Genomic DNA, 115343 nt, shown 5'->3' on the forward strand with positions numbered 1-115343 from the left:
GCCGCAGGAAGAACTCTACACGCTGAAAGTTCAGGACGGGCAGGGCGCCGCCCTGCGCGTTATCGGCAGTATCGTTGAAACATTGGTTGCACCGGAGAATCCGGAAATCGTCCTGTCGCGCATGGCTGATCCATCCACCCGGATCGTCTCGTTGACGGTGACGGAGAAGGGCTATTGCCACAATCCGGCCAACGGCGCGCTTGACGAAAGTCATCCCGACATCCTTCACGATCTCGACAACCCGTCAAAACCGAAATCCGCCGTCGGCTTCATCGTAGAGGCGCTGGCGCGGCGAAGGACTGCCGGTGTTCCGGCTTTCACGCTGTTGTCCTGCGACAATCTTCCGTCGAATGGGCATGTATTGAAGCGTGTGGTGACCCGCTTTGCCGAACTGCGCGATCCGGCGCTCGGGGCTTTCGTCGCCACCGTGGCGTCGCCCTCGACCATGGTCGATCGGATCGTGCCGGCGACCACGGATGCCGACCGATCAGTGATTGCCACGGCACTCGGGGCGGAGGATGCCTGGCCGGTGGTGACGGAGCCTTTCCGGCAATGGGTGGTGGAGGACGACTTTCCAATGGGGCGGCCGCGCTGGGAAGAGGCCGGCGTGGTCTTCGTCGAGGACGTGTCGGCTTTCGAGACGATGAAACTCCGGCTTCTCAACGGCAGCCATTCGACGCTCGCCTATCTCGGCTATCTCGCCGGCGCCGAAACGGTGGCCGAGGCGATGGCTCTGCCGGGCATGGAGAGCCTGATCGAGGGACTGATGCGCGAGGAAGTGTCGCCGACGCTGCCCCCGCTCGCTGGTTTCGATCTGGACATCTATCGCAAGGCGCTGATCGCGCGCTTCAAGAACCCTGCGCTGCGTCACCGGACCTGGCAGATCGCCATGGATGGCTCACAGAAGTTGCCGCAGCGGCTGTTGGGGACGATCCGCGACCGCATTGAGGCCGGTGAACCCTATGATCGGCTGGCGCTCGGCGTTGCCGCCTGGATGCGTTATGCCCGTGGTATCGACGAGGCCGGCGGTGACATCGACGTGCGCGATCCGATGGCTACGCGCATTGCCGGATTGGTGCGAACGCTCGACGATGCCGAGGACATCGTCGCTGCCTTGCTTGGCCTGACGGAGATTTTTGGCGACGATCTGAGCGCTGACAGGTCTTTCCGCAAGACACTTTCTGCGACTTTGGCGCGTCTTCTTGCTGATGGTTCGCGTAAGGTTCTGCGTTTTTGGGCATGATAATAGTTAAGGTATTTGTTGGTTGGGTGGCTTCAAGGAGGCACCGAATTTGAATATTGTTGCGATATGTGACAACGAAATTGCAGTGTCGTTGTCAGTTATAAATTATAAATTCTTCCTGAGTTGAATTTTTAATTTGCGATTTTCGCATAATTCATAATTTTCTCAAAATGTATCAGTGCAATTTTGATGTTGCGCCATGAGTTTAATTGTATGGCTTTATGCGAATAGAAACTAACATAATGATTTTTATTGAATTTTCCCGCCATTAACCAATGCGGTTTACGGCTATTTAGAACTTCGTTGCTACCTTTCCGGCTTCATCAATACATATGCGTCGCGATGGCGGCGCCTGAACGCGAGGTGGCGATAGTGCGCATTTTGAAGAAGCTTTTTGCGGACCGCTCGGGCAACTTCGCCATCATGAGCGCGATTGCCATTGTGCCGATCCTCGGTTGCGCCGGCATGGCGATCGACTTTACCCGGGCCATGGAATTGCAGGCGGAATTGCAGAACGCGGCGGACGCGGCTGTCATCGGCGCGATCTCGGAGCGTTCGGCCGGTGTCAGCCAGGCGATCAACATGGCGCAGGATGGCCCCATTCCGCTGAGCGAAGCCGAGGCCGAAGCTCTGTTCAAGGCGCAGAAGGAAGCCGCCGCTCTTGACGGGCAGCAAAGCGAGGACAAGAACTTCAAGATGAACAAGGTCAAGGTGTCCGTCATCAAAAAGGGCAAGGATATCAAGGCCGAGCTGACCTACCAGGCGACGATCGATACATCGCTTCTGCGCATTATCGGCAAGAATACCATCACCATTTCCGGCAAGGCCACGGCTGTCTATCAATCGCAGTCCTTCATGGATTTCTACATGCTGCTCGACAACACGCCGTCCATGGGCGTCGCGGCCACACCCGGTGACGTCGACAATATGATTCTTGCGACGAAGAGCGTGAAGGATTCAGGCTCCAGGAACTGCGCCTTTGCCTGTCACATCGTCTCGGAAAAGGGCGTGATCGACACGACCAGCAACTATTTCGTTGCCCGCAACAACGGCATCACCATCCGCATCGACGTGGTGGCCAAGGCCGTTGCCGCGCTGACGGTGGAGGCCGAGCGGACGCAGAGCTATTCCAATCAGTTCCGCATGGCCGCCTATACGTTTGGCGAAACCGCGCAGGACGTGAAGCTCCTCAAGGTCGCGGCGTTGACGTCGGACCTGTCCAAGGTGAAGTCCGGCACCAAGGATATCAAACTGATGAGTATTCCCTACCAGGGATACAACAATGACCAGCAGACGAGCTTCGATAATGCGTTGACGAAGATCAACGCCGAAATCGATACGCCCGGCAGTGGCGCAAGTTCCTCCAGCCCGGAAAAGATCGTCTTTTTCGTGGCTGACGGGGTGGGTGACAGCAACAAGCCGAAGGGATGCACGCAGAAGCTTAGCGGCAGCACGCGCTGCCAGGAGCCGATCGACCCCACCTACTGCACCACGTTGAAGGATCGCGGCATCAAGATTGCGGTGCTCTACACCACTTATCTGCCGCTGCCGAACAACAGTTGGTACAATAGCTGGATCAAGCCCTTCCAGGCGAAAATCGGCACCAAGATGCAGGAATGCGCGTCGCCCGGCTTCTACTTCGAAGTGAGCCCGACGGAAGGCATCGAAACGGCGATGAAGGCGTTGTTCAACAAGGTGGTCCGCACCCCGCGCCTGACAAGCTGAGCCACGCTGAAGCTTGCCGGAATTGGAACGAAGCGCGGCCATGTATCGGAGAGGATGCATGGCCGTTTCGTTTCGCGTTGGCAACGACCGATCCCGCACGCTGTTTTTGTACGATGCTGCATTGCACACTGTACAATTCCCGTCAGTCGCAGTAAGAGGGCGCGCATGTATTGGCTGGCGACGTGCCGGCCGCGGAGACTGCGCCTGTTCTCGTCCACCGAGGCGTGCATGACATCCGAATTCCGAAAGATAAGCATATGGCAGAGTTAGACGGCATCGCTCCGGCGATCGCTCAGGCATTGAGCAAGCGCGGGTATTCAGAGTTGACGCCGGTTCAGAAGGCTGTCCTCGCCCCGGAACTCGAGGGCAGGGATGCGCTGGTTTCGGCGCAGACGGGCTCCGGCAAGACGGTGGCGTTCGGCCTTGCGCTCGCGTCGACACTGCTCGACGGCAAGGATCGCTTCGGCCAGGCGGGCGCACCCGTGGCGCTTGCTGTTGCTCCGACCCGCGAACTGGCGCTGCAGGTCAAGCGCGAACTGGAATGGCTTTATGAACTGACCGGCGCGACCGTCGCCTCCTGTGTCGGCGGCATGGACATGCGCAGCGAACGCCGCGCGCTCGATCGTGGCGCCCACATCGTCGTCGGGACGCCCGGTCGCCTGTGCGACCATATCCGCCGTGGCGGCCTCGACATGTCGTCGCTGAAGGCCGTCGTTCTCGACGAAGCTGACGAAATGCTGGACCTCGGTTTCCGTGAGGATCTGGAATTCATCCTGGAGGAAGCGCCTTCCGAACGCCGCACCCTGATGTTTTCGGCAACCGTGCCGCGCTCGATCGCCAATCTGGCGAAGAGCTACCAGCGCGATGCCATGCGCATCGCCACGCAGGCCGAGCAGAAGCAGCATCTCGACATCGAATACCGGGCGCTGACCGTTGCCCCGGCCGACCGCGAGAATGCCATCATCAATGTCCTGCGGTTTTACGAGGCGAAGAACGCCCTGGTGTTCTGCTCGACCCGCGCCGCCGTCAATCACCTGACCGCTCGTTTCAACAATCGCGGCTTCTCGGTCGTCGCCATGTCCGGCGAGTTGAGCCAGAATGAGCGCACGCACGCGCTGCAGGCGATGCGCGATGGCCGCGCCCGCGTCTGTATCGCCACCGATGTCGCCGCGCGCGGCATCGATCTGCCGGGGCTCGAACTGGTCATCCATGCCGACCTACCGACCAACCCGGAAACGCTCCTGCACCGCAGCGGCCGCACGGGACGCGCCGGGCGCAAGGGTGTCAGCGCCCTGATCGTGCCCAACAGCGCCCGCCGCAAGGCCGAGCGACTGCTGCGCGACGCCAATATCAGCGCCGATTGGGCACGGCCGCCATCGGCCGACGAGGTCAGCCGTCGCGACGACGAGCGTGTTCTCGCCGATCCGGCGCTGACCGATCCGATCACGCCGGACGAGGCCGATTTCATCCGCGAAATCCTGGAAAAGCACGGTCCCGATCAGGTCGCCGCCGCCTTCCTCAGGCAGGCGCGCGCCGGTCGTTCGGCGCCGGAAGACCTGATGGACACGCCGGCCTATACGCCGTCGGGTGATCGTCCCATCCGTGGTGACCGTCCCGAACGCGGCGAGCCGCGTGCGCCGCGCGGCGATTTCGGCGACAGCGTCTGGTTCTCGCTGTCGGCCGGCCGCAAGCAGAATGTCGAGCCGCGCTGGCTGATCCCGATGCTCTGCCGCATCGGCAAGATCACCAAGCAGGAAATCGGCGCGATCAAGATGCAGACCGAGGAAACTTATGTCGAGATCGCCCGGGAATTTTCCGATCGCTTCGTCGAGGCGATCGGTCCGAAGCGGGCGCTCGAAAAGGGCATCGTCGTGACCCAACTCGACGGCATGCCAAACCTCTCCGGCGGCTTTGCCGGCAAGAAGCCCTATCCGGCGAAGCAGGCCGACTGGAAGGGCGAAGGCAAGCCGAAGCGCAAATTCGAAGGCAAGCCCGATTTCGCCGGTGCCGATCACCGTCCTGCGGAAAAGACCGACAGCAAGCCCTGGACCAAGAAATCCGGCAAGCCGGGTTACGACAAGCCGAAGTCGGACAAGCCCAAGTTCGACAAACCGAAGTTCGACAAGGGCGGCGCCGAGGGCACCAAGCGCAAGCCATTCAAGAACAAGGCCAACTGAGGTTTTGAATCATGGTGGATCGGAGTTGCGTGGCGGCTCCGGTTCGCCTTCATCGCAATGACAGCCGGCTTGCCAACTCCGGTGGATCGGTGGTGGGGTTCACGTTCTCCGTTTTGCGCCCATTCGCTGAGATTTCCGATTGGGGGAAATCATGACGGCTTCAGATCTCCTTTCCCAAACCTTGGAATTCTCCATGGTTTCCCTGTACGCTGTTGCAACCCGCTGATATCTTGATCGCAACGAAAAGTTTTGGTTTTGATCGTTCGTTCGGAGCATGCATGTCGGAAGCCGGGGGGAAGTCTGACGCCAAAAGCGCACCTGCGGTCTGGACCAAGCCGCTGCGGTCGCTGCTCGGGCTTGCGATGGCGGCGCTGCTCATTATCGTCTCGGGAACGCTTGTCGGGCTCGATTACTGGCGGGCGCGGAACGCGGCAATCTTCGATGCCGAAACCGACATGCGCGCCTTTTCCGATCGCCTCATCGACCGACTGGGTATCCTCTCCGGCAGCACGACGGCGCTGGTCGGGTTCACCGCTTCGATCGCCAATTCCATCCTGGTGCCGCCGCCGGATCGGATGAGCGACAAGATCAAGCTTTTGCGAGAGATCATCGCACAATCGCAAAATCTCGACGGCATTTATGCCGGTTATCCCGATGGCGCCTTTATCCAGGTGGTGACGCTGAAGGCCAAATCGTGGCGCATCGCGCTCGATGCGCCGGAGAAAGCGGACGTTGCGGTGCGCTCGATGCATCTCGATGCGGGTGGCGAACAGAGCAACCGGCTGATTTTCCTCGATGAAGGCGGTAACCAACTGCTGGAACGCCGGTTGCTGGCTACCGGCTACGATCCGCGCCGGCGGCCCTGGTACCAGGTGGCGGTCAATGGTCGCAAGCCAGCGGCGATCGGCCCCTATACGATGGTGACGACCGATACGCCGGGCATGACGATCTCGCAGGCGCATCGTGGCAATGGCGGCGTCGTCATCGGGGCGGATATCGACCTCGCGACCATCACCGATTTCCTGGCGCGCGAGCGGCTGACGGCCGGCACGATCGCCTTCATCATGGACGCCGCCGGCAAACCGATCATCCATTCCGACCGGGCGCTGATGGCGCGCATGCTGGCGATGAAGGAAAAGGGCGAGCGGGACGGCGGCTCCTTTTCCGATCCGCTCGTCAGCGGCATCCGCGCCACGCTGCCGAAAGACGATGGTGTCAGCTTCGCCACGATCGATGGACGCGTTTATGTCGTCATGGCGACCTCGGTAAAATCGGCGCTGCTTCTCGCCGGGCACCGGACGGTGGTGGCAGCCCCGCTCGATGAACTGACGGAAACGGCCAACCGCAATCTCTATCAGGGACTGGCGATCTCGGCGACGGTCGTGCTTCTCGGTCTGCTGAGCGCCCTGTTCCTCGCCCGCGTGATCACCCGCTCACTCGGCGAGCTCACCGACAATGCCAATCGGTTGCAGGATCTGGATTTTACCGCGCCACGCGATCTCAACTCCCATGTCACTGAAATTTCGTCGCTCGGCCGAGCGATGAACCGGGCGCGCGATGCGATCTTCACCTTCGCGCTCTATGTGCCGAAAGAGCTCGTGCGCAAGGGCATCGAGTCCGGCCAGTTCGCGGGCAGGGGCGCGCGGCGGCAGGAGGTGACGGCCTGGTTCACCGATATCTACGATTTCACGACGATCAGCGAGCAGCACTCGCCCGAGGAAGTGGTCGCGCTCCTGTCGGATTATTTCGACATTTTCAACGAAACAGTCAGCGCCCATGGCGGCGAGATCATCCAGTTTCTCGGGGATTCGGTGTTTGCCATGTGGAACGCGCCGATGAGCGATGAGCATCATGCGGAAAATGCCTGCCGCTGCGCGCTCGAAGTGGAAAGGAAGCTATCTGTCTTCAATGCCGACCTGAAAGCCCGTGGCCTGCCGGAACTGCGCACCCGCTTCGGCATCCATACCGGCACGGCTGTCGTCGGCAGCGTCGGGGCGAAGGAGCGGCTGCAATATACCGCCATGGGCGACACGGTGAACGTTGCCTCCCGGCTGGAGGGCACCAACAAAGTCTATGGCACCACCATTCTGGCCAGCAGCGCCGTCGTCGCGCAATGCGCCGACCGCATCCTGTTCCGACCGCTCGGGCAAGCACAGGTCAAGGGGCGGGCCACCGTTTTGCTGCTCTATGAGGTTGTCGGGGAGCGGGCGGAGGCGGAGCAATGTCCGTCGGCACGGGAAGGAACCGAGGCTTTGGGGGCGACGCGGATCTGATCGTCAGTCATCCGAATAACGCTGCTCGCGCCAGGGGTCGCCGAGCATGTGATAGCCGTTCTTCTCCCAGAAACCGGCTTGGTCACCGATCAGGAACTCGATGCGGTGGAGCCATTTGGCGCTTTTCCAGAAATAGAGATGCGGAATGACGAGGCGCATCGGGCCGCCATGCTCGCGCGTCAGCGGTTCGCCCTCCCACGCCGTCGCGAGAATGCCGTCTTCGGAGGCGAAATCGGCCAGCGGCAGGTTGGTCGTATAGCCGTCATAGCTTGTCAGCAGGACGAAATTGGCTTCCGGCCTCGGCGTGACGAGGTCGAGCAGGTCGTGGGTGGAAACACCCTGCCAGCGATTGTCGTAACGCGACCATGTCGTCACGCAGTGAATGTCCGACAGCGTGTTGGTCTGCGGCAACTGGTGAAAGGCGTGCCAGTCGAGTTTCACCGGGTTTTCGACGCCACCGACGATCTGTAGGCTCCAGTCCGCCAGCGAAATCTGCGGCTGCTGGCCGAGATCGAGGACAGGCCAGTTTTTCACGAGGTGCTGACCCGGTGGAAGTCGATCGGTCTCGGCGCGGGTGATCCGGCCGGTCAGGAACTTTCCCTCTTCCGCCCAGCGACGCTTGGAGAGTGTCAGTTTCGTTTCCGGTGTTTCTTCGGTCATGACGAATACCCTTGGCTTCGGGGCTTGGGTGCAGTGCAGCGAATTACAGATTTTCTGCGCGGGCCTGTCAAGGCGAGCGGCGTCAGGTCCAGGTGTAACGAACGATATGGAAGAAGATCGGGGCGGCGAAGACGAGGCTGTCGGCCCGGTCGAGCATGCCGCCATGGCCCTCGATCATCTGCCCCCAGTCCTTGACGCCGCGGTCGCGCTTGATGGCGGAAGCGACGAGGCCACCGAAGAAGCCCATGACGCAGGCAAGCGCTGCGAGGATGCCGGCCTGCAATGGTGGGAACGGAGTCAGCCAAGAGAGGCCAGCCCCCAGCAGCGAGGCGCTGACGATGCCGCCGACCAGCCCTTCCCAGGTCTTGGAGGGCGAGACGCTGGGCGAAATGCGGTGTTTGCCGAACAGCTTGCCGAAAATGTATTGCAGCACGTCGCTGCCCTGAACGGTGGCGATCAGGAAGGCGATGAGCAGCAGCTTCTTGCCCTCGTAGCCGGGGATTTCCAGCGTGATCAGTGCGGGCACGTGGCTGATGCAGTAGACCGACAGCATGATGCCCCATTGCTGTTCGCTGATGCGTTCGAGGAACCGGGAGGTGTCGCCGGATAGGGCTGTCAGGGCCGGCATGGCGAGGAAGCAATAGACGGGAATGAAGATCGAATAGAGGCCGTACCACTCGATCCAGATCAGGTAATATTGCACCGGGATGACGACGACGAACATACCGAGGAGGATCCAGTGATCGCTGCGGCGGCTATGGGTCAGCGTCACGTATTCGCGAAGCGCCGCGAAGGAAACCAGTGCGAACAGCACGATGACGCCGGCCTTGCCGAACAGGAAGGCGATGCACATCGCCGCGACCATGATCCACCAGGCCTTGATGCGGGCATTGAGATTGACCAGCGTCGAGGAGAGCGGCTTTGGACTGCGAAAGGACAGGATGCCGGCGACGATGCTGGCGGTGACAAGCACGCCCATCAGGCCCAGGAAAAGCTGCGTGGTTTCGGTCATGTCCGTTCACCTTTGGCTTCGGGATTGATGTCCAGCAGGGCCTGGCGCGCCCGATGCAGGAAATCCTTGTGTGGTTCGCCCTCAGTGACGGCAACCGGCGCACCGAAAATGACGCGGCAGAGCAGCGGCACCGGCAGGAAGGCGCCCTTCGGCAGCACGCGCGACATGTTCTCGATCCAGCACGGGATCAGTTCGACATCGGGCCGGGCGATCGCCAGATTGTAGAGACCGGAGCGGAAGCGTAAGAGCGGCTCGTCCGTCATGTTGCGGGTGCCTTCAGGAAAGATAATCAGCGATTCTCCCTTGCCCATGGCGTCCAGCATGATGACCATCGGATCCTCGCTGCGCTCCACCCAGTTGCGCTCGACGAGCACGGTGCGCAGCAGAACCTCGGCCATGAACTTGCGGATGCGGTTCGATCGCCAGTAGTCGGCGCCGGCGACGGCGCAGGTGCGGGCGCGCTCCTCCTGGCTGAGGCAGGAGGACAGCAAGATGAAATCGCCATGGCTGGAATGGTTGGCGAAATAGATGCGCTGCCGGTGCGACGGGCTGCTGCCGCTCCAGATCGGCCGCACGCCGGTAATGGCACGGGCAAGAATGGCGAGAACAGAACCGGAAAAGGATTGCAGATACCGCCTGTAGTTAATCGCAGCCATTCAGAACCGGCCCCCGTGCAGAATGGTGCCGGGCAGAAAAGCGAGCGCCAGGAAAAGCAGCACGCAGACGCCAAGCACGAGGCGTTGCCGGTTGACGAGGCGCAGCGATCCGGCGATGCGCTCAGGCAGGGAGCGCGTGGTTTCGGCGAGCGCACGTAGCCCGGCCCGCGACAGGACAGTGTCGACTTCTTCCAGCGCCTTGCGCTCGTCCGGCGTGGCCGCGATGAGCTTGAAAAGTGCCGCATCGAGCAGCAGGTGCGCCGACGTCACCAGCGCCAGCAGTCCACACACCAGAAGCGCCGTCCACAGGATGAAGAACAGCAGATCGTGGGTTTCGCGCAGGAATGGCGCTACGGCCAGCAGGATGGGTACCAGAATGCCGCCCCAAAGTGCATTGCGCCGTAGATGACCAGCAATTTCGAGCGGTGAACTGGTCATGCGGATTCCTTCGGTTCGTTTGTCGGAGCAGGCAGATGGACGGGGCGGCCCTTGCTTTTGAGAAGTTCAAGCGCGGCTTCTCGATTGGCCACCCGGCCTGTCGTCACAAGCCAGCGCACCACGGCGGCGGCGCTACGCTGGAAGCCGAGCGCGCAGCAGACGAGAACCGTGCCGTTCGGGTGCGACGTCTCGATCGCGTCCGCGGCAACCGCCAGTGTTTCACCGGGCGTGGTGACCAAATCGAGCGTGGGGAAGCTTTTCCAGGTGGTCCCCGTGCCGTGGCGCGGAGCGATTAGTTCGCCGGTGAGATCGATGACGGTGGCGATACCCGATAGCTCGGCGGCGGTCGGAAAGCGACCGAGGAATATGCCATCGACGATTTCGATACGGGTTGGCAGAGAATGCGTCCAGTAAAGGATGTTAAGGCGGGCGCCAAGGCGATAGGGCAACAGCAGCCAGCGGCTGGCGAGCGTGACGCTGCCGTCGGCTGCCTTCTGAAACACTGCCGGCCCGGCGCCGAAATATCCGATGGAGACGATGGCAAGCGCGAGTGCCGGCCAGAGCAGGAAGAGGGCATAGCCGGTCAGGAAGACGCCGGAGGCTACGAGGATGAGGAACAGGATAGCGCCGATGGCATAGATGCGTCCGAGGCGGCGGGCGTTCGCGTTCTTCGTGATGCGGAAACCGGCGAGCGGCGAGGATGCGCCATGCGGAAACAGCCATAGGGCGAACAGGCCGAGAAGGGCACCGGTCGGAATGTCGATGAAATGATGCTGATAGGTGGTGAGGACGGAGAGGCCGATGAGGAAACACCAGGCATGCCAGATCTGCCGGATACCGCTGGGAAGCTTGCGGTGCAGGTGATCCCAGATGATGACCAGGAGCGCGATATGCAGCGACGGCGCCTGGTTGAACGGTTTGTCGAAGCCGCCGAGCACGGCAAACATGAAGCCCGGCAGACCGCTGGTTTCCGGCCGCGTAAAAATAGCGGTCAGCGGAACGGCGATGAAGCAGGTCACGGCGACAATCTGCGCCGTCAGATATCGCTTCGCCAGCCGATCGACTGATGTCGGCGTGTCGTTGATGAATAGCGACAGCGCGTAGAACGCGTTGATCGACCAGTAGGGCACGATCGTCCAGGCGTAGAATGGAATGGCGCTTTCCCATCCGAAGGCGAGGTTTGGCACATGGGCGCGTTGCGAGGCCAGCCAGTTGGCGATGCCATAGCTTAGGTAGAAGAACGGCGCGAGCAGGCAAAGCCAGAGCGCTGCGCGGCGGATCACCGGCAAAGCGGAAATTGTGGGGGAGGACGCCGTGTCGATCGTCACGCCTGCGGCCCCGCGACGCGCTCGGCGATCGAGACCGTGAAGATGCCCCATTGGTCGATGCGCTGGTCAAGCTTGCGGAAGCCGGCGGCGTCGACCAGCTGGTCCATTTCGCCCTGCGTGCGCCGCCGCATGACCCAGGCCTCGCCGCCGCGATGCGAGGTGAGCGCCCGGGCGATCATTTCCAGCTGCGGATGCCAGGGCTGGTTGGTGTAGATCAGGAGAGCACCCGGCCGCATGGCGCGGGCGAGGCCACCGAGCGACTTCTCGATCAGGGCATTTTCGGGGAAGAGTTCGTAGAGGCCGGAGACGATGGCAAGATCGGGGGCAGGTGTGATCGCCGCCAGCCCGTCGCCATCGAAGGCATCCGCCTCGTCGAAGCGGGCGGTGCCGGAAAGGCCGCGCTCGGCAATCAGCTTTCGGCCGGCGGAGACGTTGATCGGAGAATAGTCGCGCAGTTGCACATGGTCCGGCTTGTCGTCGGACTGGGCAATGGCGTCGAGAATGTAGCGGCCATGACCCGACGCGATGTCGAGCATGTTGGTCGAGCGACCGGTCTCCTTCAGGCGGGAAAGCGCCTTGCCGATCATCTCTTCCAGATGCACCTTGCGCTGGCGGATGCCGCGCCAGCCGATCGCTTCGAGAAACTGCCTGTCGATCAGCTTGCCGCCGGGACCGAGGCCGCGCGGCTCGTTTTCATAGACATAGTCGAGCGTCGAGCCGGAATCGAAGCCGGTTTTGATGCCGGTCTTGATGCCCTCCGAGAACATGCCACCGAACTGGATCGACGCCTTGTTGATCAGCCAGTAGAGGCCGCGCGGCGAGACGGGAGACAGGGGCGTCGCCAGCCGGTCGGCCTCGTCGCGGGTATAGCCGTGGATATGGGCGTCGCGCAGTTGGACCACAACGGGTGGGGCAGCAAAGCGATCGGTGATGAAGGCCCTGATCTTCGTCATCGCCCGGGCGCGATCACGCTCGCCGAGCGTGTCGTGATAAAAGCCGTCGAGCACGTGACGCTCCTTGATGCGGCTTCCGAGATTTTCGAAGAATCGGTGCTGCGGTCCGTGATGAACCACCCAGTCGCTGCCAGAAATCAACAGTTGGACGGGCACGGTGATGGCGCGGGCATCCTCGACCACGCGCTTGGCTGCTTCATGCAACTCGAGCAGGATATGCGAGGCGATCGGGCGGGTGATCAGCGGGTCGTTTTCGTAAGATTCGACGCGGGCGGGATCATGCGTCAGGAATTTGGCCTTGACGTAGGAATTGACGAAGAAGCTACCCTTCAGCTTCTGCCACAGCGCGATGCCGGGCTTGGCGAGCGGTACGTAGAGCTTGATATCGAAGGCGGGGGATGCAAGCACCAGTGCCCGGACCTTCGGGGCGTAATCGTGCACCCAGGTGGCGGCAAGAACCGCGCCGACGCTCTGGGCGATGACGGCGATATCCTCGATCGCTATGCCACTGGTTTCCTGGATATGACGGACGAACATATCGAGATCGCTCACGGAGGCGGCAAAGGACGGCGAGAAGCCGCGTACACCGGGAGAGCGGCCGTGGCCGCGTGCGTCCCAGGCATAGAAGGCATAATCATCAAGCCCGAGTTCATCGACGATATGGGAGACGCGGCCGCTGTGTTCATGGCCCCGGTGCAGAAGGATGATGGCGCCGGTCGTCTGAGCCGTTCTTGCCGACCACTGGCGGTAGAAGAGCGTCGTGCCGTCATGGGTCTTGAATTCGCTGTCGATCGGCGTGCGAGGCTCAAGTCCATGTGATTGCGGCGCGCTCTGATGCATATCCGTCTCCCTCATGACACCGGTGGCTCCCGCCACCGTTGCAAGTTCATTCAATCAGTGGAATGAAACGCTTGAACACACAAGGATATTCACTGCCGGGATGATGTAAATGGCGGAGTTCGGAATGACCATGCCAATGAACGCCGGCAGTGCAATTGTGTGATCCCGCCATCGCCTTCCTCTGTCCCGTGAGACCCGGTCATGTCCGTCTATCAGCTGAAATCGCGCTTTCAGACTACCCTGCGCCCGCTCGTCAATCGTCTTGCTGCAGCGGGCGTGACGGCCAATCAGGTGACGCTGGCGGCGGCGGCCGTTTCGATCATGCTCGGCGTCTTCCTGTTCCTGAGACAGGATGCCAGATGGTTCGTGCTGGTGCCGATCTGGTTTTTCCTGCGCATGGCGCTCAATGCCATCGACGGCATGCTGGCGCGGGAACACGGGCAGAAGAGCCTGCTCGGCGCCTATCTCAACGAAATGACGGATGTGGTGTCAGACGCGGCTCTCTACCTTCCCTTCGCTTTTGTTGCTCCCTTCAGTCTGGGATGGATAGCGGCGATCGTGTTTCTGGCAACGCTGACGGAGTTTGCCGGCGTAACCGGTGCCGCCAACGGCCGGACGCGGCGTTACGACGGGCCTATGGGCAAAAGCGACCGGGCGGTGGTTTTCGGCGTTCTCGGCGCCTGGGTCTCGGTCGCGGGCATGCTTCCGGGCTGGCTGTTCTGGCTGCAGCCGCTGCTCTGCATCGTCCTCATTCTGACCGTCGTCAACCGTATCCGCGGCGGGCTTGCGGAGACATGAAAGCCGGACGTTTCGCAACGCCCGGCTCACAGTCACTCGGTTGATTGATCAGGCCGGCAGCTGGAAGTAGTGGTTCGCCAGCAGCACTACGGTCAGGCCGGCGGCAAGCGCCACATAGGGCAGGACGCCGGCTTTCTTGACACCGAGATCCGTGCCCGTCAGGCCGAGATCGTCCATCGCACCGGCCGGGAACCTGCCGCCGTCACGCACATAGTGACGGTAGGCAAACACCGGCAGGATCATGGCGGCGAAGATGAAGCCGACCCACAGCGCGTTGGAATAGCCCCAGACCTTGGCGCCGGCGCCGAGGAAGAGAGCGTTGACGAAGGCGAGAACGGTGTTGAGGCCGATCAGCCAGGTCGGAGCCTTCCAAGGACGATGGATATGGCTGGAATCCATGCGGTGAATCCAGCCGGCGTTCAGGTTGAGGAAGTTGAAGATGATGTAGCCGACATTGGAGACGGCCAGCACGAAGAAGTAACCAGCGACGTCGGATGCAATGGCGAGCAGCAGCAGGTTGAAGGCAAAGTCCGTCCACATGGCGCGGGTGGGCGCGCCGTGCTCGTTGACGTGATCGAGATATTTCGGCAGCCAGCCGTCCTTCGACCCTTGGTAGAGGGTCCGCGACGAACCGGCCATGGCCGTCATGATGGCGAGGAACAAAGCCATGATCATCAGGATGACCAGGATCTGCGTGATGATCTGGCCGCCATGGACGAGACCTGCCAGGGCTTCAGCAATGCCGGTACCATCGACGACGCCCGCTCCGAGCATGCCGCTCTGGCCGATGACGCCCTGGAAGGTGAACGGGATCAGGAAGAAGAATAGGCAGCACAGAAGGCCGGAATAGAAGATCGCCTTGAACGTATCCGTCTTCGGATTCTTCAGTTCGCGGGTATAGCAGACGGCGGTTTCGAAGCCGTAGGTCGACCAGGCGGCGATATAGAGGCCGCCGAGGAACAGCGTCCAGCCGCCATTCGACCAGGTGCCGTCGACGCCCGAATAGGCCGCCGTCGGCGGCACGAGGCCGGTAACATTGATGCTGTCGATCTGGCCCGAGAAGATCGGGTAGAGGCCGATGACCAAAAGCGGCAGGAGAACGATGATGGCAAGCCATTTCTGGACGCTGGCCGTTCCATGGATGCCGCGGTGCTGGATCGCGAAGATGACCAGCATCAGAAAGCCGCCGATGAAGAAGGTGGCGTTGAGATTGGCATTGGCGAGGAACGGAATGTCGAAGCTCAACAGCGACCAGCTGCGGATGGCCGGTGTCAGCGCCGCCACAGCGTCGCCAGACAGGAGCGCGGAGATGGCGTCCTGCGGCGTCTTGCCGGCATTGGCCGTCAGCCATTCGGCGACGCGCGGGCTATCCGCCGTCAGCGTGGCCATATTGGCATTGATCCATTCCATGACGGCCGGCGATTCCGCGCCGGGGATCGGGAAGAGGGCATTGAGGATATAGCCGGCAGCGATGGCGCAGCCGAGCGACAGGACCGGCGACCAGGCGAACCAATTGCACCACACCGATAACGGCGCGATGAATTTCGAATACCGAAGCCAGGCGGTGGCACCGTAGATCGATGCGCCGCCCGACTTGTTGCCGAACATGCCGGCGATCTCGGCATAGGTGAAGGATTGCAGGAAGCCCATGATCATCGAGATGATCCAGACGACGAAGGCGAGCTTGCCCGTCGTGCCCGCGATGCCGCCGATGGAGAAGAGCACCAGCGGCGGCACGCCCGCCGCGACCCAGAATGCCCCTTTCCAGTCCAGTGCTCTTATCAGCCCGGCGTCTGAGGTGGTTGCCGCCGACCCCTCGGTCTCAACAATTGATGCCATAAGCAGTCTCCTCGACCAGTTTATTGAGCGCGTTTCGCGCGTCCCCGTATGGATGGTTGGGCTTTGGTCAGCGCTGTGGAGGAGCCTGCATTCCGCAGTGTCATCACCCCGTTCCCGTTTCATTTTTTCGGCCAAAGCTTATCCTCATAGTGAATTTTTTTTCTTCTCGGTCAAGTCTCTCTTTACTTTCCGAAGGCTCCCGTAGGATAGTTTGGCCATATTGCCGGTGCATAAGTTGCGCATGTGGCGCATCGAACGATCATGCTGCCGGTGGGAGCTGAAATGACGAATTCCGGACGATTTGCGGACATACTGGCACCGCCACGCCCAAGCACGATTCTGAGGCCGGGAATCCCGGCGCTGCCGGCTGGGGTGGAGCGTTACCGCGTCAAGGGTCGCGGTACGACGGTGGTAAAAGTTGCCGCCGGGGACCGCGTCATGATCAAGGATGTCGAGGGCGGCCAGCTGTGCGAGGTCAGCTTCGTCGATGGCAGTGGCCGTTTCAATGCCGCAGGACTCGGTGTCGCCTTTTCCGGAGTGGCCACAGGTCTTCAGGATATGCTTTCACGGGACGAGGAAAGTGCCCGGCGGGTACTGTCCGCCTTAAAGCGCCGTTCCGTCGATCCAGCGGGTGCGCAGGCGCTGGTGCTTTTCGGCGAAAGCTCGTCTCCTGGCGCGTCGGCCGAATTGACGATTATGCTTGACGGGTTGCTGATCGTTGGCGCGCCTGCGCCGCTGATGGACGCGGAGTTGCAGAACACGGCGACGGCGCTGGAATTGCGTGTCACACGCGCCAGGATCGAGCGGACTTACGAGGACATGCTGCCGGAACCGATGGCCGATCCGGTGCAGGACCTGCGCATTCCGGCGGCCAGGGCGTCGGCCTATTTCGTCCGGGCGGGCGAGTTTATCCAGGTGATCGATGTCAGCGGCCGGCAGTGCACGGATTTCCAGGCCTTTTCCGCCCGCAAGGTCGACAAGGGGCTGGACCTGGCGCTGGATGCAACGGTGACGCGTACGTTGCTGGGACGCAGCTATCCGACACCAGGCCTGCCGTCCAAGGCGTTCGACCGCGATTTCGAGCCGCTGGTGGAAATCGTGCAGGACACGGTCGGGCGGCACGATGCCTTCGCCACCGCCTGCAACTCACGCTACTACGACGACATGGGCTATCCCGGCCATGTCAACTGCACGGACAATTTCAACCATGCCTTAGCGCCCTATGGCATCGCGCCGCGCAAGGGCTGGGAAGCGCTCAACTATTTCTACAATACCAATGTCGATCACCAGAACCAGCTCTATCTCGACGAGCCCTGGTCGCGGCCGGGCGATTATGTGCTGATGCGGGCGCTGACCGATCTGGTCTGCGTGTCGTCCTCGTGCCCGGACGATATCGACGCGGCCAATGCCTGGAACCCGACCGATATCCATGTCCGGACCTATTCGGACAAGCAAAAATTCTCGCGCGCCGTTGCGATCCGAATGACCCCTGATGCAGAGCCCGAAATGACCCAGGAAACAGCCTTCCATCCCCGCCTGTCGGCACTGACGCGCAACCACACCGAATATCGGGGCTACTGGCTGCCCAATCGCTTCAACAATGAAGGGCCGATCGAGGAATACTGGGCCTGCCGCGGAAAAGCCGTGGTGATGGACCTGTCGCCGCTGCGCAAGTTCGAGGTGACGGGGCCGGATGCCGAGGCGCTGCTGCAATATTGCTGTACCCGCGACATTCGCAAGCTTTCGCCGGGGCAGGTGGTCTACACCGCCATGTGCTACGAAAACGGCGGCATGATCGATGACGGCACCGTCTTCCGGCTGGGGCAGAACAATTTCCGCTGGATCGGCGGCGACGATGTCAGCGGCATCTGGCTGCGCGAACAGGCCGAGAAAATGGGCTACAAGGCCTGGGTGCGTTCCTCCACCGACCAGATGCACAATCTCGCCGTCCAGGGACCGAATAGCCGCGAAATCATCAAGGAGATCATCTGGACCGCGCCGTCGCAGCCGACGATCGGTGAACTGGAATGGTTCCGTTTCGCGGTCGGCCGCATCGGTCATTTCGAAGGCGCGCCGGTCGTTGTCTCCCGCACCGGCTATACCGGAGAACTCGGCTACGAGATCTTCTGTCATCCAAAGGACGCGACCGCCGTGTTCGATGCGGTCTGGCAGGCCGGCCAGAAACATGGGCTCAAGCCGATGGGGCTGGAAGCGCTCGACATGGTGCGCATCGAGGCCGGGCTGATCTTCGCCCATTACGAATTCACCGACCAGACCGATCCGTACGAGGCCGGCATCGGCTTCACCGTGCCGTTGAAGTCGAAGACCGAGGATTTCATCGGTCGGGAAGCCCTGATCAAGCGCAAGGAAAACCCGCGCTACAAGCTTGTCGGTCTCGATATTGATTCCAACGACGCCGTCGGCCATGGCGACACCGTGCATATCGGCCGCGCGCAGGTTGGTGTCGTCACCAGCGCTACCCGTTCACCGCTCCTGAAAAAGACTATCGCGCTCGCCCGCATGGACGTGTTGCATTCGGCTATCGGAACAGAGGTTGAGATCGGCAAGCTGGATGGTCAGCAGAAGCGCCTGCCGGCGCGGATCGTGCCTTTTGCGCATTACGATCCGGAAAAACTGAAGCCGCGGTCTTGAGGGCAGGGTGGCCGTTACAGCTTCAGCAAGCGGACACTTTTTGCCGGTACGGTTGCGAGTATGATGATACGATCTGCCTGTTCCTCATAAAGGATGATGTGGCTTTTGTGTTCGTGCCGGCGGACGCCTTCGCCAATTGAGGGAGCGGGCCGGCCCATCTGTGGGCGGGAAGCCATCAGTTGAAAACAATGATCCAACTTTTGTATCGTCGAGCCTGATTAAGACCAAACAGTTCGATGCCATCGAGGAACAAGCTCAGCAAATCGTCCTCGGCGCGTTCCGTCAGCGCATGGCTATTCACGCACGACGCCTCTTGCCCTGGCTAGGCGTTCTGCATTCTCAAAGATGGTGTAGAGACTTTGCTTGCCGGTGCCGCTTGCCCGGGATTCCGCAACAAGCTGGCGCAATTCGTCCATGGTCATTTCTTGGTCCCTGCGCGATCGATCGCGGCGAACGAGATCGCGCAGATAGTCGCTTGCACTGGCATATTCGCCCTTGCCGATCTGGGTCTCGATCCATTCCTTCATAGGATCTGGGAGTGAAATGGTCATGGTTGCCATCGGGTAATTCTCCTTTCGGCGCATCTTATCACCGATAGGAAAAAATCACAAAATTTCTTATTTTCAGTGATAGGACTTACTCAACCAGACTTGCGCTGCACGCTGGCGATTTCTCTCGCGACGGCTTCGGAATCGTTGGCGAGGGTGCGCATTTCCGAGGCAAGCACGGCGAAGCCGGCGCCGGCCGCGCCGGCGCGGGCGGCTTCGATGCCGGCATTGACGGCGAGCAGTTTCAGGTAGCGCAGCGAGTGCAGAATCTCGGCGGTGCGCGATGCCGTTGCCCGCATGTCGGCCGTCTGGTCGTCGATTCGCTGGTAGAGCGACTCGATGTTGACGATGCTGCCTTCGAGGTAAAGCAGGTCGCCGTTCTTGTCCCAGACGCCGCCGCCGGTTTCCGTTACCCACAGAAGATGACCCTTGTTGTGGCGGATGCGATATTCCAGCGTCCAGTCTGTTTTGCTTTCGAGCGCCTTGCCGACAACCTCGTCCATCATCGGCACGTCTTCCTCGCACATGATCGAGGTGAAGGTCCGCACCCGATTGCCGACGATTTCATCCGTGGGATAACCGAAGATGCGCTGGATGCCATCCGTCATGTCGAGCATCGTATAATGCTCGTCGGCCCGGCACCGGTAGAGAAATCCATTCATGCGACCGAGAACGCTGCTCTGAAAGTCCATGTCGAATCCGGCTGAGGCTGGAGGGCGGATGGGAAGATTATCGATGTTTACGGATAATATTTCGTTATTCTGGAAATCGTGATCGGAAGGCCGCAGGGACGGCCTTCCGATCCGAAGTCGCTTTTATCGCCGATCAGTTCTTCAGGTAGACTTCCAGCGTATCATCCATGGCTTCCAGCCAGGGCGTGTGATGCTTGGGGGCCATCGTGCCGGTCATCAGCGACTTGTAGGCATGGTCGCGGAAGCCCATGATGTTATCCGCCTTGTGGTGCTCCCATTCCATGAAGGTCTTGTTGGTGCCCTCGATGTCGAACTTCGGATAGTCGGTATCCTCCAGAAGCTCGATGACATAGTCGCCCTGGAACCAGATCATCTGCTCGGCATCCTCAAGCGTTTCCTCGCGGGCGCGCCACGTGTCGAAATGGGCTTTCATCTCGTCCTTGCCCGGCAGCTTGATGCGGCCCATGATGACGTCGCGGGCGTACCAGGCCTGGGCGTCGAACATGTTGAACGTGTAGAACTGGTCCTGCATGCCGATATACATCAGCTGCGGATTGTCCTCGTAGACCACGCCCTTGTAGAGGGCATCGGACCACAGGCGGTTGGCCGTCTTCAGGCGCAGGTCATCCGGCAGGAACGGGAAGTGGTGAAGGTACCCGGTGCACAGGATCAACGCATCGACCTCCTTGGTCGATCCGTCGGCGAAATGGGCGGTCTTGTTGACGAGTTTCTGCAAGAGCGGCCGCTCCTCGAAGCGCTCCGGCCATTTGAAGCCCATCGGCTTGGAACGGTAGCTGGTGGTTACCGACTTCGCGCCATATTTCCAGCATTGCGAGCCAATGTCCTCTGCCGAGTAGCTGCGGCCGACGATCAGCACGTTCTTGTCCTTGAATTCCAGCGCGTCGCGGAAATCGTGGGCGTGCAGCACGCGGCCGCCGAAGGTCTTCACGCCCTCGAAATAGGGCACATTCGGGGTCGAGAAGTGACCGGAGGCGACGACGACATAGTCGAAGATCTCGTCATACATGACGTCGTTGACCCGGTCGTGGGCCGTTACCGTGAAGGTCTTCGATTCTTCGTCGAAACGCACCATGCGCACCGGCGTCGAGAAGCGTACCCACTTGCGGACATTTGCCTTTTCGACCCGGCCCTTGATATAGTCCCAGAGCACGGCGCGGGGCGGATAGGACCCGATCGGCTTGCCGAAATGCTCCTCGAAGGAATAGTCGGCGAACTCCAGGCATTCCTTCGGGCCGTTCGACCAGAGATACCGGTACATGCTGCCATGGACCGGCTCGCCATATTCATCGAGCCCGGTGCGCCAGGTGTAGTTCCACAACCCGCCCCAGTCGGCCTGTTTTTCGAAGCAGACCACTTCGGGGATTTCCGCGCCTTTCTGGGCGGCGGACTGGAAGGCTCTCAATTGGGCAAGGCCGGAAGGCCCTGCGCCGATGACGGCTACTCTGGTCATGTCTGTCGGTTCCCTATTTATGTCGTTGTAAGCTTTGTGAAGAACCCCTCCCCAACCCTCCCCACAAGGGGGAGGGAGCAGATCGTGTGTGCCTTGCCCTCATTATCACGCACCGATTGGCCGGCAGCATGCTCTGATGACTCCCTCCCCCTTGTGGGGAGGGTTGGGGAGGGGTCTTAACCTCTCAATCCGGATAGATCCCTGCACTCGTCGGCGCCCCGTCGTCGTATTTCGAAAGCCAGTCGATCATGATCGGCCGGTTGCGGGTCAGGCCCTTGTAGTCGGCGATCTCCGGCGGCAGGCTTTTCAGCACACGCGGCAGGCGGCGGCCCCATTTGGGGACGGTGATCAGTTCCTCAAGGCTGATCAGGTAGCAGCGGATGACGAACAGGATGGCGTTGGAGCGGGGCAGGCGCCACAGGCTCTGCAACTCGACTCGCAGGTGCATCTTCTGCCCGACATTCTCCGGCGTCACCGTCGTGCGGTCAGGGCCCCATTTGTGGTAGTTTTCCGGGGACGTATCGAGCCGCGGATTGACGGTCATCGTCCAGTTCAGCCGGCGGGTCGGCTTGCCCTGCTGCAGGTTGAGAAGGAATTTCAGCGCCCGGTCGAACACGCCGATCTGGTGGGCGAGCGGCACCGGCCCGTGCCATTCCATGAAGTTCATGCCGATGTCGAAATCCAGCGACCAGTCGGCCTGGGTGGTGACCATGCCGGCATCCATCCAGAGATTGTTGTCGCGCTGGTCGACGATGCAGAAATCGCCCTGGGCCTGGCGGGTGATATATTCCATCGGCGGGCAGGGCAGCGTTGCCGGATCGCCGAAGGTGAAGGTGTCGTCGATGTCCATCGGCCGGTTGATCCAGCGCCAGCGATCACCGTTCTTCTCCAGGGTAAAATGCTCGGGATAGTCCTGCGCCTGGTGCTCCATCAGCAGTTCCAGCGTGTCCCATTGCGCCGCCATCATGTGCGGCAGCGCCTGGCAGCGGAGCGGGTCTTCCTTCAAAACCATCGCCCGGTCCTGCATTTCGGCGACGTAGTGTTCGTCGACGTCGATCAGGTTTTCGAAAACGCTATTCGCCTTGCCGCGGATGTGCGGCTCCATGTTGACCGAATACATGTATTCGTCGCGATCGAACGGGAAGGGAAAGCGCCTGATATTGGTGAGGCTGTTGCGGAAGGTGAAATCGTCGCGGAACGTTTCGTTCCTGAACGTGATGGTCATCTGCCGGTCCCCCTTCTGTCTGTGGACGACTGCTAGAGTTGAAGAACGAGTTGCTGGCCCTTGAACCGCGAGACGCAGATCATGACCTTCTTGCCGGACGCCTTTTCCTCGTCCGACAGGTAGATGTCGTTGTGCTCCAGCGTGCCGTCGCAGGAGGAGACTTCCGTCTCGCACTGGCCGCAGGCGCCGCCGCGACACATATAGGGCGCGTCGCAGCCGTGGGCCTCGGCTGCCTCCAGGATGCTCTGGTGTTCGCCGACCGTCATGTGAATGTTGGATTTTTCCAGGAAGACCTGGAAAGGTAGACCTGCCGGAGGCGCGAGAAAACGCTCCGAATGCAGGTTTTCCTTCGGCCAGCCGGCTTCCAGCCCGGTCAGCAGGATGGCATCGATCATGCCGGCGGGACCGCAGACATAGAGATGCGTGCCGAGCGGCTGGTTTTCGACCAGGGCCTTGACCGGGATGAAGGTCTTCTCGCTGTCGCAATAGATCTTCACCCGGCGCGGGCCATAGCGGTCGAGCAATTGCTGCCAGTAGGCACCGTGTTCGCGCGAGCGGATGGCGTAGTGCAGTTCGAAGGCGGCATTGTCGCGGGTAAACTGCTCCATCATGGCGATGAACGGCGTGATGCCGATGCCGCCGGCAATGAGGATGTGCTTGCGGCCGCGATGATCGGCCGGAAACAGATTGACCGGCTGGCTGACGACCAGATGGTCGCCCGGCTCGACCTGCTCATGCATGAAGACCGAGCCGCCGCGCGAATTCGGCACCTTCAGCACGCTGATTTCGAACGCGCTGTTGTCGTCGGGATTGGACATCAGCGAATAGGGATTGCGGCGCAACAGGCCGTTGTCGTTCATCGAGACCACGACATGGGCGCCGCCGGAAAAGAACGGCATCGGCTGGCCGTCGAGCCGTTCGAAACGGAAACGCTTGACGCTGTCGGTGACCTGCGTCACATCAGCCACCCGGACGGGCATATCTGTGTTGAGGCTCACGGGAACATCTCCTCGGGGGCGGGCGCGGTACCCGGCTCTTCGGCATCGATATTGACGCCCTGGAAGGCGCCGAGGCGGCGCGAATAGTGGTCCCGCACGAGGAGCGGCAACCCGCAATGGGTGCAGGAGAACGGGCTGGTCGTCACATTGTCGGTGATGCCCTTGCAATGAACGCATTGCACCCGCCGCGCCGTGGAGCCGCGATGCTCCGTGTGGATCGAATTGAAATCGATGCCGAATTCCAGCGCTACCTGCATGACCTGGCCAATGAAGCCCTCCGTGCCGGCAATATACAGACGGGTTCCCATTCGGGCCTGCTCAAGACAGGCTCTGAGGCGAAACAATAGGGGTTGGAGGGTCGGGGCCTGCCAGAAGACATCCGGCGAAAGCGCCATCAGCTTGACATCATAGGCTTTGGGCGCTGCTCCGCCTGCAAGGTAGAGGATTTCCGACCGGTCGAGGAAATCGCGGCCCTTGGTTTCAACCTGATCGGTCAGGGCCGCCGCCCCTTCGCCCTCGAGGACGAAGAGGTGGCGTTTCGCATTAGGCTCGACGTTGAGCCCCTTATATTCCGGTCTGCTCTTGATTCCTTGAACAAGCATGGCGTCAGCCCTGCGCGGTCCGTTTCGTCTTCTTCGGGTCGTCGAAGGTGATCGTATGGGCGATCGCCGGGGCGTTGACGGTCTTGCCCTTCACCTCGAGCTTGGTGCCCTGCACGGCATAGGGCACCTCAACGCGCATGATCGCCATCGAGCGGTTGGTGAGCTTGGAATAGGACGGGCAGGTGATGACGCCGACTCGTCTGCCGTCGGCCCACACCTCGTCGCCGAGATCGGTCGGACCGTCGGCATCGACCAGCAGGCCGAAGATCTTGAAGCGTTCCTTGCCCTTTAGCCGCGCATGTTCCTCGGCGCCGCGGAAACCTGTCTTGCCGGGGCTGACGGTGAAGTCGAGGCCAAGTTCCCACAGGCTGTCGCCGGGCTGCTCGTTTGCGAAGGGATACATCTGCGAATTGTCGTAGGGGTAGAACAGCAGGTAGCTTTCGACCCGCAGCATGTCGAGAACGCTGAAGCAGACGGGAATGATGCCCATCGCCTTGCCTTCATCGACGATCCGGTCCCAGACCATGCCGGCATCCTGGCCGCGCACGAAGATTTCATAACCGCGCTCGCCGGTATAGCCGGTGCGCGAAATCATCACCGGCGCGCCGAACAAAGTCGTCTGCATGTGATGGAAATATTTGAGATCGCGAATGCCCGGCACGTATTTTTCGAGATAATCGACGGCGAGCGGCCCTTGCAGCGACAGGTCGTGTAGATCGTCGTCGAACAGCACGGCGCAATTGCGGCCCTGGGCCTGCTTGACGATTTCCTCAAAGCCCGAGCCGGAGCCGTGGACCAGCATCCAGGAATTCGGGCCGGTGCGGTAAACGATGCAGTCATCGGTGAAATGGCCGCGCTCGTTGAGCATGCAGGCATAGACCGACTTGCCGGGATAGACCTTGGTCATGTCGCGGGTGGTGATGTATTCCAGGATGGCAATGGCGTGCGGTCCGACGAGATGGACCTTCTTCAGGCCCGACACATCCATGATGCCGGCCTTGGTGCGCACGGCGATATGCTCTTCATAGATATCCTTGTCATAGGTCCAGGCGGTTCCCATGCCGCTCCAGTCCTCAAGGTTGGATCCCAATGCCCGATGTCGGTCGCCCAAGGCGGAGAAACGCCAGCTAAGTGCCATGATTTGTTCCCTTATTTATTTCACTCTGTGGAAATAATTATTCCTGAGTATATGCGCGTTTTCGGGAACGGCAAGCCGTCAAATCGATTTATGGCGGGGAAATTTGGCAGCTTTATTTCGCGAAGGTAAGCTGCGGTTTTCCGGGACGCAAGACGCACGCAGGAAAGGAGAAGGACTGGCTTTCTCCAAGCCGAGCCCATATCACCTTGATATAAACGGCTTTACCACATGAGCATGGGAAAGGACGGGGCATTGACCGAGATCGAAAACAGCCTGCCTGAAATTTATCGCGCCTATATCGATTGCCTCAACCGTCAGGACTGGACGGCGCTTGGCGCGTTTGTCGACGACAATGCTGTCCACAATGGCAAGCTGATCGGTTTGGCCGGCTATCGTGCCATGCTGGAAAAGGATTTCGACGACATTCCCGACCTTCGCTTCAATATCCAGATGCTGATCGCCGACCCGCCCTATATCGCCAGCCGACTGGCGTTCGACTGCACACCGAAGGGCATGTTTCTCGGAATGCCTGTGAACGGCAGGACGGTCTCCTTCACCGAGAATGTGTTCTATGAATTCCGGCAGGGAAAGATCGTGCAGGTCTGGTCGGTCATCGACAAGACGGCGATCGAGGCGCAGCTTCTGGATTAGTTTATTCCGCTTTCAGAAACACCAAAGCCCGGACGGTCGCCCGGGCTTGTTGCATCCATCCAGGCCAATCTCAGGCGAGAAGTCCTTCTTCTTTCATCACAGCGACGAACGATGCCCAGGCCTTGCGGGGGCTGCGGATGCCGTCGAGCGCGTCGAGGCAATGCTGCAGGGCGCGGCGATAGGCGATGCCTCTGTGGCCGGACCAGCGGCGCAGAAATTCCACGGCGTCCCACGCGGAGACGATGATATTTTCCTGGCTCTGTTTGATGATCACTCTGACGGGGGTTGGAAAGCGCTTGTAACTCAACGTCGTCCTCATGCTTTTAGTTCTGAATTGCGCCCCTCAACGTCCGGTGCAGGTGAAGGTTCCAGTACCAAACTCATTTCGGAATCTGCTTTCGAAACGATAGTCTGAATAAGGTCACCGTCGATCGTCATTTCGTTCGGGATTGGTGTGGTGTTTCAGCAGGCCGGCCTGAAACCCGTCCGGCATTGTCCGATTTCGGGGCGCATCAGACGTTCCGCCATGTCGTCCCGCCGGTGATCGTGCCGGTCTGATCAGCGTCGCCCTGTTCCCCTTGTGGGGTGGGACTTTCTACATCAACACGGGTTCCGCATCCGTTCGATCCATTCTCGGCCAATCTGCCAGCGTCGCAGCACATCCAGCGGGTCCTCCGCATCGATCCGCGAACAGATGCGGTAGACCTCCAGCACCTCGGCGCTCATCTCGCCGCGGAGGTAGAAGAAGGTCGCGGCGGCGTAGCGGGTGCGGCCGGACCATTCTGTGCCGGGCGGGGTGGTGATGAGGTCCCAGTTGAGGCGGGTCTCTTCGTCCATGATCGGGCGTCAGAACAGACCGGGCGGGGTGACCGCGCGGCGGTCGAGCTTGATGAAAGGGCGCGGCACGATACGGGCGCGCTTCATCATCTTCTGGTATTGCAGTTCGCGCAGCGCGTAGATTTCCACCCAGAGATCCTCCGTCAGGCGCGTGCCATAGGGCCGTGTCAGGCTGGCGATGGCGATGTTGCGCTTTGCGAGTGGAGACCAGATGGCGGCGCTGACGAGGCCGGCTTCCTGCTTTTTCCGGTGATAGACGATGGCGCCGTCGGCGGGAATATTTCCTTCGATTTCAAGGCCGACGAGAACATGCTTCAGAGTTTGATTCCGCCGCGCTTCAAGTATCGCTTTACGTCCGTTGAAATTGACTTTACCGGCATCGACTAGCCAGTCCAGCCCGATCTCGTCGGGCATCCGGGCGCGGTCGGCGCGAAGCGTGGTTTCCGCGGTCATGAAATCGGCATTGGAAACGATGAAGCCGGCCTCGATACGAGCGCGGTTGAGCGCCGCATAACCGATGGCCCGGGTGCCGTGAAGTTGTCCCGCTGCCCAGAGCCGGTCCCAGAGGCTGAGCGCCTGCGTGGCGGGGACGAAGAGTTCGTAGCCGAGGTCGCCGGTGAAGCCGGTGCGGGAAATAGTGACCGTGCCGCCGTCATGGGTAAAGGTGGCAAGCTGGAACGGCTTAAGCCGTTCGATGCCCTCAAAGCCCGCCTTGCAAAGGATGGCGAATGAGGTCGGCCCCTGAAGGGCAAGTCCGGCGATTTCGGTGGTTTCCTCCCTGATTTCGACATCGAACCCAATGGCGCTATCGAGGAGCCAGGGCAGGTGTCGCTCCTGGCAACAGAGGCGGAACGTATCAGTGGACAGCCGGAACAGCGTGCCGTCGTCGAGCACATGGCCATGATCGTCGCACCAGGCGGTGTAGTGGACGCGGCCGGCATCGAGCTTCGTCACGTCGCGGACTGTCAGCCGGTTGAGGTAACGTTCTGCATCCGGGCCGGCGATGCGGTATTTTACCATCGGCGAAATGTCGAACAGGGCCGCCATCGAGCGGATGGCGAAATATTCCAGTTCCTCGTCGAACACCGAATGGGGTGCCTTGTAGCCGGCCCAGGTGTACCAGTCGTTTGTCTCGCTGAGGGCTGCGATGCGCGGATGGAACGGCGTTTCGAGGCGCGGCGTGGCGATGTGTTTCTGACCAGCGAGACGGGTAGCGAGGTGCGGCATCATGATCTTGTCTCCGAAAGGATGTGCCTGGCAGCCAGCAACCCCGGAAGGCCGGATATGCCGCCGCCCGGATGCGAGCCGGCGCTGGCGAGGTAAAGGCCCGACAGGGGCGTCGCGTAACCGGCGGCGGCATTGACCGGGCGGTTGACCAGAAGCTGGTCGGCCTGCAGTTCGCCATGATGCCAGTGGCCGCCCGGCAGATTGTACTGGGTTTCCATATCGGCCGGCGTCATCAGGCTGCTGGCGACGATGCTTTGGGAAAGGCCGGGCGCGTAGCGTTCCAGCATTTCGAGGATGATCTTCTCGAAGACCGACTTGCCTTTGTCCCAGCCGCCCTTGAGGTCGTAGGGCGCGAACTCGACCAGTGCCGACAGAGTCACACCGTTGGATGGCGCCAGTGTCGGATCGGCAAGGCTGGGGATGGTGATTTCCATCACGGGATCGGTTGAGAATTCGCCATATTTTGCCGGATTGAAGGCATCCTCGACATGGGTGATGGAGCGGGCGATGACCAGCCGGCCGTGATGATCGTCGGGCGTCACACCGGTGAAGGAGGGCAGACGATCAAGCGCGAGATCGATCTTGGCGACATTGCCCTTCGAGCGGATATTGCCGACGGCGCGAACGAAACCGGTGCCGAGTTCGGCCATATCGCAGAAATCGAGGAACGTTGCCTTCGGGTGTACCGCTGAGACGATGACGGGTGCGTTGATCTGTTCGCCGTTTGCGAGAACGACACCGCTGGCCGCGCCACGATCGGCGAGGATGCGGCTGACCAATGCTTCGGTGCGGATCGTCACGCCAGCACTTTTCGCCGCTTTTTCGAAGGCTGGAGCCAGCGTGTTCATGCCCCCTGTCGGAACATATTGTATCGCTGTCCCATCGCGGGTCTCGCCGGTCAGGCGGTAATACAGCCCGAGCAGAGAGGTCGGCGAACGCGGGCCGAGGTGGATACCGAGTGTGGCGTCGAAGGCGATGAGGCCTTTCAGCCGGTCGTCGGTCAGATATTCATCGGCGACATCGGCGACGTTCATCAGCAGCATGCGCAGGAAATCGCGGCCTTCCTCGCGGCCCTTGGTAATGAGGCTCAAGCCAGCGCCGGCGAATGTGCCGAGATCGTGCATCCCGATCTTGCCGATTTCCGGCGGGCGGCGCTTGAGGAAGCGCTTGAGGATGCCGGCTTGGAACATCAGTTTCTTGCGCATGGCCACAAAGGCCTTCGCTTCGGTAGGGCTGACGCCGTCGATGGTTTCGCCATAGGCGCCGCGCAGGATGGCGTGATTGCCATCTGGGGAAAGCGCGACGGTCGGCAGGACTTCGCTCGTCCTTGTCTCCAGCTTGAGAAGTGCCGCGACCTCCGGATCGAGGCGATTGATGATGTGGGCGAGACCGGCAGCACGGTAGCCGGGGTGGAATTCGTAGCCGCGGATAGTACCGCCGGTGCTTTCGGCTGCTTCCACCACGAGCACCCTACGACCGTTCTGGGCAAGGACCGTGGCCGCCGTTAGTCCATTATGGCCGCCGCCGATGACGATGGCGTCGAAGGCGCCTGCAGCGTTGCGGGCGGGATCAGATGACGTCATGGGCCGGGCTCATTTCAGCGGGTTTCATCTTGAGGTCGCGCAGGATCTCGGCGGCGGCATTGCGGCCCGGCGCGCCCATGACGCCGCCGCCGGGATGGGTGGAGGAGCCGCAGAGATAGAGGCTGGACACCGGTGTGCGGTACTGTGCATAGCCGGGAACCGGGCGGTTGAAGAGAAGCTGGTCGAAGGTCAGTTCGCCCTGGAAGATATTGCCTTCCGTCAGGCCGACCTCCGCCTCGATCTCGCGCGGTGTGCGGACTTCCATATGCAGGATGCGGTCGCGGAAGCCGGGCGAATAATCGGCGATCTGGTTGATGACGGTGTCGGCAAACGCGTCGCGGTCGGCATCGGTCCAGTCGCGGCCGGCGAGCTGCGGCGGACAATATTGCACGAAGCAGCTCATGAAATGCTGGCCCGGCGGCGCCATGGTCGGGTCGAGCGTGGTCGGGATGACCATGTCAACGAACGGGTCGGCGGAATAGTGACCGCCCTTCCAGTCGTCATAGGCGCGCTCCATGCGTTCCATCGAATCGGTGAAATGCAGGTCGCCTCGGATGCAGGAGGAGCCCTGCGGCAGGGCCGGAAACTCCGGCAGGCTGTCGAGCGCGATGTTGAGCTTGCCGGACGAGCCGCGCATCTTGAAGTGCTTGACCCGGTGCACGAAGGTTTCGGGCAGGGCGTCCTCTTCGACGAGCTTGAGGAAGGTGCGTTTGACGTCGGCATTGGAGACGACGAGGTTGCCGCGCACTTCCTCTCCGTCGGCCAGCACCACACCGGTCGCGCGGCCGCTGCGGGTCATCACCCGCGCAACATCGGCACCGGTGCGGATCGCGCCGCCGGAGGCCTTGAAAGAGGAGGCAAGCGCCTGTGTGACCGCGCCCATGCCGCCGCGCGCATAACCCCAGGCGCCAACCGAACCGTCGACCTCGCCCATATAGTGATGCAGCAGGACGTAAGCCGTGCCGGGCGACATCGGGCCGAGCGCCGTGCCGATGATGCCGGAAAGCGCCAGATAGGCCTTGATGACGTCGGTCTCGAAATATTCGTCGAGAAAGTCCGAGATCGACATGGTCCAGAAGCGCAGCGTCTGCGCCATGTCGTGCGGTGAAAATTCGCCGAATTTCTTGCCGAGATAAAGCAGTTCCGAAATGTCCCGCGGCTTGAACGAGAAGGGGTCGGGGGCGGTGCGCATCAGGAGTGGCTGGATGAAGCGGCATTGGCGGGTGACATCGCGGGCGTAGCGGTCATAGGCCTCGGCGTCGCGCTTCGAATAGCGGGCGAATTCGCGGCGGTGGCTGTCGTGGTCGCGGTAGGAAGCGATGTAGTCGCCGTCACGGGTGAAGACCGCGCCGCCCTCATAGGCGATGACCTGCAGGCCGTGTTTCGGCAGTTCGAGATCGCGCATGATTTCCGGACGGAACAGCGAGCAGACATAGGAACAGTTGGAATAGAGGAAACCCGGCGTCAACTCGCGGCTGGTCGCCGCGCCACCCACCCAGTCGTTTTTTTCGAGCACGATCACGTCGAGCCCGGCGCGCTGCAGGTAGCAGGCCGCGACAAGACCGTTATGGCCGCCTCCAATCATCACCACATCGTATTTTTTCATGTCGAGCTTCTCCCTCGATGTGAAAAATCTGGCATGAAAAGCAGAAAGTTGTCCAGATATATTGAATGAATATTCAGCAAGTATGTTGCAATCCTCTGATTATGCGATAGGATTTCGTGTCAGAGGCAGAGCGGATTGAAAGACCGGCATGATCGAGACGCCGACGCAGGACCCGGAATATGACGACGCGGCGATCCGCTTCCTCGCCGTGCTTTGGGGTGAGGGATACCTCTCGCCGGGCGGTCCGGAAGAGGTCGATCGCGTGCTGGCGGGGCTCGATCTGTCCGGAAAGCGGGTTCTCGACCTTGGCTGCGGGGCAGGCGGGATCACGCTGCATATCGCCCGCACGCACCATCCGGCCGAGATTGTCGGGTTCGATGTCGAGCTGCCGGTGATCGAGGCGGCGCGGCGCGCGGCCGATGCGGCCGGGCTTTCTGATCGGGTATCGTTCGTGCAGGCTGCGCCCGGCGAATTGCCCTTTGCGGATGGTAGTTTCGACATCGTGTTTTCCAAGGACGCGCTGGTGCATGTGGCCGGCAAGGAGGCGATCTTTCGCGATATTTTCCGGGTGCTGAAGCCGGGCGGCGTGTTTGCCGCGTCCGACTGGTTGATTGGGCATGACGGGGAGCCATCGACTGAGATGCGCGACTATCTGGATGCCGAGGGGCTGAGCTTCGGAATGGCATCGTCGGCGCGATATCTGTCGGTGATGGAAGCGGCGGGTTTTCAGAGCGCGACCGCGACAAGCCGCAATGGCTGGTATCGCGAGGTGGCGCGCGGCGAGCTTCATCGCTTGCAGGGTCCGCTGCGTGCGGCGGCTGTCGCTGAGGTTGGCGAGGCCTATGTCGACAAGAACATTCGCACCTGGTCCGCCATGCAGAAGGTGCTTGACACCGGGGAGCATTGTCCCACTCATCTGCGCGGTCAAAAACCGGGCGGGAGCGCAGCATGACCGTTGTTCTCCGCCTCAAGGGCAAGAAGGTTGCGGTGAGAATGAAGGCAGTATCTGCGGCGGCCGAGGCCAGCGAAAAAGGTGGGCGCGGCCGCAAGGCTTCGAAGGAAACACGCCGCCAGCAACTGATCGAGGCGACCATCGATTCGCTCGCCAAGCGCGGTTATGCCGAAACGACCCTTGCCGATGTCGCCGATGGCGCCGGCCTGTCGCGCGGCATCGTCAACTTCCATTTCGAGAGCAAGGAAAATCTGCTGATCGCCACGCTGCAGTTCATGGCGGACGAGTATGGTGCCCATTGGAGTGCCGCGCTCGAAAAAGCTGGCGAAAGTGCTGCCTCACGGCTCTGGGCGCTGGTGGCTGCCGATTTTGATCGCAGGATCTGCACCAAGCGCAAGCTGGCCGCCTGGTGCGCCTTCTGGGGCGAGGCGAAATCGCGGCCAACCTACCAGGCGCTGTGCGGCGCGCGTGACGTCAAGTACCAGGATACGTTCGTCTCGCTCTGCGCCGAACTCAAGGCAGAGGCCGGCTACGCTTATGACGCCGAAACCATCGCTCTGTCGCTTGGCGCCATGATGGAAGGTCTCTGGTTCCGCCTCATGATGGGCGACGGACTGACGCGCGAAAAGGCGCATGCCGCATCGATCGAATATCTGGTCTCGGTCTTTCCGGGCCATATGACCCATCAGGGGCCGAAATAGGGAATACCAAAAAAACGGGGAAGGAGACTGGCATGCCGGTAATGAGATTGATCCGGAACTGCGGCGCGGCTGCGCTGATCGCCTCGCTGATGTCGGGCGCTGCCCTTCCGGTGCTTGCCGCCGACAATATTACCGTTTTCGACTGGTCGGGTTATGAGGACCCGGCATTCCATCCCGCCTATACCGCCAAATACGGAACTGAACCTGATTTCAGCTTCTTCGGCGACGAGGAAGAGGCGTTCCAGAAGCTGCGCTCCGGCTTCAATGCGGATCTGGCCCATCCCTGCTCGCAGAGCGTCAACAAGTGGCGCGAGGCCGGCATGCTGGAGCCACTCGACACATCGAAGCTGACGGCGTGGAACGACACACTGCCGGGCATCAGGAACATGAAAGGGCTGATGACGTCGGATGACGGCACGGCCTGGTTCCTGCCGTTCGAATGGGGCAATACCGTCCTGACCTATCGCACCGATACGGTGAAGCCCGAGGAGGTCCAGTCGCTTAAGGCCTTCGCGGATCCGAAATTCAAGGATCGGGTCTCGATCGGCGACAATGTGGATGATGCCTATGCGCTGGCGAGCCTTGCCGTTGGCGTCAAGGACTGGACGAAGATGACGGACGCGCAGTTCACCGAAGCATCCGCCTTCCTGCGCGAGGTGCACAAGAATGTCCGGCTGTACTGGACCGACAATACCGAGGTGAGCCAGGCGATGGCGAGCGGCGAGGTCGATCTCGCCTGGGCCTGGAACGAGACGGTGACGACGCTGCAGAAGGATGGCGTGCCGGCCGACGTCAAGCGCGATACGGCGGAAGGTCTGTCGACTTGGGTTTGCGGCTATGTCCGGCTGAAGGGGGGCGAAGGCTCGCTGGACCAGCAACACGATTTCCTCAATTCCGTCAGCGATCCCGCCATCACCGGCTTTCTGGTCAATGACTGGGGTTATGGCCACGCCAATGCCAAGGGGATGGCCTCCGTCGATCCCAAGATATTGGCCGAGAAAGGCTATGCCGATGTCGACAAGTTCGTCGACAAGACGCTATTCCAGTCGCCGGTTCCAACGGAATTGCACCAGAAGATGATTGCCGAATTCGAGAAGATCAAGGCGGGCTATTGAGCGGATTTGATGCGGACGTGATTGTCGTCGGGGCTGGCTTTGCCGGCCTTTCGGCGGCGGAAGCGCTGGTGTCTGCAGGAAGCGAGGTGCTCGTGCTGGAAGCGCGCAACCGTGTCGGCGGACGCGTGGCCTCGGACAGGTTTGCCGACGGTGTCCGCTTCGATACGGGCGGGCAGTTCATTTGCGACGAGATGCACGAGGTCATGGCGCTGGTTCACCGGCTCGGCTTCCCCGTGTTCGATACGCCGATGGACGGTGCCTTCCAGGTTCAGCCAGCTGGAGCCGGGGAAGCGCGCTACAACTTCGCGGAATCCGGCCGCATCCGGACGCGCGCCAACCGGATCGATCCGCGCGATCCGTCAATCGCCGGGCTGACTGTGGAAGCCTGGCTTGCCCGCCAGAGCGATCCGTCCGGCGCCAAGGTAGGATATCAGGCGATGGTCGAGGGGCTGTGGTGCCGTTCCATCAGCGAAATTCCGCTCTGGTATGTCATCGACAATGACCGGCGCACGACAAGCAACGGCAACGAGCTGCAATATTCCGTCGATGGCACGATGCATGCCGTCGCAGAGGCGTTGGCGGCTTTGCTCGGATCGCGAGTGCGTCTCGGCATGCCCGTTGCGCGCATCGTGCGTGGGAACGGGTCCGTTGCGGTGACGACCGGCAATGACGAGGTTTTCAAGGCAAGGCAGGTCATCGTCGCGGTGCCGCCGGTGATGGCGTCGCGCATCGGGCACGAACCGGCATTGCCCGCACCGCTTGCCGAAGCACTCGGCGCTTGGAGAAGCGGAACGGTGATCAAGGCACTGGTCGAATATGAGCGGCCATTCTGGCGCGATGCCGGATGGAGCGGCATGGTGATGTGGCGCGATGTGCTCGGCCTGTTCGCCTGCGATGTCAGCAGCGGTCATGCGTCTGCGCTGGTGGTGTTCGCCGGCGGGCCGCTCGCAGTCGATTGGAGCGGAAAGGGGGAGGATTTCATCCGCTCCGAAATGCTTCGACGGCTGGCTGCGGCATTCGACAGCGCGGCGGAAACGCCCGTTGATTTCCAGATGCGCGATTGGGTCGGCGATCGCTGGAGCGGCGGTGGATATAGTGATGTCATCACCGATCTGTCAGCCTGTGACGCGGAGACGCTCATCCGGGCTGGCGCGCCGCCGGTGCATTTCGCCTCGTCGGAACTTTCATCGTCTTTCCCGGCCTATGTCGAAGGCGCGATCGTCGCAGGGCGCGAAGCGGCAGCCCGCGTCTTGGCTTTCTTGCAAGAGCGTTGATCAGTCCGTCAGCGCTACCAGCGCATCGGGATCGTAAGCCAGCCGGATCGGTGCGCCGACGGGGATGTCGTCGGCGCCGAAATTGTTGGTTTCTGAAACCGAGAGCGGCTTTTCAAGGCCGGGCACATCGACGATGAGATGGGTGATCTCGCCGAAATAGTGCCGGTCGACAACCTGGCCCTCGACCTCGCATTCGGCCTTGGCATCGTCCCAGAGCACGCGCAGCCGTTCCGGCCGGATGCCGATCGTCGCCTGACCGTTGCTCGCTGAAAAGCCGCGCGGCTTGGTAACCGTGACCTTGCCGAAGCGGGCGGTCTCGACGGAGAGGTTGATGCCGCTGTCGCCGGTGATCTTCGCCGTCATGAAATTCATGCCGCCCAGGAAATCCGCCACCTGCCGGGTCAGCGGATGCTGGTAGATTTCCTTCGGCGTCGCTACCTGGGCAATCCTGCCGCCGAACATCACGGCGATGCGATCGGACATGGCCAGCGCTTCGTATTGATCATGCGTGACGAGCACGAAAGTGATGCCGACGGCCTGTTGCAGCAAGCGCAGTTCGACCTGCATTTCCTCGCGCAGTTTCTTGTCCAGCGCTGAAAGCGGCTCGTCCAGCAGCAGAACCTTCGGCCGCATGACGAGCGCGCGGGCGAGCGCGACGCGCTGGCGCTGACCACCGGACAGCTCATGTGCCTGGCGTTTGCCAAGGGCGGACAGGCGCACCTGTGCCAACGCATTGCCGACACGCTGGCGCTCCTCGTCCACGCCGAGCTTCAGCCGCTTCAGGCCGTAGGCAACGTTTTCTTCGACGTTCAGATGCGGGAAGATCGCGTAGTTCTGGAACACCATGTTGGTTGGCCGCCGGTTTGGCGGCACGCCGATCACCGATTGGCCGTCGATGCGGATATCACCCGAGGTCGGCGTATCGAAGCCCGCGATCGACCGCAACAGTGTGGTCTTGCCGCAGCCGGAGGGACCGAGCAGCGAGAAGAATTCGCCCGCACCGATGTCGAGGCTGACGTCGTCGAGCGCCTTGTAGATCCCGTAATAGCGGCTGACCGCATCGATTTCGATCATGGGTTTATCAGCCATGGACGGCTCCTTGGGCTTGCATGCGGCGCTCCGTGCGGCGGCGCAGGATTTCGGCCGTGGTGAGCAGTATGACCGACAGCGCGATCATCAGGCTGCCCAGCGCCAAGACGCTCGGCAGCTTGGCTGCAAAGCGCAGTTGTCCCCAGATATAGACCGGCAGGGTCGGCTCAGTGCCGGAGAGGAAAAAGGCGAGGATGAATTCGTCCAACGAAATGGTGAAGGAGACCAGCAGACTGGAAATGATCGCGGGCGCGACGACGGGAAGTGTCACACGCCGGAACGTGCCGAAAGCGGTTTCGCCGAGATCGAGCGACGCCTCCTCCAGCGAGCGGTCGAAACCCTCGAAGCCGGAAATCAGCACCGACAGCGCATAGGGCAGGCAGAACACCGTCTGGCCGAGAATGACGGTTGCCAGCGATAGTTCGATGCCGATCTGCAGCACGATCATCAGCAGCGAGACCGCGACGATGATTTCCGGCAGGAACAGCGGCGCCATCAGCAGGCCGGTCGCAGGCCGTTGGCCCCGGAACTTATAGCGGGTGATCGCCCGTGCCGCGCAGATTGCAAGGCCTGTCGAGAGAATGGAAACGGTGATTCCGACGATCAGGCTGTTGCGGGCGGCATCGAGCATGGCCGAATTGCCCCAGAGCGAGGCGTACCATTTGGTGGTGAAGCCGGCGAGCGGGAAGGTCGTGGAGGCGGCGTTGTTGAACGAAAAGATCGGCAAGAGCAGGATCGGCAGATAGAGAAAGGCCAGATAGACCGTCACATAGGCGGGAAGCCAGCGAGATTTCTGAATTCCATGACGCCCGCTCATCGGATCCGCCTCACGAAGAACTTCACCGCGAGTACGGCGCAGCCTGCCATCAGCGAGACGATGACCATGGTGGTGACGGAGAGGGCGGCGCCGAGCGGCCAGTTCGCCCCCTTGCCGAACTGCGCCTGGATGGCGGTAGCGATCATCACGCCATCCTTGCCGCCCACCAGCTTCGGCGTCACGTAATCGCCCACGGTCGGGATCATGACGATGAGGAAGGCGGAGATGACGCCGGGCAGCGACAGGGGCAGGGTGACGCGCAGAAAACTCCAGACCTTGTTGTCGCCGAGGTCATGCGCCGCCTCGATCAGTGAGCGGTCGATCTTTTCCAGCGATACATAGATTGGCAGGATGGCGAAGGCGGCCCAGCTGTGGACCAGCGTGATGATAACCGCGTTGGAACTGTAGAGCAGCGTCGTCACCGGCTTGTCGATCAGGCCGGTGGGAATCAGGCCGGTATTGAGCACGCCCTGATAGCCGAGGATCACTTTCCACGACATGACGCGCAGCAGATAGCTGGTCCAGCAGGGCACGGTGATGAGGAACAGCCAGAGGTTCTTGTGCACGCCGCCATGGAAGGAAATGAACCAGGCGACCGGATAGGAAAACGTGACGGTGATGACGCTGACGACGAGCGAGATGGTCAGGGATCGCCAGAGCAGGTCGCGATAGATCGGCTCTGTCAAAGCGACGCGGTAATTCTCCAGCGTGAAGCTGCGGTCGATGGTCAGGTAATCCTGGCTCCAGAAACTGTAGGCGATAACGATCAGCACCGGCAGGAAGAGCAGAGCAAGCGCATAAAGCAGTGTCGGCGAGATCAGGGTCAGTCCCTTCGCCTCGTCGCTGGAGCTCCAGCGACGTGGATTGGGCTTGTGCATGACCTCCGTTTCGACGGAGCCGGGCAGGACCACCATCAGTATGGCCCGACCGCTGCAGAGCCGCCGCAACAGTGAAAATGCAGGGATCGTATCATGTCATCCGTCCCGGGCGGTTTTCCGCCTGTTCTTGTTCCCGATATCAGAATGAGCGCAAAACGGGATTGAACGCAAGTGTTTTTTCTGCCAATATTGATTGAACGGACATTCAAAATAATAAGAATTGATAATTTTTATCAGCGTGTTGTTTTGATTTTATGTGTCCAAAATTGATGTGGAGAGGAAAGATGGCAGCAAAGCGTGACGACCGGATCGGGTCTTATGAATTGCCTGACGGCATGACGGCGCTGGCCAGGGATCATCTCGTGCAGCCCTGGCCGACGGCCGGCGAAATCGGCGCCGAGGCGCGCGGCGGCATCGTCAGCGGCGACGGTATCTATGTCATCGACAGCGAGGGGCGGCGTCTGATCGACGGCCCGGCGGGCATGTGGTGCGTCAATGCCGGCCACCGCCGCAAGGACCTTGCCGACGTGCTCTACGAACAGGCCATGGCGCTGTCCTACAATTCGCCCTGGTACACGATGAACGAGCCTTCGGTGAGCCTGTCGGCGCGTCTTGCCGGCCATGCGCCCGGCGATCTCAACCATGTCTTCTACACGACGGGCGGTTCTTCCGCCGTCGAGACGGCGCTGCGCTTCATGCAGTTCGCCAACAATGTGAAGGGGCGTCCCGAGAAGAAGCTGATCTTCTCCCGGCAGGGCGGCTATCACGGCTCCACCTACCTCTCGGCCTCGCTCAACGGCCGCCCGCGCGATCATGACTGGATGGACAGCGCGTCGGATCAGGTGATCAAGCTGACATGCCCCAATCCGTTCCGCCGACCGGAAGGGATGGGCGAGGCGGCGTTCTGCGATTTCCTCGTCGAGGAGTTTCGTGGCGTGATCGAAAGGACGGGGGCGGAGCGCATCGGTGCTTTCGTCGCCGAACCCGTCATGGCGTCCGGTGGCGTCATCGTGCCGCCGGATGGGTATCTCAAGCGGATGCGTCAGATCTGCCGCGACAACGATATCCTGTTCATCGCCGACGAGGTGGTGACGGCTTTCGGGCGGCTCGGTCATGTCTTTGCCTCCAAGGATGTGTTCGGCATCGAGCCCGACATGATCACCTTCGCCAAGGGGGTGACATCCGGTTATTTCCCGCTCGGCGGCGTGATGATCTCGTCACGCCTGTTCGAGGAGTTGCGCCGTTCCAATCATCCCGACGCGATGTTCGCGCATGGGCTTACCTATTCCAGCCATCCGATCGGCTGCGCCGTGGCACTGAAGAACCTCGATATCCTCGAGGAGGGGCTTCTGGAGCATGTGCGCAGCATTTCGGCGCATTTCCAGGCGAGCCTGAAGACGCTGGAAGACCTGCCGCTGGTGGGGGAAGTTCGTGGTCTCGGGCTGATGGGCTGCGTCGAATGCGTCGCCGATCGGGTGCACAACAATCCGCTGACGCTCGATCTAGAGGTTGGAAAGCGCATCGACCGGCACTGCCAGGAGCTTGGCCTTCTCGTGCGGCCGCTCATCCATATGTGCGTGATGTCGCCGCCGCTGACGATCACCGCGCCGCAGATCGACGAGATGACCGCCATCCTGCGCACCAGCATCTGCCGGACGATGGACGAGCTGGTGCGCGAAGGCCTCTGGCGCGGATGAGGCAGGAATTTCCTTTGAGCGCCGCATGCATTCCCCGTGGCGCTCAATTTTAAAGGGCCGGTTTTGCCGGCCTTCAGACTGCTGACAAACCCGTCGATTTTTCTCGGCGGGTTTTCTTGTTTGTGGAGTGCGCGCTCAGGTAGTGTTTGTGCGGCCGGGTAGTGTTATCCGAAGCGGGCCATGGCCTTATCCCCAGGCGGGCTTTGAAGCCTTGGTCATTGCGGTTGCGATCTTTTTGATGTTCTGCGCGGCGGCGGCGAGAAGGCATTGCCATCTGACTTTGATCAGGCCGCGGAAGCGTGCATAACGATGGCCGTGAAGCTGTTTGGCGTCGGCAAAGGAGCGCTCGACCGTCTCCTTTCGCCGCTTGTAAATCGCCTTGCCCCAAGGCGTCTTGCGATGAGCGTCTGTTCGCTCGCGGGCATCTTGCCAGACATGGCGGGTGATGGTGCGCTCTGCTTTGGCGTTAGAGGTGCAGGAGGCAAGCAGCGGGCAGTCACGGCAGAGGGCGGGGTCGGAGCCGTAATGCTTGTAGCCGGTGCGGTCGGTGGTGGCATAGGTCAGCAACTGGCCCTGAGGGCAGCGATAGCCGTCCGTCTCGGGCTCGTAGACGAACTTCGACTTGCGCATCATCCCGGCCTTGGGCGGTGTCGGGTTGCGATAGCCGGTCACTCCGAGGATGTCTCTGTCCTCCAGTCCCTTGGCGATGCCCGACGTGGCATAGCCCGCGTCGAGCCCCACCGCACCGACGTTGAAGTCGAAGCGCGCGCGCTGCCGGTCGAGGCGTTCGAGGTAGACGATGCTGTCATGCACATTGGCAGGTGTCACATGGGTGTCGGTGATGATGGCATGGCGGCCATCCACCGTGCGATGATCCAAGTAAAAGAAGCCCTTGGGCTTGCCGTCGCGCACCATATAGCCGCTGTCCGAGTCGGTGCGGCTGACCTTGGTTTCCTTCACCATAGGCTCGCGCTCTTTTTCCTTCAACGGCTTCTGGCCATGGGCGGCGCGCTCCGCCTCGATTGCCCGGTCGAGATCGGTCCAGTAGTCGGCGCGTGACTTGGCAATCATCTCCAAGTCGTACTTGCCCTTGTTGGCATTGGCCTTCAGATGCGTCGAATCCGTGTACAGCACCGTGCCATCGACCAGGCCGTGCCGGATCGCCTGCTCGACGATCGCATCGAAGATATCCTGCGCCACGTCGGTATCCTTGAAGCGACGGCGGCGGTTCTGCGACAGCGTCGAGGCATCAAAGACCGGGTCGGTCAGCTTCATCCGCAAGAACCACCGATAGGCGACGTTGACTTCGATCTCGCGCACCAACTGCCGCTCCGAGCGTATCCCGAACAGGTAGCCGATGAACAGCGCCTTGAACATGCAGGTCGGATCGAGGGCCGGCCGGCCGTTGTCGGCGCAGTAGTGCCCGGCAACGCGGTCATGGATGAAGGAGAAGTCGATCACCGCATCGATCTTGCGAAGCAGATGATCCTTTGGAACCAGCCCATCGAGCGTCACCATCTCGAGAGCCGTCTGTTCGGGAGCAGGTTTCTTCAACATGTCCCACTGAATCACAAACCCCTGGCTGTGGCCAGAGGTTTGTCAGCAGTCTGAGGGCCGGTTTTGCCGGCCCTCTCTTTTTGTCCTCTGTGTTGTGGTGTCAGGGGAGGGCGCGCAGACGATCATTCAGCGCATTCATGTCCCGTTCGTCCGGCGCTTCAGCAAGGTTCATCACCGGCAGGATGGCGCGCAGGTGGTCGTGATGGGTGCGAACGCCATATTCGAGGTCGGACAGGTAAAAGCCATTGAACGTCTTTGACGTCATGGATTCGTTCGACCAGATGGTTAGTTGAACGTCCTCGGCCTGCGTATCCCGGTCGATCCGGTGGGCTAGGTAGCGGGCGGCGCGTTGTTCGCGCGTCTCGTCGCGATAGCGGTATATGCCGCCGCGCAGCACCGTCTCACCGGTCGAAAGCGGAAACTCCTGGTAGAACTGCACGGCCTCGGGCGTCACCGCGATCACCGCATTGGCAAAGATGCCATAATAGATCCAGGCCTTGCGCAGGCGCTCCGGCAGATGCGTCGCCTCGGGCGCGATCTTGACATAATTACGCACGCTCCAGCGGCGTCCGGCATGCGGATTGTAGGTCGCGAACGACCGGCAGAGGCCGTCGACGAAGGGTTCGTCGTAATAGGTCGAGCCGTAGAGATCCTGAAGCGCCGGATGCGCCATCGCGACGTGATAGCCTTCATTGTCGACATCGCGCACGGACTTCCAGTTCACCGGCGAGGGCTGTGTCCAGATATGTCCGGCAGGCAGCATGTCATCGATCCGATATTCACCGAGTTCGGCGGCGAACGGCTGCATCAGGTCCGCGACAGACGGCTGTGGTCCGGGTGCGAAGCGGATGAAGACGAAGCCCATCCAGACTTCCAGATCGAGCGCCACGAGGCCGAACTCCTGCTTGTCGAGCGGAGGGAAAGAGCGGGGGCGGGCCGCGCCACGCAACGTGCCGTCGAGATTGTAGACCCAGCCGTGAAACGGACAGACCAGCGCATTGCGGCAGCTTCCCCTGTCGTCGGTGACAAGCCGTGAACCGCGATGGCGGCAGATATTGTGAAAACCGCGCAGTTCGCCGTCCTGGCCGCGCAGGATCAGCGCGCGCTCGCCGACGACGTCCATGGTGATGTAATTGCCGGGTTCGGGAACATCCGAAACATGACAGGCAATCTGCCAGTGCTCGCGGAAAACATGTTGCTTTTCAAGCTCGAGCAGGGCGTCGCTGTGATAGCACCAGCCTGGCAGGCCTCGACGATCCCAGTCATTGGGAATGCTGATGTTGCGGGTCATTTCGTTCATGAAGCTCCCCATATTTTGCTGAACGTTCATTCAATACAATCACATTTTCCTATAAAATGGAATAGGTTGAGGAAGCGCCGCCAACTAGAAAATATGGATTCAGCTGTGTTTCATTGGCAAGGATTCGCGCCGCAGGCTCCGATGCAGCGATACACTTGGGTGCCCCAAAAGCTATTTTTCCAGTTCGGGATAGACCCGGTCGAGGAAGCCGGGACGCAGCTTTTCGCCGATCATGCAATCCGACGCCGGTGTCGCCTGGGCGGGAATGACCCGCTTCATCTGTTGCCGGCGGCTGACCTCCATCACCAGTTTCTGGCGGATGGCGACCGAGAAGTCTTCCGGCTTGTGAACCGGCAGTACGAAGGAGCCGGGACCGCCGATGACACAGTCGGCATAGTAGCGATCGAGCGCAACCGCGCTGCCGGACGGGCGGATGAGGATGGCGAGGCCGTTGATGATGATGCCATCGGCAACAGCGGTGTTTCGCGCCGGATCGACCGGTGGCCCGAGATTGTTCGGTCCGTCGCCGGACACGTCGATCACGCGCCGCATGCCCTGGTAGGGGTTGGCGGCCAGAAGTTTCGAGCCAAAGAAGATCGCGTTGGAAATCGAGGTGCCGCGGCGGGTGAAGACCGGGCGCGAGGCCAGCTGATCGGCAAAGACGCCGGCATCGTCGGCGTCCTCGATCAGGTGCCAGTCGACCACCGAGGTCTCGTTGACGCTGCCGGCCCATTCGAAATAGCTGATCGTGATGCGCCCGGTGAGGCCGCCCTTGACTGCATTGATGAAGTCTGGATGACGTAGCGCTTCAACATATCCCAACCGTTGGACCTGCGCCTCCTCGATATCCATGGAGCCTGACATATCTACTGCCAGAACGAGAGCAACATCGACCTGGTTGTCGCTGGCAGCAGGCGTCGCGGCAATGCCGCCGGAAAGGCTAAGGAGTATGGCAAGTGTCGTGATCATCGTGTCATCCAATCACCGCTGCCGATCGTATGAAACAAAATGTACCACAACTCGTTGTTGGGAAGACCTGTTCGGCTCCCGTGACGTTCAATAAACGGTGATTTTTTTCACCTTATGTCTATCTTGTAATGAAAGACTGACGGAGTGACCGGCGCAATGCTTCTGAAAAATGATACTGATGCGGTTTTTGTTGATCGGTTCCAGCAGGCGGCGTTCAGTTATTTCCTTGAGTTCGTCAACCCTCAGAACGGTCTGATCGCCGACACCTCGCTGCCGGGCTCACCATCGAGTATCGCCGCGACCGGTTTCGGCCTGTCCGCCTATCCCATCGGCGTCGAGCGGGGATGGATGAGCCGGGAGGATGCGGCGACGCGCACGCTCGCGACGTTCCGCTTCTTCGCCGAAAGCCCGCAGAACCGGGATAAGGACGCCACGGGCTACAAGGGCCTCTACTACCATTTCCTCGACATGGAGACCGGGCGGCGGACATGGCGCAGCGAACTTTCGCTGATCGACAGTGCTCTGCTTTTGGCTGGCGTATTGACCGGGGCTGCCTATTTCACAAAGGAAAATCCGGTCGAGGCCGAAATCCGGTCACTGGCAGCGATGCTTTATGCGCGCGCCAACTGGGCCTGGGCACTCGATGGCAAGGAAGCGCTCTGGCTCGGCTGGAAGCCGCGAACCGGCTTTTTGCCGTTCCGCTGGGAAGGCTACAGCGAAGCGATCATCCTCTACGTGCTGGCGCTGGCATCTCCATCCTATCCGATCGGCAAGGAAAGCTACGATGCCTTTTTACGCCAGTGCGACTGGACGACCGTGAAGGGCAAGCCGTTCCTATATGCCGGGCCACTGTTCATCCATTTGTTTTCGCATGCCTGGATCGATTTCCGCGGTATCCAGGATGCTGCTGTCGCCAGCGAGGATATGGACTATTTCGAAAACACGCGCCGGGCGATCGCTGTTCAGCGGGATTACGCATCGGAAAACCCAGGCGATTTCGTCGGATACGGTTCCGATATGTGGGGCCTGACCTCTTGCGATGGTCCGCCCCGGCCGCGCCGGCTGCAGGATGGTCGCCATCAGGCCTTTTCCGGTTACGCCGCGCGTGGTGCGCCGCAAGGGCCGGACGACGGAACGGTGGCGCCGTGGGCACCGCTCGCCTGCCTGCCGTTCGAGCCAAAAGCGGCGATGTCGGCAACACGGAATATTGTGTCGGCCTATCCCGGCGTTTTGGAAAATGGCCGCTTCCTCGGCAGTTTCAATCCAAGCGTTCCCGGCAAGACGGCGGAAGGCTGGCTGAACAATCGCACCGTCGGGCTCGACCAGGGCATTCTCGTGATGATGATCGAAAATCACCGTACCGGTCTCATCTGGGACATGCTGCGGGAATCGCCGGTCATCCGCCGTGGCCTGAAGCGGGCGGGCTTTTCGGGCGGCTGGCTTTGAGGTAAACGGGCAGCCTGCTGCATAATTCGTGAAATCGGAATCGATTTAAGGAAAAAATTTGCAGTATATTTAAAGTGTTACGGCGACCTTTGCGCGTCATATTTGACGCGTGGCGCTGTAGGAGACAATCAGGCGGCTGCCCTTGAACGACACCCGATATACAGGCAGTTCCTCTGCGCTGGATGCCGAAAGAGCGATGGCCTGGCAGGCGGAGACCTTTCCGCAGGTTTCGGCGTCGCTTGGTGATGGCGAAGGGTGTCTGTCGGTATTCGAGGCCTGGCGCGCGGATAGCGTCTGGCTTGCGGACTGTCTCGACTACCAGAATCGCTTTGCCGCCGGCATGGACGAGCGCACGCGGGGCGCCCATCTGATGGCCTTTTATTGCCATCACCTGAGCATTGCCGCCGGGGCGATCCATCTGAAGACCGGTCTTGTTGCCGATCTCGATCCGCAGCATCTTGCGGTTCGCTTCGAGAGCTATGATCTTCCCGCTCAAGCTTCTGCAGGGCACGTAAGACGCTTTCATTTCCGGTTCAGTTCATTTTTGACCGGCGCAAGCGCCAACGATTTCCACGACAGCTTCGTCAAAAGCCTGATGCCCGTGGTGGAAGCGCTGCAGGCGCGCACCGGCCTGTCGGCGGCGGCACAATGGCGGTTGGCGGCTGACGGGATTACCGGGGCTTTCCTGGAGATCGGCTCCGCTGATGGAGACGAGGAGGGCGCGATCGCTTCGGCGCTTGCCATCGTCAAGCTTCCGGGATCGCCGTTGCTCTCCAGTGAATTGCATTATGAACAGATCGAAGCGGAGCGGGATGGTGTTCCGGTGGAGCGAATATTTCGCCTGAGAAGCGGCTGTTGCCTGTTCTATCGTACGCAGGGCGGCAACTTTTGCGATGTCTGCGTGCTTCTCGATTCGACCGTGCAGAGGAGCCGCCTGCGCGATCATCTCGCCCGCGCAGGCAGTCCTTGACCATTTCGCGCGCCGCGCCAGCTTTGCGGGCGGCACGCGATGACTGTCAGGCCGATTTCAGAAACCGGTCGTTGATGAAGCCGGAGACGACGCCCAGCACGATCCAGAAGGCCAGTGTCGTCGCAAGCGCAGCCACGGCGAATTCCGCGCCGAGAACGGCCGGGACCGCGCTCGAAATGTCCACTGGCTGCGGCGCTCCATAAAGATGCGGAGCGATCAGCAGCAGCAGGCCGGCCGCCTTGGCGACGAATTCACCGCGCAGGACGATCAGATAGAGGCCGGCGCCAGAAAACAGGATCGTTGCCACCCACCAGATTTGCCGGTCCTGCAGGTCGGCGGCCGGGAAGCCCGGCAATTCCGGCGGCAGGCCGAGGGCAGGGAGCAGGTGGACGGCAAGCCAGCCGCAGGCGCCCCAGAGCGCTCCGTTGCGCAACGTGATGGGATAGCCGATGACGAGGCTGACACCAGCCAGAAGCAGGCCAAAGCCCGAGCCCGCCACGAGATTGGCGAGCAGCGTTCCCGAAAATCGGCTCATGCCGAACATGATGCCGCCTTCCTCGTGTTCACCCTCTTCATGCGCGTAGGCAGGCGTGATCGGCGAGAGAGCGGACAGGACATAGTCCACGGGAGATTGCTGCTTCAGATGCGAATGCTGCTGTTCGGTGGCGGGTTGCTCGGTTGCCGGTTGCCCGGCGGCCGGTTCCTTGCCTTCATATTCCTCGGCATGCAGGATCAGCGGGGTCACCCGAAGTTCCTGCGCAGCGGTCATGAAGACACCCGCAATCAGTCCAGCCACCAGCGCGGCCAGAATTGTTTTAATAACCATATCGATATCCCCAGGTTCAAGCGGAACAGCTGCTTTCGACCGCGTTCACGCTTTGCATGCTTGAAATCCCCACGGCAAAAATCGCCCGGTGCCGAAGCACGGACGCATAGATCACCGCCGCCCGGTTTTCATCGAAACCAGGCATTGCTTCATGTTGGATGGCTGAGAAAGGCGGGTCGCCTTTCAGGCGATCAATGGCAAGGAAAGCCATAGGAATGACGGACGTCGTGCGCGGTATCGTGCAGCACGGCGGAATTGGCCAGGCCGGCGCCGAAAACAAGGAAACTGCCGATCAGCAGCGCAAGAATGCCGGTCGTGATGCGGTCGTTGAGGGAGAGCGTTACATTCGAAACATTAGTCTTAGCCATGACAACCTCCGTGATGGCGCGTGGGATTTCTCCCACCAATTGGGCACCGTGCCCCTTATCAACCGGCAGGTTTCCTGGCTCGCGGCGTCAGGTACTTTCGCACCAAGGAGCCTGTCTCGCCTTCCCAAGGTACGGACTTGAAGTCCGCCGCCGCAGTGGCTTTTGCCGGATGTCCGGCATGACAAACTCTGACCGCTCTACAGTCGCGGGGTCGGCCATGATAGAGATGCCCAGAATGGGTCCACCCTTCACGTTCCCATTTACTCCCCGAAAGCGCCTCGCCCCCAGGGAACCAATTGATCCGACGATGATTATGACGTCCCCCCGTCGATGTCAATTCGAGGCTGCGACGCGGCATGCCGCTTTGAAGGGCAAGCTTTGATGCAGCTTCGTCTGTCCGTTGCCGTATATATCTCGGCTCCATGAAGAGATATTGGACAAACCTGCCTTGAAATAACAATGAATGGTTGATTGTATTGCCGTTTACATTTCGCGTGCGGCGGAACAATAGTTCATTAGGAACCTTGATGCAGAATGGCCCGCACGCCTGTACGCGATGAATCACTCTTAGAGAAGACCATGAAAGCGGTGAGGTCCGAACAGGAATTCCAGAATATTCTTCGTCGGTTGGGACTGGCGCTCGACGCATCCCAGATCGGTGTCTGGGAGCATGACACCCAGGCGAACGAAGTGGTCTGGGATCTGCAAATGCACCGGCTTTACGGAACCGGCCGCGAAGAGAAGCACGTCAAGGGCGAAGTATGGACGCAAGCGATCCACCCGGACGATCTTGAGCATGCGCAAGCCGATTTCGACAAGGCAATCGCCACGAAGGGTGCCTATCAATCGGAATATCGCATCATCCTGCCGAGCGGCGAGATCCGCTACCTCCGCTCGCGTGCGCATTGCTTCGAGGAAGACGGCAATATCACCTTTCTCGGCGCCGAATGGGATGTGACCGCGGACGTCCTCCTGAACAGGGAATTGCAGCGGCAGAAGGCGATTGCCGAAACGCGGGCCGTGGAACTGGAGGCAAGCACCCAGCGGATCGAACATGCGGCCCAGCACGACTACCTGACCGGGCTTCCAAATCGCCGCTTCTTCGACCGCCGCCTGGTCGAGCTTTCGAATGATCAGGCGGTCGAGAAACTGGCGATCCTTCATATCGGCCTCGACCGATTCAAGCAGGTCAACGATACGGCCGGCCATTCGGTCGGTGACGACGTCTTGAAATCGGCGGCAAGCCGAATTGTGGCCGCCTTGCCGAAGAGCGCGTTCGTCGCTCGCATGGGGGGCGATGAGTTCGCGGCGCTGATTTCCAATTTCAGTTCGATCGACGACCTCAAAACGGTTGCCGAGCGGCTGGCGCAGCAATTGAAGCAATCCGTCTGGCACAAGGACGAGGTGCTGCGCATCAGTGCATCGATCGGGCTTGCGTCAGCCCATGGCCGCAATGTCACCGAACTGCTGGCCGAGGCCGATATCGCGCTTCACCGCGCCAAGAAGCTCGGCCGGGGCAGGGTGGAAATCTTCTCGACGCAGATGAAGGCTCAGCTCAACAACGAGCGGCGGCTCGCCAAGCAATTCGCGCGCGGGCTGGAGAAGGGCGAGTTCATTCCCTATTACCAGGCGCAGGTCGATGCGCGCAGCCGCCGTATTGTCGGCGTGGAAGTTTTGGCGCGCTGGAACCATCCCAAACGGGGATTGCTGCTGCCGGGGGAGTTTCTCGGTGTCGCCTCCTCCCTCGGCATGCTCGACGATCTCGATGCCGCGATCTTGAAAGCAGCACTGAAAGACCGGAAATCCTGGCTGCGCCAGGGCGTGCGCGTGCCGCGGATCGCGGTGAACGTTTCGGCGGCGCGTTTGTCGGATCCACTGTTGATCGACGAGTTGCACCAGCTTGAGGTCGAGCCGGGCACGCTCGCCTTCGAGCTTTTGGAAACGATTTTCCTCGATGACACCGAGGACAGCGTCTTTTCCAATGTCGCGGCGTTGAAGGAACTGGGCATCGACATCGAGATCGACGATTTCGGTTCCGGCCATGCCTCGATCATCGGGCTGATGAAGCTGAAGCCGAGCCGGCTGAAGATCGATCGGCAACTGGTCATGCCGATCACCACGTCGCGCGAACAGAAGCGCCTGCTGCGATCCATCGTCGAGATCGCCAAGGCGCTTAACATCGAGGTCGTGGCGGAGGGCGTGGAGACGCTGGAACATGCTAAACTTCTGACCCGGCTTGGCTGCGATGTCCTTCAGGGTTGTGCCATCGCCTATCCGGTATCGGCCGGCGACATTCTGGCGCGTCTTGCCGAAACGCAGGCGGAAGCTTTTGTCGAACATCCCTGAAGCCTATGGGATCGCGGTAATCACGATGCCAACAATTCCTCCATCACGGCGATGATCCGACGATGCTGGTGGGCGTGGCGGGTGCGGATGCTGGTTGCGGCATAGATTGCCTGGGCGATCGGCGGCGCGTCCTCGACCGGAAAGGCGCTGCCTTCCTCAACGAGTTGCCGCGCCGTATCGCGGCTGAGATAGGCCGCGCCGCCGAGCGTCTTCAACAGGCCGGTGATGGCGATGTTCTGCCCGGACGCCAGAGGGGCGGCCGACAGATGCGGCAGCGCCAGCCGGTGTGCCCGATCGAAGGCCGGCGAATAGACGGCCTGGATATAGATCTCGGGCCTCAATTCAGCGACGGCGCGGGCACTGGTGCTGACCAACATATAGGTGAGTTCGCCGATCCGCTCGTAATGCAGATCGGGCAGGTAATGCGGCGTGTAAAGAATGGCGAGATCGAGATCGCCGGCGGCAAGGTCCCGGTTCATCTGGATGGAATAATCGGCTTCCATATAGATCGAGGTTGCCGGAAGGTCGGCTCTTATCGCCGACAGCCAGCGGCCGGCGAAGGCTTCGGCGAGATCGTGCTGGATGCCGAGCCGCATCGAGCGCTCATAGGCGCCGGCATTTTCCACCGCCCTTGTCGCCTCGTGCCACTGGTGCTGCAGCGCCTTGGCGTGATCAAGGAAACGCAGTCCCGACGCCGTCGGCGCCGTGCCGCCCTTGTTGCGGGTAAAGAGCTTGCGATTGAACTGGGCTTCGAGCGCCTTGACGCGGTGGGACACGGTCGACTGGGTGATGTTCAACCGTTCCGCCGTCCGGTTGAAGCTGCGGGTTTCCATCAGGTCGAGGAAGGTTTCGATAAGGTCGATCTGCATGATGTCTCCCGACTTCTCACGAAGACCCCTCCCCAACCCTCCCCACAAGGGGGAGGGAGCTTATCGAGAATGCCGCATCTTCGAGCATCAGGAACTCAAAAGCGAAATCTTGTTCTGAAAACTCCCTCCCCCTTGTGGGGAGGGTTGGGGAGGGGTCTTGTTCCATTCGCAATCTAATCGAATTTTTCGATCAATAAAGCAAAATCCGTGCGCTTGATGCTGGTCCGCATCATTGCCAAAACTCTTCCCCAAACAAGGGAACAGACATGTCGAATTTGCCGTCTCATGCGCGCGTGGTGATCATCGGGGGAGGAGCGGTCGGGGCGTCCTGCCTCTACCATCTGGCCAAGGCCGGGTGGACCGACTGCGTGCTTCTGGAAAAGAACGAGCTGACGGCGGGTTCCACCTGGCATGCGGCCGGCAATGTGCCGACGTTTTCGTCGTCCTGGTCGATCATGAACATGCAGCGCTATTCGGCGTCGCTCTATCGTGAGTTGGGTGATCTCGTCGATTATCCGATGAACTATCATGTCACCGGTTCCGTCCGGCTCGGCCATTCGAAGGAACGGCTGCAGGAATTCAAGCGCGTCGTCGGCATGGGGCGCTACCAGGGCATGGATCTGGACATCCTGTCGCCCGACCAGATCAAGTCGAAGTATCCGTTTCTCGAAACCCATGGCCTCACCGGCGCGCTTTACGATCCCTATGACGGCGATATCGATCCGGCGCAGTTGACGCAGGCGCTGGCGAAGGGCGCGCGCGACATGGGTGCGAAAATCTTCCGCTTCTGTCCCGCCACCGGCGCCCGCCGGGAAAACGAGGAGTGGGTCATTTCGACGCCGCAGGGCGATATCGCTTGCGAATATGTCGTCAATGCCGCCGGCTATTATGCCCGCGAGGTGGGCAAGTGGTTCGGCCGCGACGTGCCGATGATGGTGATGAGCCATCAATACATGCTCTTCGAGGAAATACCGGAACTGGCCGCCTGGTCGAAGGAGGTCGGCCACAAGCTGCCGCTTTTGCGCGATGTCGATAGCTCCTATTATCTCCGGCAGGAAAAGACCGGGATGAACCTCGGGCCCTACGAGAAGAACTGCAAGGCGCATTGGGTGACGTCGGACGATCCTATGCCGGAAGACTTTTCCTTCCAGTTGTTCCCCGACGACCTCGAACGGCTGGAATGGTACCTGAACGACGCTGTCGAGCGGGTGCCGATCCTCGGCACCGCCGGCCTGTCGCGCATGATCAACGGACCCATCCCCTATGCGCCGGACGGGAACCCGCTGATCGGGCCGATGCCGGGCGTGCCGAATGCCTTTGAGGCCTGTGTCTTCACCTTCGGCATCTGCCAGGCCGGCGGCGCCGGCAAGGTCTTGGCCGAGTGGGTGACCGAGGGCCAGACGGAATGGGATATGTGGTCCTGCGATCCGCGCCGCTTCACCAGCTTCACCGATCAAGATTATTGCATCGCCAAGGGCATGGAAATCTATGGCCATGAATATGCGATGCATTTCCCCAAACACGCCTGGCCGGCCGGGCGCAACAAGAAGCTATCGCCGATCCACGACCGGATCGCCGCCCTCGGGGGCCAGTTCAAGTCCTACAATGGCTGGGAACGCGCCAACTGGTATGCCAAGCCCGGCGACGATCTGTCAGAGGAAGCGACGCAGACCTGGAACCGCGCCGGACCGTGGCAGAAGCGGATCGAGGAGGAATGTCTCGCGGTCACGCATGCCGTCGGCATTCTCGATCTGCCGGGCTTTTCGCGTTACCGGCTGAAGGGCGAGGGCGCCCGCGACTGGCTGCTCGGCCTCATCACCGGCAAGGTGCCGAAACCCGGTCGCATCGGTCTTGCCTATTTTTCGGATGACAAGGGCCGCATTGTCACGGAAATGTCGGTCATGGCGCTGGAGGAGGATTTCTTCTTCCTGATCACGGCGGCGACGGCGCAGTGGCACGATTTCGAGTGGTTGAAGAAGCACCTGCCAAGGGATGCCGCCTTCACGCTGGAGGACGCCACCGACAACTTCACCTGCCAGATCCTCTCCGGTCCGAAGTCCCGCGATATCCTCGCCGAGGTCTGCGATGCGGATCTCGCCAGAGGGTGGCTGACGCATCAGTCGGTGCAGATCGCCGGCCGCTGGTGTCAGCTGATCCGCGTCTCCTTCGCCGGCGAGCTTGGCTGGGAAATCCACACCAAGATCGATGATACGGCTGCGATCTTCGATGCCGTCTGGGCCGCAGGCCAGAAACATGGCCTGAAACCCTTCGGCATGGAGGCGCTGGATTCGCTGCGCATCGAGAAGGGTTACCGCGCCTGGAAGGGCGACCTTTCGACCGACTACACCATCCTGCAGGGCGGCCTGGAACGCTTCGTTGACTGGGCAAAGCCGGATTTCAAGGGCAAGGCCGCCCTGGAGCGCGAAAAGCAGCAGGGCGTCGCCAAGCGTTTCGTCACGCTGGTGGTGAACGCCGGCGATTGCGACGCGCCGTACATGTCGACGCTCTGGCACGGCGGCGAGGTGGTCGGCGAAACGACGTCGGGCAACTGGGGCTATCGCATTGGCAAATCGGTGGCGCTCGGAATGCTCCGGGCCGATCTGGTGGAGCCCGGAACCGAGATCGAGGTCGAAATCTACGGCGACCGCTTCAAGGCCGTTGTACAGGCGGACGAGCCGCTGTTCGATCCCAAGAATGAAAGACTGCGCGCATGAGCAAGCCCATCCCTTCGAAAGCCCGCGTGGTCATCATCGGGGGCGGTGTCTCCGGCTGTTCGGTCGCCTATCATCTGGCCAAGCTCGGTTGGACGGACGTCGTGCTTCTCGAGCGCAAGCAACTGACATCGGGCACGACCTGGCATGCGGCCGGACTGATCGGCCAGCTGCGCGCCTCGCAGAACATGACCCGGCTCGCCAAATATTCGGCCGATCTCTACACCAAGCTGGAAGCAGAGACCGGCATCGGCACGGGCATGCGCCAGTGCGGCTCGATTACGGTGGCGCTGACCCAGGAGCGGAAAGAAGAAATCTATCGTCAGGCTTCGCTTGCGCGTGCCTTCAATGTCGATGTGCGCGAGATATCGCCAAATGAAGTCAAGGCGATGTATCCGCATCTGAATGTATCGGATGTGGTGGGTGCCGTGCATCTGCCGCTCGATGGCCAGTGCGATCCCGCCAATATTGCCATGGCGCTCGCCAAGGGTGCCCGCCAGAACGGTGCGACCATTCTTGAAGGCGTCAAGGTCACGGCTGTCCACAAGAAGGATGGCCGGGTGTCGGGCGTCACCTGCGAGAGACAAGGCGAGACGTTCACGATCGCGACCGAAAACGTCGTCAATGCCGCCGGCATGTGGGGCAGGGAGCTTGGCAACATGTCCGGCGTGACGGTGCCGCTGCATGCCTGCGAGCATTTCTACATCGTCACCGAGCCGGTCGCCGGGTTGCAGCGCCTGCCGGTGCTGCGTGTTCCTGACGAATGCACCTATTACAAGGAGGATGCCGGCAAGATGCTGATCGGCGCCTTCGAGCTGAAGGCCAAGCCCTGGGGCATGGATGGCATCAGCGAGGATTTCTGCTTCGACCAGCTGCCGGAGGATTTTGATCATTTCCAGCCGATCCTCGAAAATGCCATCGGGCGCATGCCGATGCTGGAAACGGCTGGTATCCATACCTTCTTCAACGGGCCGGAAAGTTTCACGCCCGATGACCGCTATTATCTCGGCGAGGCGCCGGAACTGAAAGGCTATTGGGTCGCGGCTGGCTACAATTCGATCGGCATCGTCTCGTCCGGCGGTGCCGGCATGGCGCTGGCGCAGTGGATGAATGATGGCGAGCCGCCCTTCGATCTCTGGGAAGTGGATATCCGCCGGGCGCAGCCGTTCCAGAAGAACCGCACCTATCTGAAGGAACGCGTCACCGAAACGCTCGGCCTGCTCTATGCCGATCACTTCCCCTATCGCCAGATGGCGACGGCGCGGGGCGTGCGGCGCACACCCCTGCACGAGCACCTGAAGGCACGCGGCGCCGTGTTCGGTGAAGTCGCGGGCTGGGAGCGGGCCAACTGGTTTGCCAGGGAGGGCCAGGAGCGCGAATACAAATATAGCTGGAAGCGCCAGAACTGGTTTGAAAACCAGCGCGACGAACATCTGGCGATCCGGAAGGGCGTCGGCCTGATCGACATGACGTCCTTCGGCAAGATCCGCGTCGAGGGGCGCGACGCGCTTTCCTTCCTGCAGAAGCTCTGTGCCAACCAGCTGGATGTCGCGGCGAGCCGCATCGTCTATACCCAGATGCTCAATGCCCGGGGCGGTATCGAAAGCGACCTGACGGTCACGCGGCTGTCGGAAACGGCCTTCCTGCTGGTCGTTCCGGGCGCCACCCTGCAACGCGATCTGGCCTGGCTGCGCAAGCATCTCGCCGATGAATTCGTCGTCATCACCGACATCACGGCTTCGGAATCGGTGCTCTGCGTCATGGGGCCGAAGGCACGCGACCTGATGCAGAAGGTCAGCCCGAACGACTTTTCCAACACGGCGCATCCGTTCGGCACGGCGCGCGAGATTGAAATCGGCATGGGCCTCGCTCGCGCCCATCGCGTCACCTATGTCGGCGAACTCGGCTGGGAGCTTTATGTCTCCACCGACCAGACGGCGCATGTGTTCGAGGCGCTGGAGGAGGCGGGCACGGATATCGGCCTGAAACTTTGCGGTATCCATACGCTGGATTCCTGCCGCATCGAAAAGGCCTTCCGCCATTTCGGCCATGACATCACCGACGAGGATCATGTGCTGGAAGCCGGTCTCGGCTTTGCCGTCAAGACCGGCAAGGGCGATTTCATCGGCCGCGATGCGGTGTTGAGAAAGCAGGACACCGGCCTGTCGCGCCGCCTCGTGCAGTTCAAGCTGGCGGATCCGGAGCCGCTGCTGTTCCACAACGAGGCCGTGGTGCGTGACGGCAGGATCGTTGGCACGATCACCTCGGGCAATTACGGCCACCACCTCGGCGGCGCCATCGGGCTTGGCTATGTGCCATGCGGGGGCGAAACGGACGCGGACGTGCTGGGCTCGGCTTATGAGATCGAGATCGCCGGGGTACGGGTGAAGGCGGAGGTCTCGCTGGCGCCGATGTACGATCCGAAATCGGAGCGGGTGCGGGTCTAGCCCCTCCCTTGTGGGGAGGGAGACCCCTTCATCCGCCCTGCCGGGCACCTTCTCCCCGTTTGGACGGGGAGAAGGGACAAGCGGCAAATTCCGTCTTCCCCTCTCCCCGTAAACGGGGAGAGGGTTAGGGTGAGGGGCTTTTGTCCGCCAGCATTGAGTGCGCGCGCCGGAACGCGATTTTTCCGGATGTTTTCAAGGAGATGAAGCCATGCTCGCGCCAGAAACAAAGACGACCGAAAAGCGACTGGACCGCATCGACCAGCTCGTCGCCGCCCACAGGCCGGGCCATGGCCTGGCACGTCCGTTCTATCTCGATCCGGAGATTTACGAGCGCGATCTGGAGCGGGTGTTCCGCCGCCACTGGCACTTCATCGCGCATGAGAGCGTCATCCCGAACCCCAATGATTTCGAGGTTTTCCGGATGGCGTCCGAGCAGGTGATCCTGACCCGGCATGCGGATGGGACGATCCATGCGATCCTGAATGTCTGCCGCCATCGCGGCGCCGAGGTCTGCACCAAGGACAAGGGCAATGCCCGCGTCTTCGTCTGTCCCTACCATGCCTGGACCTATGGCAATGACGGGGCGCTGAAGGCGGCCCGGCTGATGCCGAAGGATTTCAAGCGGGAGGATCATGGGCTAAAGAAGCTGCATGTCCGCGTCGTCGAGGGTCTCGTCTTCATCTCCTTCGCCGAAAATCCGCTGGATTTTTCCGAGGTCGAGAACCTGCTGCATGCGACCTGCGGCCAGTATGGCTGGGGACAGGCGAAGGTCGCCTATCGGCAGAGCTATCCGGTCGATGCAAACTGGAAGCTGGCAGTCGAAAACTATGTCGAATGCTACCATTGCGGCCCGGCCCACCCGGAATATTCGCAGACCCACGCGCTGGAACAGCCGCTGCACATGATCGAGGCGCTGAACGCTGCGATGGAAGAACGCACATGTGCGCTTGGCATCCAAGTCGGCTCCGGCGATCACTGGCAGACTTCGGAAAATGGCAAGGAAACCATCCATGCCTTTCGTTATGCCCTCTATGACGGCGTCAAGACCGGTAGCCAAGACGGCTCGCCGCTTGCACCGCTGATGGGGCGCTTCACCGCGTTCGACGGCGGCGTCACCTCCGTCCATCTCGGCGGCACGTCCTTCCTCGTCTGCTATCCGGATCACGGGATGATCTACCGCTTCATTCCCAAGGGGCCGGAAGCCTGCGAGATGGAACTGATCTGGCTGGTCAACGGCACGGCGGAAGAAGGCGTCGATTATGACCTCGAAAAGCTGAAATGGCTGTGGACGGTTACGACCGACGAGGACAAGTCGATCATCGAGCACACGTCGCGCGGCGTGCGTTCGCACTATTTCGTGCCCGGTCCGATCGCGCCGATGGAGCAGAACGAATTGCGCTACATCAATTGGTATCTCGACGAGATCAGCCGCGCGGGTTGAACCCGCGCGCGTTACGGCAAACGTCCCCGGATGTCGGTCACCCGATGCGACCACTTCGGCGCAATCGGATCGACGCCGTAGGGACTGGGAAAGGTGAAGAAGGTTTCGAAAGCCTGGCTTTGGCCGGGCTGGAGGCGCGCGAGGATGAGGGCGGTGTCTTCGCCCACCATCTTGCATTTGCCGTCTGGGCAATCTTCGAGCGTCACTGTGAGGTTGAAGTTGGTGAGACCGGCGGCGCTGTTGTTGAGGATCGTGCCGGTGGCGCGGTAGCTCGTATCGGGGCGCTTGCGGGTGAATTGCAAATCCTTGAGCACGATTTCTTCCGGCTGGATGACCGGGCGGTTCTGCGCGAAGGGCGGCGGGCTCGCCGTATTGGTGGAGGAGCCATTTTCCCGGAGCCACACGATGAATGCCGACAGCAGCAGCAGGGCAACGAGAACGCTTAATGTCGGTTCGGCAAACCGCCTGAAGCGCGACGAGCGCATCGCGAAATACACGATCAGCAGGCCTGCCAGCGCAGGAAAAATCCAGATCATCAAAGTCCTCCGCTCTCGTATATAGGCGGGGCGGTGTCGGGATGGAAGCGCCGCTCAAAGGAATCCTCCGTTTGTCCTCCTTAGCGGAACAAACAGCCGAGATCGTCGTTTTCCGCTCGTCGCTTCCGACACATCCAATTGCAGAAAGGACGAAACCGATGGCCGAGAAAGCCCTGGAAGACCTGTTCTATGACATGTTGAAGGACGTCTATTACGCCGAGCGCCGGATCGTGAAGGCGCTGCCGAAGATGGCCAAGGGCGCACAGAGCCCGAAGCTGAAGGCCGCCTTCGAAAAGCATATCGAGGAAACCGAAGGTCAGATCGAGCGCCTGCAGAAGGTCTTCGAAATCTTCGGCAAGCGCGCCGTCGGCAAGACATGTCCCGCCATCGACGGCATCATCGAGGAAGGCGAGGAAATTCTCGACGAGTTCAAGGGCTCGTCGGCCCTGGACGCCGGGCTTCTCGCGGCCGCCCAGGCGGTGGAGCATTATGAAATGGCCCGCTACGGGACACTGAAGACCTGGGCTGGCATGCTCGGTCTGAACGATGCCGTCAAGCTGCTCGACGAGACCCTGCAGCAGGAGGGCGACACCGACCATGCGCTGACGGCGCTCGCTGAGGCGTCTGTCAACGCGACGGCGATGAAGAAGGCCGCATGAACCACGTCATCAAAGGGGCCGGAGATCACTTCCGGTCCCTTTGCTATTTCAGGCTGATCCAGTACGAGCCCTGGAAAGGCACTGCGGCGAAGCGCTCGTTGATTTCCTTTAGTGTCGCATCCGGGTCGATATCTGAAAACAGGTCCGGCCGCAGCCAGTGCGCGAAGGCTTCCGCGGCGAGGATGTTGAGCGGCACGGCGTTGAAGAAGTTCCAGAGGCCATGCACACGGCCCTTCTGGACGCCTGAGAGATTGGCGAGGACCGGGTTCTTGACGGCGTCGCCAAGTGTGCGGCGGGCTTCCTCGGCGGGAACGCCGGGACCGACGGAAAACACGCTGTAGGTGCCGCCGGGCGAAGCCGTGGCGATATAGACCTCAGGATCGGCCTTGATCAGATATTCGCTGCTCACGATGCCGCCTTCGCGCGGCAGATTGTTCTTCGCGATATTGCGGCTACCGGTAATGCAGATGAATTCGCCCAGCCCGCCGGTGCCATAGGCAAAGCAGCAGCGATCCGGGTTTGGGAAGGCGTCCATCAGAACGGTCGGTCCCGGTTCAGGATGGGCCGCCACCCGGTCGGTGATGCGCTTCAGGCGCTCTTCGTAGAAATCGGCGAAGGCATTGGCCTGTTCCTCGCGGTCGAGGATTTGGCCGAGCAGGCGCATGTTGCCCGGCGTGTTCTTTAGTGGATCGCTATTGAAATCGACGACGAAGACCGGCACACCGGTTGTTTCCAGATACTCGATCGCTCGCTTGCCGAGTTCCGTGTCGGCCTGCCAGTTGGCCATGATCGCCAGGTCGGCATTCAGGGAGAGCATCGTCTCGAAGGACAGCCCGTCGCCTGTGCCGTCGCCGATGATCGGTACGTCGGCGAGCTTCGGAAACTTCGCGACGAAATCCTTGTAGATTTCCGGGTTGTCGCCCTTCATGTCGCCCGACCAGCCGGCAAGCAGGCTGACGGGATCCGGATGGATCAGCGACAGCGCGACCAGATTGAAACCGCTACCGAGCAGGATCGCCTTCGGCCTCTCCTTGATCGTTACCTGCCGGCCGATGCCATCGGTGATTGTCAAAGGCCATTGGGTCCGGGCCATGGCCATGGGGGCAAGGGCTAGGAGCAGGCTAAGGGTCAGGAGAAATAGACGCTTCACATCATTGCTTTCTTTGGGCAGGCATTCTTTGGGCAGGAAGGGCGCAAAGCTCGCCGCAACTCGGAATGCCGGGCAGCAGGTACCGCAGGCAACAGACCTTGCGGCGGCAGACCGTCTGCTCACCGTCGGCCTCGTGCCGCAGACAGCCATGGAAGGGATTGTCCGAACCGTCGGGCAGGCGCGGCTGGTCGAACAGCGGCCGTGAAGCCCAGGTGCTGCCTTCAGCAGAACGCTCGGTCGCGTTGAAGGCATAGTCGATATAGACGGCAGCATTGTTCCAGGCAAGCTTCGGGGCGATGCCGCCGAGCGCCTTCAACCGGCCGACGACCGTAGGCAGGTGCTGTTTGACCAGCGGCATCACATAGGCGGGCAGGTTACCCTCTGCGTCCTCGCTCCAGTCACCTTCGCCGGAAAGCCCGAGTGCGCGCGGCAGGCCGTCCTCGGCAAGCGCGATGGTCATCTCCGCCGGGCTGATCGGCAGGACCTGCTCGGCCCGGCGCGCGACGATATAGGGGATGGTCAGGATCGAGAAATAATAGAGCGACCACATGGAGGCGATGGCCCGGCGGTCGGTGCCGCCATGGGCGGCTGCATAGGTGTCGAGCGCTGCGGAAAAGCCGCCTGATAGGAAGAAATCCTCAAGCGGCACGCCATCGTCAAGTTCGTTCGCCAGCATCATTTTTTCGCCGCACCAGGCATGCTCACCGGCAAAGACCGCCTTCAGGCTGGAAGGCCCGAATGCTGTCTTGGCATCGTGGTTGGCGGTCGTGCTCAAAGGCTCACCAGTTGTACTTCAGGGAGCCGATCACCGTGCGGCCCTGATCGCGATAGCAGAAGCCCGCCGAGCAAACGGCGTCGCGCTTGTTGAACAGATTGGTTGCGTTGACCTGCAAACGCAAGCCATCATACTTCGGATCGATCGCTGCAAAGTCATAGTGAGCCGAGGCATCGAACAGGACGCGCGCCGAATTGCGGGTGGTGTTCTGGTCGTTGCCGTAGCTTTCGCCGAGGAAGCGCGCGCCGGCGCCGAAGCCAAGGCCAGATCCGAAGCCATCTTCCGGCAGGGTGTAGTCAGCCCAGACCGTCGCCATGTGGCGCGGTACCGAGGAAACCGACTTGCCGACGGTGTCAGCCGGACCTTCGGTGATCCTGGCATCGGTATAGGTGTAGGAGGCAATCAGCGACAGGCCGTTGTCGAGGCTGGTATTGGCTTCAAGTTCGAAACCGCGTGATCGCACCTTGCCGCGCTGGACCTGGACGTTTTCCGGACCGCCGCCAAGGTCAATAACTTCGTAATAGAGGCTGTTCTTCTGGTCGACGTTGAACAGGGCGGCGGTGATGAGCGTATTGCTGTTCGGCATCAGGTACTTGACGCCCACCTCTTCCTGCTGGCTCTCCGTCGGCTTGAACGGCGCGTTGGTCTCGCGATTGATCCCTGCATTCGGAGAAAAGGCGGTGGAATAGCTGATATAGGGTGCGAGGCCGAAATCGGTCTCGTAGCTCAGACCGACGCGGCCGGAGAACGCCTTGTCCTTCTGATACACCGAGGTCGTCGCATTGGTCGGCAGGTTTGTCGTGTCGGTGTCGGTCGAAACCCAGTCGTAGCGGCCGCCGGCGGTGAACGTCCAGGCGTCGTAGCGGATCTGGTCCTGCAGATAGGTGCCCATCATCCACTGGTCCTGCATCACGCGATCGGTCAGTTCGATCGGATCGGTGGGGCGGCCCTTGGTCGGGTTCTGGGTGTCGAGCGGCGGCGTAATGCCATAGCCGTTCAGCGACTTGAAGTGCAGCTTGGTGTAATCGACGCCGACAAGGAGTGTATGATCGAGCGCGCCGGTACCGAATTCCGCCGCCAGCTGGTTGTCGAGTGTGACGGCCGTCAGGCGTTCATCGAAGCTGCCGGCGCTGCTGTCCAGATATCTCGGGTCGACGGCATTGGGCGCATAAGCGAAGGCCCAGTCGGTATCGGTATTGAGTGTAGAAACACGCATGTTCTGGCGGAAGGTGAAGACGTCGCTGAACCGGTGTTCAAATTCGTAGCCGAGGCGGGCCTGCTTCTGGACGGAATCATTGAAATCCGGATTGCCGCCGAAAATGTCGGTGACTTCGCCGGTCAGTGGATCGTTATAATAGGCGGCTGTGCCGCCGGTCTTGGTGCGGGAGTATTCGCCGAGGATGGTCAACTTGGTGTCCTCGTCCGGCTTCCAGGTGAAGGCCGGCGCGATATAGGCGCGGTCGTCGGGAACGCCGACCTGTTCCGTATCGCTGTCGCGTAGTAGGCCGGTGATGCGATAGTAGAGAGGATCGGTGTCGTTGATCGGGCCGGAGAAGTCGAACTGGCCCTGATAGCGATTATCCGTGCCGTACTGCAACTGCAGTTCGCGTAGCGGCTCCTCGGTCGGGCGCTTGGTGATCAGGTTGAACAGACCGCCGGCGCCGGATGCGCCATAAAGTGCCGAGGAGGGGCCGCGCAGGATCGATACGCCTTCAAGGCCGTAAGGCTCGTTCTTGAACAGCGAGGAACTGGCGCCCGGCTGGCGCAGGTTGTCGCGAAACATGCCGGTATAGGTGACGTCGAAACCGCGCACCGAGAAGGAATCGAAGCGCGGGTCGAAACCGAAACCACCGACGCGCGAGCCCGGCGTATAGGCGAACGTGTCCAGAAGCGTCTGCGGATTGCGATCCTTTAGCTGCTGTTCGGTGGCCGAGGAGATCGACTGCGGGGTCTGCAGGAAGGGCGTGTCGATCTTGGCGCCGGTGGCGCTGCTGGTGCCGACATAACCTTCAGCCGTGATCGTGCCGCCGCTGCCGCCGGTGACGGTGAGTGTCTCAAGCGCGGTCGCCTCGGTGGCGTCCTGTGCCAGAACCGGCGTGTTCAAGCCGATAAAAGCGAGGGCGATGATGGAGACGTGGGCATGAAGGCGGCGGGAGGTCTGGCGGATGATTGGCATGTCACTAACTTCGGTCTGATTGATAAGATGAGTGTCTTTATCATGATTTTTTTCAGACCGAAAAGTGATTTATGACTTTTTAACTCATGTTTTTTGTCGCGAAATTTCGCAGAAAGGCCGCGTGGATAAATCCGCGCGGCCTTTCATGTGTTTGAATTGCATTTTAGAGAACGGCGCTGCCGGCCATGAAGGCGAGGACGACGAAGATCAGGAAGATGATCAGCGCGACATAGAACAGCAGCTTGGCGATCGAGGCCGTTGCGGCGGAAACGCCGGAAAAGCCGAGAAAACCAGTGATCAAGGAAATTACAAAGAAAATCAGCGCCCATTTCAACATGGCATATCCTCCGTGGGTTCAACGACCGAAAGAACGCGCGAGGGGACTTCAGAGTTCCATGAAAGTAGCGTCTTTTTAAGGGGTTAAAGCTGCCGGCGGGCATTTTGATTCAAAGCGCCGCCGGCAGTTTCAGTGTTCAGCCGTGATTGATCATCACGTGGCGCACGGCGGTATAATCCTCCAGCGCATAGATCGACATGTCCTTGCCGTAGCCGGATTGCTTGACGCCGCCATGCGGCATTTCGTTGGTCAGCATGAAATGCGTATTGATCCAGGTGCAGCCATATTGCAGGCGGGACGCCGCTTTCATCGCCTTGGAGATATCCTTGGTCCAGACGGAGGAGGCGAGGCCATAATCGCTGTCATTGGCCCATTTGACCGCCTGGTCGTTCTCGGTAAAACGGGTTACGGAGACGACCGGGCCAAAGACTTCCCGGCGCACGATCTCGTCTTCCTGGGTAGCGCCGGCAACCACGGTCGGCTGGAAGAAGAAGCCGTCCTTACTGCCGAGTGCGCCGCCGGTGGTGACCTCAATATGCTTCTGCTCCGTGGCACGTTCGACAAAACTTGCCACGCGATCGCGCTGGCGCTTGGAGATCAGCGGGCCGATTTCGTTTTCGGTGTCGTCGGCCAGATTGTACTTGATGGTCGAGACGGCCGAGGTGAGGTCGGCGACCAGCTTCTCGTAGATGCCGTCCTGCGCGTAGATGCGGCAGGCGGCGGTGCAATCCTGGCCGGCATTGTAATAGCCGAATGTGCGGATGCCGGCGACGACGGCGTCGATATCGGCGTCGTCGTAGACGATGACCGGCGCCTTGCCGCCGAGTTCGAGATGCGTGCGCTTGACGGTCTTGGCGGCCGCCTGCAGCACCTTTTTGCCGGTGGCGATATCGCCGGTGATCGAGACCATGCCGATCTTCGGATGGTTGATCAGCGTGTTGCCGACGGTTTCGCCGCGGCCGAGGATGATGTTGACGACGCCTTCAGGTAGGATGTCAGCGAGCAGCCGGGCCATCTTCAGCGCCGTCAGCGGCGTCTGTTCGGAGGGCTTGAAGACGACGGTGTTGCCGCCGGCAATCGCCGGCGCCAGCTTCCAGGCCATCATCATCAGCGGATAGTTCCAAGGTGCGATCGAGCCGATGATGCCGATGGGATCGCGGCGGATCATCGAGGTGTGGCCGGGCAGGTATTCGCCGGCGACGGTGGCATGCAACGAGCGGATGGCGCCGGCGAAGAAACGCCAGCAGTCGACGATTGCCGGCAGTTCGTCATTGCGCACGGCATTGATCGGCTTGCCACAATTGAGCGCTTCGAGAGCGGCAAAGGCGTCGGCATCCTTTTCGATGGCATCGGCGATCCTCAGCAGATAACCGGAACGCTCGGCCGGTGTCGTCATCGACCACGTGTCGAAGGCCTTTTCGGCCGCATCCACGGCGCGCTCGATCTGCGACTGCGAGGCCTCGGCGAGATCGATGATCTTACCGCCGGTGCGCGGGTTGAGGATTAGCTCTTCGGCCTCGGTGCCGGCTTCGAATGTCGATCCGATCAGCAATTCCGTGTCCATGTTCGTTCTCCCTTTTTGATGGGGCGAATAGCGAATGGTGAATAGCGAATAGGGGTTTGCTCGCCTGACTGCTCATGCCCTTATTCGCTATACGCTACTCCCTATTCGCTCATTCTTCATTTTCCGGCGCCGGCGATCTGGTCGCCGTCGCGGGTGAGGTAATAGGCGGCCAGGATCGGCAGGGCGGTGACCAGCACCACCACCATGGCGACGACATTGGTGACCGGCCGCTGGCGTGGGCGGATCAGTTCCTCCAGCATCCAGATCGGCAGTGTCGATTGCTGGCCGCCGGTAAAGGTGGTGACGATGACCTCGTCGAAGGACAGCGCGAAGGCAAGCATGCCGCCGGCCAGAAGTGCTGTCCCGATATTCGGCAGAATGATGTGGCGGAAGGTCTGGAAACCGTCGGCGCCGAGATCCATGGAGGCCTCGATCAGCGAACCGGAAACGCGGCGGAAGCGGGCCACCGCGTTGTTATAGACGACGACGATGCAGAAAGTGGTGTGGCCGAGAACGATGGTCCAGAAGGAAAAGGGGATATCGGCCATCGAGAAGGCGGAGCGCAGCGCGATGCCGGTGATGATGCCGGGAAGCGCGATCGGCAGGATCACCAGCAGCGAGATCGTCTCGCGGCCGAAGAACCGCGTCTGGCTGACGGCGGCGGCACAGAGCGTGCCGAGCACCAGCGCGATGGCGGTGGCGATCGTTGCGACCTTCACCGAAAGCGCCAGCGCCGCCCAGACATCCGGCCGGTTCCAGGTGACGGCGAACCATTGCAGCGTCAGACCCGGCGGCGGGAACTGGTAGCTCTTTTCCTCCGTAGTGAAAGCATAGAGGAAGATCAGGAGGATCGGGATATGCAGGAAGGCAAGCCCGCCGATGGCGGCGATCTTCAGGGGCAGCGGCGCGGATAAGGAGCGGTCAGAGCGCATCGAAGGCCCCCATGCGTTTGGCCATCCACAGATAGAGGCCCATGATGACGATCGGGACGACGGTGAAGGCGGCGGCGAGCGGGATATTGCCGGCCGTGCCCTGCTGCGCATAGACGGCCTGGCCGATAAACAGGCGCGAGGAGCCGACGATCTGCGGAATGATATAGTCGCCCAAAGTCAGCGAGAAGGTGAAGATCGAGCCGGCGACGATGCCGGGCAGCGCCAGCGGAAAAAGCACGTGTCGGAAGGTTTGGCTGGGATTGCCGCCAAGGTCCGACGATGCCTCGATCAGATTGCCGGGCACGCGCTCGAGTGCGGCCTGGATTGGCAGGATCATGAACGGCATCCAGACATAGACGAAGACGAGGAATGTGCCGGTGTAACTCACCGAGAGCGAATTGCCGCCGATGATCGGCAACGACAGCCAACCGTCCAGCAGCCACAGGAGATGCAGCTTTTCGAAGGCCCAGGTCAGAATGCCTTCCTTGGCAAGGATCAGCTTCCAGGCATAAATCTTGACGAGATAGCTCGACCAGAGCGGCAGCATGACACCGAGATAGAACACGGCCTTCCATTTGCCCTTGGCGTAGCGCGCCGCGTAATAGGCAATCGGGAAGGCGATCAGCGCCGAAAACAGCGTGACGACCGCCGCCATCGCGACCGTGCGGACGATGATGTCGAAATTGGCGTCCGACAGCAGTTGTTTGTAGGTCGCGAGCGTGAACTCGTAATTGATCAGGCCAGAGAAGTCGTCGATCGAGAAGAAGCTCTGCAGCAGAAGCGCGAGGAGCGAGCCGAGATAGATGATGCCGAGCCAGAGGACGGGCGGGCCGAGCAGGATGAGCAGAAGGATATGCGGATGTTTCCAGAGAAAATCCGAGATCCGTCCGCTAAGGCCTGGTCGGTTCGGCAGGATTGTTGCCTGATTTGCCAGCGCGCTCATGCGTCCTCCATCAGGTGAAGGTCGTCGCGCGAAAAAGCGAGCGTGACGTTGGCGCCGGTGTCGGGAACGGGCAGGGCGGCCGGGTTGGCGACGATGATCTTCTCGCCGTCGCAATCGACGGTGACGCGATTGACCGCGCCGATGAAGCTGCGCGCCGTCACCTTGCCGGAGAGGCTGAGCTGATCCGCCGAGGAGGCGCCGATGACGATGGCCTCGGGTCTCAGGCTCGCGGCTTTCGCGGGAATGCCGAGCCTGCCGCAGAGCGCGCCAGACAGGACATTGGACGAACCCACGAAATCGGCGACGAAGCGGGTTTGCGGCCGCTTGTAGATATCTTCCGGGCTGCCAAGCTGCTGGATCTTGCCATCGTTGAAGACGGCGATCCGGTCGGCCATGGAGAGGGCCTCGCCTTGATCGTGGGTGACGAAGACGAAGGTGATGCCGAGAGACTTCTGCAGGCTCTTCAGTTCTTCCTGCATCTGCTCGCGCAGCTTCAAATCCAGCGCGCCGAGCGGTTCGTCAAGCAGTAGAACCTTGGGCTTGTTGACCAGCGCGCGGGCAAGGGCGACACGCTGGCGCTGGCCACCGGACAACTGGCCCGGCCGGCGCTGGCCGTAGCCCGGCAGCTTGACCATGGCAAGCGTATCCTCGGCCGCCCTGCGGCGTTCTTCCTTGCCGACACCCTTGACCATCAGGCCATAGGCGACATTGTCGAGAATGGAGAGATGCGGGAAGAGGGCATAGTCCTGGAACACGGTATTGACGCTGCGGCGATAGGGCGGAACGCCCTCTGCGGTGTCGCCGAAAATCTCGATATGGCCTTGGGTCGGCTGCTCGAAACCGGCCATCAGCCTGAGGCAGGTGGTCTTGCCGGAACCGGATGGGCCGAGCATGGCGAAGAACTCGCCAGCTGCGACTTCAAGATCGACCGCGTCGACGGCTTTCACCGCGCCGAAATGGCGGGAGACGTTTTGAAAGAGGACGGCGGTGGTCATGGGGACTCCGTAGGCATGCGACATCGTTTCCCTTTTGAGGAAGCGAAGGAGGTAGTTGTAATCTCCCCCCTTGTGGGGGAGATGTCCCGGAGGGACAGAGGGGGGTGTTTCGAGGTCGGGGCTGGTGACCCCCCTCTGTCAGCAAAGCTGACATCTCCCCCACAAGGGGGGAGATCAAATCAGAAATCACCGCCCGCCGATGACGCCGATATAGTCGGAGACCCAGCGGTGGTAGGGCACGCATTCGCCCTGGCTTTCGCATTTGGACACCGGCGTCTTCCAGAACTTGATCTTGTCGAAGTCGTTGTAGCCGTTGTTGGCGCAGCCTTCGTCGGTCAGCAATTCATTGCCCTTGCAGGCGGCCGGGACCGAGGGAACGGTGCCGAACCAGGCGGAGACATCGCCCTGAACCTTGGGCGACAGCGTGTGTTCCATCCACATATAGGCGCAGTTGGGGTGCTCGCTTTCCGCATGCAGCATGGTCGTGTCGGCCCAGCCGGTCGCGCCTTCTTCCGGGAAGACCGAGGCGATCGGCTGCTTTTCAGCCTTCAGCAGGTTGACCTGGAAGGGCCAGGAGCCGGAGGCGACGACGCCTTCGTTCTTGAAGTCGTCGATCTGGATCATCGCGTCGTGCCAATAGCGGCTGGCAAGCGTGCGCTGGACACGCAGCACATCGAGAGCGGCCTTGTACTGGTCTTCATTAAGCTCGAAGGGATCCTTGATGCCGAGTTCCGGCTTGTGGAACATCAGATAATTGGCGGCGTCGGCCACATGGATCGGGCCGTCATAGGCCTGGACGCGGCCCTTGTTGGACTTGCCGTCCGGCAGGTTCATTTCCTCGAACACGACCTTCCAGCTCTTCGGCGCCTCGCCCTTGAAAGCCTCGGTATTGTACATCAGGACGTTCGGACCCCAGACATAGGGTGTGCCGTAATGGGTGCCGTTGACCGTATGCCATTTGGCATTCTGCAGGCGCTCGTCGATGGTCGACCAGCTTGGAATGAGAGCGGTGTTGATCGGCTGGACGCGCTTGCCGGCAACGAGGCGCAGCGAGGCGTCACCGGACGCGGTCACGAGGTCGAAGCCGCCTTCGTTCATCAGCGCGACCATTTCATCGGACGTGGCGGCGGTCTTGACGCTGACCTTGCAGCCCGTGTCCTTTTCGAAGCCGGTGACCCAGTCATAGGCCTTGTCCGTCTCGCCACGCTCGATATAGCCGGCCCAGGCGACGATCGACAATTCGCCTTCACCCTTGCCGAGTTCCTTCAGCGGTTCCTGGGCGAAGGCGTGGGTGGCGAAAGCGAGCGAAAGGGTAAGCGCGGTGCAGGATTTCAGAATCTGCTTCATCGTCAGTCTCCCGTTTGGTGTCCGAATTTTTCGGTCTTGTTCCCGGTAAGAAGGTGCCGCGATTTTGCCGCTTTCGCAAATTCAATATTCAGAACGGCGATATCTGTTTTTCCGATATCACCCGCCGTCTCGGATATTTAGAAGGTCTACCTCTAAGATAACTATCAGTTTGCTTTTTACAGTTTGAGGCGTCCGAATGTAAGGGAGGTGGTAATTTCGAGAGTTGCGCCAAAAGCCAATCCAGTGCGTTTCGGCTACTTTCCAACTGGAATTCGGAGGAACTTTCTCAAGTACGAATATTTGAGGTGTAGATCCACTTTCGAGGATCTCAGCTATTCTCCGATGGACCTTTCGAATACTACCTTCACGGGATTGACAGATGTGCTCTGCAAGTCTGATTTCTCTGCGTTTATGTGTCTTTCCTACGTAAAATAGACATGCGTTTCGGGGGTCTAAAAGCCCATATATCAAGTATCTGCCGACTCTTATCTTCATGCCTACTGTCTCGCGCGTCCGCTCCTCAATGCTTCCGCAACACCGATAAAATCCTTCGCCGATTGCGGCAGGCCGGAGCCTTTGCGCCAGACCATGCCGACCTGAACGACGGGCAGGGCGCCGGAGACGTCGCGGCTTTCGATGCGGTCGCCTTCCAGAGACCATGGTCGATAGACGAGATCGGGCAGCAGCGCGATGCCGGCGCCGGTGGCGACGAGGCTGCGAACCGCTTCGACCGAGCGGGTGCGGAAGGCGACATGCGGGCGGGCGCCCAGCGCGGTCAGCAGCTTGCCGGTATTTTCCTCGATTTCATCCACCGTCAGCATGATCAACGGCTCCCTGGCGATATCGGCAACCGAGATGATATCGGCCGAGACCAGCGGATGGCCGAGCGGCAGCCAGAGGCGGTAAGGCGAGGTCTCGATGATTTCCGCCTGCAGCGCCATGCGGTCGCGCAGGTTGGAAATAACCATGACGGCGACGTCGAGTTCGCCACCGACCAGCAGATGTTCGAGATAGGAGCCGTTGTCCTCGATGGCGCTAACCTCGACGCCGGGGCAGGCGCGGCGATAACGCGCGAGCAGGTCGGAGAGTACGTAGCCGGCGACCAGCGAGGTCACCCCGAGATTGAGCTTGCCGCCGGTGCGCTCCTCCCGCTCCTGCGAAAATGCCCTCCGGGCATCGGACACGCCGGCGAGGATTTTGGTCGCATGGCGCAGGAACTGATGGCCGTTATGGGTGATGTGCAGCCCGCGCGGATGGCGCTCGAACAGCTCGACGCCGAGATCGCTCTCCAGTTCCTTGACCGCCTCGGTGATCGAGGACTGCGAGATCGACAGGTTCTGCGCCGCCCGGGTGACGCTGCCCTGTTCGGCGACGGCGATGAAATACTGGAGCTGACGGAGGGTGAAGGCCATGGTTTAGCTAACACGGCGGGTGGGGGGGATGGCAAGCCGGTGGGTCGGAGAAGCTCCCGCTCCTGAGTGGTTTCAGTCTTCCGGCCATGTATCGGGAAAATCACGACCACCGTAAAAGATGCGCAGAATTCGCACAAACTCGCCCTCGACTGAAAAGGCGATGGATACCCGGCGTTCAAAGCCGATCAGGCGGATACCGGGATAGAGATCGTCACGCGATTGTCTACGCAAGGGAAAATCCGCGAGTGTCATGCAGGCTGCTTCGATGCGGCTAATATAAGCGCCGGCCCGGGCGTGCCCGCTATTTTTGGCAATATACTCGTAGAGTGCGATCAGATCGGCTTCCGCCGTGGGGCGAAAGACGATCTTGTGTGTCACTTGTGAGCTTTCCCCGCATCCGCATGGCGGGCACGCAGGCGCTCGAATACGTCACTGGCAGGGATGTCGGGCCGGGGATCGGCGATGGCTTCACGAATCTTCAGCCGCATGATCTCGTCCAGCGCCGCTTCTTCGCGATCGAGCGCGCGCAGGCCGGCACGCATCACCTCGCTTGCCGAAGCATAGGCGCCGGATTGCAGACGTACGTCAAGGGACGCCTGTTGCGGGCCGAGCGTGACGGTGATTGGCTTGCTGCTGCGCATCGCGTGCTCCTTCTCAAGAAGAATAGCACGGCAGAATGACATTGTCATACTCGATGCGCGTGTCGATAATGTCGGATTGAAGACAGAAGGGAAGCTGGCTTCCGGCTAAAGTAAGGAATCAGAATCGAGACTTATCCATGAGCGACCATCGTCCCACCCCCACCGAACCCGGCATCCTTGCCTTCCACAAGCGCTGCGAGGATTTCTATCCCGCAGACGCGGTTGACGCCGATATCGCGCAGCAGCGGGTCTGGTACAATGCCCTGTGTGCCGAGTTCGATGCGCCGTCGCCGGCGGGGCTGACGCGGCAGGATGAGCGTGTCGACGGCCGTATTCCGGTGCGCCGTTACCGGCCAGCCGAGATCGCCACGCAGACACGGGTTTTCTACATTCACGGCGGTGGCTTTGTCGTCGGGTCGCTTGAAAGCCATGATGCGATCTGCGCCGAGCTTGCCCACGCGGCAAGGGTCGAACTCGTCTCCGTCGACTATCGGCTGGCGCCGGAGCATGTCTGGCCGGCGGCGTTCGATGATTGTTTCGAAGTTCTGCAATCGCTTCTCGCCGATGGACGACCGCTGATCGTTGCGGGTGACAGTGCCGGCGGCAACCTGGCGGCGGGCATGGTGTTGAAGGCGCGGGCGGCAGGGCTTAGGAGCGTCGTCGGGCAGGTCTTGATCTATCCGGGTCTTGGCGGTGATCTGAAATCCGGTTCCTATGCGGAAATGGCTGAAGCTCCAGGACTTTCGACGGCGGACGTTGCCTATTATCGCGAGGTGCTGAAAGCGCCATCCGACAATGCCTTCGCGCATCCGTTGAAGGCGGATGATTTTTCCGGCTTGCCGCCGGCCTACATTACATCGGCGCATTTCGATCCGCTGCGGGATGATGCGGCAGACTATGCGCAGCGGTTGATCGCCGATGGTGTCAACGTCACCTATCGCGACGAGCCGCAGATGATCCATGCATGGCTGCGCGCCCGTCACATGAGCGAGGGCGCGCGCGAAGGTTTCTCACAGCTCTGCCGGGGCGTCAGCGCGCTGGCCGGAACGCTCTGATCAGCCCTTAGCTTTCATAACGAGAACCGGTTCCGCGCTGAACTTCGTCGGAAAGATCGCCTTCAGGTTCTCGATCTTCGGCATGTCGTTGTAGACGATGTAGGGGTAGGTCGGGTTGAGCGTCAGGAAATCCTGATGATAATCCTCGGCCGGGTAGAATTCGGTGATATCAGAGACTTTCGTCACGACGGGGTCGCCATAGACCTTCGCCTTGTCGAGCTGGGCAATGTAGCTTTGCGCGATCTTTTTCTGCTCGTCGCTGGTCGCGAAAACTTCCGAGCGGTACTGCGTGCCATGATCCGGTCCCTGGTAGTTCAACTGGGTCGGATTGTGGGCGACGGAAAAATAGATCTGCAACAACTGGCCATAGGTGACCATTTTCGGATTGTAGGTGACCTCGACGGCCTCCGCGTGGTTGGTATCGCCACTGCTGACGGTCTCGTAGACAGCCGTATCCTTGGTGCCGCCGGAATAACCGGAGACGGCGTTCTTGACGCCCTTCACATGCTGGAACACGCCCTGCACGCCCCAGAAGCAGCCGCCGGCGAAGACCGCTTTTTCGGTGGTCGCTGTTGCCGCTTCATCGATCGCCGGTGGTGGAATGACGACCGCTTCTTCGGCGGCGTTGCTGAAAGTTGAGGACATGGCGAACGTGATGACGGCGAGCGCCGTTGCGCCGATCAGGCCGAGACCGACGCGTCGCTTTGCCTGTGATCGATTTGTCGAGAATGCGGACATGGCATTTCCTCCTTCGGAACGGTCTGCGCTTGAGATATGAACCATGCGCAGGCTTTGCAAATCAGCAGCATTGCAGCGACATTCGCCCATGCTTTATGAGCGAACTGTGGTCAAAGTGGCTGCGCCGGTCAAATCGCAAATATGTGCGTCACGCCAAAGTGAGAGATTGGCAGACCGGGTGCACGCGAGCGTGATGATGGCGTGTCCGAGGTAGTGATGGAGGAGGAGGATGACAGGCATTACCGATCTCGCGACCCTGCTGCGGCAGATGCAGCCCGCCTTGCGGCCGGGGGAATATGTCTATTGCCTGGCCGGGAACGATGACCCGGCAGCCTCCCTGGCGCTTTCGCCGCTGGGTTTTTTCCGTGAGGACGAGGGGCTGACGCTGATCTTGGAGCGGACGACGGCCGACGCGGCCGGACTTGCCTATGGCCCGGTCCTGCGCTGCATCACGCTGACGGTGCATTCGGCACTGGAGGCGGTGGGACTGACGGCGGCGGTCTCCGCCGCGCTGACGCGGCACGGCATCAGCGCCAATGTGGTCGCGGCCTATTACCACGACCACATCTTCGTGCCGGCTGAAGATGCGGAACGGGCACTGCTTGCCTTGAAGGACGCCGTGCCCGTCTGAGCAACTTACATGAAGTCGCGGGGGACCCGCTTTTCGAACGTCTTTTCGAAAACTTGCTCGTCATCCTCGAAGGCGGTGACGGATGCCGAGGTCAGCCATTCCGTCGCCGTGCAGGCGATGCGCGAGACGGAGACCGTCTTCACCGACCAGCCCTCGCGCCGGGCAATGCAGGTCCATGTGGAGACGCCGGTCATCGACAAGGGATCGTGCTCCGCGATCGTCCAAGTTTCGTCGCGGATGTCGCGCGTGGCAAATCCGGTGTCCGGATGTTCGGACAGGCCGCCATCCTCATAGATGTGGTAGTGGGTCTTGCCCGTGGTCAGGTCGCGCTCGACACGGCGGCTGGTCTTGCCTGCCTCATGCTCGATATATTTCGGTAGCGGATCGGAATTGGCCGGTTCTGGCAGGGTGATGATGCGGTGGTCTCCGAGCCTCGGCATGGCAAGGCCGAGCGAGGCCAGATCGAGCGTCAGTTCGGGATCGAACGGTGCCGGCAGGACCATCGGCCAATAGGCGGTCGAGAGCGACAGCCGGATGCGGTGACCAGCGCCGAAACGATAGCCGCAGGCATCGAGCACCAGCTGAATCTGCGTCTTTTCACCCTTCACCAGCGGCTTCGGCTCGGCATTGCCGTCGCGATGGGCGAGGTTGAGGACGCCGAAGGTGACGCGCGTCGCCGTGCCGTCGGGATGGACATCGACCAGTCGCGCCACGAGATTGGCCCAATCGGCATCGCAGGCAAGTTCCACCGTCAGGATCGGCTGGCCGAGATAATCGACGGCTTCAGTGAGCGGCGCCGTTTGAAACGTTAGCGAACCGGCATCATCGATGCGCTGGTCGCCCGCCATTTCCGCATCCGGCTTCAGCGTGAACCACTCGCCGGATGCGGTGCCGGTATCGAGCGGTGATTTCAGGATGGCATTGTGATCATGTGCGCCGGCGATCGGCATGCCATCATTGAGGCTGCCGAACTGGTCGATATAGAAACACTGCATGTCCGGCGCGGTCCAGGCATCTTTGGCAACCCAGAAACCGGACTCGACATTGCGGCGAAGGGCAGGCTTCGGGCCATCGAGAATAAAGGCGCGCATCTGCGGCAGCGCCTCGACGCCGGTATCCTCGTCGCGCAGCCAATGGTTCCACCAGGCGATGGCCTCGCCGTGAAAATCCGTGCGCGGCTTCGGCCAGGCGAAATGCGGATATTTGTGCACCCAGGGGCCAATCAGCGCCTTCACCCTGCCGCCCAGGCCTTCGGCAGCCTTCATCGGCGTGTTGCGATAGCCGTCGGCCCAGCCGGCAATGACCATGGCCGGAACCGGAAATCCGTCGAAATCCTCGCAGATCGATCCGTGTTTCCAGAAAGCGTCACGACGTTGGTGCTCCAGCCATTCCTCCATGAAGAAGGGCTCGTTTTCGAGACGTTCCAGCCACATCTCCTTCCACCGGTCGCCGACAAGTGCCGGGTCGGGCGAGCGTGATGAGTAGGCGAGCATGGTCGCCGCCCAAGAGAGTTGGGCGGACAGATGCGTGCCGTTCTTGTAATGGATGTCGTCATTGTAACGGTCGACGGTGGAGGCGATCGAGATCACCGCTTTCAGCGCAGGTGGTTTCAGGGCCGCGACCTGCAGGCAGTTGAAGCCGCCCCAGGAAATGCCCATCATGCCGACATTGCCGTTCGACCAGGGCTGCGCCGCGATCCAGGCGACGAGTTCGCAGCCGTCGGCAAGTTCCCGCGGCGTATATTCGCCGTCGATAACGCCGTCGGATTCGCCGCAGCCGCGGATATCGACCCGAACGCCGGCGATGCCGGCTGCGGCAAAGACCGGATAGGTGGATTCGTCGCGCGGACTGGTGCCGTCACCCTTCCGATAGGGGAGGTATTCGAACACCGTTGGCACGGGATTGGTGACCGCTCCCTCCGGCATCCAGATGCGGGCGGCGAGCCGCGTTCCATCCTTGAGAATGATCCATTCGTTTTCGATGACGGTGAAATTGCCTGTGGTCATGTCCTGTACTTTTCTGCATGCTGTTCGCGCAACCGGCCCTTAAGCCGCAAATGCGGGAGGATGATGATGTCAGCGAGAAGTGTGTCCGCCAGCCTTTGGATTTCGGCCTGTTGCGCCTATCCGGTGTTCGCGCAGGATGCCCAGCCCTTGCCGGCCTGCGCGCTCTCGGGCGCCACCAGCGTGATGATCGGTGGACAGCCGGCGCTGCGCCTGTCCGATGTCGTCAACTGCCCGCCGGAACTCTACGAGATCGTCCCGAGCATTTTCATCGAAGGCCAGCCGATCGTTCATTTTCGATCCGGCTCGGCTGCGAAAGGTGACTGCATCGCCAAGGGGGAATCGTCCGTCATGGTGGAAGGCGAGGCGGCCCAGCGAACGGGCGATGTCGCATGCACGGAAAAGTCTGACTAACATATTCATGGCAGATACTCATAGGGATTGATGAACGGCACTCCGAAGAGTTCGAAATGCCGGACGTTCCGCGTCAGCACCTGCAAATGCCTTGAGTGTGCGATCGCAGCGATGGCAGCGTCCTCAAAATCAGGCATGCCACCTACACCATATGCTTTATCGAGCAATTTGCCGGTGAGACGCGCCGAGCCCATATCCAGCGGCAATATGCGGTCGGCATAGGCATCCAACACGGTATCCAACCAGTGCGATAGGTCTTCCGCTTTTTTCGATGCACCTTGTCTCTGTGCTTTTGCGATGCCGGCCTCGATCTCCGCGACCGAAATTGTGCATAGATATAAGCCGTCCGATTGTTGCACGAGCCAATCGCGAATCCTGATCTCCTGATCCGACGGATTTTTACCGAGCAGCAACGTCGCGACGATGTTGGTATCCAACAGATACATCAGAATTGCGGGTCGCGCAGTGCGCGCGCGGGATTGCGTTCCGGCAGATCACCTTCCTCCAGAGGAGAATTTGCTAGCAACCATCCAAAACTCGGCACGGCGCGTGACAGCCGCTCGAACTCCTGGAAAGAGATAACAACCGCTGCCTTGCGCCCGTGGCGGGTGATGATCGCGCCGTTGCCGTTGATTGCGTCGTCGATTACCGCCGACAGCTTTGCCTTGGCATCCTTCAACTGAATCTCGTTCATCGACATCTCCATGATATGACCACAATAGTCATACTGGGCGTTCGGAGCGCCATCGTCAATTCCCTGCACTTTCCATGCGCCGGGTCGTCAGCACCTTTTCCAGCCAGCCGAGTTCCATTTCCGGAACCGATTTGAGGAGCAGGTCGGTATAATCGTCGAACGGCGGCGATAGGACTTTGGACTTCGGTCCGAAGCGCACCAGCTTGCCGCGATGCATGACCGCGACGCTATCGGCAATTGCCCGGACGATGGCGATGTCGTGGGTGATAAAGACATAGGAAACAGCGGTTTCCTCCTGAAGCTTCAGAAGCAGATTCAGGATGCCTTCGGCCACCAGCGGGTCGAGTGCCGATGTCGGCTCATCGCAGAGGATCAGTTCCGGCTTGGCGGCCAGCGCCCGGGCGATCGCGACGCGCTGCTTCTGGCCGCCCGACAGTTCCGCCGGATAACGATCGAGGAAACGGTCGCCAAGCTCGATCTGGTCGAGCAGTTGCTTCACCCGTTCCGTCTTCTTCGCGCCGTGCACACCATAGTAGAAGGTGATCGGTCGGCCGATGATGTCGCGCACCGTCTGGCGCGGGTTCATCGCCGTATCCGCCATCTGGTAGATCATCTGCACGCGGCGCAACTGATCCTTGTTGCGAGCGCTCAATGCCTTCGGCAATTCCTTGCCATCGAAGGTGATCGTGCCTTCGGATGGCGGCAATAGGCCGGTGATGACGCGGGCGAGCGTCGATTTGCCGGAGCCACTTTCGCCGACGATCGCCAGCGTCTGCCCCTTCGGCAGATGCATGGAAACGTCGTGCAGCACCTTGAAGCCGTTGGCGTAACCGGCGCTGACATGATCGATCTTCAAGAGCGTGTCGCTCTGGTCCTTGGCTTCCTCGCGCTTGGTCTGGCGAACGCTGACGAGCGCACGGGTGTAATCCTCCCGAGGCGCCTCGATGATCTGTTTTGTCGTTCCGTATTCGATCGTCTTGCCATGGCGCAAGACCATGATGTCGTCGGAAATCTGGGCGACGACGGCGAGGTCATGGGTGATGTAGAGGGCGGCGGTGTGCGTTTCCTCGATCGCATGCTTGATCGCGGCAAGCACGTCGATTTGAGTGGTGACATCAAGCGCTGTCGTCGGCTCGTCGAAGACGATCAGTTCCGGGTTGGGGCAAAGCGCCATGGCCGTCATGGCACGCTGCAACTGTCCGCCGGAAACCTGGTGCGGATAACGCTGGCCGAACGTGTCCGGGTTGGGCAGCCCCAACACCTTGAACAGGTAGAGGGCGCGTTTTTCCGCCTCTTCGCGGCTCATGATCTTGTGGCGCAGTGCCGCCTCGATCACCTGTTCGCCGAGCTTGTGGGCCGGGTTGAAGGCGGCGGCGGCTGATTGCGCGACGTAACAGACCTTGCAGCCGCGAATTGTGCGAACGCCGTCGCGGCCGAGCGTCAGGATATCCTTGCCGTTGAGCAGGACCTGACCGCCGGTGATTTTCGCACCGCCGCGGCCATAGGCCAGCGCAGAGAGGCCGATGGTCGACTTGCCGGCGCCGCTTTCGCCGATCAGGCCGAGCACCTTGCCCTTCTGCACGTCGAAGGAAACGTTTTCCACCAAGGTCACCGTTTTCGGCGGTTCTCCCGGTGGATAGCTCGTCGCTTCGATCTTCAGGTTTTTGACGGAAAGCAGATCATTCCTGGACAAGGATTCAGGCATCGCCGCGTCCTCCCTTGAGGCTCGAGGTCCGTTTCATCAGCCAGTCGACGACGAGGTTGACGCAGATCGCTAGGCCGGCAATCGCTCCGCCGGGAACAAGGGCTGCCGATATGCCGAAGATGATGCCATCCTTGTTGTCCTTGACCATGCCGCCCCAGTCGGCGGCCGGCGGCTGGATGCCGAGGCCGAGGAAGGAGAGGGTGGACAGGAACAGGATGGAAAAGGCGAAGCGCAGCCCGAATTCCGCCAGAAGCGGCGACAACGTGTTGGGCAGGATCTCCCGGAAGATAATCCAACCCGTGCCTTCGCCGCGCAGCCGCGCGGCCTCCACGAATTCCATCACCGCAACGTCGAGCGCCACCGCTCGGCCGATGCGGAAGACACGGGTCGAGTCGAGGACAGCCATAACCAGGATCAGGATCCAGAGTTGCTGCGGCAGGACGGCGAGCACGACAAGCGCGAAGATCAGCGTCGGGATCGCCATCATCAGGTCGTTGAAGCGCGAGAACAACTGATCGATGAAGCCGCCGGTGACCGCTGCCGTGAACGACAGGAGCATGCCGAGGGAGAAGGAGATGACCGTTGCAGCAAGGGCGACGAAGATGGTCGTCCGTGCGCCGTAGATCAGGCGGGAGAGGAGGTCACGGCCGAGATTGTCTGTGCCGAGCAGGAAGTCGCCACCCATCGGCAGCCAGATATCGCCGACGACCGTGCGTTCGCCATAGGGGGCGATGAAGGGGGCGAAGAGGGCGCAGAACAGCGCGAGCGCGATGCCGATGATGCCGACCCAGGCACTGAGGGGAATGGAGCGCAGGTTCATCGTGGATGCCTCAATCTCGGATTGGCGATGATGGCCAGAATATCAGCCGCCATGTTGAGGAAGATGTAGAAGGCGGCGAAGATCAGGCCGCAGGCCTGCACCACCGGCATGTCGCGCACCGTGACCGCATCGACCATGTACTGGCCCATGCCCGGATAGACGAACACCACTTCCACGACGACAACGCCGACCACGAGATAAGCGAGGTTGAGCGCGATGACATTGATGACGGGCGCCACCGCATTCGGCGCAGCATGCCGCGCGATGATTCGGAAAGCGCCGAGCCCTTTCAGTTCTGCCGTCTCGACATAGGCAGACGACATGACGTTGAGGATGGCGGCGCGGGTCATCCGCATCATGTGGGCGAGTACGACGAGGACGAGCGTTGCCACCGGCAGTGCGATCGCCGAAAGCCGTTCGCCGAAGCCCATGCTGTCATAGACCGTGGCCGGGAAGGTCGCGACGCCCATCTGCACCGCGAAGAACAGGATCAGCAGATAGCCGACGAAGAATTCCGGCAGCGAGATGGCCGCGAGCGACACGACATTGATGATCTTGTCCGGCAATCGATTTCGATATTGCACGGCAAGCATGCCGAGCCCCACCGCCAGCGGAACGGAAACGATCGCTGCGAAGAAGGCGAGGAACAGGGAGTTTCCAAGCCGTTTGCCGATCTGCTCGCTGACCGAATTCTTGCTGGCCCAGGATTTGCCGAAGTCACCCTTCACGGCACCACTGAGCCAGGTGACGTAGCGTTCGGCGAGCGGCCGGTCGAGGCCGAGATCCTTGCGAATGTTTTCCACCGCCTGTGGTGTTGCCGATTGACCGAGATAGGTCGTGGCGAAGTCGCCGGGCAGGGCTTCCACACCGCCGAAGATCATCAGCGACACGGCAAAGAGGAGACCAACGCTCAGACCGAGGCGCTGGATGATGAGGGCCGCCAGGGGACGGCGCAGGGTGAAACGGCGCCAGAATGTACCGGTCACCTTGCCGCCAGCGGGCAAGGTCGTCGTGCCGGATAGGGTTGCGGTCTGCGGGAGGCCTTCGCCTCCCGCAACCGTACCCGTTGTCAGCGCCGGACCCGTGTCAGGTCCGAGCGCGGCCATCAGGCGTCGAGCCAGACGCGGGTCGCGACGTAGCCGTTCGACATGTCGTTGCCGATATCGTGGACATAGCCCTTCACCTGCTTGGTGGAGGCGTTCACGAAGTCGTTGAACATCGGCAGGATCAGGCCGCCTTCGTCGCGGACCATCATGGCCATCGAGCGATACATGTCCTTGCGCTTGGCTTCGTCGAGTTCAGAGCGGGCTTCGAGAAGGACCTTGTCAAAGTCGGGACGCAGGAAGCGCGTGTCGTTCCAGTCCGCCGTCGAGAGGTAAGCCGTCGAATACATCTGGTCCTGGGTCGGGCGACCGCCCCAGTAGGATGTCGAGAAGGGCTGGACGTTCCAGACGTTCGACCAATAGCCGTCGCCCGGTTCGCGCTTCACTTCGATTTCGATGCCGGCCTTCTTGGCGCTTTCCTGATAGAGAACCGCCGCGTCGACCGCACCCGGGAAGGCAACGTCGGACGTGCGCAAAAGAACCGGGCCGCTATGGCCGGACTTCTTGTAGTGGAAGGCCGCCTTGTCGGGATCGTAGGCGCGCTGCTCGATGCCTTCCGGGAAGAGGGCGTAGGTCGAGTTGATCGGGAAGTCGTTGCCAACCTTGCCGTAACCGCCGAGGATGGTCTGCACCATGTTCTCGCGGTCCATCGAATATTTCAACGCCATGCGCAGGTCATTATTGTCGAACGGCGCGGTGTTGCAATGCATGATGAAGACGTAGTGGCCACGGCCGGAGGTCGAGAGGATCTCGACGGTCGGCGCGCGCTTCAGAAGCGACACGGTCTTCGGATCGACGCGGTTGATGTAATGGACCTGACCGGAGGAGAGCGCTGCAATGCGGGCGGTGGCGTCGTTCATATTGATGATTTCAACGCTGTCGACATAGCCGCGGTTCGGGTTCCAGTCGTTCGGGTTCTTTTCGAAGGTGGCGCGGACGCCGGCTTCGAAGCTGGTCAGCTTGTAGGGGCCGGTGCCGATGGCGGCATTCGGATTGTCGTAGCCACCGCCCGGCTGGATGATCAGGTGGTAGTCGGTCAGAAGCAGCGGCAAGTCGGCATTGCCTTCGGTCAACGTCAGGACGAGATCGCCGCCCTTTTCCTCGATCGTCTTGATCGACTTCATCACGCCGAGCGCGCCGGATTCGGACTTCTCGTCGGTGTGGCGCTGCAGGGTCTTGACGACGTCGTCGATGGTCAGTTCCTTGCCGTCATGGAACTGCACGCCCTTGCGGATCTTGAAGGTCCAGACGGCGGCATCCGGCGAGGGTTCCCAGCTTTCGGCCAGCGCCGGAACGGCGGCGCCGGTCAGCGGGTCGGATTCGACCAGCATGTCGCCCCAGTTGCGGCCGACGACGAAGAGCACCTGCGACAGCGCCTTTGCCGGATCGAGCGCGTCGGTGGCCGAGCCGCCTTCGAGGCCGAGCTTCAGATGCCCGCCCTTCTTGGGCTCCTGCGCCGAGGCGCTGGTGGCAAACAGCGTGCCGGCGCTGGACAGCGCCACGCCGGCGGCGAGCGTGCGGCCCATGAATTCGCGGCGGTTCATCTTGCCCAGCATGACCTGATTGGCGAGGTAGTTCTTGTAATCGCTCATTCCCCTGTTCCCTTATGTTTGATGGCTTTTCGCCGTTTTTCGTTATTGTTTTCGATCTTTGTCGATCGGGTGTCGCTAGAATGCATGCCCGAGGGCAGGTAGGCCAGTAACATTTGCGGATTGTTTCGCCGCGCGTCTGCCTTTCGTGAAGCGGATGTTCCGGCTTGGCGGAAATCCCCGTTAAATTTGATGGTATCGATCAAACGATACCCTGTATTGATAGAAAAATTCAGCATTTTTCATAAGTCAGGCTTATGGTAGTTTGCCGCAGGCATCGACGACGCGCGGCGGTCTTTCACCCTGTCCTTCCGCTCTATTTCCCCTTCCACACCGGATCGCGCTTTTCCGAAAATGCTCTGGCACCCTCAAGCTGGTCGTCACTCGAATAGAGGATATCGACCGTCTTGAACTGGCGCTTGGTGATCTTGTTCATCGTCGTCTGGAAATCATTGCCTTCGGCTGCGCGCACCACTTCCTTGATGGCGGCATAGACCAGCGGCGGGCCGCTTTCGAGCAGGCGGGCAAGCTCCCAGGCACGTTCCATCAGTTTGTCGGCGGGCAGGATTTCGTTGACGAAGCCCCAGCGATGGGCCTCCGTCGCATCCAGCCAGCGGCCGGTGAGCAGCATGTCCATGGCGATGTGATAGGGGATGCGCTTCGGCAGCTTGATCGAGGCTGCGTCGGCGACGGTGCCGGAGCGGATTTCGGGCAGTGCGAAGGTTGCGTGCTCGGCAGCCAGGATCATGTCGGTGGAGAGCGCGATTTCAAGCCCGCCGCCGCAGCAGATGCCGTTGATGGCAGCGATGATCGGCTTGTTGAGATCGCGCAGTTCCTGCATGCCGCCAAAGCCGCCGATCCCGTAGTCGCCGTCGACAGCGTCGCCGTCGGCCGCCGCCTTCAGGTCCCATCCCGGACAGAAGAATTTTTCTCCCGCGCCGGTGATGATCGCCACCCGCAGCGTGTCGTCGTCGCGGAAGTCGGCAAAGATCTTGCCCATAATCCGGCTAGTCACCAGATCGATCGCATTGGCCTTCGGCCGGTCGATGGTGACTTCGAGAATGGCGCCTTCGCGGCGGGTTCTGATAGGTCCGGTCATAGGCGTCATTTCCTTCGACGGATCAGGGCATCGGCCGCAACGGTTCCAGACCCTTGCGGCAAGACCATGATAGGATTGATATCCAGTTCTTCGAGCTTTGAAGCGTTTGCAGCGACATAGGATGCAACAGCAGCGACAGCCGCGTTGAGCGCCGCAACGTCGCCTTTCGGACCGCCACGATAGCCGTCAAGGAGCTTGCTGATTTTCAGGCCATCGATCGCGGCGCTGATGGCTTCCGGTGTGGTCGGCAGTGTCAGGATTGCCGAATCTTCCAGCAATTCCACGAGAATTCCGCCGGCGCCGATGGTGAGCACGAGACCGGCCACGGGATCGCGCAAGGCACCGACGATGATTTCGGCGACCGGTTTGGCGATCATCTTTTCCACCAGGAATCCGGAAGCGACATCCTTCATGGCATCCGCCGCGTCTAGCACAGCCTGCCGGTCGCCGAGGTTGAGCTTGACTGCGCCGGCTTCGGTCTTGTGCGCGACGCCAAGCCCCTTGAGGACGACCGGGAAACCGAGAGCTTCGGCGGCGTCCGCCGCTTCGCTCGCAGTCAGCGCCACCTTGCCTATCGGCACGACGAGGCCGAATTTGGCGAGTTCGGCTTTTGCCTCGCTCTCACTGATCGTCACGATCTCGCCACTGTCCGGAATTGCCGAGAGGAGTGGCTGCGGCGCAGGCTTTGCCCAGATGGCGCCGATGCCGGCCGAGATTTCGGCGGCGGCCAGCGCCCCGTCGATACCCGAAAAAGCCACGACGCCCGATGCCATCAGCGATAGCGCCGTTTCCTCCGGCATGTTTTCGCCAAGACTGGCGACGATGCCGGCAACCGCGCCGGTGGCTTTAGAGGCGGCGATGACCGCATCGCAGGTCGTGTTCCAGTCGGCGGCGTCGCAACGATCCTGACGGGGGAAATCGAGAACGATGAGGTTCAGCGCATAATCGCCCTTCATCATTTCGGTAAAGGCGCGCGTCTGCTTTTCGAGATTGCCCCAGACAAAGGTGTGGTAGTCGAGCGGATTGGCGATCGTGACCATGTCGCCTAGCGTTTCGCGCAGCGGCTGCCGCTGGCTTTCCTTAAGCGCACGGAACACCGTCTTCCGCTTGACGCCGGAATCGGCCATCAACGAGGCTTCGCCGCCGGAGCAACTCATCGAGGACACGTCGAAGCTTTTCAGCGGTGGATGCAGGTGCAGCAGCTTCAACGTTTCCAGAAGTTCTGGAAGCGTCTCGACGCGGCCGATGCCGAGGCGTTCGAGCACGGCGCCTGAGACGGCGTCATTGCCGGCAAGCGAGGCGGTATGCGAGACGGTGGCGAGCTGGGCTGCCTCCGACTTGCCGACCTTCAGCGTGACAACCGGCTTCTTCAATTGACGGGCACGCGCCGCCAGCCGCTGCAGGGCTTCGATACTGTCGAAGCCCTCGATATGCAGGCCGACAGCCGTAACACGCGGGTCTTCGAGTGCAGCGATCGCGAGTTCCGAAAGACCGGTCTGCGCCTGATTTCCCGCCGTCATGATATAGGCGAGCGGCAGGCCGCGCATCTGCATGGAGATATTGCAGGCGATGTTGGACGATTGGGTGAGGACCGCCACGCCCTTGTCTACCCGCAGCATGCCGTGCTGGTCGGGCCAGAGCAGGGCGCCGTCTAAAGCATTGATGAAGCCGTAGCAGTTCGGCCCGACGATCGGCATGTCGCCGGCGGCAGCCACCAGCGCTTCCTGCAGGTCGTTGCCATCGGCAAGTTCGCTGACGGCCTCGCGGAAACCGGAGGCGTAGCAGATCGCACCGCCAGCGCCACGCGCTGAAAGCTCGCCAATGATGTCGATGGTGAGTTGGCGGTTGACGCCAACAAAGGAGGCATCGGGCGCTGAGGGAAGATCGGCGACCGACCGGTAGCATTTATGGCCGAGCACCTCGTCAAGCTTGGGGTGGACGGGCCAGATCTCGCCCTTGAAGCCCATCTTGCCGCATTGCTCGATCACCCGGCGCGCTTCCTTGCCACCGAAAACGGCGATGGATTTCGGGCGGATCAGACGGTCGAGGGAGCGGGTCATGATTGGGCTCCCAAGGGCAAAACCCCTCCCCAACCCCTCCCCACAAGGGGGAGGGGCTTGGATGCCGCACCTTTCGTGCGCAGTCCATAAGCTCGGCTTACGCTGAAAGAATTGGGACGCGGGAGGTCCCGGCAGGTTAAGTCCCTCCCCCTTGTGGGGAGGGGTTGGGGAGGGGTCTTTTGCTTCACAATCACCATCATCCTCACGCCCCCAGCGGCCGCAGCAGGTCGCGGCTGATGATATGCCGCTGGATTTCCGACGTGCCGTCCCAGATGCGTTCGACGCGGGCATCGCGCCAGAAGCGGGCGAGCGGCAGGTCGTCCATCAGCCCCATGCCGCCATAGATCTGGATTGCCTGATCAGTCACACGGGCGAGCATTTCCGAGGCGTAGAGTTTGGCCGAGGCGATCTCGCGGTTGGCGGGAAGTTTCTGGTCGAGGCGCCAGGCGGCGGCGAGCGTCAGGTAGTCGGCGGCGTCGATTTCGGTAATCATGTCGGCGAGCTTGAACGAAACACCCTGGTTGGCGCCGATCGGCTTGCCGAACTGCTTGCGCTCGGCCGCATAGGGCAGGGCATAGTCGAACACCCGGCGGGCACGGCCGACACAGGTGGCGGCGACCGTGATGCGGGTGGCATAGAGCCAGTCATTGGCGATGTCGAAACCTTTGTGGACTTCGCCCAGAATCGCGGACGAGGGCAGGCGGCAATCGTCGAAATTCAGGATGCAATTCTTGTAGCCACGATGTGACACACTGTCATAGCCATTCCGGATTTCAAAACCCGGCGTGCCGCGATCGACGAGGAAGCAGGTGATCTTCTTCTTCGGGCCGCGCGGCGTTTCTTCCTCGCCGGTGGCAATGAAGACGATGACGAAGTCGGCGATATTGGCATGGCTGATGAAGTGCTTGGTGCCGTTGACGATCCAGTCGTCGCCGTCCTGTTTGGCAAAACACTTCATGCCGCGCACGTCGGAGCCGGCATCCGGTTCGGTCATGGCGAGCGCGTCGAATTTCTCGCCCTTGACGGCGGGGATCAGGTAACGCTCGCGCTGTTCTGCGTTGCAGGCCATCAGGATGCCGGAAGGGCGGCCGAAGAAAACGGTGAGGCCCATCGAGCCACGGCCGAGTTCGCGCTCGACCAGCGTAAACGTCTGGTGATCGAGACCGGCGCCGCCGACTTCTTCCGGCATGTTGCAGGCGAAGAAACCGAGATCCTTGCACTTTTGCGCGATCTCCTGACCGAGTTCCTTCGGCACGACGCCGGTCCGCTCGACCTCGTTCTCATGCGGATAGATTTCGGTCTCGACAAAACCGCGCACGGTATCGACGATCATCTGCTGTTCTTCGGTCAGTGCGAAATGCATGGTATGCTCCCTCGTATTTTTGTAAGGCAACTCCCCTCCAGAATTGCCCCTCACCCTAGCCCTCTCCCCGCTTGCAGGGAGAGGGGATGACGGAGTTTGCCTCTTGTCCCTTCTCCCCGTTTCGACGGGGAGAAGGTGGCCGACAGGCCGGATGAGGGGCAAACTCAAAAAAAGCGCGCTACCGCCTCTGCCCAACCACGCGCCCGGCATTCGCCGGCACAGGCAGGCCAGCATGCGCATCCGCCAGCGGCTTGAACTTCGCCAGCACCTCGGGCAGCGGCGGCACTGCCTTTCCTTCCTTCGACGAGACATGCAGCATCAGGTGCTCGCAGGTCGCCAGCAGCGCGCCGTCGGAGGCGCGGTGCAGCCACATATAGGTGTGCAGCCTCTTGCCATCGGAGGGCAGGATCTGGGCGGTGACCTCGAGCGCATCGCCAAGCTTGGCCTCGTCCAGCCACTGGTTATGGGATTCGACGGTGTAGTAGCTGTGTCCGGCGGCAACATAATCCATGTCGACACCGATCAGGCGCAGCAGTGCGTCGGCGGCATCCGCGAAGCATTGACTGTAGCGGAATTCGGTCATGTGGCCGTTGTAATCGACCCACGATGGATGGACCTTCGGCTCAAGCAGCTTGAGCGGTTCGGCGCTCGCCTTGGCGTCCGGCGTCGGGGCGTTCTTCCAGAGATGCGCCTCGAAGTCGGCGAGCAGCTTGCCGGCACCCCAGCCCTTGCCGTCGTTGGACCCCTTCAGCGTCTGCATGATGCCGACGAGGTTTTCGTCGCGGATGCGTTCGAGTTCGCGGAACCCGTAGGCACCCGACTGGGCATCGGACTGGTTGGCGATCTTTTCGACCAGTTCGTCGTTGAGATCGACGACGTCCATCAGCTTGGTCCAGGGCCAGGAGAGGCAGGGACCGAACTGGGCGATGAAGTGGCGCATGCCGGCTTCACCACCGGCGATGCGGTAGGTCTCGAACATGCCCATCTGCGCCCAGCGCATGCCGAAGGAATAGCGGATCACGTCATCGAGCGTTTCGGTGTCGCAGATGTCGTCCTTGATCAGCCACAGGCCCTCGCGCCAGATGGCTTCGAGCAGGCGGTCGCCGACAAAGGCTTCGATTTCCTTCTTCAGGATGACGCCCTTCATGCCGATCGGTGCGAGACGGGCCTTGGCGAGTTCCAGTGTTTCGGGCGCGGTCTTTGCGCCACCGACGAGCTCGGCGAGCGGCAGCAGGTAGACCGGGTTGTAAGGATGGGCGACGAACATGCGCTCGGGATGTTTCATGTCGCGCTGCAGATCGGTCGGCATGATGCCGGAGGTGGAAGAGCCGATGAGCGCTTTCGGATCGGCGGCAGCGTCGATCTGGGTGATGACATTGCGCTTGAGTTCGACGCGCTCGGGCACGCTTTCCTGAATCCAGTCAGCGCCTTGCACTGCTTCTTCGATGCTTTTGACGAAGGTCAGTGTGCCCTTTTTCGGCAGCGGCGCCATGGTCAGCATGGCATAGGCGCGCTCGGCATTGGCAAGCACCTCGCCGACGATGCGTTCTGCTTCGGGATGCGGATCGAACATGGCGACGTCGATGCCGGCCAGCAGGAAACGGGCCGCCCAGGCCCCGCCGATAACGCCGCCACCAATACAGGCCGCCTTGGTGATTTTGGTCATGGTTGTTCCCATCTTGTCGTTTTTATCTTTGGCGTCGCATGAGCGGCGATTACCCCTCACCAACTTCGGCCAAGGGTTCGACTGCGTCTCACCCGGCCTTCGTATCCTCTCCCACAAGGGGAGAGGAAAACCTGCAGCACCTTCTCGCCTCACATGAGGAGCGGTGATTGTGGCACCCTACCTCTCCCCTTGTGGGAGAGGATAGTAGGCCCGCGCGAGACGCAGTCGAACGCTGGGCGCACTTGGTGAGGGGGTTCGCTCCTCCGAACCTGTTACCGCTTCGTCAGCTTCAACTTCTCACGCACCTCGGCCGGGCCGATGATCTTGGCGCCCATGCCTTCGATCACCCCAACAGCCTTTTCGACGAGTTGGGCGTTGGTGGCGAGCTGGCCTTTGCCGACATAGAGATTGTCTTCCAGGCCGACGCGGACATTGCCGCCGGCAAGCACCGCCGCAGCGGGGTAGGCGAGCGCGTTGCGGCCGATCGAGAAGGCGGAGAAGGTCCAGTTCTTCGGAACGTTGTTGACCATCGCCATGAACGTGTTGAGGTCGTCGGGCGCGCCCCACGGAATGCCCATGCAGAGCTGGATGAGGACCGGATCCTCGATCAGGCCTTCCTCGACAAGCTGTTTGGCGAACCAGAGATGGCCGGTATCGAAGGCTTCGATTTCCGGACGGACACCGAGATCGGTCATCATCTTGGCCATGGTACGCAGCATCGACGGCGTGTTGGTCATCACATAGTCGCCGAGCGAGAAATTCATCGTGCCGCAATCGAGCGTGCAGATTTCCGGCAGGCATTCGGCCACGTGGGAAACACGCTCGGTGGCGCCGGCCATGTCTGTGCCTTGGGGATTGAGCGGCAGCGGGCTTTCGACATTGCCGAAAATCAGGTCGCCGCCCATGCCGGCGGTCAGGTTCAGAACGACATCGACATCGGCTGAGCGGATCAGATCGGTCACTTGCCTGTAGAGATCGTTGCGGCGGCTCGGTGCGCCAGTTTCCGGATCGCGGACGTGGCAATGCACGATGGCGGCGCCGGCCTTGGCGGCATCGATGGCAGACGCCGCGATTTCCTTCGGCGACCTCGGCACATGCGGCGACTTGCCGGCGGTATCGCCGGATCCGGTGACGGCACAGGTGATGAAAACGTCGCGATTCATGCTCAGTGGCATAAAAGCCTCCCCTTGTTCTTGTCCCCATTACGATCCAAGAATTCGACTTCTGCTTTTCCTTTTCGGATGTGTATTATACATTTCCAGAATTATGGGATGGAGAGGCTGTCATGCTCATGCCGAGGGAGGAAACCCAGCATATCGATCTGCTGGTGGTTCCTGAGACCAACCTGATCCTGGTTGCATCGGTGATCGAGCCACTGCGCGCCGCCAACCGGATCGCAGGAAAGGTGCTCTACAGCTGGACCGTCTACAGCCCGGATGGCCAGCCGATCGAGACGAAAAGCGGCATTCCCATTCCGGTTTCGGGGCCTTTCCGGCCGCAGAATGAAACCGCCCCCCTGTTCGTGCTGTCGAGCTACAACTGGCGGGCCTATGCGACGACGCAGCTGAAGATGCTCCTGTCACGCACCGCCCGCCACCGCGAAGTCATGGCCGGGATCGAGGCCGGCTCCTGGATGTTGGCCGAAACCAGCTTGCTCGACAATTTCTCGGCCACCAACCACTGGGAGGATTTCGAGGATTTCGCCACGGCCTATCCGCAGATCACCATGGTGCGCGAACGTTTCGTCATCGACGGCAAGCGGATCACGACCGGCGGTTCGCTGCCGACGCTTGACTTGATGCTGGAACTCATCCGTCGCCAGCACAGCTATTCGCTGGCGCTCGAAGTGTCGCGGCTGTTCATCTACGAGCAGGAGCGGACGCGCGGGGACTTGCTGCAGGTTCCGACGATCGGCAACATGCGCATCCTCGACGCGCGAGTCGATGCCGCCGTCAAGCTGATGGAGGAGACGGTCGATGCGCCGCTGACGCTCACTCGTCTGGCGCGCCGTACTGGCGTCAGCGCTCGCCATCTGCAGGACCTGTTTCAGGAGACGATGGGCGTGGCGCCGCATGCCCATTACCTCGCGCTTCGCCTCAATGCCGCCCGGCGCAAGGTGATCGAGACGCGCGCCGATTTCGCCGATATCGCTGCGGCCACCGGCTTCAATTCCTCCTCGGCCTTTTCCCGCAGTTACCGCGCGCATTACCGCGAAAGCCCGAGCGAGACCCGCAGGCGGCTGAAGCTCAAAGTTTGATTCAAGGGGTTCATGCGGTGATTCAGGGGTGGCGGATTCGTGAACCGGATCAGAGGTTTGCTGAGTGTTGTGGAGGAAGAAAATCACTCGGCCTTGGGTCCAAACCTGATCGTCCGGTCTCCCGTCATCATCATGAGCATCTCTTCCGCGACCTGTCTTGAGAGTGCGTTCTTCTGCCAGGCCATCGATAGGCTCTGCATGTAGCCGGAGCCGAGCCGCAGCATCGCCGGTGCGTTGCGCACGCGGGCGGCCGAGCTTTCCGGGAGCACCGAGAGGTAACCATGATCCGTCACCAGATTGAGGATGACCGGGATGGAATCGACTTCGGTCAGCGTCAGTCGGTTGCGCTCCTGGTCGGTCAGGGTCGCCTCAATGAAATGGGTTGCCTGCTGCCGCAAACCGCTTTTCAGGCTCGGCACGGCGATCGGGTGAGATTGCAGCAGGCTGCGGATATCGTCGCCATGGCGGGCAAGCAGGGAGGCCTGGCCGGCCAGCGCCAGCGGCGTACGCGAGATCAGCTTGCCCTCGAATTCGGACGGGAATGTTTCGAGATCGAGCAGCACAACGTCGAAGCGGCGGCTTTTCAATCCGGCGATCAGTTCGTCTGCCGTCGTGCTGGAAACGAACAGCGGCTGGCGCGGGCGGGCGCGGTGCCATTCGGCGGTGAGTGCCGCCAGCATGCGGGCGATTTCGCTTTCCGGACCGAGCGGCATGACCGCGCCGAACCGCCAGGTCGCCGCCGCACGGCGGAACCGGTCGCTCGATGCCCGCGACAGCCGCCGCCAGATGTCCAGCAGGTCCTCGGCAAGAGTGATGACGGCGAGGCCGTGCGGCGTGCAGGTAATGCCGGACGGCGAACGGATGAGCAGATCGTAGCCGAGATCGCGCTCCAACTCGCTGATCTGCCGGGTCAACTGCGGCTGGCCGGTGCCGGAGATTTTTGACGCGCCACGGATGCTGCCGCTGCGCGCCACGGTGACGAAACGATCGAGCGCGGCGAGGCTGATAGACGGTGTCGTGTCGGAAAGAGGAGCGCTTCCGAGCGACAGCAGGGAGCGGATGGCCCGGTTTGCCGCCGCCAAATCCGCCATCCGGCTTTGCGCTTCGAGCGTCGGCACCAGCGTTCCGCGTTCACGGCGAACGAGCGGCACGGCAATCGCCGCCTCGAAGCGCTTCAATGCCGCGCTGACGCTGGAAGCCGGCCGGCCGCTGGATTTTGCGACCCTGCGAATGCCGCGCTCTTCCAGGACGGCGTGAACGAGGGCAAGGGTGGCGATTTCCATCAGGTCCTTCACGATCCAGCTTGTACGGAGTTATGCATCATGCGTTTCGTTTTTGGGATATATCACAGAGAGCGGGATTGGGCATAGCATGCGATCAACAAGGTGAGTCAAAGCATGCATGCATCGGTGAAAACCATTTTTCTGACAGGCAACCCGCTGGATTTTTCCGCGTTGGAAAAAATCGGCTCGGGCCAAGTCGTTCCGGTCGTTTCCGATCATTCCTATGCACGTGTCAATGCTGCCCATACCGTCATTGCCGACCGGATCGCCATGGGCCTGCCGGTCTATGGCGCCAATACCGGTGTCGGTTCGATGAAGGACCGGCTCTGGACCATCGATAACCTCAGCGAGTTCAATACGGCGCTGGTCAAGGCCCATCATTTCGGCACCGGGCCGCTGTTTTCCAAGGCTATCGTGCGCAAGGCGATCGCGATCCGCATCAACACGGCGCTTGGTGGCCGTACGGGCTGCAGTGTCGATCTGGTCAGGGCATTTCTGGCGCTTCTGGAGCGCGGCGTCGTACCGGCCGTGCATCGGCATGGCTCGATCGGATGCGCCGATATCGGCCTGATGGGGCAGGTGGCCTCCGTGCTGACCGGCACCGGTGAGGCATTCTTCGAAGGCGAGTTGCTGGATGCCGGTGAAGCGCTTCGCCGCGCCGGCCTCGAACCGTTCCAGATGCAGCCGCGCGATGCCTTAGCGGCGCTCAGCGTCAATGCGACCGCCTTTGCCGCCTCAGCCGACGTCATGCGCGAGGCGGCGTCTGCCATTCGCGTCCTGATGACCACCGGATTGATGTCGTCGCTGGCGCTCGGGGCATCCGCCGATCCCTGGCGGGTTGCCGCGACGCTTGGAACGCGCGGTGAGGCGCTGGTGGGATCCTGGCTCTATGGCCAGTCCGATTGTGTCGACTGGCCCCTGCCGACGGCGATCCATGATCCGCTCAGCCTGCGCATGACCGCCCAGGTGTTTGGCGCCGTCGTCGATACGCTGCTGGTGGCGGCCGAGCGGCTGGTCGATGCGACCTATCTCTCGGATGACAATCCGGTAGTGCTCGGCGGCCAGGTTCATGCCTCCGGCGCATCGCTGCCGCTGACCACGACGCTCTATATCGAGACGGCGCAGATCGCCTTCTCGCATGTGGCGCGCAATGTGTTGAACCGCTGCGTTCTGCTCTCCAACGGGGTGCGGCGCAATCTGCCGATCAATCTCGTGGCGCCGGGCGAAGTGGCGAGCGGGCTCGGGCCTCTGATGAAGCTGGCCGTGGAACTCTACATGCGCGTCCAGTCGCTGGCCGTGCCGCTCTCTGCCCAATCGATCGTCGTTGCCGGCGGGCTGGAGGAGGAAGCGACCTTCCTGCCGCTGATCGTCGAGCGCATGGAAACCCAGGTGCGCGACCTCCGGCAGATGGCGGCGATCGAGGCCATGCTGTCGGCCCAGGCGATCGATCTTCTCGGTGACAAGCCACAGGGGGTGACGCAGATCGCCTATGAGCGGGTGCGGGCCGTCAGTCCGATCTATCTCAAGGATCGGCCGCTATCGAAGGAGATCGAGGCGCTGCATCACGATTTCGCCTGTGAAAAGCTGCTCACGACGCTGATCGCGGCCGCCCCGATGCCTGAATTCGACGATTTCTTCGCCCTCGGCACATAATTCAAGGAATACGCGGATGTCTGATTTTGACCTGGTTTTGAAGGGTACCGTGGTCTTGCCGGATCGCATTGTCGAAAGCGGCCATGTGGCAGTCCGTGATGGCAAGATCGCCTTTGTCGGCCAGGGTGCCATGCCCGCCGCACGCGAGCGCCATGATCTCGGAAAGGCGCTGATCCTGCCCGGCGCTATCGATGCGCAGGTGCACTCGCTGAGCCAGAAGGATCAGGAGGATTTCATCTGGTCGACGCGCTCGGCAGCGGCCGGTGGCGTGACGACGATCGTCGATATGCCCTATGACGAAGGCAATCTCGTCTGCTCGGCGGTGGCGGTGCAGCGCAAGATCGACCAGGCAGCGCCACAGGCCCGCGTCGATTTCGCGCTCTATGGCACGGTCGACCCCGAGGAGGGACCGGCCCGTATTGCCGAAATGGTCGAGGCCGGCGTTGCCGCCTTCAAGTTCTCGACCTTCGGCACCGACCCCAAGCGGTTCCCGCGCATTCCGGCCGCTCTGTTGGAAGCCTGCTTCGCCGCCATCGCACCGACCGGGCTGACGGCGGGCGTGCACAACGAGGATGACGAGGCGGTGCGTGCCGCGATCGAAAAGGTGAAGGCCTCCGGCATCACCGACTACCGTGCCCACGGCCTATCTCGGCCTCCGCTGACCGAGCTTCTGGCGACCAACCAGATCTATGAGACGGGGGCTGCCACCGGCTGTCCGGCGCATGTGGTCCACTGCTCCGTCGGCCGCGGCTACGACATCGCCGCCGCCTACCGGGCACAAGGGTTCCGCGCCACGATCGAATGCTGCGTCCATTATCTCGTTCTCGACGAGGAGAACGATGTGAAGCGGCTCGGTGGCAAGGCAAAGATCAATCCACCGATCCGGCCGCGCGCCGAGGTGGAGAAGCTTTGGCGGCATGTGGCGGACGGCACGGTGACGCTGGTTTCCACCGATCACGTCAGCTGGTCGGAAAGCCGCAAGACCAATCCGGATATGCTGGCCAATGCCTCCGGCGTGCCGGGGCTGGAGGTCATGGTGCCGCTGTTCGTCAAGGGCGCGCTGGAGCGCGGCATCCCGCTCACCCGCGCGGCCGAACTGATGGCGCTCAATCCCGCCCGGCATTTCCGGCTCGATCACCGGAAGGGTGCGCTCGAAATTGGCAAGGACGCGGATATCACCGTGCTTACGCCGGAAGCCTACACCTACGACGCGGCGGAAAGCGGCAACAACGTCGTCGGCTGGTCGCCCTATAATGGCATCCGCATGCCGTGGCGGGTGGCATCGACCTACAATCGCGGCACGCTGGTTTTTGATGGCAAGACGGTGCTCGCGACGCCCGGTTCCGGCCAGTTCGTGCGCCCGCTCGCCAGCCTGCCGTTGCGCGAGGCCGTCTGATGGCGGCAGTCGAGACCAATCTGCCAGTCGATGCGGCCCGCATCGCCGACATCATCAAGGGCCTCGCCCGTATCACCGAGCCCGACCGGCCCTACACGCGCCGTGCCTTCACGCCGATCTTTCTCGAAGGCCGCGCCTTCCTGGAGCAACGTTTCAAGGCGGCAGGCCTCGAAACGCGGATCGATGCGTCGGGCAACCTGATCGGCCGTCGCAAGGGTCGCAAGGCCGGGCTTGGCACGATCATGCTCGGCTCGCATTCCGACACCGTTCCGGAAGGCGGCCGGTTCGATGGTATCGCCGGCGTCGCGGCGGCGCTTGAGGTGGCGCAGGCGTTGAACGACGCGGGCATCCGGCTGGATCACGATCTTGAAGTGGTGGATTTCCTTGCCGAGGAGGTGTCGATCTTCGGCGTCTCTTGCATCGGCAGCCGTGGCTTGGCAGGACTGATCCCGGACGGTTGGCTGAGCCGGACGCAAGGGGAACTCACTCTGCGTCAGGGCATGATCGATGCCGGCGGCGATCCCTCGCGACTTGCTCGGCAGAAGCGATCGGATATCAAGGCCTTTCTGGAACTGCATATCGAGCAGGGGCCGGTGCTGGAGGCGGAGCGCTGCGATGTCGGCATCGTCACCGCCATTGCCGGGATCACCCGTATCGAGATCTTGTTCGAAGGCCAGGCCGACCATGCCGGCACGACGCCGATGGGACGCCGGCGCGATGCGCTAACGGCTGCCGCGCGTCTGGTCGCCGAGGTCGAGCGGCTGGGAACAGAGTTTTCGAAGGGCGACGGGCATTTCACGGCCACCGTCGGCGAATTCTCGATCGAGCCGAATGCCGCCAATGTCGTGCCGTCGCGTGCCCGCATCCTGATCGATGCGCGGGCCGAACTGCGGCGGGACATGGAGCGCTTCATTGCCGATATCGACCAGCTTGCCGTCGATATCCAGCGCGACACCGGCGTGACAATTGCATCGCCGAAACTCATTTCGGACAATTTTCCGACACCGGCCGATCCGCTTGTCATGCGCAATCTCGAAGAGGCCTGCGGGCGTGTCGGTGCCAGACATCGCCGGATGGCATCCGGTGCGGGCCATGACACCGCCTGGATGGCACGGATTTCGAAGGCCGCGATGATCTTCATCGCCTGCCGGGAGGGGCGCTCGCACACGCCGGACGAATGGGCCGACAATGACGATATCGCGCTCGGGACAGCTGTCCTGTTCGAGGCCGTGCGGAAACTGGATACCGATTTGCAGGGAGAGCTCTGATGGGCCGGATACTGACTGAAAAAGACGTGGAAGCGGCGGTCAAGGGCGGTTCGGTCTATGCGGCCGGCGGCGGCGGCTGGGCTGACCACGGGCGCATGCTGGGCTATGCGGCTGTCTCGATCGGCAAGCCGGAACTGGTCTCGATCGACGAATTGTCCAACGACGACTGGGTGGCGACGGCGGCTGCCATCGGCGCACCGGCTTCGACCACGCCTTGGGAAATGCGTGGGGTCGATTATATCAAGGCGGTGCAGTTGCTGCAGGACGCGCTGGGCGAGAAGGTGTCGGCCCTGATGGTCGGCCAGAACGGCAAGTCCTCGACGCTGAACGGCTGGCTGCCATCGGCCATTCTCGGCACCAAGGTTCTCGATGCCGTCGGCGACATGCGCGCGCATCCGACCGGCGATATGGGCTCGATCGGCATGGCCGGTTCGCCCGAGCAGATGATCCAGACGGCGGTCGGTGGCAATCGCGACGAGAACCGCTATATCGAACTCGTCGTGCGCGGCGCGACCGCGAAAGTGTCGCCGATCCTGCGCACCGCCTCCGACATGTCCGGCGGCTTCATCGCCTCCTGCCGCAATCCGCTCAGGGCATCCTATGTCCGCAAGAACGCGGCGCTTGGCGGCATTTCGCTCGCCCTGACTCTGGGTGAGGCGATCATCGCGGCGGAAGGCAAGGGGGGCGCTGCGATCATCGATACGATCGCGAAAACCACCAAGGGCACCATCTTGGCTGAGGGTGTCATCACCGATAAATCCGTCGTCTACACTAAGGAGGCGTTCGATATCGGAACGGTGACTCTGGGGAAGGGCGATGACTCCACGGTACTCCACGTCATGAACGAATACATGGCCGTCGAGAATGCCGGCGGCGCGCGGCTGGCGACCTTCCCGGATGTCATCACGACCCTTTCGACGGACGGCGAGCCGCTGAGTGTCGGTCAGTTGCAGGTCGGCATGACGATCTTCGTGCTGCATGTTCCCAAGACCGTCATTCCGCTCGCCTCCAGCGTGCTTGATCCGAGCGTCTATCCGTCGGTGGAAAAGGCGATGGGGATCGAACTGGCGAAGTATGCGCTTTCGGTCGAGGTTTGAGCTGCCCCTCATCCGCCCCTTCTTGTTTCGGAAGGATGGCGGGCACCTTCTCCCCGTAAAACGGGGAGAAGGGACAAGCGGCAAACTCGGTCGTCCCCTCTCTCCGCAGGCGGGGAGAGGGCCAGGGTGAGGGGCATGTCTTGCCCGAAAGTCAACTAACGCAAGGAAACCGCCATGCCGAAGCCCAATCCCCGTCACCCGAATTTCCCGATTCCCGGCGGTCCCGAGCTGCGCGCCAAAGGCTGGCGGCAGGAGGCCCTGCTGCGCCTGATGGAAAATGTTTTGTCCGTCGGTGAGGATCCGGACAACCTGATCGTCTATGCGGCGCTCGGCAAGGCTGCCCGCAACTGGGCGTCCCACCGGGCGATCGTCAGGACGCTCCTGGAGATGGACGAGGACCAGACGCTGGTCATCCAGTCCGGCAAGCCCGTGGGCCTGCTCAAGACCCACGCGAAAGCGCCGCTGGTGATCATGGCCAATTGCAACATTGTCGGCCAGTGGGCGAAGGCCGAGGTGTTCTATGAGCTGGAGAAACAGGGGTTGATCTGCTGGGGCGGGCTGACGGCGGGTGCCTGGCAATATATCGGCAGCCAGGGGGTCATCCAGGGCACCTATGAAATCTTCATGCGCATCGCCGAAAACCGGTTTGGCGGCGATCTCGCCGGACGCTTCATCCTGACGGCCGGACTTGGCGGAATGGGTGGCGCGCAGCCGCTGGCGGGCCGGATGGCCGGGGCCGCGATCCTGTGCATCGATATCGATCCGGTGCGCGCGGAAAAGCGCAAGGCGATCGGTTATCTTGAGCAAATCGCCCCCGACCTCGATACGGCGTTAGCGATGATTGATCAGGCGGTCAGGGAAAAGCGGGCCACCTCCATCGGCCTCGTCGGAAATGCCGCTGCCCTTTATCCCGAAATCGCCAGGCGCGGCATCGTGCCGGATATCGTCACCGACCAGACCTCGGCCCATGACCTCGTCTACGGCTATGTGCCGAAGGGCATGAGTCCTGAGGAGGTGAAGCGGCTACGGATCGACGGACAGGGGCAGTTGATGGCTGCGAGCCGCGCCTCGATCGTCGATCATGTCAAGGCGATGCTGGAATTCCAGGAGAAGGGCTCCGAGGTGTTCGACAACGGCAACCTGATCCGCACCCAGGCGCGCGAGGGCGGCGTCGCCAATGCCTTCGACATCCGCATCTTTACGGAGGCCTATCTGCGTCCGCTGTTTGCCCGTGCCATCGGCCCGTTCCGCTGGATGGCCCTGTCGGGCGAGGAAAGCGATATTGCCCGCATCGACGATCTGCTGCTCGACATGTTTCCGGACAACAAGATCGTCACCAACTGGATCCGGCTGGCGCGCGAGAATGTGCCGTTCGAGGGCCTGCCGGCCCGCATTGCCTGGCTCGGCCATGGCGAGCGCACGCAGCTTGCCGTCGCCGTCAACGGGCTGGTCGCATCCGGCGAGCTCAAGGGGCCGATCGCTTTTTCCCGCGACCATCTCGATGCCGGCGCCATGGCGCATCCCAATATCATGACCGAGCGGATGAAGGACGGATCGGATGCGATCGCCGACTGGCCGCTGCTCGACGCCATGCTGCTCTGCTCCTCCATGGCTGATCTCGTCGTCGTCCATTCCGGTGGCGGCGGTTATGCCGGCTACATGACCAGCTGCGGCGTCACCGTCGTTGCCGATGGCACTGAGGCCGGTGTGGAACGGCTCACCCACGCGCTCACCAACGACACCTCGCTCGGCGTCATCCGTTATGCGGATGCGGGTTACGAGGAGTCGATGGACGAGATCGGCAAGAAGGGCATCGGCTATATCGCGCTCGACTGAAGCGTCACGGTGACAATTGTTTCCTTGCGTCGGATGCCGCAACCGCGCGAATTGATGACCTGACATCAACATGCGGCGACAACCGGAGGCCAGGGATGGATATGTCGACAGTTCAACGCGATCTGAAAATTCCAACCTTCGACGACGTCAAGGAAGCGCAACGGCGCCTTGCCGGCGTGGCGCATGTCACGCCAGTCCTGACCTCGAAGACCGCGAATGCGATGGCGGACGCCAGCCTGTTCTTCAAGGCGGAAAACCTGCAGCGGGCCGGAGCCTTCAAGTTCCGGGGTGCTTACAATTCGGTCGCCGCTCTCGACCCGGCCGCGCGCGCCAACGGCGTCGTCGCCTTTTCGTCCGGCAATCACGCGCAGGCGCTCGCCTATGCAGCCCGGCTGCACGGGATTTCATGCGTTATCATCATGCCGAAGGATGCGCCGGAGATGAAGGTGGCGGCAACCCGTGGCTACGGCGCGGAGGTGGTGTTTTACGATCGCTACACCGAGGACCGCGAGGTCATCACCCGGCGGATCGCGACCGAGCGCAACGCCACGATCATTCCGCCCTTCGATTATGCCGACGTCATTGCGGGGCAGGGCACTGCGGCGGCGGAACTGATCGAGGAGGTCGGCGCGATCGACTATCTCGTCGTGCCGCTCGGAGGCGGCGGTTTGCTTGCCGGCAGCGCGCTCAGCGCCCGCGCCCTGGCGCCCGGCTGCAAAGTTGTTGGAGTCGAGCCGGAGGCCGGAGACGATGGACGGCAATCGCTGCAAAAGGGCGAGATCGTCACCATTCCCGTGCCGAAATCGATCGCCGACGGCGCCCTGACCACTGCCATCGGGCGGCACAATTTTCCGATCCTGAAACAGGATGTCGACGACATCCTGACGGTCAGCGACACACAACTCATCGAGACCATGCGTTTCTTTGCCGAGCGGCTGAAGATCATCGTCGAGCCGACCGGGTGCCTGGCTGCCGCTGCCGTGATGCACGGTGTTCTGGCCTGCAAGGGAAAGCGTGTCGGCATGGTTCTCAGCGGCGGCAATGTCGATCTGAAGACGTTTGGCGCGCTACTCGATGCTCGCCGGGCATGAAATTCTTGCCCCGGCGGTTTCGTTTCAGGGGGAAGGGCACTATTGTGCATCCGCGAACAACGCGAAGAGGCACGCCATGTCATTGATACGGATCGGCAATGATCACCTGACGGTCGAGGTCTCGTCGCTGGGGGCGGAAATGCGGTCGTTGAACAGCCGGGATGGGCGATCCTGGCTGTGGAATGGCGATGCTGCCTTCTGGGGCGGGCGCTCGCCCGTATTGTTTCCGGTGGTCGGCAAGGCGCCGGATGACACGGTCTCTATCGATGGCACCGCCTATCCGATGGCACAGCACGGTTTTGCGCGTCGCAACGAATTTGTTGCCGCCAGTTCCACCCCGACCATGTGCCGTTACGAATTGACGGCGTCGGATGCGACGCGTGCGGTCTATCCGTTCGAATTCTTGCTGGCCGTCGAGCACGCGCTGGATGGTCCGGCGCTGACGGTCTCGGCCGAGGTCAGCAACCGCGATACCAGACCAATGCCGTTCGGTGTCGGCTTCCATCCAGCTTTTCTCTGGCCGCTGCCGGGCGCTGATGGCCAGACGCATGTGGTGACGCTCGACAATGGTGGTGAACCGCCAATGGTGCGTGTTCGCGGTGGGCTGATCAATCCCGCGCCGCTGCCGTCGCCGTTCACGGCGGGGCGGCTGGTGCCGGAAGCATCGATGTTCGAGGCCGATGCGATGATTTTCCCGGAAGGTGCTGGCGATGGTCTGCGCTTTGGCGTTGAAGGCGGACCGGAGTTGAGGTTCAAATTCGAGAACCTGCCCAATCTCGCGCTCTGGACCAAGCCCGGTGCGCCCTTCCTTTGCGTCGAGCCCTGGCATGGAACGGCTGCGCTCGCCGGCGGTTCGAACGCGTTGGAGGAGCGACCGTCAACAACGACACTGCGGCCGGGCGAGACCGCGCGCTACGCGTTTTCGGTCGAAATTCCGGTCTGACGCTCGCTCAGACGACGGCTTCGCCGCCATCGACGACGAGGATCTGGCCGGTCATGTAGCTTGACCGGTCGGAGACAAGGAAGAGGATCGATTCGGCGATTTCCTCGACTTGGGCCCAGCGCCCCATCGGCACCTTTTCCCGCACATAGGCTTCGATCGCCTCACGTCCCCCCATCTGGGCGATGAACGGTGCGTTAAACGGCGTATCGACCCAGCCGGGGCACAGAGCGTTGACGCGAATGCCGAACCGGGCGTAATCGCCGGCCATCTGCCGCGTCATGGCGATGACGGCATGTTTGGTGGTCGTGTAGGCGATCATCTCGCGGTCGTAGAGCACGCCGGAAGAGGACGAGGTGTTGAGGATGACGCCGCGTCCGGCAGCCTTCATTGCCGGCATGGCGAAGCGTGCCGCCATGAAATGGGCGCGGACGTTCAGGCTCCAGGAGAGATCGAACCCTTCGACCTCCACCTGTTCGAGATCGCCGGCGATCTGCGCGCCGGCGTGATTGTGGAGGATGTCGATGCGGCCGTGACGCTTGAGGACGGAGGCTATGCCCGCCTCCAGCGAGATGTCGTCGGTGACGTCGAGGATCAGGCTTTCGGCGCGGCCACCGGCGTCCTTGATCATCTCCACGGTTTCGGCGGCGCCTGCCGTGTTGCGGTCGGCGACGGCCACATGGGCGCCTTCGCGTGCCATGATCTCGGCACCCGCCCGGCCGATACCGGAACCTGCGCCGGTCACGATGGCGATCCGGTCCTTGAGGATCATGGTCTACTCTCCCGCCTGCGCTTTTGTTGTCTTGTCCCGCATCAGCACGCGAGCGATGAGGATGAGCAGAAGTGAGGCGACCAGCACCATGGTGGCGATCGCGTTTATTTCCGGCGTCACGCCACGGCGGATCGACGCGAAGACGTAGATCGGCAGCGTCGTCTTCGAGCCGGCGACGAAGAAGGCGACGATGAAATCGTCAAACGAAAAGGTGAAGGCGAGCAGGAAGCCGGCCAGAACCGACGGCAGGATTTGCGGCAGGACGATCTGGCGAAAGGTCGTGAACGGCGTCGCGTAGAGATCGCTCGACGCCTCGACGATATCGCGGCCGAGGCTGGCGATGCGCGCCTTGACGATCATCGTCACCAGCGCCAGCGAAAACAGGCCGTGGGCGGCGATGATCGAGCCATAGCCGAGGCCGAGCTGCGGCGGCTTGTCGCCCGGCCAGATCGAGGCCAGCGCCGGATTGAGGAAGGAGAAGACCTCGACCAGCGCCACCAGCGTTGCGATGCCGATGACGACGCCGGGAACGACGATGGCGGCGGCAAACAGCCCGTCGAAAATGGCCCGTCCGCGGCTGCTCAGCCGCTGCATTCCGAGTGCTGCCATCGTGCCGAAGATCGCTGCCAGCGCGGCGCTGGTGAAGGCGATCATCAGGCTGTTCTGCAGGGCGGTGATCAGGAAGGTGTTCCCGAGCGCCTTGCCGTACCACATGGTTGAGAAACCGGTGAACTCGCTGGCATTACGGCCGGCATTGAACGAGAACAGCACGACCAGCGCGATCGGTGCGTAGAGGAAGAGGTACACGAAGGTGACAAGCGCGCGCATCAGACGAGATCCACCTGTCTGGAGCCGGAGACCTTCCAGGCGATCCGCATGGCGACGCTCAGCACGATGACCACGACGACCACCAGCGTCACGGCGATCGCCGAGCCGAACGGCCAGTTGCGCGATTGCAGGAAGAGATCGACCAGCGCGTTGCCGATGAAGAACACCTTGCCGCCGCCGAGAAGCCGCGGGATCAGGTATTCGCCGAGCAGCAGAATGGTGACCAGCGCGACGCCGGTCATGACGCCGGGCAGCGACAGCGGCAGGGTGATGCCGAAGAAGGTCGAGACCGGCTTGGCGCCGAGATCGGCGGAGGCTTCGAGCAGGCGGCGGTCGAGCTTTTCAAGGCTGACATAGATGGGCATGATCATCAGCGGCAGGTAGCCATAGACGATGCCGAGCAGCACCGCGCCGGGCGTGTTCAAGAGCCTGATATCCTCGATGCCGATCATGCCGAGCAGATTGGGAATGCCGCGCGAGCCCAGAATATACATCCAGGCATAGGTGCGCACGAGCAGGCTGGTCCAGAACGGTACCACGACCAGCGAGACCAGCATTAGCCGGTATTTCGGATTGGACTTGACCGCCAGATAATAGGCGACGGGATAGGCGACGATCAGGCAGAGGAAAGCACCGACCGGCGCGATCATCAGCGTGTTCCAGAAGGCAGCCGCCCGCGAGGGCAGATTGGCGAACTGGGCGAAAGTGAAGGCCGCCTGATATCCACCCTCCGGTGCCCGTTCGCCGAAGGCGAAGACCACCATGGCCATGAACGGCAGGACGAGGAAGACGAACAGCCACAGGCCAGCCGGCGCAACCAGCGCGGCGGTCGTCAGCTGTCGTTTTCTGTCCGGGGCGAGGGGCATGGAGGCGGTGTCCTGTTGGTGGTTGTCGGGCGGGAGGCTTCGCCCCTCACCCTAACCCTCTCCCCGCTTGCGGGGAGAGGGGACTTTCGAACTTTAACGGCTCCTTGGGTAATCCGAAGAAGCGAGAACGTGCCGCAATTTCCTTCTCCCCGTTTACGGGGAGAAGGTGGCCGACAGGCCGGATGAGGGGCTTTACCCTCAAGCCGACTTGAAGCGGGCCATCAATTCCGCGCGGGCCGGGTCGGTCAGCGTCACGGCGGCGCCGAATTCGAGCTTGGTGAGCGACGCCTCATCGGGATAGACGATCTTGTTGGAGGTGATCTCGGGTGGTAGAAGCGCGAGCACGCGGCTGTCGGTCGTCGGCGCGCCGTTGGCGATGTGCTCCTTGACGGCGTGTTCCGGCGTCATCAGATAGTCGAGCAGGGCATAGCCGGCCGGCTTGTTGGCGGCGCTCTTCGGGATGGCGTAGAAGTCCGTCCAGATCTCGCCGCCGTCCGTGCCCAGTACATAGGCGATTTCCGGCATGTCGCGGTTCAGCTGGGCGCCGTCATTGGTCCAGCACATGGTGAGCCAGGCGTCGGTGGCGCGCATGCCCGGCTGGTAGTCGCTGTTGATGCCGTAGAGATGCGGCTTGACCTTGATCAGCAATTCCTCTGCCTTGGCGAGTTCGTCCGGCTTGATCGAATTGAAGGAATAGCCGAGCGAGACCAGCGCGCTGCCGATGGTGGTCAGCTGGTAGTCGTGGACCATGGCCCGGCCGTCGGCCTCGGTCATCGCGACCTCGAAGAAGTCCTTCCACGAGGTCAGCTTGGTCTTGATCTTGGAGGTGTTGACGGCCATGCCGGTCGTGCCCCAGTTCTTCGGCAGGGCATAGGTCGTGCCATCGACAGCACCTTCGGCGGTAAAACGAGCGGATTGCGAAGCCTGCGAGAAGGCCGGCAGCTTGGACATGTCGAGCGGGTCGATCAGGCCAAGCTTCACATAGGTCGAGATCGTGTAGTTGGTCGGGACGAACAGGTCCCAGCCGGTGCCGCCGGCCTGGAGCTTGGCGAGCATTTCTTCGTTCGACCCAAAGACGTTGACCTCGACGGCGACGCCGGTCGCGGCCGTGAAGGCTTCGAAGGTGGCCGGGTCATGGTAGTTCGGCCAGGTGGCGATCGACATGGTCGTGCCGAGGTCCTGGGCATAGGCGGCGGAATTGAACAGGCCCGGCTGGCGGGCAAGCACCGCGGCCGCAAGGCCAAGCCCGGTGACGCCGAGGAAGTGGCGGCGGGTGACGGAGCCGCGCTTCAGGCGCATCCATTCGTCGGTGAGGTTTTCGGCAGTGATCGGGGCATTTTCTCTGTACCACTTTGTCATGACTTCGTTCCCTTTTTTTGTCTTGACGTGTACGGCCATTCCTCAGGCCGGAAAAACATGCACTTTGCCGGGATCGAAGTTCAGCACGACCCGTTCGCCCGGTTCGACGAGGTCGCTTTCCTGCACGTTGCGCCGGTCGGCCGTGACGAGGAAATCGCCAAGGCCATCGACGCTGATCTGGTATTCGGCGGTGGAGCCGAGGAAGATGCGGTGGGTGACAGTGCCGGTCAGCGCATTGCCGCCGCCGACGGACTGTCGCACCAGTTCGATCGCCTCCGGGCGCAGCGCCACCGTCGCCGTGCCCGGCTTCAGACCGGATGCTGCCGCAAGCGCCATGCCGTTCGACAGCCGCAACGTCGCTCCGTCAGCCTCGACCGTCGCCGCGATCCGGTTGGTCTTTCCGACGAAATCCGCAACGAAAAGATCGGCCGGTCTGTCGTAGACGTCCTGCGGCTTTGCCATCTGGACGATGCGCCCGGCATTCATGACGCAGACCATGTCGCTCATCGACAGGGCTTCTTCCTGGTCGTGGGTGACCAGCACGAAAGTGATGCCGAGTTCGCGCTGCAACGTTTGCAACTCGATCTGCATGGCGGTGCGCAGCTTCTTGTCGAGCGCCGCCAGCGGTTCATCGAGCAGAAGCACGGACGGCTTGTTGACGATGGCGCGGGCGAGCGCCACGCGCTGCTGCTGACCTCCTGACATTTCATGGATGCGGCGCTTCTCGAAGCCGCCGAGGCGAACCATGTCCAGGGCTTCGCGCGCCCGGGCGGAGATCTCGGATGCTGCCAGCTTCGGCCGGGCCTGTTTCAGGCCATAGGCAACGTTCTGCTCGACGTCGAAATGTGGGAAGAGAGCATAGTGCTGGAACACCATATTGACGGGGCGGCGATAGGGCGGAACGCCGTTCATCTCGCGTCCGTCGATCAGCACGGTGCCTTCGCTGGGTTGCTCGAAGCCGCCGATCATCCGAAGGCATGTGGTCTTGCCGCAGCCGGAAGGACCAAGCAACGCCACGAAAGCGCCCTTGGGCACGACCAGATTGATGTCCGTCACGGCGGTCACCGCGCCATAGCGCTTGGTGACCGAACGGAACTCGATGTCGTTCGCTGGAGCGGCTGTCACGTCTAAAATTCCCCGCGGCTGTTTTTCGGAATACCGGACGGCCTCGCGACCACCTGTTTCCCACCGTCTGCCATCAACCTATTCAAGGCTGCTGTTTGCGGTATATACCCCGAAAGAGGTATTTCAAGATGTTTGCCGCTGTGGAAGGTGTATGCCTCGCAGGCAGTTGCCATTCTTTTTCGCAGAATCCGGGCTTGGGTGCATGGGCATTGATCTCGAAGCATTGTTCAGGACAATCGGTCCGATGATCGGTGGCGGCGGCACCGGCGACGATGAAGCGGGCGGTGTCTTCTGTTCGCTGATGCGCTCGCTGGTGACGTTCGATTATGCCGTGATCTTTGCCTATCGCGAGAAGGAACGGCCGATCGATCTCTACAGCACGTTCACGCCGGATGAACATGTCGTCTTCGTCAGCCTGTACCAGGCCGGTCCGTTCCTGCTCGATCCGTTCTATCACGCCGCCCGGGAGCCGAAACCGGGCGTCTGGCGCATGCGCGAACTTGCCCCGGATCGATTCTTCTCCAGCGAATATTTCCGCAGCTATTACATGCAGACAGGGCTGGCGGAGGAGATCGGCTTCTTTATCGTGCTGGAGGAGGGTATAACCGTCGTCTTGTCGCTGATGCGGCGGGAAGGGTCGGGCGTGTTTTCAGGCGCGGAGTTTGCGCTTTTGAAGAAGGCCGAGCCGATGGTTGCTGGCCTCGTGCATCATGCCTTTCGGGATCTCGGGCGGCGTTTCGATGCGGCGCTTGCCAAGAGCACGAAGGGCGGACGCAAGTCGGCGCATCCGGCTGCCGACCGCGTCTGGCGCAATCTCAACCTGACGGAACGGGAGGCTTCGATCATCGAACTGGTGCTGCAGGGGCATTCGTCGGAATCGATCGGATTGAGGCTTGGTATATCGACCGGAACCGTGAAGGTTCACCGCCGCAATGTCTACCGCAAGCTCGGAATTTCGTCGCAGACGCAGTTGTTGTCGATCTATCTGAAGAACCTGGGGCAGTAATCCCGTTGGCAGGTCACGAAAGCCAAGAGGCTGTTGGTCTTTCGGCTCGCGGCGAACTCCCGCCGGTAATGTTGGTTCGTCAGCGTCCTCTCTTCTCCGTCATTCTCGCCCTTGTGGCGGGAATCCAGCCGCCGCGCGTCTGCGCGGCGAGAGACCCTTGCTCGCAAAAAAGAGTCCTTCGCACCGCGGACGCGGTGCTGCTGGATCCCGGAACAAGTCCGGGATGACGGAGGAGGTTAAACGCAGCCGGCTTTTATTACGCAGCCAAGAGTGCCAGCTGGGCGCGAGCCTGCAGGATCTGCGAGGTCGCATTGGCGGCTTCTGTGCCCTTGATGACGAAATGGTCGCGGAAGAAGCGGATATGCGCTTCCGATTCCTGGAAATGATGCGGCGTCAGCACGGTGGACAGCACGGGAACACCGGTATCGAGCTGGACGCGCATCATCGCGTCGAGCACGGTGCCGGCAACGAAATCGTGACGATAGATCCCGCCATCGACGACGAAGGCGGAGCCGATGATCGCCGAGAAGCGGCCGGTCTTGGCGAGCGTCTGCGCATGCAGCGGGATTTCCAGCGCGCCGGGAACGTCGAAGATTTCGACGTCGGATGCCTTGCCGCCGAGCTTTTCCCACTGGGCGACGAAGGCGTTGACGCACTGGTCGACGATATCGGCATGCCAGCGGGCGCGGATGATGGCGATTTTCTGGGTGGGGTTCGAAGCAATTGTCATGTCAGTCTGGCCTTTCAAGGTTGCCATTTTTCAATGATCCCCTTGGGCGAACGCACAGGCGCGGAACGTCCTTTTCGGGCGTCGCCTCGTCTGCTTGCTCTCTTCCATCCGGACTTTAACCGTCGGCTCCGGAATTCAACCGGATCTGCTGACCCTCATGCAAAAACATGAAGCGCTCGCGGGCTCCGGGATATCCCCGTTACCGCCGGTGGGGAGTTTCACCCCGCCCTGAGAACGTACGCTAACGACTATAAAGCCTGACACTTCCTGGTCAAACGCGGCAAGCGACGCCGGACATGAAAAAGGCGACAGATTTTTTCTTAAAAACCTCTCGCCTGAAACATAATTTTCCGCAGGAAGCAGAAGGGCTTACTCGCGGATGATCAGCAGGTCGCTGGCGGTGAAGCGCAGTGTTACCGTTTCGCCGACAGCAGGCGGATTGAGGCCCGGCGCGTTGAACATGTCGAAGGAAATAACGGCATTGCCGACCTTCATGCGCGTGCGGATGACGGAACCGAGGAAGTTGCTGGACACGACTTCGCCGGTGAGCGCGGTATCGCCCTTGGCGCCTTCGGCGATCGAGCCGGCTTCCGGGCGTAGTGCAAGCGAGACGGTGTCGCCGGCCTTGGCGATGGCGCCGAGCGGTTCACGAAGAGTGATGCCCTGGTCGCCAATCGCGATTCGGTTGCTGGCGGGATCGACGACCTTCGCCTCGATCAGGTTCAGCGTTCCGACGAAGGAGGCGACGAATCGGGTCGCCGGCTTGTTGTAGATGTCGAACGGTGTGCCGATCTGGTCGGCGCGGCCGGCATTCATGACGACGATGCGGTCGGAAATGGACAGTGCCTCTTCCTGGTCGTGTGTGACGAAGACGGTGGTGATGCCGAGTTGCTGCTGGATCATCCGGATTTCTTCGCGCAGCGAGACGCGAATCTTGGCGTCGAGCGCCGACAGCGGCTCGTCGAGCAGCAGGACCTGTGGTTTCGGCGCAAGCGCACGGGCGAGCGCCACGCGCTGCTGCTGGCCGCCCGACATCTGGTAGGGGTAACGGTCGGCCAGATGACCCAGATGGATCAGGCCGAGCATTTCCTTGACGCGGTCGTCGACCTCGGCTTTCGGCTTGCCGGCGACCTTGAGGCCGAAGGCAACGTTTTCGGCGACGTTCATGTTGGGGAAGAGTGCGTAGGCCTGAAACACCATGCCGATATTGCGCTGGTTGGGTTTCAGGTTTTCCTGGCTCTTGCCGCCGATCTCGATCCTGCCGCCGGTTGGGGTCTCGAAGCCTGCGATCATGCGCAGGATGGTGGTCTTGCCGCAGCCGGAGGGTCCGAGGAAGGAGACGAATTCGCCCTTTTCGATGCCCATGTTGAAGTCTTTGACGACCTGCACGGCTCCGAAGGATTTCTGGATATTGGTCAGTGTAAGAAACGACATACGTAAAATATCCCTCAAGCCTTGCGGGGGGCGGATTTGGAGAAGCGGCTGACGAGTTGAATCAGAGACAGGCAGCCCCAGGTGATGGCGAAGGCGATGACCGAGAGCGCAAAGGGCTCATAGGCCTTGTTGGCGCCGATCCGCTGGAGATACGGTCCGAATGCCGGCCGATCGAGAAGGGCCGCCAAGGTGAACTCGCCGATGACGATCGCGAAGGTGAGGAACGCGCCGGACAGGACGGCCGGAACGACGTTCGGGAGAATGACGCGGCCGAGAATGGTCGCCCAGCCGGCGCCGAGACTTTGCGCCGCTTCCGTCAGCGTTCCGACATCTACGGTTCTAAGGCCCGTATCGACCGCGCGGTACATATAGGGCAGGGCCAGAATGGTATAACCGAAGGCCAGCAGCACGTTCGTTCCCATGATAGAGCCGGTGAGCGGCAGCCAGCTTGAGGTGTTGTAGAGCCGGATATAGCCGAAGACGATGACGATGGCCGGAATGACCAGCGGCATCAGCGTCAGGAACTCGACGTAAGGCCGCGCCCACGGCATCTTGAGACGCACCCAATAGGCCGTCGGCACGACGATCAGGATGCCGATGACGATGGTCACCAGCGCCATGATCACGGAATAGCCGAAGGTCTGCTGAAATTGCGGATCGGCAAACACGCTGACATAGGCGTCGAAGCTGTAGACGCCGCGCCGGGCCTTCATCGAAAATTCGAACAGGCCGCCGAGCGGAACGAAGAAATAGAGCAGGCCGAAGATCAGTGCGGCCCAGCCGGCAATGCGCGCCCAGATACTCATTTCAGCCACCTTTCGGCGCGGATGCGCAGCCAGATATAAATGATATTCGCGATAGCGGTGACGACGATCATGCCGAAGGCCATGGCATAGCCGAGGTTCGGATTGCCCAGCACATCGCCGCGGATCTGCGCGTAGAGTTGGATCGGCACGATGTTGAGGCTGGACCCGGTAAGCGCGATCGCTGTCGCCACGGCGCCGAAGGCATTGGCGAACAGGAGTGCGAAGGTGCCGAGCAGCGACGGAAACAGGATCGGAAAGGCGACCATGCGCCAGTATTGCGTGGCCGTCGCGCCAAGCACTTCGGCGGCTTCACGCCATTCCTTCTTCAGTCCCTCCAGCGCCGGCGCGATGATCAGGATCATCAGTGGAATCTGGAAGAAGAGATAGGTAACGGTCAGGCCCCAGAAGCTCAGGATGCTGAAGCCGAGGTCACGCTGGAGAACGATGCCGAAATTATTGCGCAAGAAGAGCGTGACGAGACCGACAGGCCCGAATGTGGCAAGGAATGCGAAGGCAAGCGGCACGCCGGCAAAGTTCGAGGCAACGCCCGAAAACGTCAAGAGCGGCGACTTGACCCAGCTTGGCACGGCGCCAAACACGACCGCCGCCGCCATGGCGAAGCCGATGATGCAGCCAAGCCCGGCGGAGGCGAATGATATCTTCACCGATATCCAGTAGCTGGATGGAATCGTCCCGTTTTGCAGATCGATGAGATTCTGCAGGGTGAAGGAGCCGTCACTGGCCTGAAACGCACCGATGATGATGTGCATGGTCGGTAGAATCAAAAACATCGTGACGAAGATCACGAAGGGCATGAGGCCTACCCATGTCAGGGGAAGGCGAAAACGGCGTGCGGAAGGAGCCTGGTTCATCTCGTCGATCTTCGCGCTCAGCGCTTTCGGTGTTCATTTATGGCCAAAATAAGGCTTGTCGTTCGTATATGGCAAGCCCCGGCCCGCACCGGCGGGCCGGGGCTCTTTTCAGCAGCTCAAAAGCTTACTGGACATTCGCGCCAACGACGCTGTCCCAACCGCCGGTGACGGCGGCCTTGTTTGCGTTCTGCTCTTCAACCGTCGGAAAGACGGCGGCTTCATAGGCTGCTGCCGGCGGCAGGGCATCGATCAGGTCCTGCGGAACCTTGCCGGCCTTGACCATGGCGTTGAAGCGAGCCGGGTGGCAATAGCCCTTAAGCCACAGGTTCTGGCCTTCGTCGGAATACAGGTATTCCATCCAGAGCTTGGCGGCGTTCGGGTGCGGAGCGTAGGCCGAGATGCCCTGAACGTAGACACCGGCGAGAACGCCCGTCTTCGGAACGACGACTTCAACCGGCGGGTTGCCCTTCAGTTCGTCGCGCCATGCCAGCGCGTTGTAGTCCCAGGCAACGGCGATCGGGGTTGCGCCCTGAGCGATCGTGCCGGCCTTGGCGATGACCGGAACGAAGTTGCCGGCCTTGTTCAGTTCGGCGAAGTATTCGAGACCGGCCTTGCCGGACTCTTCGCCAGCCTTTGCGCCCTTGTGGAGGCCGGCTGCGAGAACGGCCAGGATCGCCTGGTTGGAGGCGCGCGGGTCACCGGCGAGAGCCACCTGACCGGCATATTCCGGCTTGGTGAGATCAGCCCAGTCGGCCGGAACGTTCTGAACGAGGTCCTTGTTCACGATGAGCGAGAGAACGCCATAATAGTCGCCGTACCAGTAGCCTTCGGCATCCTTGATGGTGTCCGGAATTTCGTCCCAGGTCGAAACCTTGTACGGCTGCAGCAGGCCATCGGCCTTCATCTGCGGACCGAAGGCGAGACCGACGTCGACAACGTCAGGAGCCTGCGGGCCCTTGTTGTCCTTGTTCGCCTTGATGGCTTCGACTTCATCGGCCGAGCCGGCGTCGGGGTTCAGTTCGTTGACCTGGATTTCCGGATACTTGGCCTTGAAGCCGGCAATGACGTCACCGTAACCGCACCAGCTGTGGGGCAGGGCAACGGTGGTCAGGGCGCCTTCAGCCTTGGCGGCAGCGATCAGCTCCGCGCTCGGCTCCGCGTATGCAAGAGCAGACGAGGTCATGACGATGGCTGTAGTGAGCGAAAGCAGGCGTCTCGTATGTGACATCACGGGTGTTCTCCTTTTGTGTGTCAGTCAACTTCGGCGAAGCTGATACTGGGGTCCGATGAAGCTTATGTGACAGGCAATGTCCGCTTTGCGACCAGAGGTTCGCAGGCAGAACACCTTCATTTTATTTTCAAATTTGAATCCGACCGGTTCCGGTCGGCTTCCTCATGTTGTGAATGTCAGGCCGCGACATCAAGCGCCGGCAATGCCGGCATCGCGTCCGATGCGTCTTCTCCTTCTAAAGCGGCTTGCGAAAAAGCCGTGTTGAATCGAACAGTCCCTCGAGCGTCTTCATGCGGTCGCGCGTCTCGTCCCAGATGGAACTCTGCACCGCCTCGATCAGCGCCTCGACTGCAAACAGGATGACGACCGAGCTGTCCCAGGCGGACGGCGCCTCGATCTGGATGCGGAACACATGCCGGGCGGCCTTGGCGACCGGTGAGCTCCACTGGTCGGTGAAAAGGATGATCTCGATGTCGCGTTCGCGGGCGATGCGGGCAAGCGTCACCATTTCCTGTTCGTAACGGCGGATATCGAACATGATCAGGACGTCGCCCTTTTTCATGTCGAGGACATAATGCGGCCAGGAGCTCGAATTGGCGGCGATCTGGGTGACGCCGGAGCGGATCACCTGCAGGTGCGTGAAGAAATAGTCGGCCAAGGCGCGGGTAATGCGGCCGCCGACCAGGTAGACATTGCGCTTGCGGTCGGCGATCAGCGCCGCCGCTCCGTCGAACTCGGCCGTTTCCAGCTGGGCGAGGGTGGCGCGCATATTGTTCATCGTCGCATCGGCGAAGCGATTGAGAATATGTGTGCCCGGCGCGTTGGCGGCCCAACGGTCATGCTTGTTGATCGGATTGGAAATCGTTGCTTCCAACTCCTGGTGGAGCCGGGCCTGAAAATCGGGGAAACCGCGGAAGCCGAGCTTCTGCACCATGCGGGCGACGGTCGGCGTGGACACGCCCGCGTTCTCGGCGACAGTCGTTATGCTGCCGAGCCCGGAAACCGGGTAATTGTCGAGAAGCGTCTCCGCCAGCTGCTTCTCCGCGCGGGTGAGCACGGTGAAGTGGGCATTGATCACATCCGACACCGTCATGGTGTCCGCCGTGCTTGTCATCTGATCCCCTGGAGCTGGTCTCTGCCAGCTTTGTGACAGAGTAAACATCGCTGTCACAATTCGAGTCAATTGATTTTTTGAAGAGATCGTTTCAGATTCAGGTTGACACTCATCAAAACGTGAAGAATTCTTTTCATCGCCGACCTACGCTGCCTGTGCGGGCAGGAAGGGGCGCTCGCGTGCTGTTTTCGCGTCTGTTCCCGAGCCGAGTTTGTGCAGAGGGATATGTCGCCGAACAGGCAACCGGAAGGGGACCGGAGTTGACGGGACTTTTGACAGAGGCGGATGGTTCGCCCGTGGCAGTGGAAAATCCGGATGCGCTCGGCCCGGTCCTGCTGGTCTGCGAGCATGCGTCGCGCCGCCTGCCCGAAAAGATGGGTTCCCTTGGCCTTTCCGGCGAAGCGCTTGCCAGCCATATCGCCTGGGATCCCGGCGCGCTTGCCGTCTCCAAATTGCTGACCGAAAGCCTCGATGCCGCGCTGATTCATCAGCGCTTCTCCCGTCTGATTTACGATTGCAATCGCCCGCCGGAGGCAGACGCCGCCATGCCGGCCGTCAGCGAAGTCTTCCAGATTTCCGGCAATGCCGCGATTTCGCCAGCCGAGCGGCTGGCGCGCACGAAGGCGCTTTACTTTCCATTTCGTGACGCGCTGTCGAACTTCATCGCCGCCCGCAAGGCGAGTGGCCGCCCGCCGATTCTCGTCACCGTGCACACGTTCACGCCGGTCTATCACGGCCAGCAGCGCGACGTCGAAATCGGCATCCTGCACGACAGCGACAGTCGCCTTGCCGACCGCATGCTGGCATCCGCTGAAAAATCGCCACGGTATGCCGTGCGCCGCAACGAGCCCTATGGACCGGTCGACGGCGTCACGCATACACTGATCGAGCATGGTTTGAAGAACGGCCTGCCCAACGTAATGATCGAGATCCGAAACGATCTCGTTCGAGATGAAGTCGGCCAGAAGGTCATGGCCGACTATCTGACGGGCCTGCTGGGCGAAAGCCTGGCGGCACTGTGACAATAAAAGACCTGGGGAAATATGCATCCGTGGAGACGGGGATGACGATAAACTGGAGAGGCAAAGCGGATGCTTGCAGTGCACTACCGGAGGGCCGGTCCGGCGGCTGATGCCGTTTCTGTTGGAGGGGGACCGCTCCATGTATAATTTCATTCGGACTTACGTGCGTTTCGTTGATACGTTCAATCGCAGAGTCGGCATTTTTGCGATGTATCTGATTTTCGCGATGTTCGCGATCCTGCTCTATTCGTCCGTGTCCAAGGCATTCCATCTGCCGGCCAACTGGACGCTGGAATCCGCGCAGTTCACCATGGCCGCTTATTATATGCTCGGTGGCGCCTTCGCGATGCAGGCCGGCGATCATGTGCGCATGGATTTGTTCTACGGATCGTGGTCGTTGCGCAAGCGGGCGGCTTTCGACCTCATCACCGCGGGTGCGCTGATCGTGTTCCTCGGCTTCATGCTGTATGGCGGCATCACCAGCACGATCTACGCAATCACCTTCAAGGAAAAGAGTTTCTCCGCCTGGGCGCCCTACATGGCGCCGCTCAAGATCGTCATGACCTTCGGTGTCGTAATGATGCTGGCGCAGGCCACTTCGTCGCTCTTCAAGGATATCGCTGAATTGCGGGGAAGGCCGATCGCATGAGCTATGAATTCATCGCAATAACGATGTTCGCGGCCATGATGGTGCTGCTGCTCACCGGGCAGCGCGTCTTTGCGGTCATCGGCTTCGTCGGCGTCGTCGCCGCCTATCTTCTCTGGGGTACGGGCGGGTCCGAGATGGGCTTTGCTTCGGCAATGAAGCTCGTCAAATGGTATCCGATGCTGACCGTGCCCATGTTCATTTTCATGGGCTACATGCTGTCGGAATCCGGCATCGCCGAAGACCTCTACAAGGCTTTCCACGTCTGGATGGGGCCAATCAACGGCGGTCTCGCGCTCGGCACGATCGGCCTCATGGTAATCATCTCGGCCATGAATGGCTTGTCCGTCGCCGGCATGGCGATCGGGGCAACAATCGCGCTGCCGGAACTGTTGCGGCGCGGCTACGACAAGGTGATGACGACCGGCGTGGTACAGGGCGGCTCGACGCTCGGCATCCTCATTCCGCCGAGCATCGTTCTCGTGCTCTACGGCATGATCGCCCGCGTACCGGTCGGGCAGCTCTGGCTTGCCGGCGTCTTCCCGGGCCTGTTGATGGCCGCGTTGATGGCGATCTATGTCTATGTCCGCTGCCGGATCAATCCGTCGCTTGGCCCAGCATTGCCACCGGAAGAGCGGAAAGTGCCGCTGGGCGAGAAGCTGAGGCTTCTGACGGCGGGCATCCTGCCGCTCGGTATCTTCACGCTGATGATGTGGCTGTTCCTGAGCGGCATCGCGAGCCTCGTGGAAAGCTCGGCCGTCGGCGCGATCTCCTCGGCGATTGTCGCCTGGGCCCGCGGTCGCCTGACGGCGCGGCTCTGGAGTGAGGTCCTGCAGAAGACGCTTGGCATCACCTGCATGTTCATGTGGATCCTGATCGCCTCGCTCTGCTTCGGCGCCGTTTTCGATGGGCTTGGCGCGGTGAAATCGATCGAGCGGTTCTTCCTCGGAGACCTCGGCCTCGAGCCCTGGCAGGTGCTGGTGCTGATGCAGCTTTCGTTCCTGATCATGGGCATGTTTCTGGACGATACGGCGATGCTCGTCATCGTCGCGCCGCTCTACATCCCGCTGGTCCAGAAGCTCGGTTTCGACCTGGTCTGGTACGGTGTGCTCTACACGATCACCTGCCAGATCGCCTATATCACGCCGCCCTTCGGCTATAACCTGTTCATGATGCGCGCCATGGCGCCACCCGGAATCACCATGTCCGACATCTACAAGTCGATCTGGCCGTTCGTCGGGATCATGATTGCAAGCCTGATCATCATCGGCTGCTTCCCGGAGATCGCGACATGGCTGCCGGAGAATTTCTACGCGAAGTGACAATGAACGACATCCCGGCGGGAAGCCGCCGGGATGC

Annotated in this window: 102 protein-coding genes, 1 pseudogene and 2 riboswitches (1 of these 105 only partly in view); of the genes and pseudogenes, 35 read left to right on the plus strand and 68 right to left on the minus strand. The window is 61.3% G+C overall.

The genetic code is table 11. The features are described 5' to 3' along the window. From ACST81_RS10180 to ACST81_RS10195, 4 genes are all read left to right on the plus strand, one after another. Positions 1–1243: the 3' portion of a mannitol dehydrogenase family protein gene (locus ACST81_RS10180; protein WP_438752973.1), read on the plus strand. Its footprint begins 221 nt before the window's first position; the window shows 1243 of its 1464 coding nt (coding positions 222–1464); its start codon lies beyond the left edge, outside the window; it ends in the stop codon at positions 1241–1243. A gap of 381 nt (positions 1244–1624) precedes the next feature. Further along, the gene (locus ACST81_RS10185; RefSeq protein WP_438753474.1) at positions 1625–2968 is read left to right on the plus strand and encodes a TadE/TadG family type IV pilus assembly protein; all 1344 of its coding nucleotides are present in this window, start codon (positions 1625–1627) and stop codon (positions 2966–2968) included. Between the two features lie 257 nt (positions 2969–3225). Beyond that, the gene (locus tag ACST81_RS10190) at positions 3226–5145 is read left to right on the plus strand and encodes a DEAD/DEAH box helicase (protein WP_438752976.1); all 1920 of its coding nucleotides are present in this window, start codon (positions 3226–3228) and stop codon (positions 5143–5145) included. Positions 5146–5423: 278 nt separating this feature from the next. Then, the gene (locus ACST81_RS10195) at positions 5424–7418 is read left to right on the plus strand and encodes an adenylate/guanylate cyclase domain-containing protein (RefSeq protein ID WP_438752978.1); all 1995 of its coding nucleotides are present in this window, start codon (positions 5424–5426) and stop codon (positions 7416–7418) included. A gap of 3 nt (positions 7419–7421) precedes the next feature. Here ACST81_RS10195 and ACST81_RS10200 read toward each other — a convergent pair whose 3' ends face one another. From ACST81_RS10200 to ACST81_RS10225, 6 genes are all read right to left on the minus strand, one after another. Beyond that, positions 7422–8078, minus strand: coding sequence for a sulfite oxidase-like oxidoreductase (locus tag ACST81_RS10200; RefSeq protein ID WP_438752981.1), 657 nt, complete (start codon positions 8076–8078; stop codon positions 7422–7424). 82 nt (positions 8079–8160) lie between these two features. Continuing rightward, positions 8161–9090 carry a phosphatidate cytidylyltransferase gene (locus tag ACST81_RS10205; protein WP_438752983.1) on the minus strand — a complete coding sequence of 310 codons (930 nt, stop codon included), beginning with the start codon at positions 9088–9090 and terminating at the stop codon, positions 8161–8163. Beyond that, positions 9087–9746 carry a lysophospholipid acyltransferase family protein gene (locus ACST81_RS10210; RefSeq protein ID WP_438752985.1) on the minus strand — a complete coding sequence of 220 codons (660 nt, stop codon included), beginning with the start codon at positions 9744–9746 and terminating at the stop codon, positions 9087–9089. Before ACST81_RS10210 ends, ACST81_RS10205 begins: the two co-directional genes overlap by 4 nt. Beyond that, the gene (locus ACST81_RS10215; protein WP_438752987.1) at positions 9747–10184 is read right to left on the minus strand and encodes a hypothetical protein; all 438 of its coding nucleotides are present in this window, start codon (positions 10182–10184) and stop codon (positions 9747–9749) included. Further along, a complete protein-coding gene (locus tag ACST81_RS10220) occupies positions 10181–11506 on the minus strand; it encodes a phosphatase PAP2/dual specificity phosphatase family protein (RefSeq protein ID WP_438753475.1) in 1326 nt (441 codons plus the stop codon). The genes ACST81_RS10215 and ACST81_RS10220 overlap by 4 nt, the downstream gene beginning before the upstream one ends. A 2-nt stretch (positions 11507–11508) precedes the next feature. Then, positions 11509–13305 (minus strand): bifunctional alpha/beta hydrolase/class I SAM-dependent methyltransferase, encoded by a 1797-nt coding sequence (locus ACST81_RS10225; protein ID WP_438752990.1) that lies wholly within the window; start codon positions 13303–13305, stop codon positions 11509–11511. 201 nt (positions 13306–13506) lie between these two features. Here ACST81_RS10225 and ACST81_RS10230 point away from each other — a divergent pair, with 201 nt between their 5' ends. Further along, positions 13507–14103, plus strand: coding sequence for a CDP-alcohol phosphatidyltransferase family protein (locus tag ACST81_RS10230; RefSeq protein WP_438752992.1), 597 nt, complete (start codon positions 13507–13509; stop codon positions 14101–14103). A 48-nt stretch (positions 14104–14151) separates the two neighbouring features. Here ACST81_RS10230 and ACST81_RS10235 read toward each other — a convergent pair whose 3' ends face one another. Next, positions 14152–15942: an APC family permease gene (locus ACST81_RS10235; protein ID WP_438752994.1), complete on the minus strand. Its 1791-nt coding sequence runs from the start codon at positions 15940–15942 to the stop codon at positions 14152–14154. A 282-nt stretch (positions 15943–16224) separates the two neighbouring features. On the opposite strand from ACST81_RS10235, the gene ACST81_RS10240 reads away from it, so the two are divergent. Further along, complete coding sequence (locus ACST81_RS10240; protein ID WP_438752996.1) at positions 16225–18594, plus strand: DUF1989 domain-containing protein; 2370 nt, start codon at positions 16225–16227, stop codon at positions 18592–18594. Between the two features lie 14 nt (positions 18595–18608). On the opposite strand, the gene ACST81_RS10245 is transcribed toward ACST81_RS10240, so the two are convergent. The 8 genes from ACST81_RS10245 to ACST81_RS10280 all read right to left on the minus strand — a co-directional run bounded on the left by ACST81_RS10245 (position 18609) and on the right by ACST81_RS10280 (position 25268). After that, on the minus strand, positions 18609–18770 hold the full coding sequence (locus ACST81_RS10245; RefSeq protein ID WP_438752998.1) for a type II toxin-antitoxin system RelE/ParE family toxin: 162 nt from the start codon (positions 18768–18770) through the stop codon (positions 18609–18611). A 117-nt stretch (positions 18771–18887) separates the two neighbouring features. Further along, positions 18888–19154 carry a type II toxin-antitoxin system ParD family antitoxin gene (locus tag ACST81_RS10250; RefSeq protein WP_438753001.1) on the minus strand — a complete coding sequence of 89 codons (267 nt, stop codon included), beginning with the start codon at positions 19152–19154 and terminating at the stop codon, positions 18888–18890. A gap of 80 nt (positions 19155–19234) precedes the next feature. Continuing rightward, positions 19235–19834, minus strand: coding sequence for a PAS domain-containing protein (locus ACST81_RS10255; protein ID WP_438753003.1), 600 nt, complete (start codon positions 19832–19834; stop codon positions 19235–19237). A 133-nt stretch (positions 19835–19967) separates the two neighbouring features. Beyond that, positions 19968–21305: an NAD(P)-binding domain-containing protein gene (locus tag ACST81_RS10260; protein WP_438753004.1), complete on the minus strand. Its 1338-nt coding sequence runs from the start codon at positions 21303–21305 to the stop codon at positions 19968–19970. A gap of 184 nt (positions 21306–21489) precedes the next feature. Then, positions 21490–22530 carry a heme-dependent oxidative N-demethylase family protein gene (locus ACST81_RS10265; protein WP_438753006.1) on the minus strand — a complete coding sequence of 347 codons (1041 nt, stop codon included), beginning with the start codon at positions 22528–22530 and terminating at the stop codon, positions 21490–21492. A 32-nt stretch (positions 22531–22562) separates the two neighbouring features. Continuing rightward, positions 22563–23510 (minus strand): PDR/VanB family oxidoreductase, encoded by a 948-nt coding sequence (locus ACST81_RS10270; RefSeq protein WP_438753478.1) that lies wholly within the window; start codon positions 23508–23510, stop codon positions 22563–22565. Positions 23511–23524: 14 nt separating this feature from the next. After that, positions 23525–24130: a dimethylamine monooxygenase subunit DmmA family protein gene (locus ACST81_RS10275; protein ID WP_438753008.1), complete on the minus strand. Its 606-nt coding sequence runs from the start codon at positions 24128–24130 to the stop codon at positions 23525–23527. Between the two features lie 4 nt (positions 24131–24134). Beyond that, positions 24135–25268, minus strand: coding sequence for an aminomethyltransferase family protein (locus tag ACST81_RS10280; RefSeq protein WP_438753009.1), 1134 nt, complete (start codon positions 25266–25268; stop codon positions 24135–24137). 252 nt (positions 25269–25520) lie between these two features. Between ACST81_RS10280 and ACST81_RS10285 the strand changes: the two genes are divergently transcribed. After that, entirely contained in the window at positions 25521–25919 is a 399-nt protein-coding gene (locus tag ACST81_RS10285) for an ester cyclase (RefSeq protein WP_438753012.1), read from the plus strand. A 70-nt stretch (positions 25920–25989) separates the two neighbouring features. Here the strand turns inward: ACST81_RS10285 and ACST81_RS10290 are convergent, their stop codons facing one another. After that, positions 25990–26238 carry a DUF982 domain-containing protein gene (locus ACST81_RS10290; protein ID WP_438753013.1) on the minus strand — a complete coding sequence of 83 codons (249 nt, stop codon included), beginning with the start codon at positions 26236–26238 and terminating at the stop codon, positions 25990–25992. Between the two features lie 105 nt (positions 26239–26343). On the opposite strand from ACST81_RS10290, the pseudogene ACST81_RS10295 reads away from it, so the two are divergent. After that, positions 26344–26471: pseudogene (locus ACST81_RS10295) on the plus strand (ABC transporter permease); the annotation flags it as partial. Between the two features lie 48 nt (positions 26472–26519). On the opposite strand, the gene ACST81_RS10300 reads toward ACST81_RS10295, so the two are convergent. Genes ACST81_RS10300 through ACST81_RS10315 form a run of 4 tightly spaced genes read right to left on the minus strand, consistent with a single transcriptional unit; the run spans position 26520 to position 31172 of the window. Next, positions 26520–26756 carry a hypothetical protein gene (locus ACST81_RS10300; RefSeq protein WP_438753015.1) on the minus strand — a complete coding sequence of 79 codons (237 nt, stop codon included), beginning with the start codon at positions 26754–26756 and terminating at the stop codon, positions 26520–26522. Positions 26757–26765: 9 nt separating this feature from the next. Then, positions 26766–27986, minus strand: a complete 1221-nt coding sequence (locus ACST81_RS10305; protein WP_438753018.1) for an aminomethyltransferase family protein — start codon at positions 27984–27986, stop codon at positions 26766–26768. Continuing rightward, the gene (locus ACST81_RS10310; protein WP_438753020.1) at positions 27983–29566 is read right to left on the minus strand and encodes a phytoene desaturase family protein; all 1584 of its coding nucleotides are present in this window, start codon (positions 29564–29566) and stop codon (positions 27983–27985) included. Before ACST81_RS10310 ends, ACST81_RS10305 begins: the two co-directional genes overlap by 4 nt. Continuing rightward, complete coding sequence (locus ACST81_RS10315) at positions 29553–31172, minus strand: phytoene desaturase family protein (RefSeq protein ID WP_438753022.1); 1620 nt, start codon at positions 31170–31172, stop codon at positions 29553–29555. Before ACST81_RS10315 ends, ACST81_RS10310 begins: the two co-directional genes overlap by 14 nt. Positions 31173–31320: 148 nt before the next feature. Here ACST81_RS10315 and ACST81_RS10320 point away from each other — a divergent pair, with 148 nt between their 5' ends. The 4 genes from ACST81_RS10320 (at position 31321) to ACST81_RS10335 (ending at position 35214) form a co-directional block, all read left to right on the plus strand. After that, positions 31321–32124 (plus strand): class I SAM-dependent methyltransferase, encoded by an 804-nt coding sequence (locus ACST81_RS10320; RefSeq protein ID WP_438753025.1) that lies wholly within the window; start codon positions 31321–31323, stop codon positions 32122–32124. Between the two features lie 41 nt (positions 32125–32165). Next, complete coding sequence (gene betI, locus ACST81_RS10325) at positions 32166–32825, plus strand: transcriptional regulator BetI (RefSeq protein WP_438753481.1); 660 nt, start codon at positions 32166–32168, stop codon at positions 32823–32825. Between the two features lie 89 nt (positions 32826–32914). Continuing rightward, on the plus strand, positions 32915–33940 hold the full coding sequence (locus ACST81_RS10330; RefSeq protein ID WP_438753483.1) for an extracellular solute-binding protein: 1026 nt from the start codon (positions 32915–32917) through the stop codon (positions 33938–33940). Beyond that, entirely contained in the window at positions 33937–35214 is a 1278-nt protein-coding gene (locus tag ACST81_RS10335; protein WP_438753028.1) for a flavin monoamine oxidase family protein, read from the plus strand. Before ACST81_RS10330 ends, ACST81_RS10335 begins: the two co-directional genes overlap by 4 nt. On the opposite strand, the gene ACST81_RS10340 is transcribed toward ACST81_RS10335, so the two are convergent. From ACST81_RS10340 to ACST81_RS10350, 3 genes are read right to left on the minus strand one after another with little or no spacing between them, the layout of a single operon-like run. Further along, positions 35215–36288, minus strand: a complete 1074-nt coding sequence (locus tag ACST81_RS10340; RefSeq protein ID WP_438753485.1) for an ABC transporter ATP-binding protein — start codon at positions 36286–36288, stop codon at positions 35215–35217. A 7-nt stretch (positions 36289–36295) separates the two neighbouring features. Next, entirely contained in the window at positions 36296–37120 is an 825-nt protein-coding gene (locus ACST81_RS10345) for an ABC transporter permease (RefSeq protein ID WP_438753031.1), read from the minus strand. Next, complete coding sequence (locus tag ACST81_RS10350; protein WP_438753487.1) at positions 37117–37998, minus strand: ABC transporter permease; 882 nt, start codon at positions 37996–37998, stop codon at positions 37117–37119. The genes ACST81_RS10345 and ACST81_RS10350 overlap by 4 nt, the downstream gene beginning before the upstream one ends. Before the next feature lie 284 nt (positions 37999–38282). On the opposite strand from ACST81_RS10350, the gene ACST81_RS10355 reads away from it, so the two are divergent. Continuing rightward, positions 38283–39695, plus strand: a complete 1413-nt coding sequence (locus tag ACST81_RS10355) for an aminotransferase (protein ID WP_438753034.1) — start codon at positions 38283–38285, stop codon at positions 39693–39695. A gap of 186 nt (positions 39696–39881) precedes the next feature. Here ACST81_RS10355 and ACST81_RS10360 read toward each other — a convergent pair whose 3' ends face one another. From ACST81_RS10360 to ACST81_RS10370, 3 genes are all read right to left on the minus strand, one after another. After that, positions 39882–41252: an IS1182 family transposase gene (locus ACST81_RS10360; protein WP_438751402.1), complete on the minus strand. Its 1371-nt coding sequence runs from the start codon at positions 41250–41252 to the stop codon at positions 39882–39884. Between the two features lie 100 nt (positions 41253–41352). Beyond that, a complete protein-coding gene (locus ACST81_RS10365; RefSeq protein WP_438753035.1) occupies positions 41353–42552 on the minus strand; it encodes an aromatic ring-hydroxylating oxygenase subunit alpha in 1200 nt (399 codons plus the stop codon). 171 nt (positions 42553–42723) lie between these two features. After that, positions 42724–43521, minus strand: a complete 798-nt coding sequence (locus ACST81_RS10370) for a DUF1194 domain-containing protein (protein WP_438753038.1) — start codon at positions 43519–43521, stop codon at positions 42724–42726. 156 nt (positions 43522–43677) lie between these two features. On the opposite strand from ACST81_RS10370, the gene ACST81_RS10375 reads away from it, so the two are divergent. Together ACST81_RS10375 and ACST81_RS10380 are read left to right on the plus strand one after the other, a co-directional pair. Beyond that, a complete protein-coding gene (locus tag ACST81_RS10375; protein WP_438753041.1) occupies positions 43678–44967 on the plus strand; it encodes a glucoamylase family protein in 1290 nt (429 codons plus the stop codon). Between the two features lie 142 nt (positions 44968–45109). Next, positions 45110–45937 carry a ferric iron reductase gene (locus ACST81_RS10380; RefSeq protein ID WP_438753043.1) on the plus strand — a complete coding sequence of 276 codons (828 nt, stop codon included), beginning with the start codon at positions 45110–45112 and terminating at the stop codon, positions 45935–45937. A 46-nt stretch (positions 45938–45983) separates the two neighbouring features. On the opposite strand, the gene ACST81_RS10385 is transcribed toward ACST81_RS10380, so the two are convergent. Continuing rightward, positions 45984–46763 (minus strand): CbtA family protein, encoded by a 780-nt coding sequence (locus tag ACST81_RS10385; RefSeq protein ID WP_438753045.1) that lies wholly within the window; start codon positions 46761–46763, stop codon positions 45984–45986. A gap of 191 nt (positions 46764–46954) precedes the next feature. After that, positions 46955–47131, minus strand: coding sequence for a CbtB domain-containing protein (locus tag ACST81_RS10390; RefSeq protein WP_438753048.1), 177 nt, complete (start codon positions 47129–47131; stop codon positions 46955–46957). A gap of 47 nt (positions 47132–47178) precedes the next feature. Next, a riboswitch (cobalamin riboswitch) is annotated at positions 47179–47443 on the minus strand. 267 nt (positions 47444–47710) lie between these two features. Here ACST81_RS10390 and ACST81_RS10395 point away from each other — a divergent pair. Then, positions 47711–49477 (plus strand): bifunctional diguanylate cyclase/phosphodiesterase, encoded by a 1767-nt coding sequence (locus ACST81_RS10395; RefSeq protein WP_438753051.1) that lies wholly within the window; start codon positions 47711–47713, stop codon positions 49475–49477. Positions 49478–49497: 20 nt separating this feature from the next. On the opposite strand, the gene ACST81_RS10400 is transcribed toward ACST81_RS10395, so the two are convergent. Further along, positions 49498–50346, minus strand: coding sequence for a LysR family transcriptional regulator (locus ACST81_RS10400; RefSeq protein WP_438753054.1), 849 nt, complete (start codon positions 50344–50346; stop codon positions 49498–49500). A 266-nt stretch (positions 50347–50612) separates the two neighbouring features. On the opposite strand from ACST81_RS10400, the gene ACST81_RS10405 reads away from it, so the two are divergent. The 3 genes from ACST81_RS10405 (at position 50613) to ACST81_RS10415 (ending at position 56945) form a co-directional block, all read left to right on the plus strand. Beyond that, entirely contained in the window at positions 50613–53060 is a 2448-nt protein-coding gene (locus tag ACST81_RS10405) for a GcvT family protein (RefSeq protein ID WP_438753057.1), read from the plus strand. Continuing rightward, entirely contained in the window at positions 53057–55504 is a 2448-nt protein-coding gene (locus ACST81_RS10410; protein WP_438753060.1) for a GcvT family protein, read from the plus strand. The genes ACST81_RS10405 and ACST81_RS10410 overlap by 4 nt, the downstream gene beginning before the upstream one ends. A 208-nt stretch (positions 55505–55712) precedes the next feature. After that, positions 55713–56945 carry an aromatic ring-hydroxylating oxygenase subunit alpha gene (locus ACST81_RS10415; protein ID WP_438753063.1) on the plus strand — a complete coding sequence of 411 codons (1233 nt, stop codon included), beginning with the start codon at positions 55713–55715 and terminating at the stop codon, positions 56943–56945. An 11-nt stretch (positions 56946–56956) separates the two neighbouring features. Here the strand turns inward: ACST81_RS10415 and ACST81_RS10420 are convergent, their stop codons facing one another. Then, positions 56957–57481 (minus strand): hypothetical protein, encoded by a 525-nt coding sequence (locus tag ACST81_RS10420; RefSeq protein ID WP_438753066.1) that lies wholly within the window; start codon positions 57479–57481, stop codon positions 56957–56959. A gap of 158 nt (positions 57482–57639) precedes the next feature. Here ACST81_RS10420 and ACST81_RS10425 point away from each other — a divergent pair, with 158 nt between their 5' ends. After that, complete coding sequence (locus ACST81_RS10425; RefSeq protein WP_438753069.1) at positions 57640–58140, plus strand: YciE/YciF ferroxidase family protein; 501 nt, start codon at positions 57640–57642, stop codon at positions 58138–58140. Positions 58141–58183: 43 nt separating this feature from the next. Here the strand turns inward: ACST81_RS10425 and ACST81_RS10430 are convergent, their stop codons facing one another. The 12 genes from ACST81_RS10430 to ACST81_RS10485 all read right to left on the minus strand — a co-directional run bounded on the left by ACST81_RS10430 (position 58184) and on the right by ACST81_RS10485 (position 70412). Further along, positions 58184–59239: an ABC transporter substrate-binding protein gene (locus ACST81_RS10430; RefSeq protein ID WP_438753489.1), complete on the minus strand. Its 1056-nt coding sequence runs from the start codon at positions 59237–59239 to the stop codon at positions 58184–58186. A 52-nt stretch (positions 59240–59291) separates the two neighbouring features. After that, positions 59292–59969 carry a siderophore-iron reductase FhuF gene (gene fhuF, locus ACST81_RS10435; RefSeq protein WP_438753491.1) on the minus strand — a complete coding sequence of 226 codons (678 nt, stop codon included), beginning with the start codon at positions 59967–59969 and terminating at the stop codon, positions 59292–59294. A 100-nt stretch (positions 59970–60069) separates the two neighbouring features. Continuing rightward, positions 60070–62241: a TonB-dependent siderophore receptor gene (locus ACST81_RS10440; RefSeq protein WP_438753072.1), complete on the minus strand. Its 2172-nt coding sequence runs from the start codon at positions 62239–62241 to the stop codon at positions 60070–60072. A 163-nt stretch (positions 62242–62404) separates the two neighbouring features. After that, positions 62405–62578, minus strand: a complete 174-nt coding sequence (locus ACST81_RS10445) for a DUF1328 domain-containing protein (RefSeq protein ID WP_438753075.1) — start codon at positions 62576–62578, stop codon at positions 62405–62407. A gap of 136 nt (positions 62579–62714) precedes the next feature. Further along, positions 62715–64142, minus strand: coding sequence for a gamma-aminobutyraldehyde dehydrogenase (locus ACST81_RS10450; RefSeq protein WP_438753076.1), 1428 nt, complete (start codon positions 64140–64142; stop codon positions 62715–62717). A 116-nt stretch (positions 64143–64258) separates the two neighbouring features. Continuing rightward, the gene (locus tag ACST81_RS10455; RefSeq protein WP_438753079.1) at positions 64259–65074 is read right to left on the minus strand and encodes an ABC transporter permease; all 816 of its coding nucleotides are present in this window, start codon (positions 65072–65074) and stop codon (positions 64259–64261) included. Continuing rightward, positions 65064–66017, minus strand: a complete 954-nt coding sequence (locus ACST81_RS10460) for an ABC transporter permease (RefSeq protein ID WP_438753082.1) — start codon at positions 66015–66017, stop codon at positions 65064–65066. Before ACST81_RS10460 ends, ACST81_RS10455 begins: the two co-directional genes overlap by 11 nt. Next, complete coding sequence (locus tag ACST81_RS10465) at positions 66014–67012, minus strand: ABC transporter ATP-binding protein (protein WP_438753085.1); 999 nt, start codon at positions 67010–67012, stop codon at positions 66014–66016. The genes ACST81_RS10460 and ACST81_RS10465 overlap by 4 nt, the downstream gene beginning before the upstream one ends. A 186-nt stretch (positions 67013–67198) precedes the next feature. After that, positions 67199–68359 carry an ABC transporter substrate-binding protein gene (locus ACST81_RS10470; protein ID WP_438753088.1) on the minus strand — a complete coding sequence of 387 codons (1161 nt, stop codon included), beginning with the start codon at positions 68357–68359 and terminating at the stop codon, positions 67199–67201. A 497-nt stretch (positions 68360–68856) separates the two neighbouring features. Then, positions 68857–69771: a LysR family transcriptional regulator gene (locus tag ACST81_RS10475; protein WP_438753091.1), complete on the minus strand. Its 915-nt coding sequence runs from the start codon at positions 69769–69771 to the stop codon at positions 68857–68859. A gap of 72 nt (positions 69772–69843) precedes the next feature. Continuing rightward, the gene (locus tag ACST81_RS10480) at positions 69844–70149 is read right to left on the minus strand and encodes a type II toxin-antitoxin system RelE/ParE family toxin (RefSeq protein WP_438753094.1); all 306 of its coding nucleotides are present in this window, start codon (positions 70147–70149) and stop codon (positions 69844–69846) included. Further along, a complete protein-coding gene (locus ACST81_RS10485; protein WP_438753097.1) occupies positions 70146–70412 on the minus strand; it encodes a type II toxin-antitoxin system ParD family antitoxin in 267 nt (88 codons plus the stop codon). The genes ACST81_RS10480 and ACST81_RS10485 overlap by 4 nt, the downstream gene beginning before the upstream one ends. A gap of 137 nt (positions 70413–70549) precedes the next feature. Between ACST81_RS10485 and ACST81_RS10490 the strand changes: the two genes are divergently transcribed. Then, the gene (locus ACST81_RS10490) at positions 70550–71467 is read left to right on the plus strand and encodes an alpha/beta hydrolase (RefSeq protein WP_438753100.1); all 918 of its coding nucleotides are present in this window, start codon (positions 70550–70552) and stop codon (positions 71465–71467) included. Here the strand turns inward: ACST81_RS10490 and msrA are convergent, their stop codons facing one another. Continuing rightward, positions 71468–72112, minus strand: a complete 645-nt coding sequence (gene msrA, locus ACST81_RS10495; RefSeq protein ID WP_438753494.1) for a peptide-methionine (S)-S-oxide reductase MsrA — start codon at positions 72110–72112, stop codon at positions 71468–71470. Positions 72113–72434: 322 nt separating this feature from the next. Here msrA and ACST81_RS10500 point away from each other — a divergent pair, with 322 nt between their 5' ends. Beyond that, positions 72435–72836: an ACT domain-containing protein gene (locus ACST81_RS10500; RefSeq protein ID WP_438753103.1), complete on the plus strand. Its 402-nt coding sequence runs from the start codon at positions 72435–72437 to the stop codon at positions 72834–72836. A gap of 5 nt (positions 72837–72841) precedes the next feature. On the opposite strand, the gene ACST81_RS10505 is transcribed toward ACST81_RS10500, so the two are convergent. Beyond that, on the minus strand, positions 72842–74842 hold the full coding sequence (locus ACST81_RS10505; protein WP_438753106.1) for a CocE/NonD family hydrolase: 2001 nt from the start codon (positions 74840–74842) through the stop codon (positions 72842–72844). Between the two features lie 81 nt (positions 74843–74923). On the opposite strand from ACST81_RS10505, the gene ACST81_RS10510 reads away from it, so the two are divergent. Next, positions 74924–75253 carry a PAAR domain-containing protein gene (locus ACST81_RS10510; RefSeq protein WP_438753109.1) on the plus strand — a complete coding sequence of 110 codons (330 nt, stop codon included), beginning with the start codon at positions 74924–74926 and terminating at the stop codon, positions 75251–75253. A 5-nt stretch (positions 75254–75258) separates the two neighbouring features. Here the strand turns inward: ACST81_RS10510 and ACST81_RS10515 are convergent, their stop codons facing one another. The 12 genes from ACST81_RS10515 to ACST81_RS10570 all read right to left on the minus strand — a co-directional run bounded on the left by ACST81_RS10515 (position 75259) and on the right by ACST81_RS10570 (position 88527). Then, positions 75259–75699, minus strand: a complete 441-nt coding sequence (locus ACST81_RS10515; protein ID WP_438753112.1) for a type II toxin-antitoxin system VapC family toxin — start codon at positions 75697–75699, stop codon at positions 75259–75261. Continuing rightward, positions 75699–75947, minus strand: coding sequence for a type II toxin-antitoxin system Phd/YefM family antitoxin (locus ACST81_RS10520; RefSeq protein WP_438753115.1), 249 nt, complete (start codon positions 75945–75947; stop codon positions 75699–75701). Before ACST81_RS10520 ends, ACST81_RS10515 begins: the two co-directional genes overlap by 1 nt. A 55-nt stretch (positions 75948–76002) precedes the next feature. Continuing rightward, positions 76003–77652, minus strand: coding sequence for an ABC transporter ATP-binding protein (locus ACST81_RS10525; RefSeq protein WP_438753118.1), 1650 nt, complete (start codon positions 77650–77652; stop codon positions 76003–76005). Next, the gene (locus ACST81_RS10530; RefSeq protein ID WP_438753121.1) at positions 77645–78472 is read right to left on the minus strand and encodes an ABC transporter permease; all 828 of its coding nucleotides are present in this window, start codon (positions 78470–78472) and stop codon (positions 77645–77647) included. Before ACST81_RS10530 ends, ACST81_RS10525 begins: the two co-directional genes overlap by 8 nt. Then, entirely contained in the window at positions 78469–79593 is a 1125-nt protein-coding gene (locus ACST81_RS10535) for an ABC transporter permease (protein WP_438753497.1), read from the minus strand. The genes ACST81_RS10530 and ACST81_RS10535 overlap by 4 nt, the downstream gene beginning before the upstream one ends. Then, positions 79578–81167 carry an ABC transporter substrate-binding protein gene (locus ACST81_RS10540; protein WP_438753123.1) on the minus strand — a complete coding sequence of 530 codons (1590 nt, stop codon included), beginning with the start codon at positions 81165–81167 and terminating at the stop codon, positions 79578–79580. The genes ACST81_RS10535 and ACST81_RS10540 overlap by 16 nt, the downstream gene beginning before the upstream one ends. After that, positions 81164–81370 carry a hypothetical protein gene (locus tag ACST81_RS10545; protein WP_438753125.1) on the minus strand — a complete coding sequence of 69 codons (207 nt, stop codon included), beginning with the start codon at positions 81368–81370 and terminating at the stop codon, positions 81164–81166. The genes ACST81_RS10540 and ACST81_RS10545 overlap by 4 nt, the downstream gene beginning before the upstream one ends. Before the next feature lie 110 nt (positions 81371–81480). Next, complete coding sequence (locus tag ACST81_RS10550; RefSeq protein ID WP_438753127.1) at positions 81481–82263, minus strand: carnitinyl-CoA dehydratase; 783 nt, start codon at positions 82261–82263, stop codon at positions 81481–81483. Between the two features lie 5 nt (positions 82264–82268). After that, on the minus strand, positions 82269–84323 hold the full coding sequence (locus ACST81_RS10555) for an acetate--CoA ligase family protein (protein WP_438753129.1): 2055 nt from the start codon (positions 84321–84323) through the stop codon (positions 82269–82271). A gap of 202 nt (positions 84324–84525) precedes the next feature. After that, positions 84526–85686, minus strand: coding sequence for an acyl-CoA dehydrogenase family protein (locus tag ACST81_RS10560; RefSeq protein WP_438753131.1), 1161 nt, complete (start codon positions 85684–85686; stop codon positions 84526–84528). A 178-nt stretch (positions 85687–85864) separates the two neighbouring features. Beyond that, positions 85865–87352, minus strand: coding sequence for a carnitine 3-dehydrogenase (locus ACST81_RS10565; protein WP_438753134.1), 1488 nt, complete (start codon positions 87350–87352; stop codon positions 85865–85867). Between the two features lie 272 nt (positions 87353–87624). Continuing rightward, entirely contained in the window at positions 87625–88527 is a 903-nt protein-coding gene (locus ACST81_RS10570) for a 3-keto-5-aminohexanoate cleavage protein (RefSeq protein WP_438753136.1), read from the minus strand. A 110-nt stretch (positions 88528–88637) separates the two neighbouring features. On the opposite strand from ACST81_RS10570, the gene ACST81_RS10575 reads away from it, so the two are divergent. Further along, positions 88638–89609 carry a GlxA family transcriptional regulator gene (locus tag ACST81_RS10575; RefSeq protein WP_438753137.1) on the plus strand — a complete coding sequence of 324 codons (972 nt, stop codon included), beginning with the start codon at positions 88638–88640 and terminating at the stop codon, positions 89607–89609. Positions 89610–89692: 83 nt separating this feature from the next. Here the strand turns inward: ACST81_RS10575 and ACST81_RS10580 are convergent, their stop codons facing one another. Then, positions 89693–90892 (minus strand): LysR family transcriptional regulator, encoded by a 1200-nt coding sequence (locus ACST81_RS10580; protein ID WP_438753139.1) that lies wholly within the window; start codon positions 90890–90892, stop codon positions 89693–89695. Positions 90893–91006: 114 nt separating this feature from the next. Between ACST81_RS10580 and ACST81_RS10585 the strand changes: the two genes are divergently transcribed. From ACST81_RS10585 to ACST81_RS10615, 7 genes are all read left to right on the plus strand, one after another. Next, positions 91007–92545, plus strand: coding sequence for an aromatic amino acid lyase (locus ACST81_RS10585; RefSeq protein WP_438753140.1), 1539 nt, complete (start codon positions 91007–91009; stop codon positions 92543–92545). A gap of 16 nt (positions 92546–92561) precedes the next feature. Further along, positions 92562–93941: a dihydroorotase gene (locus ACST81_RS10590; RefSeq protein ID WP_438753142.1), complete on the plus strand. Its 1380-nt coding sequence runs from the start codon at positions 92562–92564 to the stop codon at positions 93939–93941. Further along, positions 93941–95209, plus strand: coding sequence for a Zn-dependent hydrolase (locus tag ACST81_RS10595; RefSeq protein WP_438753144.1), 1269 nt, complete (start codon positions 93941–93943; stop codon positions 95207–95209). The genes ACST81_RS10590 and ACST81_RS10595 overlap by 1 nt, the downstream gene beginning before the upstream one ends. Beyond that, complete coding sequence (locus ACST81_RS10600; protein ID WP_438753146.1) at positions 95209–96306, plus strand: DUF917 domain-containing protein; 1098 nt, start codon at positions 95209–95211, stop codon at positions 96304–96306. Before ACST81_RS10595 ends, ACST81_RS10600 begins: the two co-directional genes overlap by 1 nt. A 174-nt stretch (positions 96307–96480) precedes the next feature. Continuing rightward, entirely contained in the window at positions 96481–98142 is a 1662-nt protein-coding gene (locus tag ACST81_RS10605) for a urocanate hydratase (RefSeq protein ID WP_438753148.1), read from the plus strand. A gap of 95 nt (positions 98143–98237) precedes the next feature. Further along, positions 98238–99233, plus strand: coding sequence for a threo-3-hydroxy-L-aspartate ammonia-lyase (locus tag ACST81_RS10610; RefSeq protein ID WP_438753149.1), 996 nt, complete (start codon positions 98238–98240; stop codon positions 99231–99233). A 76-nt stretch (positions 99234–99309) separates the two neighbouring features. Then, positions 99310–100176, plus strand: coding sequence for an aldose 1-epimerase family protein (locus ACST81_RS10615; RefSeq protein WP_438753151.1), 867 nt, complete (start codon positions 99310–99312; stop codon positions 100174–100176). A 7-nt stretch (positions 100177–100183) separates the two neighbouring features. On the opposite strand, the gene ACST81_RS10620 is transcribed toward ACST81_RS10615, so the two are convergent. The 5 genes from ACST81_RS10620 to ACST81_RS10640 form a co-directional block, all read right to left on the minus strand. Next, entirely contained in the window at positions 100184–100945 is a 762-nt protein-coding gene (locus tag ACST81_RS10620; RefSeq protein WP_438753153.1) for an SDR family NAD(P)-dependent oxidoreductase, read from the minus strand. Between the two features lie 3 nt (positions 100946–100948). Beyond that, positions 100949–101773 carry an ABC transporter permease gene (locus ACST81_RS10625; RefSeq protein WP_438753155.1) on the minus strand — a complete coding sequence of 275 codons (825 nt, stop codon included), beginning with the start codon at positions 101771–101773 and terminating at the stop codon, positions 100949–100951. Then, complete coding sequence (locus ACST81_RS10630) at positions 101773–102639, minus strand: ABC transporter permease (RefSeq protein ID WP_438753157.1); 867 nt, start codon at positions 102637–102639, stop codon at positions 101773–101775. Before ACST81_RS10630 ends, ACST81_RS10625 begins: the two co-directional genes overlap by 1 nt. Positions 102640–102837: 198 nt before the next feature. Further along, complete coding sequence (locus ACST81_RS10635; RefSeq protein WP_438753158.1) at positions 102838–103998, minus strand: polyamine ABC transporter substrate-binding protein; 1161 nt, start codon at positions 103996–103998, stop codon at positions 102838–102840. 42 nt (positions 103999–104040) lie between these two features. Then, on the minus strand, positions 104041–105123 hold the full coding sequence (locus tag ACST81_RS10640; RefSeq protein ID WP_438753161.1) for an ABC transporter ATP-binding protein: 1083 nt from the start codon (positions 105121–105123) through the stop codon (positions 104041–104043). A 202-nt stretch (positions 105124–105325) separates the two neighbouring features. On the opposite strand from ACST81_RS10640, the gene ACST81_RS10645 reads away from it, so the two are divergent. Further along, complete coding sequence (locus tag ACST81_RS10645) at positions 105326–106129, plus strand: helix-turn-helix transcriptional regulator (RefSeq protein WP_438753163.1); 804 nt, start codon at positions 105326–105328, stop codon at positions 106127–106129. A gap of 256 nt (positions 106130–106385) precedes the next feature. Here the strand turns inward: ACST81_RS10645 and ACST81_RS10650 are convergent, their stop codons facing one another. From ACST81_RS10650 to ACST81_RS10675, 6 genes are all read right to left on the minus strand, one after another. Next, positions 106386–106859 (minus strand): 6,7-dimethyl-8-ribityllumazine synthase, encoded by a 474-nt coding sequence (locus ACST81_RS10650; RefSeq protein ID WP_438753499.1) that lies wholly within the window; start codon positions 106857–106859, stop codon positions 106386–106388. Between the two features lie 92 nt (positions 106860–106951). Then, positions 106952–107099: riboswitch (FMN riboswitch) on the minus strand. A 129-nt stretch (positions 107100–107228) separates the two neighbouring features. Beyond that, positions 107229–108293: an ABC transporter ATP-binding protein gene (locus tag ACST81_RS10655; protein WP_438753166.1), complete on the minus strand. Its 1065-nt coding sequence runs from the start codon at positions 108291–108293 to the stop codon at positions 107229–107231. 14 nt (positions 108294–108307) lie between these two features. Next, entirely contained in the window at positions 108308–109099 is a 792-nt protein-coding gene (locus ACST81_RS10660; RefSeq protein ID WP_438753168.1) for an ABC transporter permease, read from the minus strand. Beyond that, positions 109096–109971 carry an ABC transporter permease gene (locus ACST81_RS10665; protein WP_438753170.1) on the minus strand — a complete coding sequence of 292 codons (876 nt, stop codon included), beginning with the start codon at positions 109969–109971 and terminating at the stop codon, positions 109096–109098. The genes ACST81_RS10660 and ACST81_RS10665 overlap by 4 nt, the downstream gene beginning before the upstream one ends. Positions 109972–110095: 124 nt before the next feature. Continuing rightward, positions 110096–111202, minus strand: coding sequence for an ABC transporter substrate-binding protein (locus ACST81_RS10670; protein WP_438753173.1), 1107 nt, complete (start codon positions 111200–111202; stop codon positions 110096–110098). A 235-nt stretch (positions 111203–111437) separates the two neighbouring features. After that, positions 111438–112316, minus strand: a complete 879-nt coding sequence (locus ACST81_RS10675; RefSeq protein ID WP_438753175.1) for a MurR/RpiR family transcriptional regulator — start codon at positions 112314–112316, stop codon at positions 111438–111440. Positions 112317–112576: 260 nt separating this feature from the next. On the opposite strand from ACST81_RS10675, the gene ACST81_RS10680 reads away from it, so the two are divergent. The 3 genes from ACST81_RS10680 to ACST81_RS10690 all read left to right on the plus strand — a co-directional run bounded on the left by ACST81_RS10680 (position 112577) and on the right by ACST81_RS10690 (position 115306). Further along, the gene (locus ACST81_RS10680; protein WP_438753177.1) at positions 112577–113338 is read left to right on the plus strand and encodes an N-formylglutamate amidohydrolase; all 762 of its coding nucleotides are present in this window, start codon (positions 112577–112579) and stop codon (positions 113336–113338) included. Between the two features lie 139 nt (positions 113339–113477). Continuing rightward, the gene (locus ACST81_RS10685) at positions 113478–113987 is read left to right on the plus strand and encodes a TRAP transporter small permease subunit (RefSeq protein ID WP_438753180.1); all 510 of its coding nucleotides are present in this window, start codon (positions 113478–113480) and stop codon (positions 113985–113987) included. After that, positions 113984–115306 (plus strand): TRAP transporter large permease, encoded by a 1323-nt coding sequence (locus tag ACST81_RS10690; RefSeq protein WP_438753183.1) that lies wholly within the window; start codon positions 113984–113986, stop codon positions 115304–115306. Before ACST81_RS10685 ends, ACST81_RS10690 begins: the two co-directional genes overlap by 4 nt. Positions 115307–115343: the final 37 nt, after the last annotated feature.

Origin of the sequence: Pararhizobium sp. O133 (genome assembly GCF_051669845.1) — a bacterium.
Lineage (GTDB): Bacteria > Pseudomonadota > Alphaproteobacteria > Rhizobiales > Rhizobiaceae > Pararhizobium.

Bases quoted from the DNA above. Each gene is read 5' to 3' on its own strand.
- msrA (WP_438753494.1), bottom strand. From the start codon at position 72,112: ATGTCCTCAACTTTCAGCAACGCCGCCGAAGAAGCGGTCGTCATTCCA.
- ACST81_RS10280 (WP_438753009.1), bottom strand. From the start codon at position 25,268: ATGGCACTTAGCTGGCGTTTCTCCGCCTTGGGCGACCGACATCGGGCA.
- ACST81_RS10570 (WP_438753136.1), bottom strand. From the start codon at position 88,527: ATGCCACTGAGCATGAATCGCGACGTTTTCATCACCTGTGCCGTCACC.
- ACST81_RS10210 (WP_438752985.1), bottom strand. From the start codon at position 9,746: ATGGCTGCGATTAACTACAGGCGGTATCTGCAATCCTTTTCCGGTTCT.
- ACST81_RS10205 (WP_438752983.1), bottom strand. From the start codon at position 9,090: ATGACCGAAACCACGCAGCTTTTCCTGGGCCTGATGGGCGTGCTTGTC.
- ACST81_RS10255 (WP_438753003.1), bottom strand. From the start codon at position 19,834: ATGGACTTTCAGAGCAGCGTTCTCGGTCGCATGAATGGATTTCTCTAC.
- ACST81_RS10525 (WP_438753118.1), bottom strand. From the start codon at position 77,652: ATGCCTGAATCCTTGTCCAGGAATGATCTGCTTTCCGTCAAAAACCTG.
- ACST81_RS10310 (WP_438753020.1), bottom strand. From the start codon at position 29,566: ATGACGTCATCTGATCCCGCCCGCAACGCTGCAGGCGCCTTCGACGCC.
- ACST81_RS10340 (WP_438753485.1), bottom strand. From the start codon at position 36,288: ATGATCGAAATCGATGCGGTCAGCCGCTATTACGGGATCTACAAGGCG.
- ACST81_RS10305 (WP_438753018.1), bottom strand. From the start codon at position 27,986: ATGATGCCGCACCTCGCTACCCGTCTCGCTGGTCAGAAACACATCGCC.
- ACST81_RS10580 (WP_438753139.1), bottom strand. From the start codon at position 90,892: ATGGAAATCGCCACCCTTGCCCTCGTTCACGCCGTCCTGGAAGAGCGC.
- ACST81_RS10290 (WP_438753013.1), bottom strand. From the start codon at position 26,238: ATGAGGACGACGTTGAGTTACAAGCGCTTTCCAACCCCCGTCAGAGTG.
- ACST81_RS10460 (WP_438753082.1), bottom strand. From the start codon at position 66,017: ATGAGCGCGCTGGCAAATCAGGCAACAATCCTGCCGAACCGACCAGGC.
- ACST81_RS10625 (WP_438753155.1), bottom strand. From the start codon at position 101,773: ATGCGCGCGCTTGTCACCTTCGTGTACCTCTTCCTCTACGCACCGATC.
- ACST81_RS10515 (WP_438753112.1), bottom strand. From the start codon at position 75,699: ATGTATCTGTTGGATACCAACATCGTCGCGACGTTGCTGCTCGGTAAA.
- ACST81_RS10405 (WP_438753057.1), top strand. From the start codon at position 50,613: ATGTCGAATTTGCCGTCTCATGCGCGCGTGGTGATCATCGGGGGAGGA.
- ACST81_RS10605 (WP_438753148.1), top strand. From the start codon at position 96,481: ATGCCGAAGCCCAATCCCCGTCACCCGAATTTCCCGATTCCCGGCGGT.
- ACST81_RS10410 (WP_438753060.1), top strand. From the start codon at position 53,057: ATGAGCAAGCCCATCCCTTCGAAAGCCCGCGTGGTCATCATCGGGGGC.
- ACST81_RS10500 (WP_438753103.1), top strand. From the start codon at position 72,435: ATGACAGGCATTACCGATCTCGCGACCCTGCTGCGGCAGATGCAGCCC.
- ACST81_RS10685 (WP_438753180.1), top strand. From the start codon at position 113,478: ATGTATAATTTCATTCGGACTTACGTGCGTTTCGTTGATACGTTCAAT.
- ACST81_RS10465 (WP_438753085.1), bottom strand. From the start codon at position 67,012: ATGACCACCGCCGTCCTCTTTCAAAACGTCTCCCGCCATTTCGGCGCG.
- ACST81_RS10455 (WP_438753079.1), bottom strand. From the start codon at position 65,074: ATGCGCTCTGACCGCTCCTTATCCGCGCCGCTGCCCCTGAAGATCGCC.
- ACST81_RS10560 (WP_438753131.1), bottom strand. From the start codon at position 85,686: ATGCATTTCGCACTGACCGAAGAACAGCAGATGATCGTCGATACCGTG.
- ACST81_RS10630 (WP_438753157.1), bottom strand. From the start codon at position 102,639: ATGCCCCTCGCCCCGGACAGAAAACGACAGCTGACGACCGCCGCGCTG.
- ACST81_RS10490 (WP_438753100.1), top strand. From the start codon at position 70,550: ATGAGCGACCATCGTCCCACCCCCACCGAACCCGGCATCCTTGCCTTC.
- ACST81_RS10475 (WP_438753091.1), bottom strand. From the start codon at position 69,771: ATGGCCTTCACCCTCCGTCAGCTCCAGTATTTCATCGCCGTCGCCGAA.
- ACST81_RS10530 (WP_438753121.1), bottom strand. From the start codon at position 78,472: ATGAACCTGCGCTCCATTCCCCTCAGTGCCTGGGTCGGCATCATCGGC.
- ACST81_RS10200 (WP_438752981.1), bottom strand. From the start codon at position 8,078: ATGACCGAAGAAACACCGGAAACGAAACTGACACTCTCCAAGCGTCGC.
- ACST81_RS10230 (WP_438752992.1), top strand. From the start codon at position 13,507: ATGTCCGTCTATCAGCTGAAATCGCGCTTTCAGACTACCCTGCGCCCG.
- ACST81_RS10430 (WP_438753489.1), bottom strand. From the start codon at position 59,239: ATGGCCATGGCCCGGACCCAATGGCCTTTGACAATCACCGATGGCATC.
- ACST81_RS10415 (WP_438753063.1), top strand. From the start codon at position 55,713: ATGCTCGCGCCAGAAACAAAGACGACCGAAAAGCGACTGGACCGCATC.
- ACST81_RS10600 (WP_438753146.1), top strand. From the start codon at position 95,209: ATGGGCCGGATACTGACTGAAAAAGACGTGGAAGCGGCGGTCAAGGGC.
- ACST81_RS10355 (WP_438753034.1), top strand. From the start codon at position 38,283: ATGGCAGCAAAGCGTGACGACCGGATCGGGTCTTATGAATTGCCTGAC.
- fhuF (WP_438753491.1), bottom strand. From the start codon at position 59,969: ATGATGCTGGCGAACGAACTTGACGATGGCGTGCCGCTTGAGGATTTC.
- ACST81_RS10450 (WP_438753076.1), bottom strand. From the start codon at position 64,142: ATGGACACGGAATTGCTGATCGGATCGACATTCGAAGCCGGCACCGAG.
- ACST81_RS10190 (WP_438752976.1), top strand. From the start codon at position 3,226: ATGGCAGAGTTAGACGGCATCGCTCCGGCGATCGCTCAGGCATTGAGC.
- ACST81_RS10240 (WP_438752996.1), top strand. From the start codon at position 16,225: ATGACGAATTCCGGACGATTTGCGGACATACTGGCACCGCCACGCCCA.
- ACST81_RS10655 (WP_438753166.1), bottom strand. From the start codon at position 108,293: ATGTCGTTTCTTACACTGACCAATATCCAGAAATCCTTCGGAGCCGTG.
- ACST81_RS10590 (WP_438753142.1), top strand. From the start codon at position 92,562: ATGTCTGATTTTGACCTGGTTTTGAAGGGTACCGTGGTCTTGCCGGAT.
- ACST81_RS10610 (WP_438753149.1), top strand. From the start codon at position 98,238: ATGGATATGTCGACAGTTCAACGCGATCTGAAAATTCCAACCTTCGAC.
- ACST81_RS10565 (WP_438753134.1), bottom strand. From the start codon at position 87,352: ATGACCAAAATCACCAAGGCGGCCTGTATTGGTGGCGGCGTTATCGGC.
- ACST81_RS10400 (WP_438753054.1), bottom strand. From the start codon at position 50,346: ATGCAGATCGACCTTATCGAAACCTTCCTCGACCTGATGGAAACCCGC.
- ACST81_RS10550 (WP_438753127.1), bottom strand. From the start codon at position 82,263: ATGACCGGACCTATCAGAACCCGCCGCGAAGGCGCCATTCTCGAAGTC.
- ACST81_RS10635 (WP_438753158.1), bottom strand. From the start codon at position 103,998: ATGACAAAGTGGTACAGAGAAAATGCCCCGATCACTGCCGAAAACCTC.
- ACST81_RS10250 (WP_438753001.1), bottom strand. From the start codon at position 19,154: ATGGCAACCATGACCATTTCACTCCCAGATCCTATGAAGGAATGGATC.
- betI (WP_438753481.1), top strand. From the start codon at position 32,166: ATGAAGGCAGTATCTGCGGCGGCCGAGGCCAGCGAAAAAGGTGGGCGC.
- ACST81_RS10320 (WP_438753025.1), top strand. From the start codon at position 31,321: ATGATCGAGACGCCGACGCAGGACCCGGAATATGACGACGCGGCGATC.
- ACST81_RS10390 (WP_438753048.1), bottom strand. From the start codon at position 47,131: ATGGCTAAGACTAATGTTTCGAATGTAACGCTCTCCCTCAACGACCGC.
- ACST81_RS10440 (WP_438753072.1), bottom strand. From the start codon at position 62,241: ATGCCAATCATCCGCCAGACCTCCCGCCGCCTTCATGCCCACGTCTCC.
- ACST81_RS10595 (WP_438753144.1), top strand. From the start codon at position 93,941: ATGGCGGCAGTCGAGACCAATCTGCCAGTCGATGCGGCCCGCATCGCC.
- ACST81_RS10275 (WP_438753008.1), bottom strand. From the start codon at position 24,130: ATGCTTGTTCAAGGAATCAAGAGCAGACCGGAATATAAGGGGCTCAAC.
- ACST81_RS10470 (WP_438753088.1), bottom strand. From the start codon at position 68,359: ATGAAGCAGATTCTGAAATCCTGCACCGCGCTTACCCTTTCGCTCGCT.
- ACST81_RS10270 (WP_438753478.1), bottom strand. From the start codon at position 23,510: ATGCCCGTCCGGGTGGCTGATGTGACGCAGGTCACCGACAGCGTCAAG.
- ACST81_RS10665 (WP_438753170.1), bottom strand. From the start codon at position 109,971: ATGAACCAGGCTCCTTCCGCACGCCGTTTTCGCCTTCCCCTGACATGG.
- ACST81_RS10585 (WP_438753140.1), top strand. From the start codon at position 91,007: ATGCATGCATCGGTGAAAACCATTTTTCTGACAGGCAACCCGCTGGAT.
- ACST81_RS10395 (WP_438753051.1), top strand. From the start codon at position 47,711: ATGAAAGCGGTGAGGTCCGAACAGGAATTCCAGAATATTCTTCGTCGG.
- ACST81_RS10300 (WP_438753015.1), bottom strand. From the start codon at position 26,756: ATGGACGAAGAGACCCGCCTCAACTGGGACCTCATCACCACCCCGCCC.
- ACST81_RS10235 (WP_438752994.1), bottom strand. From the start codon at position 15,942: ATGGCATCAATTGTTGAGACCGAGGGGTCGGCGGCAACCACCTCAGAC.
- ACST81_RS10345 (WP_438753031.1), bottom strand. From the start codon at position 37,120: ATGAGCGGGCGTCATGGAATTCAGAAATCTCGCTGGCTTCCCGCCTAT.
- ACST81_RS10215 (WP_438752987.1), bottom strand. From the start codon at position 10,184: ATGACCAGTTCACCGCTCGAAATTGCTGGTCATCTACGGCGCAATGCA.
- ACST81_RS10615 (WP_438753151.1), top strand. From the start codon at position 99,310: ATGTCATTGATACGGATCGGCAATGATCACCTGACGGTCGAGGTCTCG.
- ACST81_RS10265 (WP_438753006.1), bottom strand. From the start codon at position 22,530: ATGACCATCACGTTCAGGAACGAAACGTTCCGCGACGATTTCACCTTC.
- ACST81_RS10350 (WP_438753487.1), bottom strand. From the start codon at position 37,998: ATGCACAAGCCCAATCCACGTCGCTGGAGCTCCAGCGACGAGGCGAAG.
- ACST81_RS10360 (WP_438751402.1), bottom strand. From the start codon at position 41,252: ATGTTGAAGAAACCTGCTCCCGAACAGACGGCTCTCGAGATGGTGACG.
- ACST81_RS10370 (WP_438753038.1), bottom strand. From the start codon at position 43,521: ATGATCACGACACTTGCCATACTCCTTAGCCTTTCCGGCGGCATTGCC.
- ACST81_RS10660 (WP_438753168.1), bottom strand. From the start codon at position 109,099: ATGAGTATCTGGGCGCGCATTGCCGGCTGGGCCGCACTGATCTTCGGC.
- ACST81_RS10485 (WP_438753097.1), bottom strand. From the start codon at position 70,412: ATGCGCAGCAGCAAGCCAATCACCGTCACGCTCGGCCCGCAACAGGCG.
- ACST81_RS10260 (WP_438753004.1), bottom strand. From the start codon at position 21,305: ATGACCAGAGTAGCCGTCATCGGCGCAGGGCCTTCCGGCCTTGCCCAA.
- ACST81_RS10425 (WP_438753069.1), top strand. From the start codon at position 57,640: ATGGCCGAGAAAGCCCTGGAAGACCTGTTCTATGACATGTTGAAGGAC.
- ACST81_RS10365 (WP_438753035.1), bottom strand. From the start codon at position 42,552: ATGAACGAAATGACCCGCAACATCAGCATTCCCAATGACTGGGATCGT.
- ACST81_RS10385 (WP_438753045.1), bottom strand. From the start codon at position 46,763: ATGGTTATTAAAACAATTCTGGCCGCGCTGGTGGCTGGACTGATTGCG.
- ACST81_RS10245 (WP_438752998.1), bottom strand. From the start codon at position 18,770: ATGGCTTCCCGCCCACAGATGGGCCGGCCCGCTCCCTCAATTGGCGAA.
- ACST81_RS10195 (WP_438752978.1), top strand. From the start codon at position 5,424: ATGTCGGAAGCCGGGGGGAAGTCTGACGCCAAAAGCGCACCTGCGGTC.
- ACST81_RS10445 (WP_438753075.1), bottom strand. From the start codon at position 62,578: ATGTTGAAATGGGCGCTGATTTTCTTTGTAATTTCCTTGATCACTGGT.
- ACST81_RS10575 (WP_438753137.1), top strand. From the start codon at position 88,638: ATGCTCATGCCGAGGGAGGAAACCCAGCATATCGATCTGCTGGTGGTT.
- ACST81_RS10690 (WP_438753183.1), top strand. From the start codon at position 113,984: ATGAGCTATGAATTCATCGCAATAACGATGTTCGCGGCCATGATGGTG.
- ACST81_RS10675 (WP_438753175.1), bottom strand. From the start codon at position 112,316: ATGACAAGCACGGCGGACACCATGACGGTGTCGGATGTGATCAATGCC.
- ACST81_RS10540 (WP_438753123.1), bottom strand. From the start codon at position 81,167: ATGAGCGATTACAAGAACTACCTCGCCAATCAGGTCATGCTGGGCAAG.
- ACST81_RS10330 (WP_438753483.1), top strand. From the start codon at position 32,915: ATGTCGGGCGCTGCCCTTCCGGTGCTTGCCGCCGACAATATTACCGTT.
- ACST81_RS10645 (WP_438753163.1), top strand. From the start codon at position 105,326: ATGGGCATTGATCTCGAAGCATTGTTCAGGACAATCGGTCCGATGATC.
- ACST81_RS10505 (WP_438753106.1), bottom strand. From the start codon at position 74,842: ATGACCACAGGCAATTTCACCGTCATCGAAAACGAATGGATCATTCTC.
- ACST81_RS10375 (WP_438753041.1), top strand. From the start codon at position 43,678: ATGCTTCTGAAAAATGATACTGATGCGGTTTTTGTTGATCGGTTCCAG.
- ACST81_RS10520 (WP_438753115.1), bottom strand. From the start codon at position 75,947: ATGAACGAGATTCAGTTGAAGGATGCCAAGGCAAAGCTGTCGGCGGTA.
- ACST81_RS10620 (WP_438753153.1), bottom strand. From the start codon at position 100,945: ATGATCCTCAAGGACCGGATCGCCATCGTGACCGGCGCAGGTTCCGGT.
- ACST81_RS10555 (WP_438753129.1), bottom strand. From the start codon at position 84,323: ATGACCCGCTCCCTCGACCGTCTGATCCGCCCGAAATCCATCGCCGTT.
- ACST81_RS10315 (WP_438753022.1), bottom strand. From the start codon at position 31,172: ATGAAAAAATACGATGTGGTGATGATTGGAGGCGGCCATAACGGTCTT.
- ACST81_RS10225 (WP_438752990.1), bottom strand. From the start codon at position 13,305: ATGCATCAGAGCGCGCCGCAATCACATGGACTTGAGCCTCGCACGCCG.
- ACST81_RS10420 (WP_438753066.1), bottom strand. From the start codon at position 57,481: ATGATCTGGATTTTTCCTGCGCTGGCAGGCCTGCTGATCGTGTATTTC.
- ACST81_RS10650 (WP_438753499.1), bottom strand. From the start codon at position 106,859: ATGACAATTGCTTCGAACCCCACCCAGAAAATCGCCATCATCCGCGCC.